Origin of the sequence: Comamonas sp. CMM03 (genome assembly GCF_019218715.1) — a bacterium.
GTDB classification, from domain to species: domain Bacteria; phylum Pseudomonadota; class Gammaproteobacteria; order Burkholderiales; family Burkholderiaceae_C; genus Comamonas; species Comamonas terrigena.
Genome location: NZ_JAHUXB010000006.1, coordinates 1 through 112,237 on the forward strand (window position 1 = coordinate 1; position 112,237 = coordinate 112,237).

Annotated in this window: 105 protein-coding genes (1 of these 105 cut by a window edge); 63 read left to right on the forward strand and 42 right to left on the reverse strand. The window is 66.9% G+C overall.

The features are described from left to right. The coding region (locus KW830_RS18825; RefSeq protein ID WP_218334058.1) for a hypothetical protein at positions 1 to 251 on the forward strand (251 nt) is incomplete at its 5' end. Positions 252 to 382: 131 nt separating this feature from the next. Here the strand turns inward: KW830_RS18825 and KW830_RS18830 are convergent. Continuing rightward, positions 383 to 640, reverse strand: a complete 258-nt coding sequence (locus KW830_RS18830; protein WP_218334059.1) for a cysteine-rich CWC family protein — start codon at positions 638 to 640, stop codon at positions 383 to 385. Between the two features lie 425 nt (positions 641 to 1,065). Here KW830_RS18830 and KW830_RS18835 point away from each other — a divergent pair, with 425 nt between their 5' ends. Further along, positions 1,066 to 1,953, forward strand: coding sequence for a LysR family transcriptional regulator (locus KW830_RS18835; protein ID WP_218334060.1), 888 nt, complete (start codon positions 1,066 to 1,068; stop codon positions 1,951 to 1,953). Between the two features lie 72 nt (positions 1,954 to 2,025). Here the strand turns inward: KW830_RS18835 and KW830_RS18840 are convergent, their stop codons facing one another. The 4 genes from KW830_RS18840 to KW830_RS18855 form a co-directional block, all read right to left on the reverse strand. Continuing rightward, positions 2,026 to 2,940 (reverse strand): ChaN family lipoprotein, encoded by a 915-nt coding sequence (locus KW830_RS18840; RefSeq protein WP_218334061.1) that lies wholly within the window; start codon positions 2,938 to 2,940, stop codon positions 2,026 to 2,028. Between the two features lie 138 nt (positions 2,941 to 3,078). Beyond that, positions 3,079 to 4,074 (reverse strand): tripartite tricarboxylate transporter substrate binding protein, encoded by a 996-nt coding sequence (locus KW830_RS18845; RefSeq protein WP_066541498.1) that lies wholly within the window; start codon positions 4,072 to 4,074, stop codon positions 3,079 to 3,081. 54 nt (positions 4,075 to 4,128) lie between these two features. Further along, on the reverse strand, positions 4,129 to 4,512 hold the full coding sequence (locus KW830_RS18850) for a hypothetical protein (protein WP_066541497.1): 384 nt from the start codon (positions 4,510 to 4,512) through the stop codon (positions 4,129 to 4,131). Continuing rightward, positions 4,505 to 5,902, reverse strand: coding sequence for an acyclic terpene utilization AtuA family protein (locus KW830_RS18855; RefSeq protein ID WP_218334062.1), 1,398 nt, complete (start codon positions 5,900 to 5,902; stop codon positions 4,505 to 4,507). Before KW830_RS18855 ends, KW830_RS18850 begins: the two co-directional genes overlap by 8 nt. Before the next feature lie 80 nt (positions 5,903 to 5,982). Here KW830_RS18855 and KW830_RS18860 point away from each other — a divergent pair, with 80 nt between their 5' ends. After that, the gene (locus KW830_RS18860; protein ID WP_218334247.1) at positions 5,983 to 6,879 is read left to right on the forward strand and encodes a LysR family transcriptional regulator; all 897 of its coding nucleotides are present in this window, start codon (positions 5,983 to 5,985) and stop codon (positions 6,877 to 6,879) included. 137 nt (positions 6,880 to 7,016) lie between these two features. On the opposite strand, the gene KW830_RS18865 is transcribed toward KW830_RS18860, so the two are convergent. The 4 genes from KW830_RS18865 to KW830_RS18880 all read right to left on the reverse strand — a co-directional run bounded on the left by KW830_RS18865 (position 7,017) and on the right by KW830_RS18880 (position 11,118). Then, positions 7,017 to 7,688 carry a DUF799 domain-containing protein gene (locus tag KW830_RS18865; protein WP_218334063.1) on the reverse strand — a complete coding sequence of 224 codons (672 nt, stop codon included), beginning with the start codon at positions 7,686 to 7,688 and terminating at the stop codon, positions 7,017 to 7,019. A gap of 1 nt (position 7,689) precedes the next feature. Further along, complete coding sequence (locus KW830_RS18870) at positions 7,690 to 8,058, reverse strand: DUF4810 domain-containing protein (protein ID WP_066541589.1); 369 nt, start codon at positions 8,056 to 8,058, stop codon at positions 7,690 to 7,692. 11 nt (positions 8,059 to 8,069) lie between these two features. After that, positions 8,070 to 8,756: a CsgG/HfaB family protein gene (locus tag KW830_RS18875; RefSeq protein ID WP_218334064.1), complete on the reverse strand. Its 687-nt coding sequence runs from the start codon at positions 8,754 to 8,756 to the stop codon at positions 8,070 to 8,072. Positions 8,757 to 8,925: 169 nt separating this feature from the next. After that, a complete protein-coding gene (locus KW830_RS18880) occupies positions 8,926 to 11,118 on the reverse strand; it encodes a malate synthase G (RefSeq protein WP_218334065.1) in 2,193 nt (730 codons plus the stop codon). A 324-nt stretch (positions 11,119 to 11,442) separates the two neighbouring features. Here KW830_RS18880 and KW830_RS18885 point away from each other — a divergent pair, with 324 nt between their 5' ends. After that, a complete protein-coding gene (locus KW830_RS18885; RefSeq protein ID WP_066541493.1) occupies positions 11,443 to 12,375 on the forward strand; it encodes a LysR family transcriptional regulator in 933 nt (310 codons plus the stop codon). Then, positions 12,372 to 12,818 carry a DUF2214 family protein gene (locus tag KW830_RS18890; protein ID WP_066541492.1) on the forward strand — a complete coding sequence of 149 codons (447 nt, stop codon included), beginning with the start codon at positions 12,372 to 12,374 and terminating at the stop codon, positions 12,816 to 12,818. Before KW830_RS18885 ends, KW830_RS18890 begins: the two co-directional genes overlap by 4 nt. An 86-nt stretch (positions 12,819 to 12,904) precedes the next feature. Here the strand turns inward: KW830_RS18890 and KW830_RS18895 are convergent, their stop codons facing one another. The 3 genes from KW830_RS18895 to KW830_RS18905 form a co-directional block, all read right to left on the reverse strand. Next, on the reverse strand, positions 12,905 to 15,370 hold the full coding sequence (locus KW830_RS18895) for a TonB-dependent receptor (RefSeq protein WP_218334066.1): 2,466 nt from the start codon (positions 15,368 to 15,370) through the stop codon (positions 12,905 to 12,907). A gap of 199 nt (positions 15,371 to 15,569) precedes the next feature. Beyond that, complete coding sequence (locus KW830_RS18900) at positions 15,570 to 16,544, reverse strand: FecR domain-containing protein (protein WP_066541491.1); 975 nt, start codon at positions 16,542 to 16,544, stop codon at positions 15,570 to 15,572. Continuing rightward, entirely contained in the window at positions 16,537 to 17,088 is a 552-nt protein-coding gene (locus KW830_RS18905) for a sigma-70 family RNA polymerase sigma factor (protein WP_255578857.1), read from the reverse strand. Before KW830_RS18905 ends, KW830_RS18900 begins: the two co-directional genes overlap by 8 nt. A 295-nt stretch (positions 17,089 to 17,383) precedes the next feature. Here KW830_RS18905 and argS point away from each other — a divergent pair, with 295 nt between their 5' ends. From argS to KW830_RS18940, 7 genes are all read left to right on the forward strand, one after another. Then, the gene (gene argS, locus KW830_RS18910; RefSeq protein WP_218334067.1) at positions 17,384 to 19,093 is read left to right on the forward strand and encodes an arginine--tRNA ligase; all 1,710 of its coding nucleotides are present in this window, start codon (positions 17,384 to 17,386) and stop codon (positions 19,091 to 19,093) included. 18 nt (positions 19,094 to 19,111) lie between these two features. After that, positions 19,112 to 19,801, forward strand: coding sequence for an SPOR domain-containing protein (locus KW830_RS18915; protein ID WP_218334068.1), 690 nt, complete (start codon positions 19,112 to 19,114; stop codon positions 19,799 to 19,801). A 69-nt stretch (positions 19,802 to 19,870) separates the two neighbouring features. Beyond that, a complete protein-coding gene (locus KW830_RS18920; RefSeq protein ID WP_066541485.1) occupies positions 19,871 to 20,521 on the forward strand; it encodes a thiol:disulfide interchange protein DsbA/DsbL in 651 nt (216 codons plus the stop codon). A 154-nt stretch (positions 20,522 to 20,675) separates the two neighbouring features. Next, a complete protein-coding gene (lptA, locus tag KW830_RS18925) occupies positions 20,676 to 21,317 on the forward strand; it encodes a lipopolysaccharide transport periplasmic protein LptA (protein WP_218334069.1) in 642 nt (213 codons plus the stop codon). Continuing rightward, positions 21,314 to 22,093: an LPS export ABC transporter ATP-binding protein gene (gene lptB / locus KW830_RS18930; RefSeq protein ID WP_218334070.1), complete on the forward strand. Its 780-nt coding sequence runs from the start codon at positions 21,314 to 21,316 to the stop codon at positions 22,091 to 22,093. Before lptA ends, lptB begins: the two co-directional genes overlap by 4 nt. Before the next feature lie 54 nt (positions 22,094 to 22,147). Further along, on the forward strand, positions 22,148 to 23,713 hold the full coding sequence (locus KW830_RS18935; protein WP_218334071.1) for an RNA polymerase factor sigma-54: 1,566 nt from the start codon (positions 22,148 to 22,150) through the stop codon (positions 23,711 to 23,713). 204 nt (positions 23,714 to 23,917) lie between these two features. Next, positions 23,918 to 24,931 (forward strand): ribokinase, encoded by a 1,014-nt coding sequence (locus KW830_RS18940; RefSeq protein WP_192334858.1) that lies wholly within the window; start codon positions 23,918 to 23,920, stop codon positions 24,929 to 24,931. Positions 24,932 to 24,982: 51 nt separating this feature from the next. Here the strand turns inward: KW830_RS18940 and KW830_RS18945 are convergent, their stop codons facing one another. Next, entirely contained in the window at positions 24,983 to 25,354 is a 372-nt protein-coding gene (locus KW830_RS18945) for a hypothetical protein (RefSeq protein WP_083520633.1), read from the reverse strand. A 140-nt stretch (positions 25,355 to 25,494) separates the two neighbouring features. Here KW830_RS18945 and KW830_RS18950 point away from each other — a divergent pair, with 140 nt between their 5' ends. Further along, positions 25,495 to 26,799 carry a class I SAM-dependent RNA methyltransferase gene (locus tag KW830_RS18950; protein WP_066541475.1) on the forward strand — a complete coding sequence of 435 codons (1,305 nt, stop codon included), beginning with the start codon at positions 25,495 to 25,497 and terminating at the stop codon, positions 26,797 to 26,799. After that, positions 26,796 to 27,320: a putative toxin-antitoxin system toxin component, PIN family gene (locus KW830_RS18955; RefSeq protein ID WP_218334072.1), complete on the forward strand. Its 525-nt coding sequence runs from the start codon at positions 26,796 to 26,798 to the stop codon at positions 27,318 to 27,320. Before KW830_RS18950 ends, KW830_RS18955 begins: the two co-directional genes overlap by 4 nt. Here KW830_RS18955 and fos read toward each other — a convergent pair whose 3' ends face one another. Beyond that, complete coding sequence (gene fos / locus KW830_RS18960; protein ID WP_218334073.1) at positions 27,321 to 27,734, reverse strand: fosfomycin resistance glutathione transferase; 414 nt, start codon at positions 27,732 to 27,734, stop codon at positions 27,321 to 27,323. It lies immediately after the preceding gene. Between the two features lie 269 nt (positions 27,735 to 28,003). Between fos and KW830_RS18965 the strand changes: the two genes are divergently transcribed. Further along, positions 28,004 to 28,321 carry a multidrug efflux SMR transporter gene (locus KW830_RS18965; protein ID WP_218334074.1) on the forward strand — a complete coding sequence of 106 codons (318 nt, stop codon included), beginning with the start codon at positions 28,004 to 28,006 and terminating at the stop codon, positions 28,319 to 28,321. Here KW830_RS18965 and KW830_RS18970 read toward each other — a convergent pair. Next, the gene (locus KW830_RS18970; RefSeq protein ID WP_218334075.1) at positions 28,284 to 28,994 is read right to left on the reverse strand and encodes a hypothetical protein; all 711 of its coding nucleotides are present in this window, start codon (positions 28,992 to 28,994) and stop codon (positions 28,284 to 28,286) included. The two genes, KW830_RS18965 and KW830_RS18970, sit on opposite strands and share 38 nt — an antisense overlap. A gap of 141 nt (positions 28,995 to 29,135) precedes the next feature. Between KW830_RS18970 and KW830_RS18975 the strand changes: the two genes are divergently transcribed. After that, a complete protein-coding gene (locus KW830_RS18975) occupies positions 29,136 to 30,281 on the forward strand; it encodes a 3-deoxy-7-phosphoheptulonate synthase (protein WP_225608871.1) in 1,146 nt (381 codons plus the stop codon). Between the two features lie 67 nt (positions 30,282 to 30,348). On the opposite strand, the gene KW830_RS18980 is transcribed toward KW830_RS18975, so the two are convergent. Together KW830_RS18980 and KW830_RS18985 are read right to left on the reverse strand one after the other, a co-directional pair. After that, on the reverse strand, positions 30,349 to 30,603 hold the full coding sequence (locus KW830_RS18980) for a hypothetical protein (protein ID WP_218334076.1): 255 nt from the start codon (positions 30,601 to 30,603) through the stop codon (positions 30,349 to 30,351). A 242-nt stretch (positions 30,604 to 30,845) separates the two neighbouring features. Beyond that, positions 30,846 to 31,853, reverse strand: a complete 1,008-nt coding sequence (locus tag KW830_RS18985; RefSeq protein ID WP_218334077.1) for an isopenicillin N synthase family oxygenase — start codon at positions 31,851 to 31,853, stop codon at positions 30,846 to 30,848. 557 nt (positions 31,854 to 32,410) lie between these two features. Between KW830_RS18985 and KW830_RS18990 the strand changes: the two genes are divergently transcribed. After that, a complete protein-coding gene (locus tag KW830_RS18990) occupies positions 32,411 to 33,442 on the forward strand; it encodes an ABC transporter substrate-binding protein (protein WP_066541462.1) in 1,032 nt (343 codons plus the stop codon). Next, the gene (locus KW830_RS18995) at positions 33,439 to 33,984 is read left to right on the forward strand and encodes a nucleoside deaminase (RefSeq protein WP_192334844.1); all 546 of its coding nucleotides are present in this window, start codon (positions 33,439 to 33,441) and stop codon (positions 33,982 to 33,984) included. The genes KW830_RS18990 and KW830_RS18995 overlap by 4 nt, the downstream gene beginning before the upstream one ends. A 97-nt stretch (positions 33,985 to 34,081) precedes the next feature. Here the strand turns inward: KW830_RS18995 and KW830_RS19000 are convergent, their stop codons facing one another. Together KW830_RS19000 and KW830_RS19005 are read right to left on the reverse strand one after the other, a co-directional pair. Continuing rightward, a complete protein-coding gene (locus KW830_RS19000) occupies positions 34,082 to 34,402 on the reverse strand; it encodes a heavy metal-binding domain-containing protein (RefSeq protein WP_066541461.1) in 321 nt (106 codons plus the stop codon). A gap of 132 nt (positions 34,403 to 34,534) precedes the next feature. Continuing rightward, a complete protein-coding gene (locus KW830_RS19005; RefSeq protein WP_218334078.1) occupies positions 34,535 to 35,494 on the reverse strand; it encodes a carbon-nitrogen hydrolase family protein in 960 nt (319 codons plus the stop codon). Between the two features lie 632 nt (positions 35,495 to 36,126). On the opposite strand from KW830_RS19005, the gene KW830_RS19010 reads away from it, so the two are divergent. From KW830_RS19010 to KW830_RS19025, 4 genes are all read left to right on the forward strand, one after another. After that, positions 36,127 to 36,765 carry a response regulator transcription factor gene (locus KW830_RS19010; protein ID WP_218334249.1) on the forward strand — a complete coding sequence of 213 codons (639 nt, stop codon included), beginning with the start codon at positions 36,127 to 36,129 and terminating at the stop codon, positions 36,763 to 36,765. 164 nt (positions 36,766 to 36,929) lie between these two features. Continuing rightward, positions 36,930 to 37,316, forward strand: a complete 387-nt coding sequence (locus tag KW830_RS19015; protein ID WP_066541457.1) for a hypothetical protein — start codon at positions 36,930 to 36,932, stop codon at positions 37,314 to 37,316. 138 nt (positions 37,317 to 37,454) lie between these two features. Further along, entirely contained in the window at positions 37,455 to 38,915 is a 1,461-nt protein-coding gene (locus KW830_RS19020; RefSeq protein ID WP_218334079.1) for an amidohydrolase family protein, read from the forward strand. A gap of 167 nt (positions 38,916 to 39,082) precedes the next feature. Beyond that, the gene (locus KW830_RS19025) at positions 39,083 to 40,327 is read left to right on the forward strand and encodes a diguanylate cyclase (RefSeq protein WP_218334080.1); all 1,245 of its coding nucleotides are present in this window, start codon (positions 39,083 to 39,085) and stop codon (positions 40,325 to 40,327) included. Between the two features lie 114 nt (positions 40,328 to 40,441). Here KW830_RS19025 and KW830_RS19030 read toward each other — a convergent pair whose 3' ends face one another. After that, complete coding sequence (locus tag KW830_RS19030; RefSeq protein ID WP_218334081.1) at positions 40,442 to 41,245, reverse strand: PhzF family phenazine biosynthesis protein; 804 nt, start codon at positions 41,243 to 41,245, stop codon at positions 40,442 to 40,444. A 166-nt stretch (positions 41,246 to 41,411) separates the two neighbouring features. After that, a complete protein-coding gene (locus tag KW830_RS19035; protein ID WP_218334250.1) occupies positions 41,412 to 44,027 on the reverse strand; it encodes a PAS-domain containing protein in 2,616 nt (871 codons plus the stop codon). A 315-nt stretch (positions 44,028 to 44,342) separates the two neighbouring features. On the opposite strand from KW830_RS19035, the gene KW830_RS19040 reads away from it, so the two are divergent. After that, a complete protein-coding gene (locus tag KW830_RS19040; RefSeq protein ID WP_192334840.1) occupies positions 44,343 to 45,668 on the forward strand; it encodes a dicarboxylate/amino acid:cation symporter in 1,326 nt (441 codons plus the stop codon). 160 nt (positions 45,669 to 45,828) lie between these two features. Here the strand turns inward: KW830_RS19040 and fahA are convergent, their stop codons facing one another. The 7 genes from fahA to KW830_RS19075 form a co-directional block, all read right to left on the reverse strand. Further along, positions 45,829 to 47,100, reverse strand: coding sequence for a fumarylacetoacetase (fahA, locus tag KW830_RS19045; protein WP_218334082.1), 1,272 nt, complete (start codon positions 47,098 to 47,100; stop codon positions 45,829 to 45,831). 116 nt (positions 47,101 to 47,216) lie between these two features. Then, entirely contained in the window at positions 47,217 to 48,242 is a 1,026-nt protein-coding gene (locus KW830_RS19050; RefSeq protein WP_218334083.1) for a 3-hydroxyacyl-CoA dehydrogenase family protein, read from the reverse strand. Positions 48,243 to 48,265: 23 nt separating this feature from the next. Continuing rightward, positions 48,266 to 49,246, reverse strand: a complete 981-nt coding sequence (locus tag KW830_RS19055) for a tripartite tricarboxylate transporter substrate binding protein (RefSeq protein ID WP_083520629.1) — start codon at positions 49,244 to 49,246, stop codon at positions 48,266 to 48,268. A gap of 40 nt (positions 49,247 to 49,286) precedes the next feature. Continuing rightward, the gene (locus KW830_RS19060; protein WP_225608870.1) at positions 49,287 to 50,039 is read right to left on the reverse strand and encodes a GntR family transcriptional regulator; all 753 of its coding nucleotides are present in this window, start codon (positions 50,037 to 50,039) and stop codon (positions 49,287 to 49,289) included. Between the two features lie 192 nt (positions 50,040 to 50,231). Then, positions 50,232 to 50,990 carry a YoaK family protein gene (locus tag KW830_RS19065; protein ID WP_066541443.1) on the reverse strand — a complete coding sequence of 253 codons (759 nt, stop codon included), beginning with the start codon at positions 50,988 to 50,990 and terminating at the stop codon, positions 50,232 to 50,234. 73 nt (positions 50,991 to 51,063) lie between these two features. Continuing rightward, on the reverse strand, positions 51,064 to 51,879 hold the full coding sequence (locus tag KW830_RS19070) for a hypothetical protein (RefSeq protein WP_370626158.1): 816 nt from the start codon (positions 51,877 to 51,879) through the stop codon (positions 51,064 to 51,066). Positions 51,880 to 52,004: 125 nt separating this feature from the next. Beyond that, positions 52,005 to 53,717 (reverse strand): FMN-binding glutamate synthase family protein, encoded by a 1,713-nt coding sequence (locus tag KW830_RS19075; protein ID WP_218334084.1) that lies wholly within the window; start codon positions 53,715 to 53,717, stop codon positions 52,005 to 52,007. Positions 53,718 to 53,879: 162 nt separating this feature from the next. Between KW830_RS19075 and KW830_RS19080 the strand changes: the two genes are divergently transcribed. The 15 genes from KW830_RS19080 to KW830_RS19150 all read left to right on the forward strand — a co-directional run bounded on the left by KW830_RS19080 (position 53,880) and on the right by KW830_RS19150 (position 69,205). Next, positions 53,880 to 54,704 (forward strand): UPF0149 family protein, encoded by an 825-nt coding sequence (locus KW830_RS19080; protein WP_218334085.1) that lies wholly within the window; start codon positions 53,880 to 53,882, stop codon positions 54,702 to 54,704. Between the two features lie 271 nt (positions 54,705 to 54,975). Beyond that, complete coding sequence (locus tag KW830_RS19085) at positions 54,976 to 56,169, forward strand: NAD-dependent epimerase/dehydratase family protein (RefSeq protein WP_218334086.1); 1,194 nt, start codon at positions 54,976 to 54,978, stop codon at positions 56,167 to 56,169. A 119-nt stretch (positions 56,170 to 56,288) separates the two neighbouring features. After that, positions 56,289 to 57,764: a SulP family inorganic anion transporter gene (locus KW830_RS19090; protein WP_066541436.1), complete on the forward strand. Its 1,476-nt coding sequence runs from the start codon at positions 56,289 to 56,291 to the stop codon at positions 57,762 to 57,764. A 379-nt stretch (positions 57,765 to 58,143) separates the two neighbouring features. Further along, positions 58,144 to 58,332 carry a Flp family type IVb pilin gene (locus tag KW830_RS19095; RefSeq protein WP_066541435.1) on the forward strand — a complete coding sequence of 63 codons (189 nt, stop codon included), beginning with the start codon at positions 58,144 to 58,146 and terminating at the stop codon, positions 58,330 to 58,332. Between the two features lie 8 nt (positions 58,333 to 58,340). After that, positions 58,341 to 58,820, forward strand: a complete 480-nt coding sequence (locus KW830_RS19100) for a prepilin peptidase (RefSeq protein ID WP_218334087.1) — start codon at positions 58,341 to 58,343, stop codon at positions 58,818 to 58,820. A gap of 23 nt (positions 58,821 to 58,843) precedes the next feature. Next, positions 58,844 to 59,323, forward strand: a complete 480-nt coding sequence (locus tag KW830_RS19105; RefSeq protein WP_218334088.1) for a TadE/TadG family type IV pilus assembly protein — start codon at positions 58,844 to 58,846, stop codon at positions 59,321 to 59,323. 11 nt (positions 59,324 to 59,334) lie between these two features. Continuing rightward, positions 59,335 to 60,249, forward strand: a complete 915-nt coding sequence (cpaB, locus tag KW830_RS19110) for a Flp pilus assembly protein CpaB (protein ID WP_218334089.1) — start codon at positions 59,335 to 59,337, stop codon at positions 60,247 to 60,249. Between the two features lie 10 nt (positions 60,250 to 60,259). After that, positions 60,260 to 61,603 (forward strand): type II and III secretion system protein family protein, encoded by a 1,344-nt coding sequence (locus tag KW830_RS19115; RefSeq protein WP_255578858.1) that lies wholly within the window; start codon positions 60,260 to 60,262, stop codon positions 61,601 to 61,603. Between the two features lie 9 nt (positions 61,604 to 61,612). Continuing rightward, positions 61,613 to 62,923, forward strand: coding sequence for a hypothetical protein (locus tag KW830_RS19120; RefSeq protein WP_218334090.1), 1,311 nt, complete (start codon positions 61,613 to 61,615; stop codon positions 62,921 to 62,923). Further along, positions 62,920 to 64,230, forward strand: coding sequence for a CpaF family protein (locus tag KW830_RS19125; protein ID WP_066541415.1), 1,311 nt, complete (start codon positions 62,920 to 62,922; stop codon positions 64,228 to 64,230). Before KW830_RS19120 ends, KW830_RS19125 begins: the two co-directional genes overlap by 4 nt. Continuing rightward, on the forward strand, positions 64,218 to 65,135 hold the full coding sequence (locus KW830_RS21580) for a type II secretion system F family protein (RefSeq protein WP_218334091.1): 918 nt from the start codon (positions 64,218 to 64,220) through the stop codon (positions 65,133 to 65,135). The genes KW830_RS19125 and KW830_RS21580 overlap by 13 nt, the downstream gene beginning before the upstream one ends. A 9-nt stretch (positions 65,136 to 65,144) precedes the next feature. Then, entirely contained in the window at positions 65,145 to 66,098 is a 954-nt protein-coding gene (locus KW830_RS19135; protein WP_218334092.1) for a type II secretion system F family protein, read from the forward strand. Positions 66,099 to 66,166: 68 nt separating this feature from the next. Then, positions 66,167 to 66,961: a tetratricopeptide repeat protein gene (locus tag KW830_RS19140; protein ID WP_218334093.1), complete on the forward strand. Its 795-nt coding sequence runs from the start codon at positions 66,167 to 66,169 to the stop codon at positions 66,959 to 66,961. Then, the gene (locus KW830_RS19145; RefSeq protein WP_218334094.1) at positions 66,958 to 67,302 is read left to right on the forward strand and encodes a DUF3613 domain-containing protein; all 345 of its coding nucleotides are present in this window, start codon (positions 66,958 to 66,960) and stop codon (positions 67,300 to 67,302) included. Before KW830_RS19140 ends, KW830_RS19145 begins: the two co-directional genes overlap by 4 nt. Positions 67,303 to 67,318: 16 nt before the next feature. Next, on the forward strand, positions 67,319 to 69,205 hold the full coding sequence (locus KW830_RS19150; protein ID WP_218334095.1) for a TadG family pilus assembly protein: 1,887 nt from the start codon (positions 67,319 to 67,321) through the stop codon (positions 69,203 to 69,205). A 21-nt stretch (positions 69,206 to 69,226) separates the two neighbouring features. Here KW830_RS19150 and KW830_RS19155 read toward each other — a convergent pair whose 3' ends face one another. The 8 genes from KW830_RS19155 to apaG all read right to left on the reverse strand — a co-directional run bounded on the left by KW830_RS19155 (position 69,227) and on the right by apaG (position 78,141). Beyond that, on the reverse strand, positions 69,227 to 69,718 hold the full coding sequence (locus KW830_RS19155; protein ID WP_218334096.1) for a CinA family protein: 492 nt from the start codon (positions 69,716 to 69,718) through the stop codon (positions 69,227 to 69,229). Between the two features lie 22 nt (positions 69,719 to 69,740). After that, positions 69,741 to 71,309: a DUF4139 domain-containing protein gene (locus KW830_RS19160; RefSeq protein ID WP_218334097.1), complete on the reverse strand. Its 1,569-nt coding sequence runs from the start codon at positions 71,307 to 71,309 to the stop codon at positions 69,741 to 69,743. A gap of 14 nt (positions 71,310 to 71,323) precedes the next feature. Continuing rightward, positions 71,324 to 71,800 carry a phosphatidylglycerophosphatase A gene (locus tag KW830_RS19165; protein WP_225608890.1) on the reverse strand — a complete coding sequence of 159 codons (477 nt, stop codon included), beginning with the start codon at positions 71,798 to 71,800 and terminating at the stop codon, positions 71,324 to 71,326. A 207-nt stretch (positions 71,801 to 72,007) separates the two neighbouring features. After that, entirely contained in the window at positions 72,008 to 72,985 is a 978-nt protein-coding gene (gene thiL / locus KW830_RS19170; protein ID WP_218334098.1) for a thiamine-phosphate kinase, read from the reverse strand. 207 nt (positions 72,986 to 73,192) lie between these two features. Then, complete coding sequence (locus tag KW830_RS19175) at positions 73,193 to 74,314, reverse strand: YbdK family carboxylate-amine ligase (RefSeq protein ID WP_066541402.1); 1,122 nt, start codon at positions 74,312 to 74,314, stop codon at positions 73,193 to 73,195. Beyond that, positions 74,304 to 75,626 (reverse strand): cation:proton antiporter, encoded by a 1,323-nt coding sequence (locus tag KW830_RS19180; protein WP_083520624.1) that lies wholly within the window; start codon positions 75,624 to 75,626, stop codon positions 74,304 to 74,306. The genes KW830_RS19175 and KW830_RS19180 overlap by 11 nt, the downstream gene beginning before the upstream one ends. Positions 75,627 to 75,743: 117 nt before the next feature. Then, positions 75,744 to 77,720, reverse strand: a complete 1,977-nt coding sequence (locus KW830_RS19185; protein ID WP_218334099.1) for a site-specific recombinase — start codon at positions 77,718 to 77,720, stop codon at positions 75,744 to 75,746. Positions 77,721 to 77,727: 7 nt separating this feature from the next. Further along, positions 77,728 to 78,141 (reverse strand): Co2+/Mg2+ efflux protein ApaG, encoded by a 414-nt coding sequence (apaG, locus tag KW830_RS19190; protein ID WP_066541395.1) that lies wholly within the window; start codon positions 78,139 to 78,141, stop codon positions 77,728 to 77,730. 31 nt (positions 78,142 to 78,172) lie between these two features. Here apaG and rpe point away from each other — a divergent pair, with 31 nt between their 5' ends. From rpe to KW830_RS19235, 9 genes are all read left to right on the forward strand, one after another. After that, positions 78,173 to 78,856: a ribulose-phosphate 3-epimerase gene (gene rpe, locus KW830_RS19195; protein ID WP_066541393.1), complete on the forward strand. Its 684-nt coding sequence runs from the start codon at positions 78,173 to 78,175 to the stop codon at positions 78,854 to 78,856. A 319-nt stretch (positions 78,857 to 79,175) separates the two neighbouring features. Further along, complete coding sequence (locus tag KW830_RS19200; protein ID WP_066541391.1) at positions 79,176 to 79,910, forward strand: phosphoglycolate phosphatase; 735 nt, start codon at positions 79,176 to 79,178, stop codon at positions 79,908 to 79,910. A 445-nt stretch (positions 79,911 to 80,355) separates the two neighbouring features. Then, the gene (trpE, locus tag KW830_RS19205) at positions 80,356 to 81,855 is read left to right on the forward strand and encodes an anthranilate synthase component I (protein WP_218334100.1); all 1,500 of its coding nucleotides are present in this window, start codon (positions 80,356 to 80,358) and stop codon (positions 81,853 to 81,855) included. After that, positions 81,855 to 82,196, forward strand: a complete 342-nt coding sequence (locus KW830_RS19210; RefSeq protein WP_066541388.1) for a chorismate mutase — start codon at positions 81,855 to 81,857, stop codon at positions 82,194 to 82,196. Before trpE ends, KW830_RS19210 begins: the two co-directional genes overlap by 1 nt. Beyond that, a complete protein-coding gene (locus KW830_RS19215) occupies positions 82,193 to 82,774 on the forward strand; it encodes an aminodeoxychorismate/anthranilate synthase component II (protein WP_218334101.1) in 582 nt (193 codons plus the stop codon). Before KW830_RS19210 ends, KW830_RS19215 begins: the two co-directional genes overlap by 4 nt. 158 nt (positions 82,775 to 82,932) lie before the next feature. Beyond that, positions 82,933 to 83,967 carry an anthranilate phosphoribosyltransferase gene (gene trpD, locus KW830_RS19220; RefSeq protein WP_218334253.1) on the forward strand — a complete coding sequence of 345 codons (1,035 nt, stop codon included), beginning with the start codon at positions 82,933 to 82,935 and terminating at the stop codon, positions 83,965 to 83,967. Then, on the forward strand, positions 83,964 to 84,122 hold the full coding sequence (locus KW830_RS19225; protein WP_172591760.1) for a hypothetical protein: 159 nt from the start codon (positions 83,964 to 83,966) through the stop codon (positions 84,120 to 84,122). The genes trpD and KW830_RS19225 overlap by 4 nt, the downstream gene beginning before the upstream one ends. Before the next feature lie 157 nt (positions 84,123 to 84,279). Further along, positions 84,280 to 85,116: an indole-3-glycerol phosphate synthase TrpC gene (trpC, locus tag KW830_RS19230; RefSeq protein WP_218334102.1), complete on the forward strand. Its 837-nt coding sequence runs from the start codon at positions 84,280 to 84,282 to the stop codon at positions 85,114 to 85,116. Between the two features lie 172 nt (positions 85,117 to 85,288). Continuing rightward, the gene (locus tag KW830_RS19235; protein ID WP_066541381.1) at positions 85,289 to 86,008 is read left to right on the forward strand and encodes a uracil-DNA glycosylase; all 720 of its coding nucleotides are present in this window, start codon (positions 85,289 to 85,291) and stop codon (positions 86,006 to 86,008) included. Positions 86,009 to 86,117: 109 nt separating this feature from the next. Here the strand turns inward: KW830_RS19235 and KW830_RS19240 are convergent, their stop codons facing one another. After that, positions 86,118 to 86,984 carry a Wzz/FepE/Etk N-terminal domain-containing protein gene (locus KW830_RS19240; RefSeq protein ID WP_218334103.1) on the reverse strand — a complete coding sequence of 289 codons (867 nt, stop codon included), beginning with the start codon at positions 86,982 to 86,984 and terminating at the stop codon, positions 86,118 to 86,120. Positions 86,985 to 87,248: 264 nt separating this feature from the next. Here KW830_RS19240 and KW830_RS19245 point away from each other — a divergent pair, with 264 nt between their 5' ends. The 6 genes from KW830_RS19245 (at position 87,249) to KW830_RS19270 (ending at position 95,252) form a co-directional block, all read left to right on the forward strand. Further along, positions 87,249 to 88,175 (forward strand): siderophore ABC transporter substrate-binding protein, encoded by a 927-nt coding sequence (locus KW830_RS19245; protein ID WP_225608868.1) that lies wholly within the window; start codon positions 87,249 to 87,251, stop codon positions 88,173 to 88,175. Beyond that, complete coding sequence (locus tag KW830_RS19250) at positions 88,159 to 89,190, forward strand: ABC transporter permease (protein WP_218334104.1); 1,032 nt, start codon at positions 88,159 to 88,161, stop codon at positions 89,188 to 89,190. The genes KW830_RS19245 and KW830_RS19250 overlap by 17 nt, the downstream gene beginning before the upstream one ends. 3 nt (positions 89,191 to 89,193) lie before the next feature. Beyond that, positions 89,194 to 90,207: an iron chelate uptake ABC transporter family permease subunit gene (locus KW830_RS19255; protein ID WP_218334105.1), complete on the forward strand. Its 1,014-nt coding sequence runs from the start codon at positions 89,194 to 89,196 to the stop codon at positions 90,205 to 90,207. Further along, complete coding sequence (locus KW830_RS19260; protein WP_218334106.1) at positions 90,204 to 90,962, forward strand: ABC transporter ATP-binding protein; 759 nt, start codon at positions 90,204 to 90,206, stop codon at positions 90,960 to 90,962. Before KW830_RS19255 ends, KW830_RS19260 begins: the two co-directional genes overlap by 4 nt. Before the next feature lie 315 nt (positions 90,963 to 91,277). After that, a complete protein-coding gene (locus KW830_RS19265) occupies positions 91,278 to 93,455 on the forward strand; it encodes a TonB-dependent siderophore receptor (RefSeq protein WP_218334107.1) in 2,178 nt (725 codons plus the stop codon). 120 nt (positions 93,456 to 93,575) lie between these two features. Beyond that, positions 93,576 to 95,252, forward strand: a complete 1,677-nt coding sequence (locus tag KW830_RS19270) for an alpha/beta hydrolase-fold protein (protein WP_218334108.1) — start codon at positions 93,576 to 93,578, stop codon at positions 95,250 to 95,252. Positions 95,253 to 95,351: 99 nt separating this feature from the next. Here the strand turns inward: KW830_RS19270 and queA are convergent, their stop codons facing one another. Beyond that, a complete protein-coding gene (queA, locus tag KW830_RS19275) occupies positions 95,352 to 96,440 on the reverse strand; it encodes a tRNA preQ1(34) S-adenosylmethionine ribosyltransferase-isomerase QueA (RefSeq protein ID WP_066541356.1) in 1,089 nt (362 codons plus the stop codon). A 217-nt stretch (positions 96,441 to 96,657) separates the two neighbouring features. Between queA and KW830_RS19280 the strand changes: the two genes are divergently transcribed. Next, positions 96,658 to 97,839 (forward strand): GGDEF domain-containing protein, encoded by a 1,182-nt coding sequence (locus KW830_RS19280; RefSeq protein ID WP_066541352.1) that lies wholly within the window; start codon positions 96,658 to 96,660, stop codon positions 97,837 to 97,839. A gap of 60 nt (positions 97,840 to 97,899) precedes the next feature. Here the strand turns inward: KW830_RS19280 and KW830_RS19285 are convergent, their stop codons facing one another. Further along, positions 97,900 to 99,153, reverse strand: a complete 1,254-nt coding sequence (locus KW830_RS19285) for an HD-GYP domain-containing protein (protein ID WP_066541350.1) — start codon at positions 99,151 to 99,153, stop codon at positions 97,900 to 97,902. Between the two features lie 98 nt (positions 99,154 to 99,251). Here KW830_RS19285 and recG point away from each other — a divergent pair, with 98 nt between their 5' ends. The 5 genes from recG to ygiD all read left to right on the forward strand — a co-directional run bounded on the left by recG (position 99,252) and on the right by ygiD (position 105,127). After that, positions 99,252 to 101,369: an ATP-dependent DNA helicase RecG gene (recG, locus tag KW830_RS19290; protein ID WP_218334109.1), complete on the forward strand. Its 2,118-nt coding sequence runs from the start codon at positions 99,252 to 99,254 to the stop codon at positions 101,367 to 101,369. A 147-nt stretch (positions 101,370 to 101,516) separates the two neighbouring features. After that, on the forward strand, positions 101,517 to 102,479 hold the full coding sequence (locus KW830_RS19295) for a LysR substrate-binding domain-containing protein (RefSeq protein ID WP_192334831.1): 963 nt from the start codon (positions 101,517 to 101,519) through the stop codon (positions 102,477 to 102,479). A gap of 93 nt (positions 102,480 to 102,572) precedes the next feature. Then, positions 102,573 to 103,112 carry a Dps family protein gene (locus KW830_RS19300; RefSeq protein ID WP_255578866.1) on the forward strand — a complete coding sequence of 180 codons (540 nt, stop codon included), beginning with the start codon at positions 102,573 to 102,575 and terminating at the stop codon, positions 103,110 to 103,112. 79 nt (positions 103,113 to 103,191) lie between these two features. Continuing rightward, positions 103,192 to 104,082, forward strand: coding sequence for a 4-hydroxybenzoate octaprenyltransferase (gene ubiA, locus KW830_RS19305; RefSeq protein WP_218334110.1), 891 nt, complete (start codon positions 103,192 to 103,194; stop codon positions 104,080 to 104,082). A gap of 172 nt (positions 104,083 to 104,254) precedes the next feature. After that, positions 104,255 to 105,127 carry a 4,5-DOPA dioxygenase extradiol gene (ygiD, locus tag KW830_RS19310; protein WP_218334111.1) on the forward strand — a complete coding sequence of 291 codons (873 nt, stop codon included), beginning with the start codon at positions 104,255 to 104,257 and terminating at the stop codon, positions 105,125 to 105,127. A gap of 62 nt (positions 105,128 to 105,189) precedes the next feature. Here ygiD and proC read toward each other — a convergent pair whose 3' ends face one another. The 3 genes from proC to KW830_RS19325 form a co-directional block, all read right to left on the reverse strand. Continuing rightward, positions 105,190 to 106,020, reverse strand: coding sequence for a pyrroline-5-carboxylate reductase (gene proC, locus KW830_RS19315; protein WP_218334112.1), 831 nt, complete (start codon positions 106,018 to 106,020; stop codon positions 105,190 to 105,192). A gap of 180 nt (positions 106,021 to 106,200) precedes the next feature. Continuing rightward, complete coding sequence (gene glpK / locus KW830_RS19320) at positions 106,201 to 107,706, reverse strand: glycerol kinase GlpK (protein WP_218334113.1); 1,506 nt, start codon at positions 107,704 to 107,706, stop codon at positions 106,201 to 106,203. Between the two features lie 101 nt (positions 107,707 to 107,807). Then, on the reverse strand, positions 107,808 to 108,578 hold the full coding sequence (locus KW830_RS19325; RefSeq protein WP_066541339.1) for a DeoR/GlpR family DNA-binding transcription regulator: 771 nt from the start codon (positions 108,576 to 108,578) through the stop codon (positions 107,808 to 107,810). Between the two features lie 234 nt (positions 108,579 to 108,812). Here KW830_RS19325 and KW830_RS19330 point away from each other — a divergent pair, with 234 nt between their 5' ends. The 4 genes in view from KW830_RS19330 to KW830_RS19345 are tightly spaced (at most 3 nt apart) and all read left to right on the forward strand, a layout consistent with a single transcriptional unit that may run on beyond the window. Then, positions 108,813 to 109,913: an ABC transporter ATP-binding protein gene (locus tag KW830_RS19330; RefSeq protein ID WP_218334254.1), complete on the forward strand. Its 1,101-nt coding sequence runs from the start codon at positions 108,813 to 108,815 to the stop codon at positions 109,911 to 109,913. Between the two features lie 3 nt (positions 109,914 to 109,916). Then, entirely contained in the window at positions 109,917 to 111,002 is a 1,086-nt protein-coding gene (locus KW830_RS19335) for an ABC transporter ATP-binding protein (protein ID WP_066541336.1), read from the forward strand. After that, positions 110,999 to 111,892, forward strand: coding sequence for a carbohydrate ABC transporter permease (locus tag KW830_RS19340; RefSeq protein ID WP_066541334.1), 894 nt, complete (start codon positions 110,999 to 111,001; stop codon positions 111,890 to 111,892). The genes KW830_RS19335 and KW830_RS19340 overlap by 4 nt, the downstream gene beginning before the upstream one ends. After that, positions 111,885 to 112,237: the start of a carbohydrate ABC transporter permease gene (locus KW830_RS19345; RefSeq protein ID WP_066541333.1), read on the forward strand. The gene runs 460 nt beyond the window's last position; 353 of the gene's 813 nt are visible here — the first part of the coding sequence; its start codon is at positions 111,885 to 111,887; its stop codon lies off the right edge, out of view. The genes KW830_RS19340 and KW830_RS19345 overlap by 8 nt, the downstream gene beginning before the upstream one ends.

Genomic DNA, 112,237 nt, shown 5'->3' on the forward strand with positions numbered 1-112,237 from the left:
CCATCCCGAACAGGACAGTGAAACGAATTTGCGCCGATGATAGTGCGGGTTCCCGTGTGAAAGTAGGTCATCGTCAGGCTCTTACAGCGCAACACCCCCAGCTCTCGCAAGAGGCTGGGGGTTTTGTCTTTGGCGGTGCAGAAATGCATGTGGCCCAGCCAAGGCCTCTCCATTATTCAATCCACCGTCTTTTATCTGCAGACAGACAACCCCATAAAAAAGAGCACGCTGCGCGTGCTCTTTTTTATTGATGGGGCTGAGGAATGGCTGGAGGCTCCGATGGAGAGTGCAGTGGCCACCTTTTGGGCAACGCGGGCGGCCGCAGGCATCCTGGCCAGGCCCTGGACACAGGTCCCCGGGACGGAACACGGCGGCTTTCTGCTCAGCTGCGCGGTGCCGTGGTCACGGGGACTGTCCCCAGGAACTGCCCTGCAGCGCAACGCGGGCACAGGCAGGACTGGCGGCGCTGGGCTTCGGGGATGGCGGCCAGCGCGTCGGGAGCGATATCGGCGCCCATGCACCAACAGCTTTCCGGTGCCAGACCAGCGGTGATGGCGCACTGGTTGCTCTGGCCGCACAGGGGGCAGCGCAGCGGGTCCACGCTGGTGGAAGCGGCAGAGGAAGGTGCAGAGAACGCCATGCTGTGCAGTGTAGGGCGGCCAGCCATGGCCAGGGTGCGCGGGGGTATGGCGTGCGGGTGCCAGCACCGCCGCAGTAGCTGCGGCTCGCCCAAGCAGATTCTTGCGTTACCAAGGCCGGTGGGAGCTGCCGATCTGGCGTTGCAGCCTGCCCCTCAGCCACCATGGGGTGGTAACCGAAAATTCTCGATGATGTGCTTTTCAGCACGCCGCAGTGCGTCCAGGATACGTACCCCTGCAGTGCGGGCACAGTGCTGCAGACAGCCCACCATGTGGCGGCGGGTCTCGGGTGGTGCAACAACCGGCTCTGGGAGGGGGGGACAGACAACGGTGGTGGGTGGAGGTTCGTGGGGCATGGACGCGATGTTCCATTCCGCACTACCATCCGTAAAGTTGAATTCTATGAAGCATTGCTGCAGAAATTCTGATGCGTAACCTCAACCTCGACCAGTTGCAGACCCTGATCGCCATTGCCGATCTGGGCACTTTCGCCGCCGCCGCACAGGCACTGCATCTGGCGCCGCCGACGGTGAGCCTGCACATCAAGGAGCTGGAGTCCCGGCTGGATGCCGTGCTGTTGCTGCGCGGGCGCCGGCAGGCCGAGCTGACACCGGCCGGTGCGGCCCTGGTGGAACAAGGCCGCAAGCTGTTGGCGGCCAGTGACGATCTGATTGACCTGGTGCAGCGCCGTGCCAGCGGGCGTGAAGGGCTGGTGCGTGTGGGCGTGTCGGCTGGCGTCAGCACCCGGCTGCTGCCCTTGATGCTGGAAACCCTGGGCCAGCGCAGCCCGGGCGTGGAAGTTCGGTTGGAAGCCGAGTGTTCCGCCGACGCCATACTGCGCCTGCAGGCCGGCACGCTGGATATTGCCGTGGTGGCCGGTCCCCAGCCTGCGGCGGCCGACATTGTGCTCACGCCCTGGCGCACCGACGCCATGGTGGCTTTGCTGCCTTCGGCCTGGAATGCACCGGCGCAGATCACGCCGGATTGGCTGGCCGAGCGCCGCTGGGCCTCGTTTGCGCCTGCCACCCAGATGCATGGGCTGATTTCTGCCTGGTTTGGCCAGGCCGGCCACCATCCACGTCCGTTTCTGACGCTGACCTACCCCGGTGCCCTCAAAAGCCTGGCCGCCGCCAGCCAGAGTGCGGCCCTGCTCCCGCTGGAAGAGGTGGAGGACCAGCGCCATGCGCCGGGTGTGGACATTCGCCCGCTGCACCCGCCGCTGCTGCGGCCCATGGCGGTGGCCCACCGTCGGCTGCTCGTGCCCAACCCGGCGGTGGAGGCGGTGCTGCAGGTACTGGCGGCATTTGCCAGCTGAGGCGGGCTCTTCTCTATAGCCGCTGGTGCCAAGCGTGCCCGTCGTGTGCGCCGGTGCGATGCGCACCCGCCGTCATGGCTGTTTCGCGGCGGGCCGGTTTGCGCCTGGGGCCCCGTCTTTCCACTGCGCGCGCAGTGCGGCGCAATGGTCTTCGGCGGGGATGGCCGGGGTGTGAACCAGCCAGTCGCGGTCGCTGACCCGCGTGGGCTCGGCGCCTTGGGCCTGGGCCACGGCCACACCGGTGGTGATGTGGGCCGGCAACCAGGTGGGGATCCCCACCTCCCGCAGCACATGGCCGCGCCCGGCCACGATCAGCACGGTCTTGCCGGGCTGGAGCAGCGCCTTGGCGGTCTGGGCCATGCGCTCGTCCTTGGCCAGCTGGATGCGGGCCATGGGCGTGAGCTGGGTCTCAGGCAGCAGGCCGCAGTGGCCGATGCGGATGGCATCGCGCTGGCGTTCCCAGGCTTCAGAGGGCAGGTGCTGGTCCCAGTGGGCTTGCTGCATCACGCTGCGCATGGCGCTGCGCGGCAGATTGCCGCCATAGACCGGCACGCCGGCCTGCACGGCAGCCATCACCACGGAGGCGTAGCGTTCCCAGGGCCAGCCGGCGGCATTCCACTGCAGCGCGGCCTGGACATCGTTTTCGCTGGGGTTGCGGTCCAGCGCACGGCTGTCCGTGCCGGCATGCGCCATCTCCAGCACCACGGCCGCCAGGCGGCCGTCACGCGCCAGGGTCTGGATGGTGTCGCGTTCCCATTGTTGGTGGGCAGGGGCATCGTGCTGTTCGCCCAGCAGTAGGATGGCGGGCAGGGGCTGGGCACGGTCGAAACGTTCCAGATGCTGCAGCCAGGCCGGGGCATCCAGGGCGTCTGCGGCCAGGGAGGATGGAGGGGGCGAGCGCAGTGCGCCACAGCCGGCCAGTGCCAGCACCGCTGCTGCCAAGGTGGCGTGTGCAAGCTTGTTAATGAGAATGGTTTTCAACTGCATGGGCGCATGGTAGCGGAAGCCACGGGCATTCCCCTGCCTACTCCCCAGAAAAAAAGGCCCCGCAGGGCCTGGCAGTGGATGGCGCCATATGGCACCCGGAAAGCACGGCGGTCGCCTGGCTTCCCGGAGGCAAGGCCCTCATTCGGGTGTGATGCCCGCGGCCTTGATCACCTGGCCCCATTTCTGGGTTTCTGCCGCCTGGAACTGTGCCAGCTCTTGCGGGGTGGTGGTCCAGGGCTCGGAACCCGACATCTCGAAGAACGATTTGGCCGCAGCGCTGCCCACGGCGGTGGTCAGCAACTGGTTGAGTCTGGCCACCACGGGGGCCGGCGTATGGGCGGGGGCGTAGGCGGCAAACCAGTAGCCCATGTCGTAGCCTTTGACGCCGGCTTCGGCAATGGTGGGCACATCGGGCAGCTGGGTGCTGCGCTTGGGGGTGGAGTAGCCCAGGGCGCGCAGCTTGCCGGCCTTGATCTGCGGCACGCCGGTGGAGACGTCGGTGATCATCAGATTGATCTGTCCACCCAGCAGGTCGGTGATGGCCAGCGGGTTGCTCTTGTAGGGCACATGCAGGATGTCCACGCCCGCCAGTTGCTTGAGCATCTCCCCCGCGATGCGGCTGGACGAGCTGCCGCTGCCAAAGCTCAGCTTGCCGGGGTTGGCCTTGGCAAAGGCCACCAGCTCGCCCACGCTCTTGTAGGGTGCATTGGCGGGCACCACCAGCACCTGCCCGCCTTTGCCCAAGCCGCCCAGCGGGGCAAAGTCCTTGACGGGGTCGTAGGACAGCTTTTTGTACAGGTGTTCATTGGCCGCATGCGTGGTGTTGGTGGTGATCAGCACGGTGTAACCGTCCGGAGCGGCCTTGGCGGCAGCCTGCGCGGCAATCATGCCGCTGGCCCCTCCCTTGTTTTCCACCACCACGGGCTGCTTGGTCTGGTCGGTGATGGACTGCCCCAGGGCGCGGGCCAGCTGGTCGGTGGCACTGCCGGCGGCAAACGGCACCAGCAGGGTGATGGGCTTGTTGGGGTAGGCGCCTTGGGCAAAGGCGCTGGGGGCCAGGGCCAGAGCGATACTGGCCAGCAGGGTGCGGCGAGCGAGGCGGGCCAGGTGGGCGGGATGGGGCAGTGTCGGCATGGTGTGTCTCCTTGGTATGGTTATGAAAGCAGTACGTTGGCGGTCTGCTGCCGCCTAGGCGTCTGTAGGGGGGCCGGCCAGATGCGGCTGCAACTGGGGCAGCAGCGCGGTGGGCACGGCAATGGGCATTTGCAGCACGCGAAAGCACAGGGTCTTGCCGTGGCTGTCGAGGTTGAGGGCATCGTTCACGCCCCCGTCCAGCACATCGTCCAGCACCAGGTTCATGGCCTGCAGCCGGGGCAGCACATGGCGGGTGACCTGGCCCGGCTGGCGGTCGGCAAACAAGCTACGCACGGCGTCTGCCGTGACCTGGGTGTGGACCAGTTCCCACAGCGCGGGGTGGTAGGCGATCACACTGATGTTGGAGCGGTTGCCTTTGTCGCCCGTGCGGCCATGGGCCAGCCGGTACAGCGGCAGGGTGGTGGTGGGCTCAGGCATGCGACAGCTCCGTGGTGGTCAAAGGGGCGGCCCAGGTAAAGCCGGTGGGAATGTGCTGCTGGGCGATGTAGCACGAGGTCAGCCCCAGCCGCTGGCGCATATGGGTGCGCACGCCACCGCCGCCGGCCGGGCCGCAGCAGTACAGGGCATTCACTTCGCGCGGCAGGCACAGGGCGGCAGCGTGGTCGGCATGCTGCCAGGCCATGCGCAGGCGCACATCCTGGCTGGCCTGCTGCAGGTCGGCGCCTTCCAGCCAGCGGCTGCGGTCGTCCCCCCACACGCTGGTCACGCCAATCAGGTCGGTGCGCAGGGGGGCGATATGGCCCAGGCGCTGCTGGATGGTCTGTCCTGCCAGGCGCGCACGCTCCGCGGCGCGGGGGCCGGCGTAGGAGATTTCGGCCTCGGCAAACCAGCCGGTGGCGTAGCAGACATTGACCTTGAGCGTCTCGGGGCGGGCATGGCCTTGCACCCCCTGCAGGCGCACCCGATCCGGGCCGACGGCAATGACTTCAGCGGCGCTGATGTCGGCCACCACATCGGGGGTCAGGTACTGTGCCGGGTCGTGGATTTCGTACAGCAGCTGTTCCTTGACGGTGGCGGTGGTGATGCAGCCGCCGGTGCCCTGCGGCTTGAAGAGTGTGCAGTGTCCCTCGGCATCCACCTCGGCAATCGGGTAGCCCAGGCGGTCCATGCCCGGAACGTCCTTGTAGCCGGGGTCGGCAAAGTAGCCGCCGGTCACTTGCGTGCCGCATTCCAGCAGGTGGCCCACCATGGTGGCGCGGCCCAGGCGGTCCCAGTCGTCCCAGGCCCAGCCGTAGTGGGCCATGACGGGGCCCACTACCAGGGAGGGGTCGGACACCCGCCCGCAGACCACGATCTCGGCCCCGGCCTGCAGCGCTGCCGCAATGGGCTGTGCGCCGATGTAGGCATTGGCGCTGACCAGCTCGTGTGCGGGCATGCGCTCGGCCAGGGCGGCGGTCAACAGCGGGCGGTGTGCGGTCGCGCTCAGGTCATCGCCGTGCACCACCGCAATGCGCGGCGCGCGGATGCCAAGCTCCTGCGCCAGGCGCTGGATGGCACGGGCCGCGGCGGGCGGGTTGGCCGCGCCGAAGTTGCTGACGATGCGGATGCCGTGCTGCAGGCAGTCGGCCAGCACGGGGCGCAGGAATTCGGGCATCAGCGGCTCAAAGCCGGCTTCCGGGTTGCTGCGGCGGGCCAGTTGGGCCAGTGCCAGCGTGCGCTCGGCCAGGGTCTCAAAAATCAGCACCGCCGGTTGCTGCTGGCGGATCAGCTCTTGCACCACGGGACCGGCGGCATCGATGCGATCGCCCGAGAAGCCGGCGGCGCAGCCAATCAGCAGGGGGGCGGGAGGGGGCGTAGCGGGTGTCATGGAATCTCCTGTAGACCACTATAGGAAGCGGCATCTAAGCTGTGAAATAGATAGTTGAGATGAATTGATTTGGAATGCAGATGAATCTTTCGGCGCGGGACATCCAGGCCTTTCTGGCGCTGGCCGAGGTGAAGAACTTCACCCGCGCCGCCGCGCGCTGCCACCTGTCGCAGCCTGCGTTCAGCGCCCTGATCAAGGCGCTGGAGGACAGCGTGGGCCTGCGCCTGTTCGACCGCAGCACGCGCCACGTGCTGCTGACGCAGGAGGGTGAGCGCTTTTTGTTGTCGGCCCAGCGCATCGCGGCCGAGCTGGACGACTGCGCCCGCGCCATGCGCGACACCGCCCAGCTGGCGCGCGGCCATGTGGCAGTGGCGCTGCTGCCGTCGCTGGCAGCGGGGTGGCTGCCGCAGGTGCTGGCGCAGTTCATGGCCCGGCACCCGGGGGTGGAGCTGGCGGTGCACGATGTGCTGTCCGAGCCCTGCATTGCCGCCGTGGCCCAGGGCGATGCCGACTTTGCCCTGGCCGCCATCCGCGTCGATACGCCCGAGCTGCAGGCCGAGCCGTTTTGCCGCGACGACTTTCATTTGGTGTGCCGTACCGACCACCCGCTGGCCGCCCAGGCGCAGATCCGTGTGGGCGATCTGCAGCCCTGGCCTTTTGTGCACCTGGCCCGGCACAGCAGCGTGCGCCAGTACCTGGATGCCGCGCTGTTTCCGCAAACCCTGCGCACCCTGGTGGAGGTGGAGCAACTGGCCACGGTGATGGGGCTGGTGCAGGCGGGTCTGGGCATCAGCGTGGTGCCGGCGCTGTCGCTGTTCCACTTTGACAAACCGGGCCTGTGCACCCAGCCCTTGCCGCTGCCCGGGATGGAGCGCCAGATCTACCTGGTGCGCCGGCGCGAACGCAGCCTGTCGGTGGCGGCCCAGGCCCTGTACCGCCTGATGCTGGCAATGCGGCCGATGTGGGGGCCGGCCTAGGGCTGGTGCTCAGCACGCGCGCCGGTCGGGTTGGCCGCGAGGATAGGGCAGACCAGCGGCCCCGCGTGCGCAAGGCATGCCAGTCGGGCAGCCATGAAAAAAGGCCCCGAAGGGCCTTGGCTTTGCGCTGCGCGGGTTCAGTTTTTGCCGTACTGCGGTGAGCGCGGGCCGTACAGCAGACCGTTGGGTGTACCCACCGCGAGCAGGCGATTGGTGGCCACTCCCGCCATGGGGTGGGCCGCATCGGTGGCGGAGTTGATGATCTGGTTGACCAGGGCCGTCACCAGCATGCCGATCAGGCCGCCACCGGAGTTGTTGCCTCCCTCTTGGTTGGAGGCGGATGCACGACCGTCCCACAGTTGCTCGCCGGTGCGCAGGTCGACGAGGCGGGCCTCGACGCTGACCACCGTGGCACTCTGGATTACCTGGTAGGTGGTGCCGTACTTGGTCACGCGGATGTACAGCGCGGCATCGGCGCCGAAGATCTCCTTGAGCTTGGGCGTCGGCACTTCGTGGATGTCACCGGCAATTTCCAGACCGTTTTGGCGGAAGGTTTCACTCACCAGCGTGACGGGCATCACGTAGTAGCCGGCCTCGGCCAAAGGCAGGGTGGCCTGTGACAGCACGCTGGCGCTGGCCTGGACTTCGGGGGCATCGTTGACCGGTGGGAGCACCAGAATGGAGGCAGGCTTGGCGGCGCGGTAGGCGCTGTAGTCCTTGGTGGGTGCTGTGACACAGCCGGCCAGCCAGGCGCTGGTGGCCAGCAGGGCACCCCATTGGAGGGCGCGGGAAATCCGGGGGAAGCGCATATCAGTTGCCGTTCTTCTTCAGGTTGCTGACCAGGTAGTTGATGTAGGGAGCCGACTCGGGAAACTGCTGTTTCTCCTGTTCCCAGGCGGCCAGGGCCTGGTCGGTGCGGCCGGTGTTCAGGTACAGCAGACCAAGGTGGGCCTGGTAGCCGGGGGGCAGGTGTGCATCCTTGCCGGCGGTTTGCTGCACGCCTTTTTCCAGCTCCAGGATCTGCTCTTCCTGTGCCGGCCCATCGCTCTTGAGGTAGCTGTAAACCTGTGTCTGGTAGCCGTTCCAGCTGTAGAGTGGCTTGGGAGCGGACACGCAGCCTACCAACAATGCAGTCAGGGCCAGGGCGCTGCCGGTACGGATGGCCGAAGAGATCTTCATGGCGTGCTCCTTCAACGCTGCGCCGAGAGGGCGGGCAGTGCGCCGCCATCCACGGCTTCGCCCAGACGGTCCACGGCTTCGCGGATGGCCAGATCCAGCACCTTGCCGTTGAGGGTGGAGTCATAGCTGGCGGTACCGCCGAAGCCGATGATTTCGCGGTTGGAGAGCTGGTATTCGCCCGCGCCTTGCACGGAGCGCACCACTTCCGAGGTGCGGATGTTGACAATGTTCAGTGTGACCTTGGCGTAGGCCGTCTGGGTCTTGCCGCGGCCCAGCACACCGAACAGTTGTTTGTCGCCGACTTCCTTGCGGCCAAATTCGGAGATGTCACCGGTGACCACATAGTCTGCGCCCTTGAGCTGCTGGGTAGCGCCCTGGATGGCAGCTTCCTGCTTGATCTCGGCCATGTTGTCCCGGTCCAGCACATTGAAGCGGTTGGTTTGCTGCAGATGGGCCATCAGAATGGTTTTGGCCTGGCTGCCCAGCCGGTCCGCACCGTCAGAAAACGCACCACGCAGGTAGCTGGAGCGGTTGTCGAACTTGCCCACGGCAATCGGGCTGCGCGGGCCGTGGTAGCTGCGGGTGGCGCTCTGGGTCTGGGTGGCGGCCACGGCCTGGGAGGTTTCGGTTGCGCAGCCGGTCAGCACCAGCGGCGTGGCCACGACAGCGGCCAGGAAAGTCAGTTGGAAAGAGCGCATGTGATCGTGCAGGAATGAAAGAAATGAATTCTGCGCGTATGTAACAGCAAGATACTTCTAACTGGCTGACAAGATGTACGCAGAACGCAAAAAAGCGGCACCCGAAGGTGCCGCTTTTGCGCCATGTCATACGGCAGTGGCGAATGCGCGCTGCCGCCGGGGGAAGTCCTTATGCGCCGGCCTTGACCTTCAGACGCCAGGCGTGCAGCAGGGGTTCGGTGTAGCCGGAAGGCTGTTGCACGCCCTTGAACACCAGGTCCAGGGCCGCCTGGAAAGCGGCGCCGCCGGGGTTGGCGGCCAGGCTCTTGTAGCTGGCGTCGCCGGCGTTCTGGCCGTCCACCACCTTGGCCATGCGGGCAAAGGTGTCACGCACCTGCTGCTCGGTCACCACGCCGTGCAGCAGCCAGTTGGCGATGTGCTGGCTGGAGATGCGCAGCGTGGCACGGTCTTCCATCAGGCCCACGTTGTGGATGTCGGGCACCTTGGAGCAGCCCACGCCGGCGTCGACCCAGCGCACCACATAGCCCAGGATGCCTTGCACGTTGTTGTCCAGCTCCTGCTGCTTTTCGGCGTCGGTCCACTTGGGGTCCTTGGCCACGGGGATTTGCAGCAGATCGGCCAGGATGTTGTCGCGCTCGGTGTCGGCACTGGTCTTTTCCAGTTCCTTCTGCACGTCGGCCACGCTCACCTGGTGGTAGTGCAGGGCGTGCAGCGTGGCGCCGGTGGGCGACGGCACCCAGGCGGTGTTGGCGCCGGCCTTGGGGTGGCCGATCTTCTGCTCCAGCATGGCCTTCATCAGGTCGGGCATGGCCCACATGCCCTTGCCGATCTGGGCGCGGCCACGCAGACCCATGGTCAGGCCCACCAGCACGTTGTTGCGCTCATAGGCGGCCAGCCAGGCGGAGGACTTCATGTCGCCCTTGCGCACCATGGGACCGGCTTGCATGGCGGTGTGCATCTCGTCGCCGGTGCGGTCCAGGAAGCCGGTGTTGATGAAGGCCACGCGGGCGGGGGCGGCGGCGATGGACGCCTTCAGGTTGACGGAGGTGCGGCGCTCCTCGTCCATGATGCCCAGCTTCACGGTGTTGGCCTTCAGGCCCAGCAGCTGTTCGACGCGGCCGAACAGCTCGTTGGCAAAGCCCACTTCCACGGGGCCGTGCATCTTGGGCTTGACGATGTAGACACTGCCGGTGCGGCTGTTGCGGATGCCGTTGGCACCGTGGCCCTGCAGGTCGTGCATGGCGATGGCGGTGGTCACCACCGCGTCCAGAATGCCTTCGGGGATTTCCTTGCCTTCGGCGCCCCACAGGATGGCTGGGTTGGTCATCAGGTGGCCCACATTGCGCAGGAACATCAGCGAGCGGCCATGCAGCGTGACGGGCTGGCCGTTGGCGCCGGTGTAGCTGCGGTCGCCGTTCAGACCGCGGGTCAGCGTCTTGCCGCCCTTTTCGAACGATTCGGTCAGCGTGCCCTTCAGAATGCCCAGCCAGTTGCTGTAGCCCAGCACCTTGTCTTCGGCGTCCACGGCCGCCACGGAGTCTTCCAGATCCAGGATGGTGGACACGGCGGCTTCCACGACCACGTCGGACACGCCCGCGGCGTCGGAGCTGCCGATGGGGGTGGACTTGCTGACGATGATGTCGATGTGCAGGCCGTGGTTCTTCAGCAGCACCGAGGTGGGGGCTGCGGCATCACCCTGGAAGCCGATGAACTTGTCCGCGTCCTTCAGGCCGGTCTTGCTGCCGTCCTTGAGGGTGACGACCAGCTTGCCGCCTTCGACGGCATAGGCCGTGGAGTCGGCATGCGAGCCAGCGGCCAGCGGCACGGACTGGTCCAGGAAGTTGCGGGCAAAGGCGATGACCTTGGCGCCGCGCACGGGGTTGTAGCCCTTGCCCTTTTCTGCGCCGCCTTCTTCGCTGATGGCATCGGTGCCGTACAGCGCGTCATACAGGCTGCCCCAGCGGGCGTTGGCGGCGTTCAGTGCGTAGCGGGCGTTCAGAATGGGCACCACCAGCTGGGGTCCGGCGATCTGGGCCAGCTCGGCGTCCACGTTTTCGGTGGTGGCCTTGGCGTCCTTGGGGGACTCGACCAGGTAGCCGATCTGCGTCAGGAACTGCTTGTAGGCCGCCATGTCGGCGATGGGGCCGGGGTTGGCCTTGTGCCAGGTGTCCAGCTCGGTCTGCAGGCGGTCACGCTCGGCCAGCAGAGCGGCGTTCTTGGGGGCCAGGTCACCCACCAGGGTGCTGAAACCCTTCCAGAAGGCGTCCTGTTCCACACCGGTGCCGGGCAGCACTTGTGTGTTCACAAAGTTGTACAGCTCGTTGGCCACTTGCAGGCCGTGGGCGTTGGTGCGTTGGGTCATGGAAACCTCGTGGGCAGAAAACAAAACAAAGCGGGCCGGAAACAGCCCACCAGGATAGGTGCTGGGTACACTGTATTAGAAATAATTCGGTTAATAAACCGACCGAATATGTCAAAACCAATGACTTTTTTGCAAAAGTGACGCATGCTGCGCACCAGCGTGGGGCTACGGGCCTTTCTGCCACGGTGGCAGCGCTGTAGCAATATCTGTTTTGATCGCTGTGCGTGCAAGGACAGCAGGCGCAAGCGGCCGATTCCATGGCAAGGCGTGGAGGGGCCGTCACGCTGTGGGCTTGCAGCAGGCACTGTGACTGCACCGGGGTGTATGGACAAACTCAAAGCCTTCGAATCCTTTGTTTCCGTTGCCACCAAGGGCAGCCTGACGGCTGCGGCCAAGGCGGAAGGGGTGGCGCCCGCCATCATGGGGCGTCGCCTGGACGCGCTGGAAGAGCATCTGGGCGTGAAGCTGCTGGTGCGTACCACGCGGCGCATCAGCCTCACGCACGAGGGCAGCGCTTTTCTGGAGGATTGCCAGCGCCTGCTGTCCGATGTGGCCAACGCCGAGGCCAGCGTGTCGGCCGGTGGCGTAAAGGCCACCGGGCATTTGCGCGTCACGGCGCCGGCCGGCTTTGGCCGCCGCCACGTGGCGCCGCTGGTGCCGCGCTTTCACGATCTGCATCCCGAGGTGACGATTTCGCTGAACCTCAGCGACCGCGTGGTGGACCTGGCCGGGGAAGGCTATGACTGCGCGGTGCGGGTGGGCGATCTGCCCGACTCTTCCCTGGTCAGCGTGCGCATGGCCGACAACCGGCGCCTGTGCGTGGCCACGCCGGCCTACCTGGCGCGCTACGGCACGCCGCGCCACCCGGGCGAGCTGGCGCAGCACCGCTGCCTGACGCTGTCCAGCGATGCCTCGCAGACGCGGGGCTGGGCGTTTCGCATGCCGCAGGACAGCGGCGGCAGCGAAGTGGTGCACATCAAACCCGGCGGGCCGCTGGATTGCTCCGACGGCCAGGTGCTGCACGACTGGTGCCTGGGCGGCTGGGGCATGGCCTGGCGCAGCACCTGGGAGGTGGAGACCGAGATCGCTGCTGGCCGGCTGGTGGCGGTGCTGGAGGAGTTTGCCGCCCCCCCGAATGGCATTTACGTTGTGTTTCCTCAACGCAAACACATGCCGCTGCGCGTCCGGCTGTGGATCGATTACCTCAAAATGCACTATGAGCGCCCGGAGTTCTGGCGCGAGGGAGTGAATCCATGACCCTGGAAGCTGTACTGGCCGCCATTCACATTGTGGCCATCCTGACCCTGGTGGTGTTCCTGAGCAGCGAGGCGGCCCTGTGCCGTCCCGAATGGATGAATGCCGCCGTGGTGCGGCGCCTGGCGCGGCTGGACCTGATCTACGGCATTGCCGCCGTGGTGCTGCTGCTGTCCGGCGTGGCGCGGGTGCTGTGGGGTGCCAAAGGCATGGGCTGGTATGTCAGCCAGCCGCTGTTCCACCTGAAGATGACGCTGTTTGTGCTGGCGGCGCTGATGTCCATCAAGCCTTCCATCGACTTCCGCCGCTGGGCCAAGGCCTTGCAGGCCGAGGGCAGCCTGCCGCCGGAAGATGCCGTGCGCCGCACACGCCGCTGGATCATGTGGCAGTCGCACCTGATTCCGGTGATCGCCGTCATCGCTGTGTTCTGGGCGCGCGGCTGGTGAAAGCGCGGCACTGCTGAAAAGGCCGCTCTGAAGCGGCCTTTTCACTGCCGGGATGGGCTGGTGCCGGTGGCACGTGCTGGCGCTGGTCAGAACGTGCCGCGCAGGGTCAGCATCACATTGCGGGGATCGCCGTAGTGGCTGCTGTTGACCAGGTTGCCGATCGATGTGTAGTAGCGCTTGTCGAACATGTTGTTGAAGTTCAGCGAAGCCTGCCACTGCTTGTTGATCTGGTAGCGCACATAGCTGCTCCACACCGCGCGGCCCGGGGCCTGGATGCTCACGGTGCCCACCTTGCGGTAGGAAGCGCTTTGCGCATTCACACCGCCGCCCAGGGTGAAGGCACTCCATGCACCGGGCAGCTGGTAGGTGGTCCAGGCACGCAGCATGTGTTTGGGCGTGTAGGTGTTGAAGTCCTGTCCCTGGTTGTTGATCTCGCGTTCGTAGGTGTTGCGGTTGAAGGTATACCCGGCAAACAGGTTCCAGCCGCGTGCCAGCTCGCCGCTGATTTCGGCGTCAAAACCCTGGCTGCGCACCCGGCCGCTGTCGGTGTAGCAGTAATAGCCGTCGCGGCAGTTCGCACCCGAGGCCAGGTCTTCGGTGGCACGGTTTTTCTGGTCCACGCGGTACAGGGCGAAGGACGTGTTGGCGCGGCCGCCGAAGAGTTCACCCTTCAACCCGATTTCATAGGTGGCACCCTGGATGGGCTTGAGGTTCTGGCCTGCCGCATCCAGTGACCACTGGGGGTTGAAGATGTCGGCATAGCTGGCGTAGGCCGACCAGCTGGGGTTGACCGCGTAGATCAGGCCCGCAAACGGCATGAAGCGGTTGTTGTCCTGCAGGGTGGACGAGGGGGTGGCGACGCCCAGCGTGGTGACGGTGGTGTCCCAGATGGTCCGGTAGGAGGCCGCACGGCCGCCTACCACCAGCTTGAGCGGGTCGCTCAGCTGCAGGCGCAGCGCACCATAGGCGCCCAGCTGGCGGGACGTGGCCAGGCGGTTTTCGGTGTTGGCGTAGCGGATCTCGGCATCGGTGGGTTCGGTCCGGTAGGGATTGGGCGCAAACACATCGATGGGAGTGAACGGGGTCTTGGAGCTGTAGTCCGTGTCTGCCCGGGTGTGGTTGTAGCTGGCGCCCAGCACCAGCTCGTGCTGGCGGCCGAAAGCCGTGAAATCGCCGGTCAGGTTGGCGTCGATGCCCCAGGCTGTCTGGCTGGCATCGGTGATGTTGGCCACGGTGCCGCCCAGTCCGGTGGCGGGGTTGACGGTGCGTTGGGAGGAAGCGTACTTGAGGTAGACGTCTTCCTGCACGTGGATGGCCGAGACCTTGGCGCGCCACTGGTCGTTGAACTGGTGCGACAGGTCGGCGTAAATGGTCTGGGTGCTGTTGTCCTGGCGGTTCCAGCTGGCGCCCAGGTAGGTGGAGCGCGGCAGGCGGATGTCGCTGCCGTCGCTGTAGCGCGGCAGGCCCGAGATGAAGGGCCGTCCCTTGAAGGTTTCGTAGCTGGCGCCGATGCTGACCTGGGTCTGGGCCGAGAGGTCGTATTCCAGCGTGCCGTACAAGGTGGTGTTGCGGCGGTTGACTAAGTCGATGAAGGAATGTTCGTCCTCCACGTCCAGCACGGCCCGGCCGCGCAGCGTGCCTTCGGCATTCAGCGCGCTGCTGCTATCGATCTGGGTGGCATAGCGGTCCCAGGAACCGGCCTTGGCCGTGACGCTGACGCCGCCTTCCTTCAGCGGACGCTTGCGCGACAGGTTGACGGCGCCGCTGGGGTCGCCACCGCCCTGCAGCAGGCCGGCCGAGCCGCGCAGGATCTCGGCGCGATCGTAAATGGCGGTGCTGCCGTTGTAGTTGTTGGAGCGGCCGTACAGGCGCTGCACATTGACCCCGTCGTACTGCAGGGTGGCAATGTCAAAACCGCGCGAGTAAATGTATTTGCCGCCCTGCGGGCTTTGCAGCAGGGTGATGCCCGTGGTGCTGGCCAGGGCGTCGTAGACCGAGGTGGCGTTCTGCTCGTCCATCAGCTGGCGCGTCACCACGCTGACCGACTGGGGAATGTCCTTGAGGGGCTGCTCGCTCTTGCCTATGGTGACGGCGCGGGCGGTGTAGCTGCCCGTGTGGTCGGTGGTGGCGCTGCGTGTGGCCTCGGCGCTCACGCGCACTTCCCCCAGGCTGGGGGCTTCGCCTGCCGCCCGTGGGGCGGGCGTGGGCTGCGTGCGCAGCGACCAGTTGCCGGAGCCGGTGCGCACCAGCTCCAGTCCGCTGCCCGCCAGCGCGGCGCGCACTGCCTGCTCGGCGGTGTAGCTGCCGCGCACGGCCGGTGCGGTGCGTCCGCGCACCAGTTCGGCATCCAGGCTGATCTGCTGGCCGCTGTCGGCGGCGATGCGGGCCAGGGCGCTGCCCAGGGGCTGGGCCGGCAGGTCATAGCTGCGGACGGCGGTGGAGGTGGCGGTGGCGGGGCCCGCAGTGGTGGCGGTCTGGGCGTGGGCGCTCAAGGCGCAGGCCAGGGCCGCGGCGGCCAGGGCGCGCAACGGCAGGGGGCAGGGGTGCAGCATGCAAAGGCTTTCGACAAAGGTGGACAAAGGACAGAACCTGAAGGCGTCCATGGCTTGTCGAACAGCCCGCGCAAAGTGTTCATTTTTTTGCACGGACAGGGTGCGGGAAGCCGGTTGGGGGGGCATGGCAGTGCCGCGGGTGCGGACGGGGGAGCCCATCCGGAGCCCGCGGGATGCCTGGTTTCTGTTCCGTGCGGCCTTACTCGATCGTCACCAGCCAGCCGCCCAGCGCACGGTGCACGGTGATGGGCAGGGTCTCGGCCAGCGCGGTGAGGGCGCGGTCGGTGTCGTCCAGTGCATAGGTGCCATAGACCTGCAGGGCCGCCGCACGCGGCGCGATGCGCAGCACGCCCGGGCGGTAGGCGCGCAGCGCCTGCACCACGTCGGCCAGCGGCTGGTCGTGCACCTGCAGCATGCCGTGCCGCCAGGCGGCCGTGCCTTCGGGGCTGAGCGTGTCGGCATCCTCGATGTCCGTGGCATTGAAGCAGGCGCTGTGCCCTTCGTGCAGCTGGCGCTGCTGGCCGCTGGCGGTGGTGATTTCCACGCTGTGCTCCAGCATGCCCACCAGGCTGGAGGTGTCCTGCAGGCGCACGGTAAAGCGGGTGCCCAGGGCCTGGACCTGGCCATGCACGGTGTGCACGGTGAAGGCGGGGCCGAGGTCGGCCTGGGGCGTGGCCTCGGCCAGCAGGGCGCCCTGGCGCAGCCGGACGCGGCGGTGGCCGGGACGGAAGTCCAGGTCCACGGCCGAGCGCGCATCCAGCGTGAGGCGGCTGCCATCGGGAAGCAGAAATTCGCGCCGCTCGCCGGTGCCGGTGCGCAGGTCGGCGCTCCATTGCGCCACGGGCTGGTGGCGGTCGGCCAGCCAGGTGGCGCCCACGGCCACGCCGCCCAGGCCCAGGGCCCCGCGCAGCACCTGGCGGCGTTTGCGGGTGCGGGACTCGGCACGGGCCAGGGTGTCGCTCAGCAGGCGCCCGGCGGCGGGCTGCGGTACGCGCAGCCGTTGCAGCGGGACCTGCAGCTGTTCCCAGGCGGTGCGGTGCTGCGGGTCCGCGTCCAGCCACTGCGCCAGGCGGTCGCGCTCGGGTGCGCCCATGTCGCCGGAATGCAGCTGCACCAGCCAGCCGATCGCGGCTTCGGTGGCGCTGTCCAGCGGGGTACTGGCGTGGCTAGCCATGGCGGGACGCCCGGGGGACGCCTGCCTGCTGCTGTAGCTGGGCGATGGCAATGCGGCGAAATGCTTCGGTCATGTGGCGGCGCACCGTGCTGTGCGAAATGCCCAGCTGCTCGGCAATGGCATGGTAGGTCAGTCCGTCGAGCTGGCTGAGCAGAAAGGTCTGCCGGGCCTTGAGCGGCAAGCCCTCCAAGGCCTGGGCAATGGTTTCCAGGGTTTCCAGCAGCAGCGCACGCTCTTCGGGGGAGGGGGCCAGTTCGTCCTGGCGCTGGGCCAGGGCTTCCAGGTAGGCGCGCTCCAGCTCGCGCCGCCGCCACAAGGTGAACAGCAGGCGCTGGGCAATGGTGGTCAGAAACGCGCGCGCTTCGTCGATCCGCATCGGCTGCGGCGCAGCGACCACCCGCAAAAAGGTTTCGGACGCCACGTCCTGCGCCTCGGCCGTGTTGCGCAGCCGGGCCTTCAGTCGGGACAGCAGCCAGGGGTGGTGCCCCGCGAACAGTTGCTGGGCCTGCTGCATGGGGTCGAACGGCGGATGCGGCGGGGACATGCCGGCGATTCTATTCTTGAATGAGAATGATTGTTATTTGTTTAGCGTGGTGTAGTGGCATCGCCACGGTGTGCGGGGGAATGGCACGCTGGCGGCACCCCGTGGCGGTCAGCGAAGTTTTGTGAAAATGTAAAAAGAGGAGCTGTTTGTGTATGTCGCGCAAGGGCGGATGCCGCTTTTCGGGGCGCTCCAGCGGGCCCCGGCTCCCTTTGTCCGGCCCCTGGCTGGCAGCACGGGCTCAAGGGTGTGGCCACGGGCCGCCGGCAAGATATGGGCAGCCACGTAAAATCCCCCGATGCTTTCCGTCAAACAGGATTTGCTCGCAGCCCTGGCTGCCGAGCTCGAAACACTTTCGCCCGGCGCCGGCGCCCGCGCCGCATTTGAAAACCCCAAGGTGGCAGCCCATGGCGACTTCGCCTGCACGGCGGCCATGCAGCTGGCCAAGCCTCTGAAGGCCAATCCCCGCGCACTGGGCGAACAGCTCAAGGCCGCGCTGGAAGCCACGCCCGCGTTCCAGCAGTGGGTGGATGCGATCGAGATCGCCGGTCCTGGCTTTCTGAACATCCGCCTCAAGCCTGCTGCCAAGCAGGAGATCGTGCGCGAAGTGCTGGCGCAGGGGGCCCGCTTCGGCTTCCAGGCCGACCGTGGCGAGAACGTCCTGGTCGAGTTTGTCTCCGCCAACCCCACCGGCCCGCTGCACGTGGGCCATGGCCGCCAGGCGGCGATTGGCGATGCCATCAGCAATCTGTATTCCACCCAGGGCTGGAATGTGCACCGCGAGTTCTATTACAACGACGCGGGCGTGCAGATCGACACCCTGACCAAGTCCACCCAGCTGCGCGCCAAGGGCTTCAAGCCCGGTGACGAATGCTGGCCGACCGACAGCGAGAACCCGCTGGCCAAGAATTTCTACAACGGTGACTACATTGCCGACATTGCCCAGGCGTTCCTGAACAAGGAAACCGTCAAGGCCGATGACCGTGAGTTCACCGCCAACGGCGATGTCGAGGACTACGACAACATCCGCAACTTTGCCGTGGCCTATCTGCGCAACGAGCAGGACAAGGATCTGCAGGCCTTCAACCTCAAGTTCGACGAGTACTACCTCGAATCGAGCCTGTACCAGAACGGCCATGTGGAAGACACGGTCAAGCGCCTGATCGAAAGCGGTCACACCTACGAGCAGGACGGGGCACTGTGGCTCAGGTCCACCGACTACGGTGACGACAAAGACCGCGTGATGCGCAAGACCGACGGGACCTACACCTACTTCCTGCCGGATGTGGCCTACCACATCCAGAAGTTCAAGCGCGGTTACGGCAAGGTCGTCAACATCCAGGGCACCGACCACCATGGCACGATCGCCCGCGTGCGCGCCGGTCTGCAGGCGGCCAATGTCGGCATTCCCCAGGGCTACCCCGACTATGTGCTGCACACCATGGTGCGCGTGGTGCGCAATGGCGAGGAAGTGAAGATCAGCAAGCGTGCCGGCTCGTATGTGACGCTGCGCGATCTGATCGAGTGGACCAGCAAGGATGCGGTGCGCTTCTTCCTGCTCTCGCGCAAGCCCGACACCGAATACACCTTCGACGTTGATCTGGCCGTGGCCCAGAACAACGACAACCCGGTGTACTACGTGCAGTACGCCCATGCCCGCATCCAGTCCGTGCTGCGCGCCTGGCAGGAAGCCGGCGGCGCGGGCGTGCCTGCGCTCGAGAAGGTGGACCTGTCCGCGCTGGAAGGTCCGCAGGCCCAGGCGCTGATGCTGCTGCTGGCCAAGTACCCCGAGATGCTGAGCGCCGCCGCGGCGGGCAATGCTCCGCACGACGTGACCTTCTACCTGCGCGACCTGGCCTCCAGCTACCACAGCTACTACGACGCCGAGCGCATCCTGGTGGACGATGAAGCGGTCAAGCTGGCGCGTCTGGCCCTGGTCGCCGCCACGGCACAAGTGCTGCACAATGGTCTGGCGGTGTTGGGCGTGTCCGCGCCCGAGCGTATGTAAGCATTGACTCGCAAAACTATGAAGACCAAGCAACGTGGCGGAACCCTGATCGGGCTGATCCTGGGCATCATCATCGGCCTGGGGGCCGCTCTGGCAGTGGCGGTCTATGTGACCAAAGTGCCGGTGCCCTTCCTGACCAAGACCCCCAAGGACACCGAGGCCAAGGAAGCCGAACGCAACAAGAACTGGGACCCGAACTCGCCGCTGTACGGCAAGAACCCGGCCAACCAGACGCAGACGCAGCCGGTGACCCAGCAGCCCGTGGCGCCCACCGCGCCGCCGGTGGCTACGCCCACCACGCCACCGACCAGTGGCCCGGCCACGGGTGTCAGCACCCCGCCGGCCACTCCGCCGGTGCAGGACGCCAAGAAACCTGACGGCAAGGCCTCCTCGGCGGACCCGCTGGGGGACCTGGCCAACCAGAAGCTCAAGCAGTCGGAGGCCAAGGCCGCCGCCGCTTCGGGTTCGGACGGTTTCGACTACTTTGTGCAGGCGGGTGCCTTCCGCACCCAGGCCGACGCCGATGCCCAGCGCGCCAAGCTGGCCATGCTGGGCTGGGAAGCCCGCGTGAGCGAGCGCGAGCAGAACGGCCGTACCGTGTTCCGGGTGCGGGTGGGTCCATTCGGCAAGCGTGACGACGCCGAGCAGCTCAAGGGCAAGCTCGACGGCGCCGGGGTGGATTCGGCCCTGGTGCGCGTGCAGCGCTGACCGGCAGAACTTTTTGCCACGGCCCGGCTCTGACTGGGCAGTGAATATCCCCTAACAGGAGTAGCTTTGATGAAACGCCGTGAGTTTTCCTTGGCCGTCACCTCGGTCGCATCTGCCATGGCCCTGGGCGCCACCGCGACCGCCCATGCCCAGGCCGCCGCCCCCAAGGAAGGCAAGGACTATGTGAAACTGTCCAAGCCCGCCACCACCGAGGCACCTGCCGGCAAGGTGGAAGTGGTCGAGTTCTTCTGGTACAGCTGTCCGCATTGCAACGCTTTCGAGCCGGCATTCGCCGCCTGGAAGCAGAAGGCTCCCGCCCATGTGGTGGTGCGCCGTGTGCCCGTGGCCTTCAACGCCAGCTTCGTGCCCCAGCAAAAGCTGTATTTCACGCTGCAGGCCATGGACAACTTCGACGCCATGCACGTCAAGGTGTTCCACGCCATCCACGTGGAGCGCAACAAGCTGGCCACCGATGACGCCATCTTCGAATGGGTGGGCAAGCAGGGCGCGAACGTGGCCAAGTTCAAGGAGATCTACAACTCCTTCACCGTGGCCAACCAGGTGCGCAAGGCTTCGGCGCTGCAGCAGGAATACGATGTGGAGGGCGTGCCTTCCATGGGCGTGGCCGGCAAGTTCTACACCGACGGCCCCCGCGCCGGCAGCATGCAGAACGTGCTGAATGTGGTGGATTACCTGGCCAACCAGAGCCGCAAGGCCTGAGCGGTCCCGCTTTCGCCCGGCAGGGCCTGACCGCCCTGCACACAGCCCGCTTTCCAGCGGGCTTTTTTGTGTCGATTTCCTTGCGAGTCGCCCACAGGGCAGCCCTGGGGAAAACCAGTGCCCTACAATGGCTGCAAGATTCATGCCTTCTCACATGACACGCAAACTCCTCCCGATACTCGCGCTGACGGTCCTGGCAGCTGCCATGGGCACGGCACAGGCCGAAAAGGCCGATCGCAACAAGCCCATGAACATCGAAGCCGATGCGCTGCACCATGACGAGCTGCAGCAGGTCAGCACGTTCACGGGCAATGTGGTGCTGACCAAGGGCACCATCGTGCTGCGCGGCGCCAAGCTGGAAGTGCGCCAGGACGCCGAGGGTTACCAGTTCGGCAAGGTCTGGGCGGCCCCCGGCAAGCGCGCGTTCTTCCGCCAGAAGCGCGACACCCAGCCCGGTGCACCCGAAGAGTACGTGGAAGGCGAAGGCGAAATCATCGAGTACGACGGCAAGAAGGACGATGTGCGCCTGATCCAGCGGGGCCAGCTGCGCCGCTACACCGGCGCCACGCTGAGTGACGACATCACCGGCAACATCATCACCTACAACAACCTGACCGATGTGTTCACCGTGGACGGCAACCGCCGCGCCACGCCGGGCAGCGAGGAAGCTGCGGCCGGCTCCGGTGGCCGCGTGCGCGCCGTGCTGGCGCCCAAGACCCAGCCCCCGCAGGCCCCGGTGGCGCCGAGTGCGCAGCCGCTCAAGCCTTCGGACACCATGAAATTGCGCAACCCGTGACCCGCTCTTCCGACACCCCGACCGCCCCAGGCGCCAGCAGCCGCCTGGAAGTGCACCATCTGGCCAAGTCCTATGGCAGCCGCAAGGTGGTCAAGGACGTGTCCCTGGCCGTGCAGAAAGGCGAAGTGGTGGGCTTGCTCGGCCCCAATGGCGCGGGCAAGACCACCTCGTTCTACATGATCGTGGGCCTGGTGCGCAGCGATGCCGGCGATATCTACATCGACGGCCACTCGGTGGCGAACATGCCCATCCACCAGCGTTCGCGCCTGGGCCTGTCCTATCTGCCGCAGGAAGCCTCCATCTTCCGCAAGCTCAGCGTGGAAGACAATGTCCGCGCCGTGCTGGAGCTGCAGCAGGACGAACAGGGCAAGCCCCTGAACAAGGCCGAGGTGGAGCGGCGCCTGACTGATCTGCTCAAGGAACTGCGTGTGGACCACCTGCGCTCCTCGCCGGCGATTGCGCTGTCGGGTGGCGAGCGCCGCCGCGTGGAAATCGCCCGGGCCCTGGCCACGCAGCCGCGCTTCATCCTGCTGGACGAGCCGTTTGCGGGTATCGACCCCATCGCGGTGATCGAGATCCAGCGCATCATCGGCTTCCTCAAGGAGCGCGGTATCGGGGTGCTGATCACCGACCACAACGTGCGCGAGACGCTGGGCATCTGCGACCACGCCTTCATCATCAGCGACGGCCATGTGCTGGCGCAGGGCACACCGGAAGAGATTGTGGAGAACGCCGACGTCCGGCGGGTCTACCTGGGCGAACATTTCAGGATGTAGCCCGCCACTTCCGCCGCCACGACACATACAAGATCACAGAGAGGGAGCGTCGCGTTGAAGCCTGGTTTGTCACTGCGGGTGTCGCAGCATTTGGCGCTGACGCCGCAATTGCAGCAGTCAATCCGCTTGCTGCAGCTGTCCACGCTGGAGCTGGCGCAGGAAGTCGAGCAGATGCTCGACGACAACCCGTTTCTGGAAGTCGACAGCGACGACGCCCCCCGCGAAGACTTCGGCCTGTCCCAGTCGGATACGCCGGTGCAGGGCGATGACTATGCCGCCGATGGCGCGCTGACGGCAGGGGCTGCGGAGGCGCCCGCCGACAGTGCGGAAGGCTCCGGCAGCACGGAATACGATGCCCCCGACTGGGAGGGCGACGGCACCAGCGAACTGCGGCCCGATGACAGCGAATGGGGCGGTGATGCCCCGGCGCGCAACGCCCAGGGCGGCGATGGCGACGAAGTCAGCGCCCTGGATCTGGCCCGTGCACATGAATCGCTGACCGACCACCTGCTGCGCCAGTCGCTGTCGCTGCACCTGTCCGAGCTGGACCGCTATGTGCTGCGTTTCCTGATCGAGAACCTGAACGACGACGGCTACCTCGAAGAGTCGCTGCAGTCCCTGGCCGAGGGCCTGGCCGGCACGGACGACCCGGAACAGCTCGACGAACTGGTGCACCGCTTCACCGTGGCACTGCGGCTGCTGCACAGCCTGGAGCCGGTGGGCGTGGGCGCCCAGGGGCTGGCCGAATGCCTGCAGTTGCAGCTGAACCATCTGCTGCAGCGCGGTGAGGCCGAGGCCAGTGTGGTGGAAACGGCGCTGACAATCTGTGCCCAGCCGCTGGACCTGCTGGCCCGGCGCGATGTGCGCCGCCTGATGCAGGCCACGGGCAGCAGCGAAGAGCGCACCCGCATGGCCATGGCGCTGATCGCCCGGCTGGAGCCCCGGCCCGGCCGGCGCTTTGTCAATGTGGAGCGCAACATCATCGTGCCGGACGTGATCGTCACCCGCGCCGGCCGCCGCGCCAGCGAAGGCACACCCCAGTTCAACGTGCAGCTCAACCCCGACGTGCTGCCGCGTCTGCGCGTGCACGATGTGTATGCCGGTGCGCTGCGCGGCCACAAGGGCAGCGAAGGCCATGCCGGCCTGCAGCAGCGCCTGCAGGAAGCCCGCTGGTTCATCAAGAACGTGCAGCAGCGCTTTGACACCATCCTGCGGGTGTCGCGCGCCATCGTGGAGCGGCAGAAAAACTTCTTCGTGCACGGCGAGCTGGCCATGCGCCCGCTGGTGCTGCGCGACATCGCCGACGAGCTGGGCCTGCACGAATCCACCATCAGCCGGGTGACCACCGCCAAGTACATGGCCACGCCGCACGGCACCTTCGAGCTCAAGTATTTCTTCGGCTCCGGGCTGGGCACGGAAACCGGTGGCAATGCCTCCAGCACGGCGGTGCGGGCGCTGATCAAGCAGTTTGTCTCGGCCGAGAACGCCAAGAAGCCGCTGTCGGACAGCCAGATCGCCGAAATGCTCAAGGAGCAGGGCATCGAGTGCGCCCGCCGCACCGTGGCCAAGTACCGCGAGGCGCTGAAGATCGCTCCGGCCAATCTGCGCAAGACGCTGTAAGCGCAAGGAGTGCCGCAGAGGGCTGCGGGACGCCCGGTGAGGCCACGGCCCGCGGTGGCGGAACCCCTGCGTGCATGCTGCGCTGCCGCAATCCCCCAGACCCGTGCAAACCGGCTGGGCAGCACCGGCAGTTGGAGGTATCGTGCAGCCATCCTTGGTTCATTCCGCACATGCCACGGCCGTTGGCAGCAAAGGAGACACCCCATGGTTGCACCGCTTTCTTCTTCCGCGCTGCCCCGCAAGCTGCTGTCGGCGCAGCCCGAACCCGATCACCCGCACAGCGTGGCCCGCATCGCCGTGGTGGGCAGCCTGCACATGGATGCGGTGCTGCACCTGGAACGTGTGCCCCGGGCCGGGGAAACCGTGATGGCCCACAGCCTGCGCTACCTGCCTGGCGGCAAAGGCGGCAACCAGGCCGTGGCCTGCGCACGCCACGGCGCCCAGGTCACGCTGTTTGGCTGCGTGGGCCGTGACCACCATGGCAACAGCCTGCGGCTGGCGCTGCACGACGCCGGCGTGGACATGGACCATGTGCAGGTGCTGGACGGGGTCTCCACCGGAGCGGCCATGGTGCTGGTGGAGGGCAATGGCCAGAACCGGATCTGCGTGGTGCCCGGCGCCAATGTGCTGCTGGAGCTGCCGGACGAGGCGCTGCTGAACGTGCTGGCCCAGGCCGATTTCGTGCTGCTGCAGCGCGAGACCTCGGACAGCGTGCTGGAGCAGGTGCTGGAGGCCGCACGCAGCGCTGGCTGCCGCGTGGTCTTCAACCCTTCACCGGTGCGCGAGCTGCCTGAAGCCTGGTGGCCCCTGGTCCACACCCTGGTGGTCAACGAGGTCGAAGCCGCCGCCTACAGCGATCAGGCGGTGGACAGCCCGGCCACGGCGGCCGACGCCGCCCAGCGCCTGCTGGCGCGGGGCGTGTCCCAGGTGGTGGTCACGCTGGGCGCCCAGGGGGCGGTGGCCGTCTGCGGCGGGCGTGTCAGCACCCATCCCGCGCTGGCGCTGCCGGTGCTGGACACCACGGGGGCGGGCGACAGCTTTCTGGGGGCGCTGGTCACCCGGCTGGCCGAAGGCCATGCCCTGGGCGATGCCGTGCAATGGGGCATACGTGCCGCCAGCCTGTGCATGGGCCAGGTGGGCGCCCAGCCTTCCATACCGCAGCGGGCCCAGGTCGAAGCCCTGGCCGGTGGCGTGGCCAGCCCGCTGCATGTGCAGTAGGCGGCGGGGCGAGCGCGCCAGCCGCCGTGCCGGGCTGCAGGCCTGCCGTGCTCAGCGGGTGCTGCCGTCGCAGTAGGCGTGCCAGCCCGCCGGGGTGTTTTCAAAGCCGCGCTGCAGGGCCAGCTCCCAGGGGCGTTCGCAGCTCTTGGTGCGTTCGCACCAGGCATGCCCGGTAGACGGCTTGCAGCCATGGCTGTCGGTGCGCTTGCCCAGAATCGGCGGCTCCGGGGTTTCGTCCAGCGGCTGGGGTTCGGCCACGGCAGGCGCAGTGGCTGCGGCGGGCATGGCCTGGCCGGCGGTGGCAGGCGCTGCCGGCTGGGTGGGCGCGGACTGGCAGGCGCTGAGCAGGGCCAGGGCCGAAGCAGCCAGCAGCAGGCGGACACGGGCCAGTGCCGGGACAGAGGTCAGGAAATGCGTAGACATGCCCGCATCGTACGCAAATCCCGGCGGTGCGGAGTGTCCGGGAGGCCAGCAGGGGAGCCTGGACGGTCCGGACAGGGGGGACGCAGAAACTCCACCGCGCGCCGTGGCCGGGGTGTCTCGCGTATCCTTGGCGGCTTGCTATGAACCAATTGCACCTGTTTTTGCCCTGCGCCGCCGGCGTCGAGGGCTTTTTGGCCGACGAGGTCCACGCCATCACCGGCGCCACCGGGCAAGACCTGCTGGTGGGCCGGGGCGGCGTGATGCTGCGCGGCATGTGGCGCGACGCCCTGCTGCTCAACCTGCACAGCCGGCTGGCACAGCGCGTGCTGATCGAGCTGTCGCACAGCATGTACCGCAACGAGAACGATCTGTACCGCGCGGCCAGCGAGGTGGCCTGGGAGATCTGGTTTTCGCCCCAGGAGACCTTCAAGATCGAGGTCACTGCCCAGCACAGCCCGCTGACCAGCCTGAACTTTGCCGCCTTGCGCGTGAAGGACGCCATTGCCGACCGCTTCCGCGCCAAGCGCCATGGCGTGCGCCCCAGCGTGGAGACGCACCACCCCGATGTGCGCGTGCACCTGCACCTGACCACCGACGGCGCCACCATCTACATCGACACCTCGGGCGAAGCGCTGTTCAAGCGCGGCTGGCGCGAGGACAAGGGGGACGCTCCGCTGAAGGAAACCCTGGCCGCCGCCATGCTGGCCGCCAGCGGCTGGGACCCGCATGGCGACAACCCGCAGCCGCTGTACGACCCCTGCTGCGGCAGCGGCACCGTGGTGATCGAGGCCGCGCAGATTGCGCGCAAGATTCCCGCCGGCATTCTGCGCCGCTTTGCGTTCGAGAAGCTGGTGCCGTTCCAGCGCCATGTCTGGGAAGCCATGCTGGATGAGGCGGAAAGCGCCATCCTGCCCGAGTCGCCCGTGGGCATTTACGGTTCCGACATCGCCTTCCGGATGGTGGACTTTGCCCAGCGCAATGCCGAACGCGCCGGGGTGGCCGACACCATCCAGCTGCGCGGCGGTGATGCGCTGCAGCGCATGCCGCCCTGCGAGCAGCCGGGCATGCTGATTCTGAACCCGCCCTATGGCGAGCGGATCGCCGCGGCCGGTTCCGCCGGCCGCAATGCCGCCGAGCGCATGGGGCAGGTGGAGCGCGCAGGCCGTGAAACCGCGCAGACCGAAGACGGCGGCGAGTTCTTCAGCCAGCTGGCCAGCCACTGGAAGAAGAACTACAGCGGCTGGAGTGCGTGGATGCTGACGCCCGACCTCAAGCTGCCCGGCAAGATGCGCCTCAAGGAATCGCGCCGCACGCCGATGTGGAATGGCCCGATCGAATGCCGTCTGTTCTGCTTCGATATGGTCAAGGGCTCGACCAAGCCCCGCAAGCAGGACAGTGCCTCGGGCGCACCGCAAGGCCCTGGGGCCGAAGGGCACGGGGCATGAAAATCGCTCCGTTGCGCTGGCCGTCCTGCAACGACGGCTATGCCGGTCCGCTGCCGCGTCCCATGGTGCTGGACACCAATGTGGTGCTGGACATGCTGATCTTCGACGATCCGCACATTCCCTCCATCCGGGAACTGGTCGCCCGGGGTGAGGTGCGCTGGATTGCCGACCAGGCCCAGCGCATCGAGCTGGAGCGCGTGCTCCACTACAGCCAGATCGCGCCGCGCGTCAGCTACTACGGCAAGACGCCGCAAGGCGTGATGGCGGACTTTGACGCGGCCGTCGAATACGTCGCCGAGGCGCCCAAGATCCGCTTCACCTGTACCGATCCGGACGACCAGCATTTCCTGGATCTGGCCAGCCTGCACCAGGCGGTGCTGGTCAGCAAGGACCGCGCCGTGCTCAAGCAGCGCAAGCGCGTGGCCACGCACTACGGTGCGACGGTGGGCAATGTGGTGGTGCTGGACGCCGCCGAGCCGGCCGCCGGGACGGCGCTGGCACCGGCCGACGCAGCGGTCTGATCAGTCAAAGAACTGCATGCCCGCATAAGGCTGCAGCCGGCACTGTGCCAGCCTGCTCTCCAGCGTGCCCACATGGACTTCCAGCGCATGGCCGTCGGGGTCCAGAAAGTAGAAGGAATCGCCTTCGCTGCGGTTGGTCTTCCATTCGCGCACGCCCAGGGCACGGGCGTGCGCAACAAAAGGCGCAAAGTCGGCCTGCGACAGGCTGAAGGCGTAGTGGGTGTAGTCCGGCGGGGTGCTGGCGGACACGCGCTGCGCATCCGGTGACAGGCAGATCCACAGACTGCCCAGCGTCAGATACGCGCCCCCATCCCAGCGCGCATGCAGGCGGCAGCCCAGCACCTGGGTGTAGAAGTCCAGGCTGCGCGGCAGATCGGTCACGGCCAGGGTCAGGTGGTTCAGGGCGGTCAACATGGGGTGGCGTGGGGATGGCTGGGGAGTGCGCAAATACCTTTTCATCCTAGGGCAGTGGGCGCCGGCCGCTCACCTTTTTGCGGACGACTGTGGCGTGCCAACCACCTATGCGCGGCCGGGCCATGCGGACGGTCTGTGCCCACGGCCGCTGCTGCGGCTAGGATGACCATGTTTTCGGTGTGCAGGGACGGCCCTGCACCGCTGGCCCCTGCGGGGCAGCCGCCGCTTGCTGGGACGACCCGGCCATGCAACCGTTTCAGGAGTGGTTTATGGCATGGGTGTATCTGTTGATCGCAGGCGTTCTGGAAGTGGTGTGGGCCTTCACCATGAAGCAGTCCCACGGGTTCACCAACCTCAAATACAGCGCCATCACCCTGGTGGCAATGATCGCAAGCTTTGGTCTGCTGTCGGTGGCCATGCGCACGCTGCCGCTGGGCACGGCCTACACCATCTGGACCGGCATCGGTGCCGTGGGCGCCTTTGTGGTGGGCATCACCGTGTTGGGGGAGCAGGTCAGCGCCCTGCGCATGCTGGCCGCCGTGCTGATCGTCAGCGGTCTGGTGCTGATGAAGCTGTCTGCGGAGTGACTGCCTGGGCGGTGTTCTGGACCAAGTCCACAGTGGCCTCGGGCATGGCAGGGGTTTCCAGTGCCACGGGGCAACGCTGCAGCCACAACGCCAGTTGTTGCTGGTAGAGGGCAGGGTCCATGGCATCGCTGTGGCGGGGCAGGTGGTAGGCCTTACCCTGGGCCGCCAGCGCGGCCGTGGCCAGGCAATAGAAGTCGGGCGTGGCCTGCAGGCGGACGATGTCTGCCCATGCGGCACGGGTCTGCCGGAGAGGGTTGCGCCGGGCGTGCACCAGGGTGAAGCCCTGTGCATCCAGCAGCAGGCGCCAGCGGCCTTCCTCGCGCTGCAGTGCGGTCTGCAGCATGCTGCGTGTCAGCCGCTGGTGCAGGCCTTGCAGGGGCGGCTGGCGGCCGGTCTGGCGGGCGCTCACGCCGCCCAGCAGGCGCGGGGCGTAGCGCCGCCACAGCAGGGTGAACAGCAGCACCCACACCAGCATGGCGATGTACGACTCCGCCAGCAGGCCTGCGCCCAGGCACAGCCAGTAGAGCAAGGGGCTGAGCCAGCGGCTCTGCCAGTGCGCCACGTGGGCGACGGCGCGGCGTTGCTGCCCCTGCAACTGCGCGATCTCGCGCTGCAGCGCGGCCTCCAGGCGGATGGCGGTGTGGGCAGGGGTGATGGTGAACTGCAGTTCCATGGGGTGGTGTTCAACGGGGCAAGCGGGGGGCAGTGCGGCCAGAGTCGGAGCGCAGTCTAGCGGGAGTGGGGCCGCCAGCCTGCCCGTGCCCGCACGCCAGGTCATCGCCAAGGGAGAAGCGCATGGCGCGACAATAGCGGGATGACTTCCTCCACGACGCCCCTGCCTCCCACTGCTGCAACGGTCCGCAAGGCCGTGCCCGCCTCTCCCAAGCTGACCACGCTGGACAAGACCCGTGTGGACGACACACGCATCAAGATCGTGCGTCCGCTGCTGACGCCGGCGCTGCTGGAAGAGTGGCTGCCGATCACCGAGCAGGCGTATGCACTGGTGGAGTCCAGCCGCGCCGCCATCTCGCGCGTGCTGCACGGGCAGGATGACCGCCTGGTGGTGGTGGTGGGGCCGTGCTCCATCCACGACCACGACCAGGCCATGGACTATGCCCGCCAGCTCAAGGTGCAGGCCGATGCACTGCAGGACGATCTGCTGATCGTGATGCGCGTGTACTTCGAAAAGCCGCGCACCACGGTGGGCTGGAAGGGCTATATCAACGACCCGCACCGCGATGGCAGCTTTGCCGTGAACGAAGGGCTGGAGATGGCGCGCCGCCTGCTGCTGGATGTGCTGGAGCTGGGCTTGCCGGCGGGCACGGAGTTTCTGGATCTGCTGTCGCCCCAGTTCATCAGCGATCTCGTCAGCTGGGGCGCCATCGGTGCCCGCACGACCGAAAGCCAGAGCCACCGCCAGCTGGCCAGCGGCCTGTCCTGCCCCGTCGGTTTCAAGAACGGCACAGATGGCGGCGTCAAGGTGGCCAGCGACGCCATGCTGGCCGCAGCGTCCAGCCATGCCTTCATGGGCATCACCAAGATGGGCCAGAGCGCCATCTTTGAAACACGTGGCAACCAGGATTGCCACATCATTCTGCGCGGCGGCAAGGCGCCCAATTACGACGCGGCCCATGTGCAGGCCGCGTGCGAGCTGCTGGAAAAGAGCGGCCTGCGCCCGCAGGTGATGGTCGATCTGTCGCATGCCAACAGCAGCAAGCAGCACCGCCGCCAGATCGACGTGGCCGCCAATGTGGCGGAACAGGTGGCGGGTGGCGATGCCCGCATCACCGGCGTGATGATCGAAAGCCATATCCACGAAGGCCGCCAGGACATCGTGGACGGCGCCGAGCTGGCCTATGGCGTGTCGCTGACGGACGCCTGCATCAGCATGGAGCAGACCGTGCCCGTGCTGCAGCAGCTGGCGGCCGCGGTGCGCGCACGCCGGGCACACCAGGCCTGAGCGGGTGGGCGCTGCCATGCACCGCCGTGACGTGGGCGCCTGTATGCCGTGCATTCGCTGATGCCGTTCACTCCGCGGGCGCCAGGTCCTGGTCGGCTTCCACGGCGGACGTGTTGGGGGGGCTCTGGGCCGGGTCGGGCGGTGCGGGCTGCAGCCAGATGCCGCTGAACAGTGCCAGGGTCGCGATGACGGCGGCCGCCACCAGCAACTGGCTGCGGTAGCGCAGGTGCAAGGGAGGCACCGAGGCCTGCGGGTGGGAGCGCGCATGGAGCCGGAAGTGCAGGCGGTCATGCGCCCGGTGGGCGTGGAGGGTGTGGCGCATGGCAGGGCTCCGTAGCGACGTGCTGCCGTTATGCGCCGTTTATCCCCTGCTGTGGCGTGGGAGCCCGTGAGGCTGCGGTGTAGGAAAAGCATGTGCCCGTGCCGCGCCTGCCAGTGCCCAGGCCCACCGGGCGCCCGCCGCGCGGGCCGAGCCCGCATCCGGGGGCGGATACGGGCGCTGCCGGTGCGCAGGCTGCCCCCGTGCTTTTCTGCGGGGGCGCGCGCCTTCGCTGCCGGGTTTTCTCAGTACTTGTTGGAGAAGTTGGCGCTGATGCGCTGCTTCAGGTACTCGGCGGCGGTGATGTCGGGGTATTTGCCGCTCTTGCTGTGAATGAGCACGTCCTCGTCGGCCTGGCAGAAGAAGGCCAGGCTGTAGCGGTCGCCCTGGTATTCATGCGCAGCGGGGTTCTTCACACGGTGGAAGTTGGAGGGCAGCTGGTCATCGCTCCAGCGCATCAGCATGTCGCCGATATTGCAGGTGATCACGCCTTCCACGGGCTCCACCGGGGTCCAGGCACGGCCTTCCATTTCCTTGCCGGGCAGCACCTGCAGCCCCCCTTGGCCAGGGCGCTGGAACAGCAGGGTCAGGCAGTCGAAGTCGGTGTGCGCACCGGCGCGCCAGGCGCCGGGTTCCTGGCCGGGTTGGGGCGCAAAGTAGCGCAGCATGCGCAGCGTGCTCTGGTAGTGCGGGCTGGCCGGGTTGTGGGCGCGGGTGAAAAAGTCGCGCTCCATGCCCAGCTTGTCGGCAAAGCAGGACAGCACGCGCATGCCCACGGCCCAGCATTGCGCCTCGAAGCCCAGGGTGTCGGCCTGAAATCCGGGCAGTTCGGCCTCGGTCGGCCACAGGCCGGCCATGCGCGGGCGGGTGACCTGGTAGCTTTCCTTCAGGTCGGCCTTGCCCGTGGAGGGGCGGATCTGCGCACGGCTTTCCCAGCCGGCGTTGCGCGCCAGCGGCCACTGGGCCTTGGTGGTTTCGGCCTGCGCAAAGAAGGCGGCAGAGCGGGCGAATGCCGCATCGATGTCGGCCTGGGCAATGCCGTGGTGGCTGACCTGGAAGAAGCCGATTTCCACCGCAGCGCTCCACAGCTGCTCGGTGATTTCGGCGCGGCGGGCCTCGAAGTCGCTCAGATCGATCACGCGCACTTCGCGCGCCACGGTCGTGCCTTCGGTGCCCATGGTGGATTCCTTGCGCAGTTCTTCCAGCGCGAAGTCGGAGGGGGCGGGGGGAGTGGTGGTGACAGGGTTCAGCATGGCTGGCTTTCCAAAACAGGGAGCAGGTGAGTGCTCCGGTGTGGTGAATGCCCCAGGCTGGGTGGCCGTGCACGCTGCTGGTGCAGCGGTCTTGCAGGTGGCGTCCAGCCCTCAGGCGCGGCGCACGGTGCGGGGGCTTCCCGCCACCGTGCGGCCTGAGCAATTTCCTGCCCGCCCCCTGTGGTACCGGGGACGGTGCTGAACGCTTCTACTCGTGCGCTGCACATGCATGCACAAGCTGTGCCAGCGTGCCGGACCGGGTGCCGGGGCGTGCCGTGCACCGATGGCATGGCGGCCCGATTCCGTGGCGGCGGTCCGGCGCAAAGTTGCGGAAGTTTTTGCGCTGCATCAAACATCTGGCACGGCAAATGCTTGCAGCGCCGAACGAGTAGAAGCGTTCAGCGCAAGGCGGCTGTATCCAGCCGCCAACGCCCGGAAATTGCTCAACCTGCCTTGCCACCACCGTTGCAAGGGAGCGGGTTGTGGCATGGGCGCGGGCCCGGTTGCTTTCTGCTTTCCGGCGGCGGCGTGGCACCCACGATCCCAGGAGATTTGTCATGCAACGCCGCCACTTCCTCTCCAGCGCCTGTGCGCTGACCGCTGCTTCCGCTCTGCCGCTGGCCGTGCACGCCCAGGCCAAGGCCCTGCAGCCGCTCAAACTCACGCTGGATTTCAAGTTCAGCAGCCAGACCGCGCCCTTTGTGCTGGCCGCCGCCAAAGGCTATTACGCGGCCGAAGGCCTGGAGGTGCAGATCGATTCCGGCTCCGGCTCGGTGGCTTCCATCACCCGTGTGGCTTCCGGTGCCTACGACTTGGGCCTGGGCGACATCAGTGCACTGATCGAGGCCCATGCCAAGGCCGAGACCGCGTTGCCGGTGCAGGCCGTCTACCAGTACTACAACCGCGCGCCGTTTGTCATCATCGGTCGCAAGGACCGGGGTGTGGGCACCAGTTTTGCCAGCCTGCAGGGCAAGAAGGTAGCGGCGGCGGCAGTGGAGTCCACCCGCCGCAGCTGGCCCATGGTGGCCAAGCAGCAGAAGCTGGGCGCCGATCTGTTCCAGTGGGTGACCACCGATTTCTCCGCCCGCGACAACGTGGTGGTGCGCGGTGATGTAGATGCCGCCACCTATTTCCACGATTCCGCGGTCTCGCTGTTCCAGCGCATGCCGCCGGCCCAGCTGAGCGTGCTGTCCTATGCCGATGCCGGCGTGCACCTGTATGGCAATGCGGTGCTGGCTTCCACCAAGCTGATGCAGGAGCGCCCCGAAGCGCTGAAAGGCTTTTTGCGTGCCACGCAGCGTGCCCTGGTGGAAATGCTGGCCAACCCCCAGGCCGGCCTGGATGCCGTACGCCAGCGTGACCCGCTGCTGCGCGCCGATCTGGAAGCCGCGCGCTGGGCCATCACCCGCGGCTACCTGGCCACCGCCGAGACGCAGGCTGCCGGCCTGGGCCGCATCGTGCCTGCGGTGCTGAAGCAGCAGATCGCCGAGGTGGGCGAGACCTTTGCGCTGGGCCAGCTGCCGGCGCCCGAGAAACTGTGGAACACCGCCTTCCTGCCGACCGCCGTCAAGCAAGGGAGCGCTGCATGAACGCCGTTGAAAACATTTTTGCAGGCCCGCCAGCCGGACAGGCGGTGCTGGCCGCCGAGCAGGCTGTGGACGAACGGGACGGCCGCTATCTGCGCCAGGCCATCGCGCTGTCGCGCACCGCGCGCGAGCGGGGCAACCGGCCTTTCGGTTCGGTCATCATCGGTGCCGATGGGACGGTGCTGGGCCAGGGCTGGAACAGCAATGGCGAAACCGGTGATTGCACGGCCCATGCCGAGGTGCAGGCCATCCGCGACGCCTGCCAGCGCCACGACCGCGCCACGCTGGAGACGGCCACCATCTATGCGTCCGGCGAGCCCTGTGTGATGTGCGCCGGCGCCATCTTCTGGGCCAATATCCGCCGCGTGGTCTATGGCATCGACGACCGCCGCTTGCGCGTGTTCCGCGGCGAGCGCCTGGACCAGCGCGACGTGGAGCTTTCCTGCCGCGATGTGTTCCGTGCGGCGCCGTTTGCCATGGAGTGCACCGGCCCGTCCCTGATCGACGAAGCCACCGCCCCGCATGTGGGGGCGTGGAAGGCGTAAGCGGAGAGCGCGGGGTGGATGGCTGTTTGAGGGGATGTGCCGCGCCGGTTGAAAAATCCTTTTCAGCCGGCCGGGCGCACCACTTTGCGCACCCGCGTCACTGCACCACCACGGCCGTGCCGCTGGCGCTGACCATCAGCATGCCGTTGCCCTGGCCCAGCACCTCGTAGTCCAGGTCCACGCCGACCACGGCGTTCGCGCCCAGGGCGGCTGCGCGCTCCTGCAGTTCGCGCAGCGCAATCTCGCGTGCCTTCTGCAGCTCGCGTTCATAGGTGGCGCTGCGCCCGCCCACCAGATCGCGGATGCCGGCAAACATGTCCTTGAACATATTGGCGCCCAGGATGGCTTCGCCGGCCACCACCCCGCAATACCGGGTGATGGATTGGCCTTCGATGCTGGGGGTGGTGGTCACGATCATGGCGGCAGCTCCTGGCAGGGTTGAACAAGACCGGGACCATGGGCCCCGGATGCCGGCAGCTTAGCAGCCGGGGCATGGAACCCGTGCCACTGGATGCGGCCTTGCGCCGTTCCGGTGCACGCCACTGCGGCTTTATTGCCCGTGGCCAGGCTGCAGATCCACGGCGCGCTGTGCGGCGGTGTGCACGCGCAGCTGGAAGACATCGGGCCGCGCGTAGTGGCCCACCGGGTCGAAGTCCATCTGCATGCGCGGAATCTCGTCCAGATCGATCTCGGCGGTCAGCAGGGCGTCCTCGCTATACACCGGTCCGGCCAGGATGCGCCCGGCCGGGCTGATGATCACGCTGCCGCCGCGCATCAGCACCGTGTCGTCGGCGGCCGGCAGGCGGTTGTGCATGGCATCCATGGGGAACTGGCTGCGGCGCAGGTGCTGGCAGGCCGACAGCACAAAGCAGCGTCCTTCCATGGCGACGTGCTGCATGCTGTTGACCCAGGTGTCGCGGTCGTCCGCGGTGGGCGCGCAGTACAGGGCCACACGCTGCTGGTACATGGCCATGCGCAGCGCGGGCATGTAGTTTTCCCAGCAGATCACCGCACCCAGCTTGCCGTGGGGCGTGTCGATGGCCTGCAGCGTGGAGCCGTCGCCATAGCCCCAGACCAGGCGTTCCAGCGCCGTGGGCATCAGCTTTCGGTGGTGGCCCAGCACCGTGCCATGGCCATCCGCGCCGCGGCCCAGGTAGGCGGCGGTGCAGTACAGCGTGCCGCCGTCGCGCTCGATGATGCCCACGCACACGGTCAGGTCCAGTTCGCCCGCGGTCTGGGCCAGGGCCGCCAGCTCGGGGCCGTCCAGCGTGACTGCGGCTTCGTAGTACTTCTGGTAGTCGGCCCGGCCCTCGGGCGTGCGGGCGCCGATGAAGATGTGGAAGTCCGCCCCCTTGGGGTAGCCGCCGATATAGGCCTCGGGAAACACCAGCACCCGGGCACCCTGGCGGGCGGCCTCGTGCATCAGGCGCTGGGCCTGGGCCACGGTGGCGGCGGTATCGAACAACACGGTGGCGGTCTGTGCCACGGCGACGGTCACATTGCGGGTCATTGCGGTCCTCCTGAACAGATGCCTGCCAGTGTGGACAGTCGCGGCGCTGCAACACAGTCACCTGGGCGGCGTTGTGCGGGTTCTCCCCCGGGGACCGACGGCATGGTGGCCGCTGCGTGATGCTGCTATGCACAAATTTGGATTGTGGTTTATACTTATGTCTACGGGTTAACACTTATCGGGTTTAACCCTAGGAGTGGCCGTCGAGATGCAGCCATTCCCACCCTCAGTGGAAGTGCATCTCTCCGTAGCATTACGAAAGAAGGTCTGTCATGCGCCAAGCTATCAACTCTCTGATCAACTTCATCCACGAAGCCCGCGAGGCCCACCTGGAAGTCGCCAGCCAGTAAGCCCCTGCGGCTTGCCGCGCCCGCCGCGCGGTCACTTCCCGGCGGACAGGGTGCCCTGGCGGCACCCCAGCAATATGCCCTTCAGCACCGGCTGCAGGGCATTTTTGTTGCCTGCTGCCGTTCGGCGGCAGGCCGAAGGGGCACAACCATGCGGTCTGCTCCAGAACTCTGAATGTCAGTGATGGGGCTGGGTGGCGGCGGATCGTGCGGCGCGCGCTGCCCGGGATGGTTTTTTGTGCTGCGTCGTCGTCGCTGCCGCTGGGCATGGCAGACTTGCCCTCCATGTCCGCCCCCACGCTTCTCGTCGCCGACGACCACCCGCTGTTTCGCGCCGCCGTGATGCATGTGCTGCGCGAACGCCTGCCGCAGTACGCCATTGTGGAAGCCGCCAGTGCCGCCACCCTGGGCGCCGCGCTGCAGACCCACCCCGAGGTGGAACTGGTGCTGCTGGACCTGGCCATGCCCGGTGCGCGCGGTTTTTCCGTGCTGCTGCATGTGCGTGGCGAGTACCCGGAGATCCCGGTGGTCATCATCTCCTCCAATGACCACCCCCGTGTCATCCGCCGTGCCCAGCAATTCGGGGCGGCGGGCTTCATCCCCAAATCCACACCGGCCGACACCATGGGTGCGGCACTGGACGCGGTGCTGGCCGGAGACAACTGGTTTCCGCCCATGGTGGCCGAACGCTCCGAGGCCGATGCCGCACTGGCCGCCCGCCTGGCACAGCTCACGCCCCAGCAGTTCCGTGTGCTGCTGTGCCTGGCCGACGGCCTGCTGAACAAGCAGATCGCCCATGAACTGGGCCTGGCCGAGAACACCGTCAAAGTGCATGTGACGGCCATTCTGAAAAAACTGGAATGCTATTCACGCACCCAGGCAGCGGTGCTGGTCAAGAGCCTGGAAAACGACCAGGAGATGTGATGCCGCTGTGGTGGCAGGTCGGCTGCCACCGGTCCGGTCGCCGTGTCCGCACACGGCGGGGGCCGGCGTTGCGTCCGTGCGGGATCCGCTACAGTCCGGATGCCCCTGTGCGGGCAAAACGCGCCATGGCCGCCATTCGGCGTTATCGTGTGGTGATGTTGCAAATGAAAAAAGCCATCTCCCTGGGTGCGGCCTGCGCTGCGGTCGCTTTGTTCATGCCTCTGGGCGCACAGGCGCTGTCGCTGGGTCCGTTGAACCAGTCGGTGCTGCTGCACATCCCTGCCCGGGACGTGCCGGATTTCCGGGCCTTCATCGGCAAGGCCTTGAATGAAGGCCAGGCCGGCGTGGCCCAGGAATGGAACAGCAGCGCCCGCAGCAGCAAGCAGCCCGTGAAGGTGCAACTGACGCCGGGTGCCACCGTCGCCACGCAGTCGGCCGGCCAGTGCCGTCTGCTGTCGGCCAAGGTCAGCCAGCGCCAGCAGACCGAGAGCTGGAACGTCTGGTTCTGCCTGCAGGCCGACGGCGCCTGGAAGATCAGCGGTCTGGAATAAACGCCGAACACGGCGGCGCGGTGGACGCGCCCACGTGCCAAACGGGTGTGGGCCACGGCGTGGCCCGCTTGTGGTTTTCCCGCCCGCGCCACCGTGTGCGGGGCAGATTTTTCCTGTCTGCAGCAAAGGCTGGTGCATATGACGTTTCCCGCCGGTTCCGCCTCTTCTTTGCCCTGGCGCCTGGGCCCCATCCGCGCCTTGGCCTGCCCCTGCAGCAGTGCCATGTGCCAGCGTCTGCACCACCGGGTGAGTGAAGATCTGTCGCGCCGCCGCTTTCTGGGCGGCATGGCGGCCATGCTGGCACCGTTTGCCCTGCCGGGCACGGCTGCGGCTGCCAGCGATGACCGCCCGCTGCTGTTGACGAATCTGCGCCTGTTCGATGGCACGGGCAAGCCGGTGCGCCATGGCGTGCAGGTGCTGGTCCAGGGCCAGAGGATCGCCGATCTGCTGCCCGCCGCCGCCACGGTGGAAGGTGCACGGGTGCTGGATTGCCAGGGCAAGCTGGTCATGCCCGGCCTGATTGATGTGCACTGGCACACCATGCTGGCGGGCGTCTCGCAGATGGTGGCCATGACAGCCGATCTGGGCTATCTGTACCTGGTGGCGGCGCAGGAGGCGCAGCGTACGCTGCTGCGTGGTTTTACCTCGGTGCGCGACGCAGGCGGGCCGGCGTTCGCGCTCCAGCGCGCCATCGATGAAGGCCTGGTGGCTGGGCCGCGCATCTTCCCCAGCGGGGCCATGATTTCGCAGACGTCGGGCCACGGGGATTTCCGCCTGCGCAGTGATCTGCCGCGCGCCGACGGCGCACCGATGAGCCTGGTGGAGAACACCGGCGTGGCCATGATCGCCGACGGCGAAGCGCAGGTGCTGCGCCGTGTGCGCGAGCAGCTGATGCTGGGGGCCACACAGATCAAGATGTTGGCCGGCGGCGGGGTGGCCTCGCAGTACGACCCGCTGGACAGCACGCAGTTCACGGAGCGCGAGCTGCGCGCCGGCGTGGAGGCGGCCAGCGACTGGAACACCTATGTGATGGCGCATGTGTACACCTCCAAGGGCATACAGCGGGCCATCCGCGCCGGGGTGAAATGCATCGAGCACGGGCAGCTGGCCGACGAGGCCACCGTGCGCATGATGCGCGACGAAGGCGTGTGGTGGAGCCTGCAGCCCTTTTTGCAGGACGAGGACAGCAACCCCTATCCCGACCCTGCCCGCCGTGCCAGCCAGAAGCAGGTGGCCGAAGGCACGGTCAACGCCTATGCCATGGCGCAGAAGTACGGTGTGCATACCGGCTGGGGGACGGACATTCTGTTCAACCCCAAGAACACGGCTGGCCAGGGCCGGCATCTGGCCAAGCTGACGCGTTTCTACGATCCGCTGACCCTGCTGGGCCAGGCCACGGGGACCAATGGCGCACTGCTGGCGCTGTCGGGTGAACGCAATCCCTACCCCGGCATGCTGGGCCGCATTGCCCAAGGCGCCTGGGCCGACCTGCTGGTGGCCGATGGCGACCCGGCGGTGAACCTAGACTTTCTGGCCGATCCCGGGCAGCACCTGCGTGTGATCATGAAAGGCGGCCAGATCCACAAGAACACGCTGTAAACGCTGCGGCGCGGCCGGTTCCGCGCGCTCCGAGCGCCTGGTGGTCGGGGCCAGACGCACAGCCCGCTGCCACAGGGACGGCGGCCCCACCGCCAGCAGGGGTGTCAGCCCAAAATGTCACAATAGGAAACATTAATCCCCGCCATTGCCCTGCCCGTGCTTTGACTATGACCCCGCCCGATTCTCCTGCGAACACGACGGACAGCCGCCTGCTGTGGGGGCCGGAAGCGGCGGGCGACACCGACTATGCGGCGCGGTGGCGGCGGCGCACCTGGCAGCTGCATGGCTCCGTCGTGCTCAGCCATCTCTATGCGCTGCTGCTGTTCGTCGGCCATGCCTGGGCGGGCTATGCACCCTGGCAGGCGCTGGGCTGGTATGCGCTGTGGATTGGGGCCGGCATGGGCTTCATCACTTGGGCCTACGCCAGTGGCTGGAGCCAGACCCGGCGCGATCCCGGCATGTTTCTGGCGCACCAGCTGATTGCCATCAGCGGCACCCTGGGCCTGTGGATGGCTGCGCCCCAGGTGGCCTTCCAGGCCATGGTCATGCTGCTGGCCTTCAGCGCCGACGGCTTTCTGGCGCGGCGGCGCACCAGCTTCTGGATGACCTGGGGCTGCACCCTGGTGGCCGTGGCCGCCATCGTCTACGTCCTGGGCCCGCAGATGCGCATGACCACCGACACCCCCGCCGGCCAGCTGCTGGCTGTGGCAGTGATGGTGGGAGGGGTGTTCCGCTGCAGCCTGCTGGTCACCTATTTTCGCGGCATGCAGTACCGGCTGCGCGGTGCCCATGACCAGCTGGCCGGCGCACTGGCCCGGATCGAAAGCCTGGCCCGCAGCGACGAACTCACCGGCGTGGCCAACCGCCGCGGCGTGATGGAGCGGCTGCAGCAGGCGCAGCAGGCCGTGGAACGCCAGGGCACGCCGCTGTGCGTGGCGCTGCTGGACATCGACCACTTCAAGCAGATCAACGACCGCTACGGCCACGACGGTGGTGACACCGTGCTGCGCGCTTTCGGCCAGTTGCTGGCCGCCCAGGTACGTGCCATCGACTGCGTGGGCCGCTACGGCGGAGAAGAATTTCTGCTGGTGCTGCCCGGCACCACGCCCAGCCAGGCCCAGGTGCTGCTGGAGCGCGTGCGCCAGCACATTGCCGAGCTGCCCTGGGCCCAGCTGGTGCATGCCGACCTGCAGGTGCACTGCACTGTGGGCCTGAGTGCCTACCGCCTCGGCGAACCGACGGAAGCCGTCATCTCCCGGGCCGACGCGGCGATGTATGCCGGCAAGGCAGCCGGGCGCAACCTTATCGTGCTGGAGGATGCACCGGCGCTGGCCCCCGCGGGGTTGCCTCCAGCCGGCGTGCCGGAAGGGACTGCGGCGCAGAGGGACCCAGCTTCAGCGAAAGTGGAGTGAGTGCGTTGGAGCACTGCAGTACCACGCGCGGGTGCGCGAACCGCTGTGTGCCGGGGCTGGTAACCGACCGGCTGCAGGGTTCGCCCTCGGCCGCATGCGGCCGATGGGCCCGCGTCAGACCGTGATCGTGCCGCTCAGATAGCGGGCACAGTGGCCCGACACCTGCACCGTGGTGTCGCCCACCTCGCAGAACAGCGTGCCCGTGCGCTGCGAGACCTGGTGGCCCACCAGGCTGTTTTTGCCCAGTTGTCCGGCCCAGTAGGGGGCCAGTGCCGCGTGGATGGAGCCGGTGACTGGATCTTCAACCCCGCCATTGGCCGGCCAGAAATAGCGGCTGACAAAGTCATAGGGTGCGCCGGCTGGTGCCGGGGCGGTGACCACCACATCCAGCGGTCCCAGCATGGTGAGCTTGTCCAGATCCGGCTGCACCTGGCGCACATCGGCTTCCGAGGCATACACCGCCACATAGGCCTGCTGATTGACCAAGTAGGCCAGCGGGCGCGGGGTGAGTCCGTCGACCAGCGCGGCCGGCGGGGCCTCCACGGGCCGGGCATCCCGGCGGGGGAAGGTCATCTGGATGCGTCCTTCGGCCTCCTGTGTGGCCGTGACGTTGCCGACGGCCGCCGCCCAGAACGTGATGCTGCGCAGGGCGGCATCGGCCGCGAACAGCACGAATGCACTGGCCAGCGTGGCATGGCCGCAGAAGTCGATTTCCTTGAGCGGGGAGAACCAGCGGATCTCAAAGGCGGAGCGTTCGGCGCTCCAGACCAGGAAGGCGGTTTCCGACAAATTGTTCTCGGTGGCGATGGCCTGCAGTGTGGCGGCAGGCAGCCAGGCCTCCAGCGGCACAACGGCCGCCTGGTTGCCCTTGAAACGCTCGGGGGTGAAGGCGTCGACGATGTGGATGGGAAGTTGCATGGACACGGAACCGGATAAGGGGTTTTTCTATGCGCCGCAGCGGGGAGGCCACAGGCGCGCGCACGACGGATATCCAGTCCGGCATTCTAGGATGCGCCTTCGCTGCAGCTTTTCGGCACCCATGCGCGGTGCGTTCCGCTCCGCGGCCTTACCTGCCTTATCCGCCTTATCCGCCTTCCCGCCCCCGGACCAGGGTCTGGCTCATCAATGCCCGCAGCGCCGGCGGCCGGACCGGCTTGGCCAGAAATCCCCAGCCGCGCTCGGCGGCCTGGCGGCGCAAGGTGGCGTCGCGCTCGGCGGTGAGCAGGATGACGGGGGGCGCACTGCCCCAGCGTTCGCACAGCTGGGTGTAGACATCCGGGCCGTAGAACGCGCCCAGGTGCACGTCCAGCAGCACCAGCTGGGGGGCATTGCCGGGGGCGGCCTCGGCCAGCGCTTCGGGGGCACCGCCGGCAAAAGGCAGCTGGCAGCCCCAGCGTTGCAGCAGGGCGCAGGTGGCGGCGCGGGTGGACGGGTCGTCTTCCACATACCAGGCGCAGGCACCGTGCAGCGGGCCGGTGTCCGGTTGCTGCACATGGCTGGGCACGGGCTGCGGGGCCAGCGCGGTGGCGTCCCCTAGCGGCACGGTGACCCAGAACACGCTGCCCTTGCCCAGCTGGGAGCGCAGGCCGATCTCGTGGCCCAGCAGGCGGCCCAGACGCTCGACGATGGCCAGGCCCAGGCCGGTGCCGCGGTCGTCGGCGTGGCCTTCGTCCAGGCGGCGGAATTCCTCGAACACCTCCTGCTGCAGGCTCTCGGGAATGCCGGGCCCCTGGTCGTGCACCTCGATGCGCAGCTGCTGGCCGACGCGGCGGCAGCCGACGACGATGCGGCCCTTGCGCGTGTAGCGGATGGCGTTGGAGACAAAGTTCTGCAGGATGCGGCGCAGCAGCGCCTCGTCGCTGTGCACCACATAGTGCGTGGGCAGGCAGCGCAGGGTCAGGCCTTCGCTTTCGGCCTGCATGCCGAAGTTGTTCTGCACCACTTCCAGCAGGGCGTTCAGCGCGAAGTCACGCACATGGACTTCCAGCTGGCCGGACTCCATGCGCGCAATGTCCAGCAGGCTGGTGAGGATGGCGTCCTGCGAGGCCAGGGCCTGGTCGATGCTGTGCGCCACCTGGCGGCCGGCTGCGTCGTGCAGGTGGCCGGGCAGCAGGCTGGTGTACATGCGCGCGGCATTCAGCGGCTGCAGCAGGTCGTGCACGGCGGCATTCACAAAACGGGTCTTGTAGCGGTTGGCGCGCTCGGCCTCCTGCTTGGCGGCATCCAGATCGCGGGTGCGCTCGGCAATGCGTTTTTCCAGCGTGTCCGCCAGGGAGCGCAGTTCGCGCGCCGCGTTCTTGTAGCTGGTGATGTCGGCGTAGCTGGTGACAAAGCCGCCGCCGGGCAGTGGATTGCCGCGAATCTCCAGCACCGTGCCATCGCCCTTGGCGCTTTCGTGCAGGTGGGGCTTGCCGCTGCGCAGATGCTGCAGGCGGCGCTGGATGGCACCTTCCACCGGGCCGCTGCCCAGCAGACCGCGTCGGGCGTTGTGGCGCAGCAGGTCTTCGATGGGATGGCCCACGCGCATCAGCTCGGCCGGATAGCGGAACAGTTCCACGTAGCGGGAGTTCCAGGCCACCAGGTTCAGGTCGGCATCGATGATGACCACGCCCTGGGGCAGGTGCTCCAGGCTGGGGGAGAGGCCGGTGTCGGTGGTGCGGGCGGCCTGCTGGGCGGCCTGCAGAATGCCGTCCTGGGCGGTGCGCAGTTCCTGGGCATGCTGGTGCAGCACGGTTTCCAGCTCCTGGCGGCTGCGCAGGCGCAGGCGGGTGATGCGCTGGCGCTGGCGCACAAACAGCCACAGCAGGCACAGCGCCAGCCAGGCGCCGCCGGCGGCGGCGGCGGCCCAGCGGCTGGTGGTGCGACTGGCATCGGTGTTGTGCAGCAGGTGCAGCTGCCAGCGGCTGGCGGGCAGAAGCTGGGTGTGCCACAGGGTGCGGCCGGGCAGTGCCGGCTCCTGCAGCCGGGCCAGGGTGCCGCCATGGTCCAGCTGCTCCTCCACCTTGTAGCGCAGCGGGCGCAGCGGCTGGTTGGCGTACTGGCGGGTGGCGGCCAGCTCGGCCTCGTCGGCCGCGCTCAGCGGCTGCAGCAGGCGGTAGCGCCAGTCATCGCCGCTGGCCAGAAAGACCACGCCGTGCGCATCCGATGCCAGCACCGTGTCGGGCACCTGCAGCCATTCGCTCTCCAGCTCGTGCAGCAGGATCTTGATGGCCACCAGGCCGGTGATGCGGCCATGCTCGTCTTCGATCGCGCGCGACAGAAAGTAGCCGGCCAGGCCGGTGGTCATGCCGATGCCGTAAAAGCGCCCGCTGCCCTGGGCCAGGGCCTGCTGCACATAGGGCCGGAAGCTGTAGTCCTCGCCCACATTGCTGCGCGCATCGCGCCAGTTGCTGGCGGCCAGAGCCTTGCCGTGCAGATCGATCAGGGTCAGCGTGGAGGCCTGGCTGACGCCGTTGGCCAGCTCCAGCTTGCGGTTCAGATGGTCCACCTGGGACGGGCTGAGCGGCTGGTCCAACGCCTGGTGCAGGGCGCTGCGCAGTTCGGGGTCCAGCGAGAGCACTTCGGGCAGGGTGCGGTAGCGGTCGATGCGCTGGGCCAGTGCCTGGGCGTACAGGCCCAGCTGGCGCTGCACGTTTTCACTTTCACCGCGCAGTGCATGCTGCCAGGCCAGCTGGTAGGCCAGGGTCATGCACAGGCACATGCCGCCCAGCAGGATCAGCAGGGTCCAGGCCGGGTGGCGGCGGGGCGAGAACAGGTTGAAGGAGCTCACGGTGTGGTGCGGTGCAGTGGCGCCGGTGGGCGCGAGAAGGGCGGAACGGCAGGCCTGACCCCAGCCCGGCGTGGCCTGGGGGTGACATGGTGCATTAGGTGTTTACCCTTGGTTGTCTGCATTTTGCCTAGGGAAGCCTCTGCGTCTAATACCAATAGGTTATCGGCACGGAAAACGGACCGCAGTCCAATGCGGGCAGTGGTGCACCGAGGTGGTGCATTTTTTGCGTTTTCAGGAGCCTGCGTCATGCACGCCATTCCCACCGAAACCATCCAGACGCTGCGCAAGCCGTTCTACCGCCAACTGTACTTCCAGGTGGTGTTCGCCATCATCATCGGCGTGCTGCTGGGCTATTTCGAGCCCGCCTACGGCGAGGCCATGAAGCCGTTTGGCGATGCCTTCATCAAGCTGATCAAGATGATCATCGCGCCGGTGATCTTCTTGACCATCGTCACCGGCATCGCCAGCATGACGCACCTGAGCGCTGTGGGCCGCGTGTTCGGCAAGGCCATGGCCTATTTCCTGACCTTCTCCACGCTGGCGCTGGTGGTGGGCCTGATCGTGGCCAATGTCATGCAGCCCGGTGGCGGCATGCACATCAACGTGGCCGATCTGGACCAGACCGCCGTCAAGGGCTATGTGGCCAAGACCCACGACATGACGGTGACCGGCTTTGTGATGGATATCATCCCCAAGACCCTGGTCAGTCCCTTCGTCGGTGACAACATCCTGCAGGTGCTGCTGGTGGCCGTGCTGTTTGGCGTGTCCCTGGCCCTGGCCGGCGAAGGCGGCAAGCCGGTGCTGAACTTCCTGGAATCGCTGACCAAGCCCATCTTCAAGCTGGTGAACATCGTGATGAAGGCCGCCCCCATCGGTGCCTTCGGCGCCATGGCCTTCACCATCGGTAAGTTCGGTCTGGGTTCGCTGGTCAACCTGGCCGAGCTGGTGCTGACGTTCTACATCACCTCTGCCCTGTTCGTGCTGGTGATATTGGGTGCCGTGGCCCGCTTCTGCGGTTTCTCCGTGGTCAAGCTGATCAAGTACCTGAAGGACGAGCTGCTGCTGGTGCTGGGTACCTCGTCTTCCGAATCGGCCCTGCCTTCGCTGATGCACAAGATGGAGAAGGCCGGCTGCAGCAAGTCCGTCGTTGGTCTGGTGGTGCCCACCGGTTACTCCTTCAACCTGGACGGCACGAACATCTACATGACGCTGGCGGCGCTGTTCATTGCCCAGGCCACCGACACCCACCTGACGCTGGGCCACCAGATCGCGCTGCTGCTGGTTGCCATGCTGTCGTCCAAGGGCGCGGCCGGTGTGACCGGCGCCGGCTTCATCACCCTGGCCGCCACCCTGGCCGTGGTGCCCGAAGTGCCCGTGGCCGGTATGGCCCTGATCCTGGGCGTGGACCGCTTCATGTCGGAATGTCGTTCGCTGACCAACTTCATCGGCAATGCCGTGGCCACCGTGGTGGTGTCCAAGTGGGAAAATGCCCTGGACCACGACAAGCTGGACGCTGCACTGTCGGGCAACCCGGTGGAGCTCGAGGAACCCGGGCACCGCGCCCATGCCTGAGCACGGTCGGTAGCCTGCGGGCTGCTGCGCTCGGCCACTGCGTAGCAGTGCCATCCAAAAAAACCGCCCTGGCTGGGAAGCCGGGGCGGTTTTTTTATGGGGTGGTGCTTCTGGTTGGAAGCTCCCGGGCGCTGTGGCCGCGACCCGGGTTACCCGGGGCTCACCCCTGCGGGTAGGCCACCGCCGGTGCCACGGTGCTGCACAGCTCCCCGAAGCCGATGCGGATGCCGCCCTGGTGGGCCTGGGCGCTGAAGCGCAGTGTGTCGCCGTCTTCCAGAAAGCGGCGTGCTTCGCCGGTGAGCAGGTGCAGCGGCTCCTGGCCGTTGCGCGTCATCTCCAGCATGCAGCCCAGGGCATCGTGGTCGGTGCCGCTGATGGTGCCGGTGCCCAGCAGGTCGCCCACACGCAGATTGCAGCCGCTGCCGGTGTGGTGGGCGATCAGCTGCTCGAAGCTCCAGTACAGGTGCTGCAGATTGCTGCAGCTGATGGGTGTGGCACGGTCGGCGGTGCCGGGCTGCAGGCTCACGGACAGCTGCACGTCGTAGGAATGGCGCTGGGCTTGCTGCAGATAGGGCAGCACGGTGGGCTGCTGCGGCGGCAGTGCCACACGGAAGGGCTGCAGCGCGTCCAGCGGGACCACCCAGGGCGAGATCGATGTGTGGAAGGCCTTGGCCTGGAACGGGCCCAGCGGGGCATATTCCCAGCGCTGCACCTCGCGCGCGCTCCAGTCGTTGAGCAGCACCACGCCAAAGATGGCGTCCTGTGCCTGTGCAACGGGCAGAGGCTGGCCCAGCTCAGTGTCACGGCCAATGAAGACGCCAATCTCCAGTTCGAAGTCCAGCGACTGCGTGGGCCCCCAGCTGGGCCCCTCCTTGCCGGGCAGCTGGCCGTTGGGGCGCACCACCGGCGCACCGCCCAGCATGACGCTGCTGGCGCGGCCATTATAGCCGATGGGGATGTGCTTCCAGTTGGGCGGCAGGGCGTTGGCCGGGTCGCGGAACAGGCAGCCGCAGTTGTAGGCGTGGTTTTCCGAGGCATAGAAGTCGGTGAAGCCGCCGATGGCGAACGGCAGGTGCATCCGGGCTTCGGCCTGGGGAACCAGCAGCTGCGTGGCCTGCGGGTAGGTGGCCAGTGGCGAGCCTTCCTGCAGCAGCGCGGCCAGCTCGGCCCGCAGGGCGGTCCAGCGCGTGCGGCCCAGGGCGGCCAGCGCGTTCAGTGTGGGCTGCAGCAGGGCGTCTGCCGACACGCTGACCAGCAGACCGGCCTGAGCGGCAGCGGCCAGGTCCAGGATCTGGTCACCAATGGCCACGCCCACGCGGGGCCGGGGCGCCCGGGCGGTGTTGAAGATGCCGTAGGGCAGGTTCTGGAGCGGAAATTCCGAGTCCTGGGCGCCAGGCACAAAGGCGCGCAAAGCAAAGTCGATGGTGTGCATGGGGGATGCAAAAGAAGAGGGGGCGGGGTGGACTGGCGCGGAGGGCACCGCGCAGTCCCGCGCGGAGTAGGGAAAGCGGCGGGTGCTGCGGTGGCGGTGCAGCACCTGCAGGGGGCTCAGCGCACCGGGCGGGGACCATCGACGTAATGGCTCAAACGCTCCATCACGCGGTAGAGGTGGCGGTCGCGTTCGTTCTGCAGCTCCAGCATGGTCTGGGTGCCGTAGTCGAAGAAGCCCTGGCCGGTGGCCACGCCCAGGTGGCCGTCGTTGACACGGTCCAGCAGGTGCTTGGGCACTTCCTCGAACGGCGGGTCCTGGAAGTCGGGGTCGCGGAAATTGCGCACGCTCAGGCCCAGACCGGTGAAGTCGTAGCGCTGCACCACGCCCAGCACCTGCATGCGCGGGGCAATGCTGGCGCGCACGGCGATGTCCATGTCTTCCGGGCTGATGACGCCGCTTTCCAGCAGGTGGAAGATTTCGCGGCCCAGCAGGCGCTGCAGGCGGTTGATGACAAAGCCGTTGACCATCTTGTTCAGGCGCACCGGTGTCTTGCCCACGGCGCGGAGCACCTCGCAGGTCTGCTGCATCAGCGTGTCGGTGTGCGGGGCCGAACCCACCACTTCCACCAGCGGAATGATCTGGGCCGGCGCAAACCAGTGCGCCACCACCAGGCGGCCGCGCATGCTGGCGTCGCTGAGGGCGAACACATCCAGCGACGAGGTGTTGCTCCAGGTGATGACCGTGGGCTTGCCGATGCGGGCGATGGTGTCGAAGACCTGGCGCTTGACCTCCTTGTTCTCGGACACGGCTTCGATCACCAGGTCCGCGCGGGCGATGGCCACGTCACTGCCCACATGACCTTGCACGCGGGCCAGGGCAGCGTCGGCGGCCTCCTGCGTCAGCAGCTGTTCGCTGACTTTCAGCGCCAGGCCGTCGCGCAGCGATTGCATGCCTTTGGCAAGGCCGGCCTCGTGGATTTCGCACAGATCCACCTGGTAGCCGTGTTCGGCAAACACCAGGGCAATGCCGGGGCCCATGACGCCGGCACCCAGCACAGTGACGCGGCTGGTGCCGGGCGTGAAGGGCTGGCTGCCCAGTTGCAGATCAGAGGTGGCGGGAGCGAGAGGGGGGAGAGATGTCATGGCGTTGTCAGCAGATCACAGGGTTATTGGCCCGCCAGGCGGGTGATGATGGTTTTTTCTTTGGCGTAGGTGTCGGCGGCCCAGGCCGTGTAGGCCTTGCTGCCGCGGTAGTTCAGCTCGACGCCCAGCATGCGGGCCTGCTGGATGAAGTCGGGGTCCTGCATGACCTCGCGCACCGTGCTGTCGAGCTTGTCGACGATGTCCCTGGGCAGGCCGGCCGGGCCGGCAATGCCCAGCGGCGAAGCCATTTCCACGGGATAGCCGGCCTCCTTGAGCGTGGGGACTCCGGGGAAATCCGGCGAGCGCTCGGCACCGGCCACGGCCAGCACGCGCGCTTTCTTGGATTCGACGAACGGCAGGATGGTGCTGGTGGCGCTGATGATGTCCACATGCCCGCCCAGCAGGGCGTTGATGGCCTCGGCATCGCCCTTGTAGGGCACAAAGGTCCATTGCAGCTGGGCGGCACGCGCCAGCTCGGTCATGGCCAGATGGTTGGAGCTGTACTGGGCCGAGCCGGCATAGGAGTATTTGTCGGGCGACTTCCTGGCGTCGGCCACCAGTTCCTGGATGCTCTTCCACGGCGCGCTGTAGGGCACGGCAATGGCGTAGGTGTAGTTCATCACCGTGGCGATGTACGACAGGTCCTTGAGCGGGTCGTACTGCACCTTGGTCAGGTAGGGCTGGCGGAAGACCGACAGCGGCACCAAGGTCAGGCTGTAGCCGTCTGGCCGGGTGCGCACCATCTGCGTCACGCCCAGGGTGCCGGCCGCCCCCGGCTTGCTCTCCACAATGAAGGGCTGACCCAGCTTCTTGCCCATGCGGTCGGTCAGCGCGCGGGCCAGGGCGTCGGTGCTGCCCCCGGCGCCATAGGGGACGATCAGCGAGATCGGCTTGCTGGGGTAGGGGGATGCAGTCTGGGCCGCCGTACTGGCGGTCAGACCCAGTCCCAGGGCGGCGGCGGCGGCCAGGCGCACAGGCAAGAGGGCACGGAACGTGAATGGCATAAGGTCTCCTTTGATGTATTTATTAATGCCGGAGAATGATTTACTTCACTAAATCAAAATCCAGTCGTATATATCGGCTGTCATAATGCACACAGGCCCAATAAATCAATTTATTCTCCGTGTCATAAATGCTGCGGGTAATTTCTGCCACCGGTGAACCCACCGGAATATGCAGATGGGCGGCCGTGTCATCCCCGGCGGAAATGATGGTGATGCTCTGCTTGCCGGACTGGATGTGTGTCTGGCGGTCATTGCCCAGCACGGTGAGGACGGCCTGCTGGCGGATTTCAGTTTTCAGCCGCCGATAAATGCTGGCTTCCAGAAAAACCCGGCTGTAGCACACGCGAATACCTTGTCGTGAATACACGCGCTCCAGCAGATAATATTTCTGGTTCTGGCCCGCCTGCGTGCCGCACCAGGCCGGCAGCGGCCAGGCTGCTTCTCTGGCGGTGTTGAGCGACACCGTCAAGGCATTCAGATTGCCGCGCGCCACCAGTTCTTCCCAGGTGGTGCCCACGACGAATTTCTGCGGCGCATTGGCGGGCAGGTCCTGGATGAACGTGCCCTTGCCGCGGGAGCGCACCAGCAGGCCTTCGCTTTCGAGCTCCGCCAGCGCACTGCGCACGGTGACGCGGCCCACACCGAATTCGCGCATCAGCATTTCCAGCGTCGGCGTCTGTTCGCCACGCGGCCACAGGCCGGTTTCCACGCGGCGGCGGAAGATGGTGGCCAGCTGCAGGTACAGGGGCTGCTTGCCGATCGACCAGTCCGGCGTGAGTTTCTTTGGTTTCATAGTTCTATTGTTAGAACTATAGGAAAGTATGGAGATTGGGGTTAACCCTTGGGTGTTGGCGCGTCTGCGTCGGGCTGGGGTGGTGTATCACCTGTGCCGGCGCGGTCTGCCACCGCGCTCACTGCACTTCCTGTGGCACGGTCCGGCTTGTTGCTGAGCCGCCACCTGCGGTGCGCACGGCCGCGCGTGCGGCTAGCGCGGGCCGTGCCGCTGCCGGGAGCGCGGCAGATCGCGCAGCAGCGGAGGCACGGCCAGGGCCAGCAGCAAGGCCGCCAGCGGCACCACGCAGACAAAGCCCAGGTGCTGAAAACCCAGTGCCCCGGCCATGCCGCCCAGCACAAACATCGCCAGCAGCCCCGCAGAGGCTTTCATTCGCGGCCAGTGGTGGGGCACGGGCTGCGCGCTGGCGCTGGCCCTGCGCTGCCACAGCAGCAGCTTGCCCAGTTCCATGCCCAGGTCGGTGATGTTGCCGGTCATGTGCGTGGTGCGCATGCTGCCGCCGGAGGTCTTCGAGCCGACGGCGTTCTGCAGTCCCATCATGAAGGACAGCAGCAGCACCGTCAGCGGTACGGCGAACGGGGTGTTCCAGCGCAGGGTGGCGGCGCCCATCAGGCCGAAGGGGAACAGCAGCAGCGCCTCCAGCATCAGCGGCAGGGCATAGACGCTGTGCAGATGGCGCTGGCGGCTCCAGTTCACCAGCACGGCGCAGGTGGCGGCCCCGGCCATGAAGGCCAGGATGGCGCCCAGCGCGTTCAGCAGCAGCCGGTGGTTGTCCAGTACCAGGGCATCGGCCAGCTGGGAGGCAAAGCCCGTCATGTGCGAGGTGTACATGTGCAGCACCAGAAAGCCGCCCGCGTTGATGGCGCCGGCCGTGAACGCCAGCACCAGGCCGAGGGTGAGGTTGGTGCCGGGGGTGCGGTGGCGGTTGGTGAGGTGGATCAGGTTGCGCATGGTGCTCCGGCACCCAGTATCGCGCAGCCCATGCGCCCCGACATCCCTCTGTGCGGCGGGCGCAACGCGGGTGTCAGGGCCGCAGCAGTTCCCAGGCCATGCGGATGCGCTGTGCGTCGCGACCCCATTTGCGGCTTTCGGGGAAGCGGCCGGCCCAGGCCATGCGGGCCACGCTGTCGCGCAGGGCCTGCTGGGCGGCGGGAGTCAGCGTCTGCACCCAGGCCTGCCACTGGGTGCGGGCGGCGGGCAGGGCGTCGGCAGCGTGCAGGATCCAGGCCGTGGAATGGGCAAAGCACAGCGCATCCCGCGCATGGCACAGCGGCAGCGGCAGGGCGGTGGCGGGGTCGTCTTCAAAGTCGATGTAGCCGATCACGCCATCCGGGCAGCGCACCAGGTTGCGGGCAAAGGCCTGGCTCAGGCAGGTGCCGGCCCGGTGGACCTTGGTGAGCGATTGCAGCCCCTGCTTCCACAGTGCCAGCACGGTGGCGCTGCCACGCGGCACGGCCTGTTCCATCTCGTTGCCCAGGCTGGGTGTGTTCTCGCCGGGGGCGCCCAGGTGGCGCATCAGAAAGCCGTCTTCGCAGGCGGCCAGCACCTCGGGCACGCGCAGGCCGCGGGCCGCCAGATCGCGCAGGCGGGCCACCTCGGTGGCAATCGCCACGCGCCCGCCCGGGTTGGGAACGGGGGTGAGCACCGGCACGCGCAGGCCGCGCGCCACGGCCCCCAGGAAGCGGTAGCGCCAGGCGGCATTACTACGGCCCACGCGCTTGAGCCACAGCGTTTCCGTGGGCTGCACATAGCGCACCACGCTGTGCGGCTGGAGGAGCACATGCTGCTGCAGAAAGGCGGCGTAATCCAGGGTGGGGACGGGCAGGTCGGTAGCGGGCACGGGCAGCGATCGAAAGGGAGACAAGGGCACAGGGCCCACCGGGGTCAGGCCGGTGTGCGGACAGCGGATTGTGCCGTTTTTGCGGCGCCTTACGTCGCCCTGGCCGGCCGGAGCCGTGGCGGCGCTCAGGCCTGGGGCACGTTCTGCGGGCGCTCGGCCGAAGGCGTCATCGGCGGCGGGGCGATGTGAAAGCTCTCCGCACAGGCGCGCGGCCAGTAGATCTGGAACACATTGTGCTGTCCATCCAGCGGCCCCAGCAGGGCGCCGGGCTGCACATGCAGCACCACATTCGACAGCAGGTGCACCTGGCTGTCGCCGGTGCGGCGCACGATGTGGTGGGGCGTGAAATCGCGCGGATGCTGCAGACCGGCGGCCTGCACCAGCTCCATCAGCGCGTGCAGGGTCTGGCGGTGGTAGTTGGCCACGCGCGTGGCCTTGTCGGGTACCACCAGGGCCTGCTGGCGCCGGGCGTCCTGGGTGGTGACGCCGGTGGGGCAGCGGCCGGTATGGCAGGTCTGGGCCTGGATGCAGCCCAGGGCCATCATGAAGCCGCGCCCGCAGTTGCACCAGTCGGCACCCAGCGACATCATGCGCGCGATGTCGAAGGCGGTGATCACCTTGCCGGCGGCACCCAGCCGGATGCGGTGGCGCAGGTTCACGCCGACCAGGGTGTTGTGCACCAGCAGCAGGCCTTCCTGCAGCGGCACGCCCACATGGTCGGTGAATTCCACCGGCGCTGCGCCGGTGCCCCCTTCGGCACCGTCCACCACGATGAAGTCGGGCGTGATGTCGGTCTGCTGCATGGCCTTGACGATGGCAAACCATTCCCAGGGATGGCCCACGCAGAACTTGAAGCCCACGGGCTTGCCGCCGGAGAGCTGGCGCAGCCTGGCGATGAACTGCAGCATCTCGAGTGGGGTGGTGAAGGCGCTGTGGCTGGACGGCGAAATGCAGTCTTCTCCCTCCGGCACGCCCCGGGCAGCCGCAATTTCCGCCGTGACCTTGGCGCCCAGCAGCATGCCGCCATGGCCGGGCTTGGCGCCCTGGCTGAGCTTGAGCTCGATCATCTTGACCTGCGGATCCAGCGCATTGGCGGTAAAGCGTTCCGCGCTGAAGCTGCCGTCGGCGTTGCGGCAGCCGAAGTAGCCGGAGCCGATTTCCCAGATCAGATCGCCGCCATGCACGCGGTGGTGCTGGCTGATGGAGCCTTCGCCGGTGTCGTGGGCGAAGCCGCCGGTGCGGGCGCCCTGGTTCAGCGCCAGGATGGCATTGGCCGACAGCGCACCAAAGCTCATGGCCGAGATGTTGAACACGCTGGCCTGGTAGGGCTGGGTGCAGGGCGCCACGCCCTCGTGTGGCTGGCCGGGGACGCCGCCGATCCAGGTGCGGAAGTCGTGCGAGGCCAGCGTGCTGGGCTGCAGCGAATGGTTCACCCATTCGTAGCCGTTGGCGCTGACATCCAGCTGGGTGCCAAAGGGGCGGCTGTCGGGCTGGCCCTTGCTGCGCTGGTAGACCAGGGAGCGCTGGGCGCGGGAGAAGGGCAGGTTCTCGTTGTCCGACTCGATGAAGTACTGCCGCATCTCGGGCCGGATCGACTCGAACAGAAAGCGCAGGTGGCCGATGATGGGATAGTTGCGCAGGATGGCGTGGCGGGTCTGGCGCAGGTCGAACCAGCCCACCAGGGCCAGGGCCAGCAGCAGGGCGGCGGCCAGCCACCACCACCAGCGCTGCCACAGCAGCGCAGCCGCCAGGCACAGCGCGCCGCCCAGGGCGCACAGCACCAGCGCGGTGTAACGGATGGGAAACAGCCCGCCGGAGCGGGTGGCGGCAGCAACCATGGGCAACTCCTGTGTACGGTGCACGGACATGGGGGGCGGGCTACACTGCCGCCCATTGGCTGGCGCGGCATGCGCCAACGGCCCCGCCCGGCGCAGCCCCGCACCTCTGCGGCAACTGGCTGCCGGGCCATCATAGAAGCCTTTGACGCGCAGGATCGCACCATGGAAAACACCACACCCGCCGAAGCTACGGCACAACCCGCTCTGAGCAACGAAGACCTGCAGGAACTGGACGAGCTGCTGGACAGCCTGCGCGAGCGTTCGGAAGAAGTGCCGCAGTGGGAGTTCTGCGACGGCTTCCTGACCGCCGTGGTCTGCACGCGCCGCCCCATCTCCGTGGGCGAATGGCTGCCCATGCTGCTGGGCGACGGTGAAGACCTGCAAGTGCCCGATGGCCAGCCCCTGCCCCAGCTGGAGGTGTTTGCCAGTGCCGAGCAGCAGGCCCGCTTTCTGGAACTGGCCCAGCGCCGCATCCACGAAATCCGTGTCCAGCTGGACACCGAAGTGAAGTCCCTGGCCGATGACGAAGCCTTCCAGCCCGAAGTGCTGGACACGCGCGGCGCCATCCTGGTGCTGCCCGAAGCCGAGCGCGCCGAGATCGAAGACGAGGAAGTGCCGTCCTTCGCCCAGGTGTGGGCCCTGGGCTTCATGTTCGTGGTGGAGAACTGGGCCGAGGAATGGGCCGCTCCCCGCGACAAGGAAGCCGCCCAGTGGCTGGATGCGGCCATGGAATTCATCGTCAACCTGACCGAAGACGACACCGACGAGCCGGCACTGAACCTGTACGAGGAAACCGGCCCGGTATCGACCAGCCAGGAGCGCGTCGACGCCTTCGGCGAAGCCGTCTGGGCTGTGTACGACCTGCGCCAGCTGTGGCGCAGCATGGGCCCGCGCGTGACCGCCGTGGTCAAGGGCGACGAGCCCGGCCGCAACGACCCTTGCAGCTGCGGCAGTGGCAAGAAGTTCAAGAAGTGCTGCGGCGCCTGAGCCGGCACGGACACTGCGGCGGCCGCAAGGCCATCGCACCAGAAAAAGGAACCTGCAGGACGCGGGTTCCTTTTTTTCTGGGCAGCGTGCAGGGGCATGTGGTGGCGATGTACGTGTTATTACGTAGCTGGGCGCGCCGGATAATCGGCAGATTCCTGTCCGGTCCCCAGGGCCGCGCGCTTTGCCGCCCGCATCGGGGTGAATCGAGGCGGTCTGCATGATCTGCGGGCGCGCCACGGCGCCGTCCGGGTCCATCTGCCTACCTGCCTAGATGACCGTTGCGACTTCCGTGCCCGCGCAGACCTGGCCCTGGCAAGGGCTGCTGCCCTCCGAACAGCCCCATGGCGCTGCCCCCACCCTGCTGGCCTCCCGCACCCTGTGTACCGTGCTGGTGCTGGGCGCACACGGGCGTCTGGGTTATGCCTGTGTCCAGGCATTTGCCCAGGCGGGCTGGCGCGTGCTGGCCCATGTGTGTCCCGGCAGCGGGTTGGTGCAGCACCCGTGCGAAGCGCCGCCGGTGGCGGGCGAGGTGCGCTGGGTCGACACCCCGCTGACCGACACGGCCGGCTGGGACCAGCTGCTGGCCAGCCATGGTGGAGTGCACGTGGTGGTGCATGCCATGGCCACGGGGTTTTCCTCCTGGGCCTGGGCCCGCGAGCTGGAGCAGCTCACCCGCTCCAGCATTGCCGTCGCCCGGCGCTGCAACGCCCTGCTGCTGGTGCCGCTGTCCATCCTGGCCTACGGGCGCCAGCTGCCCGAGGTGCTGCGCGAGGACGATGCCCTGCCGCATGCGGCGATGCTGGGCTCCTACCTGGCCGAGGTGCGTGCCCAGACCGAGCTGCAGCTGCGCATGGCGGCGGAAACCGGCCTGTCGGTCTGCACCCTGCGTGCCGGGGCCTACTACGGCCATGCGGGCGATGGCTGGATCCGTGATTCGGTGGCCGGCCAGCTGCCGCGCGGGCGCATGGCCTGGCTGGGGCCGTATGACGTGGCCACGCCCTGGGTCTATGTGCACGACCTGGCCCAGACCCTGGAGCGTGTGGCCAGCCAACGCCACCGGCTGGGCAGCTGGGTCCGGCTGCACTTTGCCGGCCAGCAGCGCCAAGGCCAGGACTGGTGGCAGGCCCTGGGACAGATCGCCCAGCAGCGGGGCTGGGTGACCGGCGCCGCCGATCTGCGCTCCGGCCATGTGCAGTGGCCGCTGTGGAAACTGCTGGGCTGTTTTTCCCCCCGTATGCGCGCGCTGGGCTCGATGGAATATGTCTGGCGTACCCCGCACCGCCTGGACAACCGCCGCCTGCTGGCGCTGATCGGCCAGGAGCCGCGCACCGACTGGCAGCAGAGCGTGGCGCAGACGGTGGAGCTGCTGTTCCCCGCGCCGGTCGCCTCGCCCATGCTGGCGCCGGCACCGATGGAGTTGGAGTTGCCCGCGGCACGCCCGCAACAGCGGGTGGATGCGGAGTAAAAAGGTTCGGGTGCGCCCTGGCGGCGCACACGGTGCACAGCCCGGCGGCTGCAGACTTGCCCCAGGCTGCGTACCATCGCGCACCAGAGCCCGCAGATGCCGGGTGTTTTGTGCTCTCCATGAACCCTTCCACCTTGATGCGCTGGCGTGCCGAATGGGCCCCCAGCATTCCCCGTGAACTGCTGGCCGGTGCCGTCGCCACGTTCGCACTGATTCCGGAGGTGATTGCCTTCTCCTTTGTGGCGGGGGTGGATCCGTCGGTGGGGCTGTTTGCGTCCTTCGTCATCAGCATCGTCATCGCCTTTTTCGGCGGGCGGCCGGCCATGGTGTCGGCGGCGGCGGGCTCGGTGGCGCTGGTGGTGGCGCCGCTGGTGGCGTCGCACGGCCTGCAGTACCTGCTGGCCGCCGGCCTGCTGGCGGGGCTGATGCAGGTCGCATTCGGTCTGTGCCGCATGGGCATGCTGATGCGCTTTGTCAGCAGCTCGGTGCGCACCGGCTTTGTGAATGCGCTGGCGATCATGATTTTTGCGGCCCAGCTGCCCCATCTGAAGGGGGCCAACCTGCCCACCTGGGCCATGCTGGGCCTGGGGCTGGCCCTGATCTACGGCCTGCCGTGGATCGCGCAGCGCACCGGGCTGAAGCTGCTGGTGGCCATTCCACCGCCGCTGGTGTGCGTGGTGCTGTCCACGGTGATCGCCAGCGCCATGGGGCTGCCGTTGCACACCGTGGCCGACTTGGGCCAGTTGCCGCAGGCCTTGCCGGCGTTCGGCCTGCCCGCCGTTCCGTTCGATCTGCAGACGCTGCGTATCATCGCCCTGCCGGCGCTGGCGATTGCCATGGTGGGTCTGCTGGAGTCGGTGCTGACGGCGGCCGTGGTCGACGAGCTGACCGGCACCCCCAGCGACAAGAACCGGGAATGCACCGGGCTGGGCCTGGCCAATATGGCGTCCAGCGTGTTCGGCGGCATTGCCGGCTGCGGCATGATCGGTCAGGCCGTGGGCAATGTGAAATACGGCGGCCGGGGCCGACTGTCCACGCTGTTTGCCGGGGTGTTTCTGCTGATCCTGATGGTGGCCCTCAAGGATTGGGTGTCGCGCGTGCCGGTGGTGGCCCTGGTGGCCATCATGGTCATGGTGTCGGCGTCGACGTTCGACTGGGGCTCGCTGCGCAATCTGCTGCGCTACCCGCGCCTGTCCAGCGGCGTGATGGTGGCCACCGTGGCCATCACCGTCGCCACCCACAACCTGGCGGCCGGCGTGCTGGCCGGGGTGCTGCTGTCGGGCGTGTTCTTTGCGTTCAAGGTCTCGCACATGATGCAGGTGACGCTGCGCGAGGCGGTCGATGGTGCGCTGGAATGGACGGTGCGCGGTCAGGTGTTCTTTGCCTCGGCCGATGCGCTGGTGGAAGCGTTCGATGTGCGTGCCGCCGCCGGCCGGGTGGTGCGCATCGACGTCAGCGGGGCGCATTTCTGGGACATCACCGCCGTGGGGGCGCTGGACAAGGTGGTCGAGCGCCTGCGCCAGCACGGGTGCACGGTACAGGTACAGGGGCTGGATGCCGCCAGCCAGCGGCTGATGGACCGGGTGCAGGGCTGAAGGCATCACCCTACGCGGGGCGGGCGCCGCCGCGCCGGTCAAGCGGCACAGGCGTAGCAGAAAGGGGGAGACGAGGTACCCATTTTTATAGGGTGGTCTTGTTTGTAGGACTGCTCTGACTGCGGCGTGCGTCGCTGGAGATAGATGGCGTCAGCGTGGTGGTGGTAATCAATGGATTGCCGCCGTCACATCTGCAAATCCTTGAAGTTAGATGAAGCTTGGTCTGTGTAAATCATTGTGAAAAGTTTGGCTGACTTGTTTCCCCGTTCACCGCTCGCCGCGATCCGACAGTGGGTCGGACGGACGGGGATTCTCCAGGTATGGCGTCATTAGACTTTCCTCATGGCGGGCATGTCAGCCTGCTGAGAGGAGAGTTGCCATGCAAAAAGCTCTGCTGCGCTTCTGGCGCGATGAAGAAGGTGCCACCGCCATTGAATATGGCCTGATCGCTGGCCTGATTGCGGTGGTCATCGTCGCTGCCCTGACGGCCCTGGGCACCGACATCAGAGGCGTGTTTCAAAGCATCAGCACGGCCATTACGACCGCCTCCGCGCCTGCTACCCCCTGAGGCAGACCATGCTCGGCGCCATCGCGCTGCAGGGGCTGGCGGCCGCCGTGCTGGCGCATGTGGCGTGGTGCGATGTGCGCTGGCGCCGCATTGCCAACCGGGATGTGCTGCTGCTGGCGGCGTTGGGTGCTGCGGCGGCCGTGCTGGAAGTGTCGCCCTTTGGCCTGGACCTGGGGCAGGCCCTGCTGGGCATGACACTGGCCTTGCTGGCGCTGCTGCCGTTCTATCTGCTGCGCTGGATGGGGGCCGGGGATGTGAAGCTGGCCGCGGCCATTGGCATGTGGCTGGGCGCTGCCCACGCCGGCGAAGCCTGGTTGATCAGCGTGCTGCTGGCGGTGGTCTGGGGCCTGGGCCTGGTGTGGGTGCGGTCCGGCGCGGCACAGCTTGCCGCTCCCCGTACCGGGCCCCGTATGCCGCCCCTGCGGCAGGTGCCCTACGGCATGGCGCTGAGCCTGGCCGCAGTGGCCATCTGGTGGCTGCGCCGCTGAACTGCACAAGGAGCCAACACCCGATGCCCCAGTTGCCCGCCTCCCACCGGAACCCGAACAGGCAACGCGGGGTGGCTGCGCTGGAGCTGGCATTGGTGTTTCCCGTGCTGTTTCTGATGATGTATGGCCTGCTGTCCTATGGGCTGATCTTTGCTGCGCAGCATTCGCTGGCCCAGTCTGCGGCAGAAGGCGCGCGCGCGGCCTTGCGCTTTGACAGCCTGAACGATGCCGAAGCCTCCCGCACGACCGCGGCCTGCACCATGGCCAAGCAGGGCGTACGCTGGCTGGAACAGGTCAGCGGACGTGCCATTGCCTGCCAGACGCAGCTGGTGACCGCCGTGCAGTGCCAGATTCCGGCGGCATTGGCCAGCCGGGTGCGCTGTCTGTCGGTGTCGCTGAACTATGACTATGCGGCCACCCCCATCCTGCCGCGCCTGCCGCTGCTGCCCACACCCCAGCGTCTCACCGGGATGGCGGTGACGCAGATTGCGCTCAGCTACTGAACGGGAGGCACATGCACAAAGGCTTCAAATTCGTCGCGCTGGCCCTGGTGGTCCTGGGAGGCGGGCTGGCGTGGATGGCCTTTCTGGTCTCGGGTCCGGCCAGGGCGCCGGTTGCTCCAACGCCGGGCACGGTCGCTCCCACGGTCAGCATGGTGGTGGCCAGCAAGGCCTTGCCTGCCGGCCATCTGCTGCAGGCCGAGGATGTGCGCCTGCAGCCGGTGGCCATGCTGCCGCCCGGCGCGGTGGCGCTGGAGGCCAGCGTCCTGGGGCGCACCCTGGCGCAGCCTGCGGCAGAAGGCGATCCGGTGATCGCTTCCCGGCTGCTGGGGGGTATCGCCGCCGGGCTGCAAGCCGGCGAGCGCGCCGTGGCCATCAAGGTGGATGAGTCCTCCGCCGTGGGGCACAAGCTGGCCCCGGGCGACTGGGTGGATGTACTGGTGGTGCTGCGCAAGGACAGCCAGGAAGTGGACGCCACCCAGGCCCGGCAGCTGTTGGCCCGCAAGCGGGTGCTGGCCTATGGCAGCCAGATGGAGGGCGCTGCCGGCAAGGACAGCGCCGATGAGGCCGCACGCACCGGGCAGCCGCCGCGTACCGCCGTGCTGGCGGTGCAGGCGCAGGAAGTGAATGCCTTGCTGCTGGCGGAGCGCCAGGGGCAGGTGCTGCTGGCCTTGCGCAATCCGCTGGACAGGGAGGATGCGCCATCCCGCGCGGCCGTACCGAGCACCGAAGTGGTGGTGCTGGAGCAACTGGCCCGCACCGCGCCCGGGCGCGCACTGCCGCCGTCGCAGACCGCGTCACTGCTGACCGCACACCATGGCCTGCCGCCAGCGGCGCGCAGGCCCGGGGGGGAGGGATCGCCACCGCGCGCAACGGGTCTGGCGGTCGAAGTCTTACGGGGGAACCGGTCCGAAACCGTGCATTACTGAGTGAGGTGCCATGAGTTCATATCGCGCAACACCCGCCAATCCGTCCTGGTGGTGGCGCCGGGCAGTGGGGGGGCTGGTGACGGTGGCGTGTGGTGCCGTGCCGTTGGCGGTGGCGCAGTCCCAGGGGCAGGCAGCGCCGTCGATGCTGGAAAAAAGCCTGCAGGTGGGGGTGCAGCAGCTGCTGGAGGTGCCCGAGGGGGTGCGCCGCCTGGCGGTGGGCGATGACACCGTGCTGGGCGTGCAGGTGCAGCGGGCGCGGCCCACCGGCGGGTCCGCCCAGTTGGTGCTGACCCCGCTGAAGCCGGGCGTGAGCTCGCTGATGGTGTGGCCGCAAGGTACCGGCGCGGCGCGCCACTATGTGCTGACGGTGCGCCAGCGCTCCGGGCAGGAGGGGGTGCGTTCCACCAGCCTGGAAGCCCATGCGCAACGCATGGCGGGGGACAAGGCCGCGCAGGAGGACGCCGGCGTGGTGCTGCTCAAAAGCCATGTGGTACAGGTGGACGTGAAGGTGGTGGAGATCAACAAGAACCGCATGCAGCAGGCCGGCATCAATCTGTTCAGCACCCGCAGCAACAGCCAGGGGTTCCGCTTTGGCGTGCTGTCGGCGGGCGCCACGGGCAGTACCGCCTTTGGCTCCCCCGGCTTGCTGGCGCCGGATGCCAGCTCGCCTTTTGCCCAGGCGTTTGGCCTGCTGCTGGATTTCGGCAAGGCCGGTGTGGGGGTGAACCTGGGCATGCTCGAAGGCAGCGGTATGGCGCGGGTGCTGGCCGAGCCGTCGCTGGTGACGTTGTCCGGGCAGAGCGCTAATTTTCTGGCCGGCGGTGAAATCCCGATTCCGCTGTCCCAGGGCAATGGCTCCGTCAGCATCGAATACAAGCCCTACGGCGTGGGCCTGACCGTATCTCCCACGGTGCTGGATGACCAGCGCATCGTGCTGAAAGTGGCGCCGGAATCGAGCGAGCTTGACTATGCCAATGCGGTCACGCTGCAAAGCGTGGCGGTGCCCGCCATCACCACGCGGCGCGCGGACACGACGGTGGAGCTGGGCGATGGCGAGAGTTTTGTCATTGGCGGGCTGGTCAGCCAGTCCACGGTGTCGTCCGTCAACCGGGTGCCGCTGCTCAGCCAGATTCCGGTGCTGGGCACCTTGTTCAAGCGCCAGGAATTCAGCCGCAAGGAGCGGGAACTGGTGATCGTCGTCACCCCGCGCCTGGTGCGGCCGTTTGCCCAGGGGCAGTTGCAGGAGGGGCAACTGCCGGGGGCCGGCAGCGATGGCCCCGGGGGCCGCCGCTTCTGGGGCAGCTATGTCGGCCCCAGCGGCAGCAGCGACGCCCTGCCGGGCTTTTCGGAATAGGGAGGGGCCATGAACTTTGCAGATGTCACGACCCCTTCTCTGCTGGAGCCACCGCCCGTCCAGGATGCGCCGGTGTGTGTGCTGCAGGTGGGGGATTCGGCGGAGGATGCGGCCTGGCTGCAGGCGCGCATCGGCAATGCCATGCAGGTGCTGCACTGCGCGCCCCATCCCGAGGCGATGAAGGCCGCACTGACCCCCCAGGTGGTGATGGTGGTGGTGCAGTTCGATGCCCGCCAGGACCTGGAGGGGCCGGTCAAGCTGGCCCAGTGGCTGCGGGAACACCAGCCCAAGCTGTCCGTGCTGGGCATGGGCTATGCCAACACCCCCAAGGTGCCTTTGGCGGCACTGCGGGGCGGGGCGCAGGACTTCCTGGACATGGCGGGGTCCGTGGAGGAGCAGCTCAAGCCCTTCTGGTCCTTGAGCATGCGCGGCAGCGCGCATGTGCTGGGCAGTAAGGCGGCCGCAGGGCAGCAGCTGGGAAAAACCATTGCGCTGCTGGGGGGCCGGCCCGGGATGGGGGTGAGCACCCTGGCGGCACACCTGTCGGCGGCCCTGGCGCAGACCATGAGGGCGGCTGGTCCGGCGACAGCAAAAAGCAGTGCGTTGGTGGGCTTGCTGGACCTGGGCTTTCCGCTGCGCGACGGGCTGATGCACCTGGGCTTGCAAAGCAGCTTTCACATGGTCGATGCGATTCAAAGCATGCACCGGCTGGACCCGGCCCTGTTGGCGGCCGCCTTGCCGCGCCACCGTTGTGGCCCGATGGTGCTGCCGTGGCCGGCACAGCCCCAGATCATGCGGGATGTGGAGCCGCGCTCCATGTCGGCAATGGTGCAGCGTCTGCGCGCGTTTTTTGCCTGGCAGGTGATTGACCTGGGGGGCTTGCCCGCCCACGAGATGGTGCAGGCCGTGGCCCGCGAGGCCGACCATGTCTGGGCGGTGTGCGACCAGTCGGTGGGGGGGATTGTGTCCCTGACGGAAATGCTCAGCACCCTGCCGTCCAAGCCGGAGGGGGCGCCGATGTGCGATGGCGTGGTGATCAACCGCGCGCTGCGCGGTGCCGGCATGGCGCCCGAGGAAATTGCCCGGCGGGTGGCACACCCCTTGCGCCATGTGCTGCCGCAGCGCGACCTGGCCATGCTGCAGGCCAGCAGCCAGGGGCAGTTGCTGTCCGAAGCCGATGCGGCCGACCCCTATTGCGTGCAGGTGCGGCAGATGGCTGCATCGTTGCAGGCCGACGGCGTGGCCGCCGCGCCCCGGCCGCAGGGGCTGCTGCAGCGCTGTCAGACATGGCTGCAGCGGGTAGGAGGGCGCACACCATGATGCAGATGATTTACAGCGATGCGGCCGGCGGGTTTGCGGCGTCGCGCGAATACCTGGCCATTCGCCTGCAGGCCCATGAACACCTGCTGGCGCGGATAGAGGAAGTCGGATCGGAGTTCTCGCACTGGGACGAGGCGCGGGTGCAGAAATTCGTGGCGCGGGAGATCGACCGCTTTGTGCAACTGCGGCGCGTTCCCATCAATACCAGCGAAGCCCAGCAGATTGCGCGCGACCTGCTCAAGGAAATCAATGGCCTGGGTCCGCTGGACGATCTGATGCAGGACCAGGATGTCGAAGACATCCTGATCAACGGCTACCAGAACGTGTTCATATCGCGCCGGGGGGTGCTGCACAAACAGGCCCTGGCCTTCAGTGACGACCAGCATCTGCTGCGCATTGTGCAGCGCGTGCTGGCCCCCCTGGGGCGGCGTCTGGACGAATCGTCGCCCATGGTGGATGCCCGCCTGCCGGGCGGCGGGCGCCTGAATGCCGTCATTCCGCCGCTGGCGCTGGATGGCCCGCTGGTCTCCATCCGCAAGTTCCGGCAGGAGGCCTGGGGCATGGACGATCTGGTGCGCATGGGCAGCCTGGATGCGGCCATGTCCAGCCTGCTGCACCACGCCGTGCGCGAGCGCTGCAACATCCTGATCAGCGGTGGCACCAGCTCCGGCAAGACTTCGTTGCTCAACGCCATGGCGGTGTTCATCCCGGAGAGCGAGCGGGTGGTGACCATCGAGGATGCGGCCGAGCTGTCGCTGCACCATCCGCATGTGGTACGCATGGAGAGCCGGCCTGCCGGACTGGACGGGCAGGGGACCGTGTCCACGCGCGATCTGCTGCGCAACAGCCTGCGCATGCGGCCCGACCGCATCATCGTCGGTGAAGTGCGCGGCGCCGAGGTGCTGGAGATGCTGCAGGCCATGAACACCGGCCATGACGGCTCCATGGCCACCATCCATGCCAGCTCGCCGCGCGAATGCCTGTACCGGCTGGAGATGCTGGCGGGGTTTGCCGGCTTTGCCGGCAGCGAGCTGAGCCTGCGCAGGCAGATGGTGTCGGCCCTGGATTTCATCGTGCAGATCGGCCGCCTGCCCAACGGCAAGCGCCGGCTGCTGTCCATCACGGAGGTGGTGGGCATGGTGGACGACACGGTGGCGCTGCAGGAGCTGTACCGCCACGAGTCCCAGGGCGGGCAGGTCGACAGCTGGCACAGCCTGGGAGTGCCGCCGCAGACACCGAAGCTGGCCGCCTGGAAGGCCGGCAACGCCGCACGGGGCATGGCCGATGGCGGGGGGTGGCCGCTGTGAGCGGCTGGGCCATTCTGAGTGTGGCCTGCCTGCTGGCCGGGCTGGGCGTGGCATTGTGGGGCTATGAAGCGCACCAGCGCCTGCAGCAGCAGATGGCCCGGCACCTGCAGACCGTGCTGGAGCAGCGCGAAGGGACGGCGGTGCTGCTGGGCCCGGTGGGCGGTGAGGAGGTGGCGACAGGGCTGTCCTGGGGGCCTCCCTGGCTGCGGCATGCGGTCAGCTGGCGCTGGCTGTGGGGCGGCTTGTCGGTGCCTGTGGTGTTGGCGCTGCCGCTGGCGGTGCTGGGCTGGGAGCGCGCGGCGTTGCTGCTCTGGTGCCTGCTGATGGGCGTGGCCCTGCTGCTGGCCTGGCGGCGCTGGCAGCGGCTGCGCCAGCAGGTGCAGCAGCAGTTGCCGGCGTTCATCGACGGCATGGTGCGCATGGTGGTGCTGGGGCATGCCACCCCGTCGGCCTTTTTGCTGGCCTCGGCAGCGGCCAAGCCGCCTTTGCTGGCCACCTTGAACCAGGCTGCGGCCTTTGCCAAGGCCGGCATGCCGGTGGACCAGGCCCTGGCCACCGCCAGCCGCCATTGGGGGCTGGAAGCCTTCTCGCTGCTGGCGGCCATCCTGCAGGTCGGCGGCCGGTTCGGCGGGCGGGTCGACAGCCTGCTGGAGCGGGTGGCGCATTTCTTGCGCGACCAGCAGCAGGCTCGGCAGGAGCTGTTTGCCCTTTCGGCCGAGGTGCGCTTGTCTGCCTGGGTGCTGAGCCTGCTGCCTCTGCTGGTGGGGGGCGCCATCATCATCACCAATGCGGATTACTTCATGCAGCTGTGGAACGACGGGGGAGGCCGCCAGCTGCTGTATGCGGCAGCCGGTCTGCAGGTGGTCGGGGTGTGCATGCTGTACCGCCTGGCCCAGCTGGAATGAGGAGGGCGCATGGACCGCTATCTGCCTGGGGAAGGAAGTGTGCTGGCAGCGCTGATATTGTTGCCGCTGCTGGTGCTCGGGTGGTGGCTGTGGCGGCTGGCCCGGCAGCGGGCGCAGCGGCACCGCCATGTGGACGCGGTGCTGCAGCGGCGCCAGCCGGTGGGGCCCACACCCCGCAGCCGCACAGCCTTGCGCCCGCGCCAGTGGCTGCAGCGCCAAAGCCAGCGCCTGCGGGCATGGCTGGCCTCGCCCGCCGGGCAGCAGGTGGTGGCGCAGGAAGATCGGACCTTGCTGGCGCAATGCGGCTTTGGCAACAGCCTGGGTGTGGTCTACCTGGTGCTGGCACGCCTGGCCCTGATGGCTTTTCTGCCACTGCTGCTGGCCTTGTGGGCGCCAGCCTTCATGGCCCGGCTGTCCTTGCTGTACCTGTTTGCCGCGCTGGCCCTGGGCTATCTGCTGCCCAAGTGGGTGCTGCGCCGTTATGCCCAGCGGCGGCGGCGCAGCGTGGAGGCGGAGTTGCCGGTGCTGGTCGATCTGCTGTCCCTGCTGCAGGGCAGCGGACAGGGCATCGACCAGAGCCTGCAGCTGATTGCGCAGGATTTTGGCCAGGTGCTGCCGGTGCTGTCGCGTGAGCTGCAGCTGGCCAACCGGCTGTATGCCGGCGGGCGTTCCCGCGACCAGGCTTTTTCCCGGCTGTCCGAGATGTTCCACAGCGACAGCCTGGCCGATCTGACGGCGTTGCTGGTGCAGATCGACCAGCACGGTGGGGCGGTGCAGGAACCCTTGCGCCAGTTCGGCCAGCGCCTGCGTGAGCAGCGGCGCATGCGCATGAAGGAGGCCATCGGCAAGGTCACGGTCAAGATGACGGCGGTGATGGTCCTGACCCTGTTGCCGGCGTTGATGGTGATCACCGCCGGCCCCGGCTTTCTGGCCGTGATGCGAACTTTGGGGAGTGTCAAATGAAGCAGCTAGGCAGTGCAAAGGGATGGGGGTGGCGCCGGTGTCTGCTGGCCGCCGCGCTGGCAGGCAGCATGGGGCTGTACGGCTGCAGCACCCAGGTGCTGGGCAGCATGGCGGCCGCGGCCATGGCTTCGTCGCAGGCGGCGGACAGCCAGGCTCGGGCGGAGCAGCAGGCGGATGCCGAGCGCGCCGGTGACGCCACGCCGATGCTGGGGCAGGAGACGCAGGCCAGCTACCTGCAGGTGGTGGCGGAGCTGCAGCGCAAATCGCTGTGGTATGCCGCGCTGGCGCATCTGGACGCGCTGGAGCAGCGCTGGGGTGTTTCGGACACCAGCCGTTTGCTGCGTGCCGATGCGCTGCGCCAGACGGGCCAGTTCCAGGACAGTGAACGCCTGTACCGTACCTTGCAGAGCGGCAGCCAGGCCGCGCGTGCAGCGCATGGCCTGGGCCTGCTGGCCGCCGCGCAAGGGCAGTACCGGGAGGCCGTGGCGCAGCTGCAGGCGGCACGCCGGCTGTCGCCGACCGATGCCTTGCTGCTGAACGATCTGGGCTACGCCTTGCTGCACACGCCGCAGGCCCGCGACGCACGCCTTCCGCTGATGCAGGCGGTACAGCTGCAGCCTGCACAGCGCCGCATCCTCAGCAATGTGGCCGTGTACCTGTTGCTGTTTGGCAAAGACCAGGAAGCGGCCCAGTGGATGCAGCAGCACCAGATGGGGGCCCCGCTGCGCCAGCAGGTGTTTCAGCAGGCCCAGCAGCTGGAAGTGCTGCAGCGCACGCCCGAACCGGCTTTGCCGCCGCCGCTTCCCGCGGCCGCATCCATCCCCGGCACCACGGCTGTGGCACAGCAAGGAGCACCCTCATGATCTGCAAACCGATGTGGTGGACCCTGGTTCTGGTGGAGGCGGGCAGCGTGTCCGCGCAGACCCCGCCACCAGCGCTTTCAACGCCGCCGCAAGCTGCGCAAGCGGCTCCAGTGGTGGCGTGCGCCGCACCGCCCTGCCTGCCCCTGCCAGGGACCGCCCCCACGGCCATGCCCGTGGGGCAGGCGACACGCGCCCTGTTGCAGCAGCAGGCCGCCACGGAGCCCTCCCGTCCCCCGCAGCCCATGGCCGGCGTGGTGGCGCAGAAAGTCTACGCGCGCTATGTGGACAGCTTTGCCCACCCGATCCCCGAGCGCGCGGCATCGCCCATGGCGAAGAAGTAGCGCACCGAAGGCCTCCGTGACCCCATCCCTGCACCGCTCCCAGAAAGGCGCTGTGGCGCTGGTGGCGGCGCTGTGGATGGGCGTTGCGCTGTCGTGCCTGATGGCGCTCGATATCGGCAACCTGTTCTGGCAGCAGCGCGAGCTGCAGAAGATGGCCGATCTGGCTGCGGTGGCGGGTGCCGCGGATCCCGTGAACACCTGTGCTTCCCTGGCGGCAGCCAGCGCCGCCAGCAACGGACGGGCAGCGACCGACCAGCTGCAGGTGCAGTCCGGGCACTGGCAGCCCAATGCATCCGGACAGCGCACCAGCTATTTCGTGGCCGGTGCCGCCACGGTGGTGAACGCCTGCCGGGTCACGGTGCAGCGCACGGTGCCGTATTTCTTTGTGTGGCCGGCGGCCGACGGGGGGCGCCGCAGCCTGCAGGCCACGGCCACCGCCGTCCAGCGGCCGCAGCTGGCCCGGCTGTCCGTGCGCTCCAAGCTGGCCGCCATCCAGAACAACAACGATGCGCTGTTGCTCAATGCGCTGGTGGGCGGTCTGCTGGGCGGCAAGGTGGATATCTCGGTGCTGGGCTGGAATGGCCTGCTGGGCACCCAGATCGACCTGCTGGCGTTTCTGGACGCCCTGGCATTGAAGGTCGGCATTGATGCCGGGGACTACGACCGCTTGCTGAGCACCCAGGTCAGCGTGAACAAGGTGCTGGAGGCCATGCTGGACGTGATGCAGCGTGGCGCGACCACGGCGGATGCGAATGTGCAGGCCCTGCAGAGCCTGGCGGGCGTGGCGGCCACCGTGCCGGGTGTGCGGCTGCAGCTGAACCAGTTGCTGAAGCTGCAAAGCGGGCTGACCGCCTCGGCGCTGTCGACCTCGCTGAATGTGCTGGAGCTGGCGCAGGCCGTGATCCAGGTGGGCAATGGCAACAATGCGGCGGCCGCGGCGGTGGACATCCCGCTGGGGATTGCGAATACGAGCTTGCGCCTGAAGGTGCTGCAACCCCCGCAGCTGACCGCGATCGGCGACCCCGCGCTGGCCAAGGCCGATCCCCTGGGGGCCGACCGGCTGTTCGTGCGCACGGCCCAGGTGCGGGCCCTGATCTCGGTGGACCTGCCGCTGGTGGGTGCCACCATCACAGCGCTGAATGCCTTGTTGAAGCTGATTTCGCCGGCCGTGGCCCTGGTCAATTTTCTGACCGGAGGCGGCAGCGGCTATGCCGACCTGGAGCTGCTGCCGGCCCCCAGCCGGGTGGATGTGGTCGTAGAGGCGGGCGGCGGTCAGGTCTATCTGACGGACTATGTCTGTACCCCGACCGGCAAGGCGCTGGTGCAGACGGTGCGGACCTCGGCCGCCGACATCCGGGTGGGACGGCTGGGCCTGACGGCCAACGAGGCGGCACAGAAAGCCTTTGCCTCCAATGCCCCGGTGGTCATGCAGTCGCTGCCGGTGCTGGATATTGGCTGCTGGGGCTGCGACGGCGTGGGCAAGCGCACGGCGCAGTACTTTGGCGGCCTGGGCCTGAAGCTGGACACCCCGGTCGCCAGCAAACAGGTGGCGGGGTTTCAGCTGCTGCAACCCCCGCGCCTGGACCAGGCCGCGGTGTGGGGTGGCATCCAGACGGACAACGTGGTCCAGAGCCTGAACAGCACCTTGGGCAGCCTGAGCGGGCTGACGACACTGCCCGCCGATCCGCGTGCCTCGCAGGCCGGCATCCAGGGCATTCTGAAGCTGGTGGACGATATTCTGGCGGGGCTGCTGTCCTTGATCGGCGGCCTGGTGGCCGGGGTGCTGGCGCCGGTGCTGGACCCGCTGGTCAACACCTTGCTGCGCCTGCTGGGCGTTGACTTGGCCCTCACTGAAGTGGGCGGTCAGCTCAACTGCGGCGGCGCGGCCGAGCTGGTCTATTGAGCGGCATCGCTACCCGCCTGGCTAGGGTGCGGATGCGACCAGGGCCAGCAACTGCTGCAGCGCGTGGTCGCGTGTCTGCTGGCGCACCGCGGCCCGGTCCCCCGCGAAGCGCAGGCAGGCCGTGTGCAGCTCGCCTTGCACCGACCAGCCAAACCACACCGTGCCCACCGGCTTGTCGGCGCTGCCGCCGTCCGGACCGGCCACACCGGTGACGGCCACGCTGGCCTGTACCGGTGCGTGCCGGGCAGCGCCCGCCGCCATGGCGCGGGCCACCGGCTCGCTGACGGCGCCGTGCTGTGCAATCAGGTCCGCAGGCACCCCCAGCAGCTCGGTCTTGGCGGCATTGGAATAGGTGACAAAGCCACGCTCCAGCCAGCGGCTGGAACCGGGCAGGTCGGTGCAGGCGGCGGCAATCAGGCCGCCGGTGCAGCTTTCCGCGGTGGCCATCATCCAGCCGCGTGCCACCAGGGCCTGGGCCAGGGCGTAGAGGGTGTCGTGCAAAGGGGCGGGCATGTCGGCTGTCTTTCGGGCGGGGTCAGCGGCGCTCGCGCAAGCGCATGTCCTGCGGCCAGGAGATGCGGTGCTCGGTGCTGATCTGCTGGGTGGTTCCGGGCGGCAGGGCCAGTTCCCAGAGCACGCTGCCGGGCTGTCCGTTCCAGCGGGTGCTGGCCGGCTGTGGGCTGTAGCGCGATTCCACGCGGATGTCCTGCTGTTCTGCCACCGGGGCGGCATCCAGCAGCTGCAAGGTGACCGGCGTGCGGTGCAGGTTGCGCACCTCCCAGCGGCGGCTTTCCACCCGCTGCTGGCGGCTGCCGGTGAAGCCCGTGCTGCCCTGTGTCTGCTCGGTGGGCAGGGCGCGCAGCTGCACGCGTTCGTCACGGCCAAAGCCCAGGCCGGTCTGGGCCACCTGGGCGGCATCCAGGCGGCTGGCGCCCACATAGGCACCGTCGCGGTACAGGCGGATGGGGCCGCTGGGCCATACGCCTGTTTCAGGCAGGGCAAAGCTGGCGATCAGGTAGGCATGTGCATCCAGTGCCGGCGTGCTGCGCACCAGTACCTGGGCGTCCAGCTGCTGCTCGCCCAAGGTCAGGCTCAGCTGCTCGCCGTTGGAGGGGACGTTGACGCGCTGCGGCAGCACGAACTGGGTGGCGTGGCTGCCTTCGAAGACGCTGGCGTCAAAACTGGCCGGTTCCGGCGCGGGGGCCAGACTGGCCATTTCTGCCGAAGATGCCATGCGGGCCATGGGCGCGGCGACCGGAGCGGGCATGGGCGGGGCCGGCGGCGCAGGCTGGGCTTCGCTGATGCGCCAAGGGCGCGGCAGCGGACCGCTGGCGGCGGCATTGGGCTGCCCGGTGGACAGGGTCAGCGGCACATCGCGCCAGTCCTCGCCGCTGTTCTGGCTGACCTGGGCGGTGCGCTCCAGCCGCACACGCTGGCGTTCCACATCCAGGCTGGCGCGGTAGCCGGGTTGCCAGCCGGTGCCCCGCACCTGGTAACTCAGCTGCAGCGTTCCGCCCTGGGGGGCCGACAACGTGACCAGCAACGTGCTGGCCAGGCCCTGGGCGCCGCCGGTGCGCTGTGCATCGGCCTGCAGCGGCTTGAGCTGCTCTTCCAGCGCCTGCTGCTCGCGTGCCAGCTGGTGCTGGCGCTGGGCCACGCTCTGGCCGGTGCGGCGCAGTGCATCGGCCGTGGCGGCAATCTGGGCGGTGCCTGTGGGCTGGGTATAGCGGTTCAGCCAGCCGCCGGCCTGCTCCAGCCCCTGGGCCTCGGCCTGCAGCGCGGCGATCTGGTCTTCCAGCGCGCGGATGCGGGCCTGCTGCGGCTGGGCACAGCCGGGGATCAGCGCCCGTGGCTGCTGGCGCACCGACAGCTCGCCCACAGTCATGCCGGCGGGTGCACTGACCTGCAGGGTCTGTGCATCCAGCCCGGCGGGCAGGCAGGCCAGCACGGCCTGGCGTGCACCTGGGGGCACCTGCAGCGTGCGCTGCACGGTGGCGCTGCCGGGGTAGACCGTGACCAGTGTGATGCGGGAGTCCTGGGCCTGCACCGCAGTGGCCAGGGATGTCAGGCAGGCAAGCGAAAGTGCGGGCAGGGCAGGGTGCATGGGGGCTCCGTGGGTCAGCGGGTCAGGTGGCGCCAGACGGCCATGACCAGCAGGGTGCAGAAGGCGGCGACCAGGTCATCGAACATGATGCCCCAGCCTCCTTTCCAGCCAAAGCCCTTGAACAGCCGGTCGGCCCATTTCACGGGCTGGGGCTTGGCAGCATCAAAGAAGCGGAACAAGACAAAGGCCGCCAGCTGGCCCCAGAAGCCCATGGGCATGGTCAGCCACAGGATGATCCACATGGCCAGCACCTCGTCCCAGACGATGTGGCCGGGGTCGGCCACGCGCAGGTGGCGGGCGGTGACGGTGCAGGCCCACCAGCCCACGCACAGCGAGGCCAGCAGCAGCCAGCCGATCTGTGCCGGCGTCAGCCACAGCTGCAGCACCAGAAACGACAGCCAGCCCCACAGCGTGCCCACCGTGCCGGGTGCGATGCGGCCCAGGCCGCTGCCAAAGCCCAGGGCAATCAGGTGGGCCGGGTGGGCCATCATGAAAGACACCGTCGGGCGCGGTGGCTTGGCCGGTGTGGCGGTGAAGGTGCGGGAGGCAGCGGAGCCCGCAGGCGTGTCGTGTTCGACGATGCGCTTGGGCTCGGCGTCGGAAATCGGTTGGTCCATGGACATGATTGTAGAAATGCCTGCGGTGCTGCCCGGCAGGGGGGGCACGTGTTTCAGTCCGGCGCAGCGCAGCCGAGGGGGTCAGTCCGCGAAATGGTCGAACGAGGCAAAGTGCGCTGCCACCGGCTCGCCCGCAGCGTCCACCAGACGCAGACCGGCGTGGGCCTCGATGCAGCCGATGCGGGTGACGGGTGTGGCGCTGGCGGCACCGGCCTGCAGCACCGCGTCGCGGGCCTGCGGCGGGGCGGTGAAGCACAGCTCGTAATCGTCGCCACCGGCCAGGGTGCACTGGCGCAGATAGTCGCGGTCAAAAATGGCTTCGGAGCCCAGCATGTCGGCATAGGCGGCGATCAGCGGCGTCGTCAGGCTGGTGTCGATGCAGGCGCCGACGCCGCTGGCATCCAGAATGTGCTGCAGATCGCCCAGCAGGCCGTCGCTCACATCCAGCGCGCTGGTGGCCACACCGCGCAACGCCTGGCCCAGGGCCACGCGGGGCGTGGGCGCTTCCAGCCGGGTGCGGGCGGTGGTCAGCAGGGCGGGGGGCAGCGGGTGGCGTCCCAGCAATGCATCCAGCGCCAGGCGGGCATCGCCCAGGTTGCCGCTGACCCAGATATCGTCGCCCGCGCGGGCGCCGCTGCGCAGCAGGGCCTGGCCGGCGGGCACTTCGCCCAGGACGGTGATGCAGATGTTCAGCGGTCCGGCCGTGGTGTCGCCACCGATCAGCTCGCAGTCGTGCTGGGCCGCCAGCGCGAACATGCCTTCGGAAAATGCGGCACACCAGGCTTCGTCGGCCAGTGGCAGCGACAGCGCCAGCGTGAAGGCCAGCGGTGTGGCACCGCTGGCCGCCAGATCGCTCAGGTTGACGGCCAGGGCCTTGTGGCCCAGCAGGTGCGGGTCCACGTCGGGAAAGAAGTGGCGACCCTGCACCAGCATGTCGCAGGACACGGCCAGCTGCATGCCGGGTCCGGGGGCCAGCAGCGCGCAGTCGTCCCCCACACCCAGGGCGGCGCGGCGCACGGGGCGCTGGAAGAAGCGGCGGATCAGATCAAATTCACCCACGGTGTGCAGCCCTCGTCATCAAGGTTGCGATTGTCGCGCCTGTGCTGCCGCTTGTGTGGCGTCGGGCGCCACAAAAACCACCGCCGCCTGCGCGCCCACAGCACCGCTTTGCGCAGCCTTTGCCCGGGAGTGCAGGCCAGGGACGCCCACCGCGAAACTGGGCTCCCACAGGTGAGGGAGCCGCAGTCCGCAGGCGACGCAGCGGGGTCATGCGGCACCGCGAAAGCGCAACCCGGCCTGGCGCACCACTTCGGCCAGCAGCTGTTCGTCCTGCTGGCGCTCGCGCAGCCAGCGGGCATCGTTGTGCTGGCGCTGGACCTCGCTGCGCAGCATTTGCAGCGCAGGTGCGGCGCCCAGGCGCTCGGCCTGCGGCGCAATCTGGTCCATGGTGCGCAGAATGTGCTCGGCCAGCGGCAGGTGGCTGCCGTCGGCCGGGTCCACATAGACGGCGTCCAGCCCGAAGCGGCACGCCTGGAAGCGGTTGTAGGTGTAGACGAGGTAGTCGTCTTCCTGCGGCGTGAAGGGCTGGGTGTCGATGAACCAGGCCGCCAGTGCCTGCACGTAGCCGGCCAGCGCGGCGGCGCGCTCGATGGTCAAGGGCGTGTCGAACACGCGGATTTCGATGGTGCCGAACTCGGGCTTGGGACGGATGTCCCAGTAGAAATCCTTCATGCTTTTGACCACACCGGTGGCGGTCATCTTGTCGAAATACTGCTCGAATTCCTTCCAGGTCAGCACGCAGGGTGCACGGCCCGACAGCGGAAAGGCAAAGACCGAGTTCAGCCGTGCCGAGTCGAACGCCGTGTCCTGGGCCTGCACGAACGGGCTGCTGGCCGACAGTGCAATGCAGTGCGGGATGTAGCGGCTCATGCGGTGCAGCATCAGCAGCGCCTCGTCCGGCCCGGGGCAGCCGATGTGCACATGCTGGCCGAAGATGGTGAACTGCTTGGACAGGTAGCCATACAGGGCCGACAGCTCCTGAAAGCGCGGCTTGTCGTAGATGCGCTGCTGGTGCCAGAGCTGGAACGGGTGGGTGCCGCCGCCAATCACGGCGATGTTCAGCTTGTCGGCATTCCTGACCAGGGCATCGCGGATGGGCGTGAGCTGGTGCAGCACCTCGGCGGCGCTGTGGCAGATGTCGGTGGAGATCTCGATCATGCTGCTGGTCATCTCCGGCACCACCGAGCCGGGAAGCGGCGTCTTGTGCATCAGCCGGATCATGTCCTCGGCATAGGGTGCCAGGTCATAGTCGTGGGTGTTGACCAGTTGCAGCTCCAGCTCCACGCCCAGGGTCAGCGGGGCGGAGGTGTGAAAAGTCTCAAGCGGCATCGCGGTCTCCTGCAGCAGTGGGGGCCGGGGTGGGTTCGGGTGCGGCGGCGGGCGCCGGGGCAGGGGCGTTGGGCGCCGCCACCTGGTTGCGCCGTGCGCCACGCCAGCCCGTGCCTTCGCCGGCGCGGTACAGCGCCATGGTGGCCAGCACGGCGCCGGCCAGCTCCATCAGCACGATGGCGGGCAGGGCAATGCTGGCAATCAGTTGCCCGGCTTCGGGGGCGGCCTGGGCAAACTGCGATGCCAGCAGCAGCGCCACGGCCGACATCGGCGCCATGGCGCAGGCCACCCACGCCGACTGGCGCCAGCTGCTGCCCGAGCCGATATTGCCGACCGCCACGCCCACCGACTTGGCCAGCAGGCGCACCACAATCAGTGCCAGAGTGGCCAGTCCCAGCGCCCAGCCACCGGAGGCACTGGTGGCGACGCTGGAGACCAGCACGAACATCAGCATGGTCAACAGGCTGGAGGCCGTGCCCAGCTGGCGCGGCCAGGCCCAGGGGCGCGGGTGCATGTGCTTGAGCACCATGCCCGCCAGCAGCGCGGCCAGTGGGGCCGATCCGCCCAGGTGGGCCGCTACGGCGCTGGCGGCGGCAATCAGCGCCAGGATGAGGATGGAGGTGTTTTCGCTGGTGGGGCTCATGAAGCGCAGCGCCAGGCGCATCAGCAGGGCCAGGAGCGCGGCCATCAGCACCGAGATGCCCAGCACCACCAGCACCGGCGAGATATCGTCCAGCAGCGAGGTGGTGGGACGGGCAAAGATCTCCGCCTTGGCGCTGCCGATGGTCAGTGCATACAGGGTGGACAGCGTGGCCAGTACCATGGCGCGGTCTGTGACCGGGCCGCTGGCATGGGTGTCGTCGCTGACGCGGCGCAGCAACACCGGCGATGAGGCCATGGCAATCATGGCCAGCGGGCTGGCGATGTGGGGCGGTAGGTCCAGCCAGCGCAGCGTGAAGAACACGGCGGCATAGGTCAGCGCGGATTCGAGCACGCTTTGCACCAGCACCATGGGGTTGTGGCGGAACCAGCGCAGCGCAATGCGCCCGCCGCATTCGAACAGCACCACGGCCACTCCCAGCTCCACCAGGAACAGCACCGGGCCGTGCAGCGGCCATTCCGACCCGGAAAACCCCAGCAAGCCAGCAAGCGCGCCGACCATGGCATAGCCCACCACTTTGGGAATACCGGTCTGGCGCTGGCACAGCGAACCGACCACGGCGGCCACCGCCAGCAGCACGGCCCAGTGCACGGCAGGAAGGCCGGCGGAGGGGCGCAGCCATTGGGACCAAAAGCTCAACATGTCAGGCATGGCATGTCCTTTCAGCAGCGTGCCGGCGCAGTGGCCCGCACGGGTGGAGGCGCGACCGCGGCCGTGGTGGCCGGGGCGCCTGGCATCACGCAGCAGCGTGCCCTGGGTGGCTGGGGTTCAACGTGTGCCGGATGGCAGGAAGAAGCTCAGCGGGCGGACGCGTAGCCGGTGGCGAATGCCGGCGTAGATGCGCGAACGCTCCACGCCGCTGACGTTGTGCGCACGCAAGGCGGTGCGAAACGCCAGAAGAAAACTGACCAGCACATTCAGTGCGCCGTTGAAGGGCAACATGGCCGCGGCCCACCAGAAGGCAGGCAGGTGCAGGACCTGCAGGCCCAGCGTAGCACTGGCAACGCCGATCTGACCAGAGGACAGTGTCACATGACGTACTTCCAGCCCCAGTCCGAAAAAGCCTGCAATGGCCGGGGTCAGCCCCAGCATGAAGCCCAGGGCGATGTTGGAGGTTAAGCCCGAGATGTTCTGGCGCAGAAAGCCGGACCAGCGCAGGGCCCGCTTTTCGCCCAGCAGCCGGGTGATGCGGGGGTTGTAGCGGATGGCGGAATCCATGCGCCGCAGCACAAACCAGTTCTCCACCCAGCCGCCCAGGATGCTGCTGGCATACAGCAGCACGCCGGTGAAGGCGGCAAACAGCAGCGACGGGCCCAGCAGGCTCAGCGAATCCAGGGTCTGCAGTGCATGGATGGGGTCCAGCGGCGGGGAGCCCCACAGGCGTGCCACCAGCAGCGACAGGCCTAGTGCGGCAGGGAACACCACCAGCACATTGCCCAGGACGGCCGCCACCTGCGAACGGGTGAGGTTGGCCACTTCGTCGACGAATTCCTCGACGGCGTTGCCGCGCTCCAGATCCTTGAGCTTGGCGGCAATGGCCGGCGCCGTCATCGCCGGCTGCTTGGTGGCCACGGTAAAGTGCAGCAGCTGGATCAGCACAAAGCTGATGGCGTAGTTGATGCCGGCCAGAAAACCGCCCCAGAAGGCCGACAGCGCCAGGACATGCAGGGCCAGCTTGAGCAGGGTGGTGAAGGACATCACCAGGCCACCACCGGCGGCGCGTCGCACCATGTCCAGGTATTCGCGCGGGGTGCGGGTGATGTAGTGCTCACCGGTTTCGGCGCTGCGTTCCGTGATCTTGGCGGCCAGCAGCGAGGAATTGGCGTCATACAGCGCACGCAGGCTGCGGCGGTCGCGGCCCACGCTGACAAAGCCTGCCAGCAGGCGGGCCGCATCCAGTTCGGGGCGCGTGGACAGCAGGCAGTCCAGCAACTGGCGCACGCGCACGATGCGGGTGCGCAGCTGGCGCAGGCGGAACACCAGACCGACCGAGATGCCTTCGGCCGCAAAATGCGTATACACCGTGCCGACCGCCGCGCGGCAGGCGTCCAGTCGCTCGCGCAGGCGGGCCTCGGCCTGCTCCAGCCGGTCGGTGGTGCGCAGGCCGTGGAGCACTTCCACGCGCAGGCTTTCCACATCGTGGATTAGCGCGTGGAAAGGCTTTTCATCGCGGATTTCCTCGCTCATGCGCAGGCGCAGCTCGGGGGCAAAGCCGGTCGACAGGATCTGGCCCGCGCAGTAGGTGATGGCGCCCAGCAGCGCGTGCTGCCAGAAGCTGGCGCCCGGGCTGCCCGCGGGGCTGAGGGCCAGGGCCAGGCGCTGCAGCAGAGGTTCGTCCAGCGCCTGGAGCCAGCGCACATCGAACTCTTCGTTCAGCGCGATGGAGAATAGTTCGGAGGCGTCGATCGTCTCGGGCGTGCTGGGCAGCAGCTTGTAGCGCAGGCGTTCCGTCAGCTCGCTGAAGAAGGCGGTGCGGGGGGCAAAACCAAAATCGGCCAGCAAGGTGGTGATGTCCACCTGGTCGATGAACTGCAGCCACCACAGTTGCAGGCGTGCGGCGGCATCGGGGTCGGCGTCCAGGGCATCCAGAAACAGGCGCACGCGCTCCACCGCGCCTTCGGTGGACGGATGGGCGGCGCGCACCCATTCGATCAGGTGAATCAGCCAGAGGTGGCGCTGGGCCAGTTCGGCATGGGGGTTGAGCTCCGCCAGCAGGCGGGGCAGGTCATAGGCATTTCGCTTCATGCGTCCTTCAGTGGAGGATGCGGGTGGCCGGCATGGCGGCGGGCATGCCGTCATCCGGATCTTCGACATCAAGCACAAACAGGGGGATGGGCGTGTGGAACACCTCGGCGTCTTCGGCGACGCACAGATAGCTGCCGTGCATGGTACCGGTGGACGTGGTCAGCTCGCAGCCGCTGGTGTAGCGGTGGGCCTCGCCGGGCTGCAGCAGGGGCTGGCGCCCGACCACCCCCAGGCCGCGTACCAGTTGTTCGCGGCCGTGGGCGTCATGGATATGCCATTCTCGGGCCACCAGCTGGGCAGCCACCGTGCCGGTGTTGGTGATGGTGATGGTGTAGGCAAAGCGAAACATTCCCTCCTGCGGCGCGGACTGCGCGGGCAGGTACTGGGTTTCGACTTCCACCTGAAACTCGTAGGTCGGCATGGTGCAATGGTAACTGCGACAATTCAAAGCCATGAGCCCCACCTACCGCATTGCCCCTTCCATCCTGTCTGCCGACTTTGCCCGCCTGGGCGAAGAAGTGCGCAACGTCATTGCTGCCGGCGCTGACTGGATCCACTTCGATGTGATGGACAACCATTACGTGCCCAACCTGACATTTGGCCCCATGATCTGTCAGGCTTTGAAGCCCCATGCCGTGACCCCCACCGGCCAGCCTGTGCCCATCGACGTGCACCTGATGGTGCAGCCCGTGGACGATCTGGCCACGGCCTTTGCCAAGGCGGGCGCGGACTACATCAGCTTCCACCCCGATGCCTCGGGCCATGTGCACCGCAGCATCCAGAACATCAAGGGACATGGCTGCAAGGCCGGCCTGGTGTTCAACCCCGCCACGTCGCTGGACGTGCTGGACTGGGTGATCGAGGACATCGACCTGATCCTTCTGATGAGCGTGAACCCCGGTTTCGGTGGCCAAAGCTTCATCGACAGCACGCTGCGCAAGGTGGAAGCCGCACGCAAGCGTATCGAAGCCTCCGGCAAGGACATCCGCCTGGAGGTGGATGGCGGCATCAAGGAAGCCAACATCCGCGCCGTGGCCGATGCGGGTGCCGACACCTTTGTGGCCGGCAGCGCCATCTTCGGCAAGCCCGACTACCGGGCCGTGATCGACACCATGCGCGCCAACCTGGCGGCCTGATGCGGCCTGTATGCCGGGACGCCTTCCCGAGGAGGGCTCGCATCAGTGTTTTTGGCCGCCGACGCTAGCGCGCAATGTGCAGAGTACGTTATGAACCATCTGCGCGCAGGATCCGCCGTGGCGGGAAAAGCCTTCCAGCCTATTGCTGGAAGGCTTTTTTCATGGCGCCGCGGGCAGCAGGCACATGCGCAGGAGTGCGGGGATAATTTGCGGCTCTGGCTTCGGACCTGCGCTGTGCCGGCAGGGGTCCATGAAGATGGGTTGTTTCTGGTGGCTTGTGCCGCCTGGGTGCGCACAGGCGGCCCACTTTGGGATATCTATGCAAGTGCAATTTCCAGCGGGCCATACCCGCAAGACCGTGGATGTGGATGCCGCCATCGTGGACCTGGACGGGACCATGGTGGACACCATCGGCGACTTTGCCGAGGCCATCACCCGCATGCTGGCCGATCTGCAGCTGCCCGCGCTGCCGGCCTCTGCGGTCGAACACATGGTGGGCAAGGGCACAGAGCACCTGCTGCGCAGCGTGCTGGCCCATGTGCTGCAGCATGCCGGCCATCCGCAGGCAGAGCGGGATGCGGCTGTGCAGGCGCTGTTTCCGCAGGCGCTGGCACGGTATGAGCACCACTACATCGCCATCAACGGCCAGTATTCGGCCGTGTACGACGGGGTGGCGCAAGGGCTGCAGGCGCTCAAGGATGCAGGCCTGCGCCTGGCGTGCGTGACCAACAAGCCCATGGCTTTCACCGTGCCGCTGCTGGCCGCCAAGGGGCTGGAGGGCCTGTTCGAGCAGGTGTTCGGGGGCGATTCCTTCCCCCGGAAAAAGCCGGATCCCATGCCCTTGCTCAAGACCTGCGAGGCGTTGGGCACCCCGCCCGCACGCACGCTGATGCTGGGCGACTCCAGCAACGACGCCCAGGCGGCACGGGCAGCCGGCTGCCCGGTGGTGCTGGTGAGCTATGGCTACAACCACGGCCAACCGATCCACGGCGTGGATGCCGACGGTTTTGTGGACAGCCTGGTGCAGCTGCAGGCTGTGTTGGCGCTGGCCTGAGCCGGGTCCGGGCGGTTGCAGCTTGGCCGCACGGCTTTCTGAGGGCGCTGTGGTGGCGGGATGCCGGTGCCATGCGGCGGCCGTGTCGGGGCCGTAACGGAAGACCACACGCGGTGGCAATGCTCTGCGCCAGGGCATGGGCGGGCGCGATGGTCGGGATTGCAGGACAAGATGCATCCCATCCGCCGGTCCGTGCGCAGGTTTGCTACACTTTGGCGCTATGTTCATTCACTACGTGTTCATCACAGGTTGCGCGGACCGGGGAGCCTGGCCCTGGCGCAAGCCATCCGTCATGACCGTTTAACACGCACGCGGGTGCATTGCCGCGCGTGCACCCGTAGTCCCTGCCGTTGCGCACGGGGCGCAAAGAATGAACCCGCGGCGCCCGTGGGCCTGCCTGGCCCCCACAAGACCGGAGCGCCGCCCGCGATGGGAATCTGCTCCTGTGATCACGGAACTCGAATTCAAAAGCCTGGCCAGCGAAGGCTATAACCGCATCCCCCTGGTGACCGAGGCGTTTGCCGACCTCGAAACGCCGCTGTCCCTCTATCTCAAGCTGGCGCATGCCAACGGCGACGGCAAATACAGCTTTCTGCTGGAGTCCGTCGTCGGCGGAGAGCGCTTCGGGCGCTACAGTTTTATTGGACTGCCCAGCCACACCCATCTGCGTGCCAGCGGCTTTGGCGCGGCGGCCAAGACCGAGGTGGTGACCGGCGGCGCCGTGGTGGAAACGCATGTCGGCAATCCGCTGGACTTCATTGCCGACTACCAGAAGCGCTTCAAAGTGGCCCTGGTGCCCGGCCTGCCGCGCTTCTGCGGCGGTCTGGCCGGCTACTTCGGCTATGACGCGGTGCGCTATATCGAGAAGAAGCTCGAAGCCAGCTGCCCTCCCGACACGCTGGGCACGCCCGACATCATGCTGCTGCAGTGCGAGGAGGTGGCCGTCATCGACAATCTGTCGGGGCGCCTGTACTTCATCGTCTATGCCAATCCGGCCGAGGCCGAGGCGTATTCCAAGGCCAAGCGTCGCATGCGCCAGCTGAAGGACCAGCTGCGCTACTCGGTCAGCGCGCCCCAGATCAAGGGCGGTGACAGCCACCCGGCCGAGCGCAGCTTTGCCAAGGCGGACTACCTGAAGGCAGTGGGCGAGGCCAAGGAGCTGATTGCGGCCGGCGACTTCATGCAGGTGCAGGTCGGTCAGCGCATCCACAAGCGCTACACCGAATCGCCGCTGGCGCTGTACCGCGCGCTGCGCTCGCTCAATCCCAGCCCCTATATGTACTACTACCACTTCGGCGACTTCCAGGTGGTGGGGGCCAGCCCCGAGATCCTGGTGCGCCAGGAAAAAGTGGAGGAGGGCGAGAAGATCACCATCCGTCCGCTGGCCGGCACACGCCCGCGTGGCGCCACCCCCGAGAAGGACAAGGCAGCCGAGCTGGAACTGGTGAACGACCCCAAGGAGCGTGCCGAGCATGTGATGCTGATCGATCTGGCGCGCAACGACATTGGTCGCATTGCCAAGACCGGCAGCGTGAAGGTGACCGAGGCCTTTGTGGTGGAACGCTACAGCCATGTGATGCACATCGTCAGCAACGTCGAGGGCATTCTGCAGGACGGCATGACCAGCATGGACGTGCTCAAGGCCACGTTCCCGGCAGGTACGCTGTCGGGCGCGCCCAAGGTGCACGCCATGGAAATCATCGACAGGCTGGAACCCACCAAGCGCGGCATCTACGGCGGCGCCGTGGGGTATCTGAGCTTTGCCGGCCACATGGACATGGCGATTGCCATTCGCACCGGCGTCATCAAGGACGGCATGCTGTATGTGCAGGCGGCGGCCGGTGTGGTGGCCGACTCCGTTCCCGAGATGGAGTGGAAAGAAACCGAACACAAGGCGCGCGCCATGCTGCGCGCGGCAGAGCTGGTAGAAGAAGGACTCGAGTAATGACGCGCGCGATCGACAAAGTGAAAACCTGCAGCACCATGGCAGAAGTGCGTGCCGGCGTGAATGCGCTGGACGACATCCTGGTGCCACTGCTGGTGGAGCGCAGCGGCTACATGACCCAGGCCGCCACGGTGAAGAACGACGAAGCCCTGGTGCGCGATGAAGCCCGCATCCAGACCATCATCGACAGGGTGCGGCCCCAGGCGATGGCCCAGGGCGGCAATCCCGACCTGATCGAACGCCTGTACCGCGCCATGATGGAGTGCTACATCGATTACGAACACCAGGAGCTGGCCCGTCTGCGCGCTGCCGGCCTGCAGCCCAAGGGGGAGCAGCCATGAAGCTCCTGATGATCGACAACTACGACAGCTTCACCTACAACATCGTCCAGTATCTGGGCGAGCTGGGGGCGGATGTGACTGTGGTGCGCAACGACGAAACCACGCTGGACGCGGTGATCCAGCTGGTGGCGGAGCAGGGCATCGAGCGCATTGTGATCTCGCCCGGTCCCTGTTCGCCGGCGGAAGCGGGCATTTCGGTGGCCGCCATCCAGCACTTTGCCGGCAAGCTGCCGTTGCTGGGTGTGTGCCTGGGCCACCAGGGTATTGGCGCGGCGTTCGGTGGTGACATCGTTCGTGCGGGCCAGCAGATGCATGGTAAGACCAGTGTCATCACCACCGACCAGCGCGGCGTGTTCGCCGATCTGCCTAAGCAGTTCACCGTCAACCGCTACCACTCGCTGGTCATTGACCGGGCCACGATGCCGGACTGCCTGGAAATCACCGCCACCAGCGAGGACGGCGAGATCCAGGGCGTGCGACACAAGACGCTGGCAGTGGAGGGTGTGCAGTTCCACCCGGAAAGCATCCTCACGGAGCACGGGCATGCCATGCTGAAGAACTTTCTGGAACAGAAATAAAACCCGGGCCGCGCTGCCACCAGCAGCCGGCCCTTTCATTTTGCACCGCTGCTGTGTGCAGGCCGCTTCGGTTTCCAAGCAAAAACAACCTGAAACCCGGCGCCTCGCGCATACCAGGCAGCACCAGCCACCGCAAAGGAATACGGACCATGGCCACCATCAACGCCATCACCCCCCAGGAAGCGCTGCAGCGCACCATCGAACACCGCGAAATCTTCCACGATGAAATGCTGCACCTGATGCGCATGATCATGCGCGGGGAGCTCTCGCCCGTGATGACCGCCGCCATCGTCACCGGTCTGCGCGTGAAGAAGGAAACCATTGGCGAAATCTCCGCGGCCGCCGAGGTGATGCGGGAGTTCTCCAATAAGGTGCAGGTGCACGACAAGTCCCACCTAGTGGACATTGTGGGGACCGGCGGCGATGGTGCCAATACCTTCAACATCTCGACCTGCTCGACCTTTGTGATCGCGGCGGCCGGCGGCAAGGTCAGCAAGCACGGTGGACGCAGCGTCAGCAGCAAAAGCGGCAGTGCCGATGCCATGGAAGCGCTGGGCATCAACATCACCCTGCAGCCCACGCAGATTGCGGACTGCATCCGCGATGTGGGCATCGGCTTCATGTTCGCGCCCAACCACCACCCGGCCATGAAGAATGTGGCCCCGGTGCGCAAGGAACTGGGCGTGCGTACCATCTTCAACATCCTGGGGCCGCTGACTAACCCGGCTGGTGCGCCCAACATCCTGATGGGGGTGTTCCATGAGGATCTGGTCGGCATCCAGGTCCGTGCGCTGCAGCGCCTGGGTGCTGAACACGCACTAGTGGTCTATGGCCGTGACGGCTTGGACGAAATCAGCCTGGGTGCCGGGACGCTGGTGGGCGAGCTCAAGGACGGCTTGGTGCGCGAGTATGAAGTCCACCCCGAAGACTTTGGCTTGCGCATGGCGGGTACGCGTGCACTGAAGGTGGAGAACCCCGAGGAATCCAAGGCCATGCTGCTAGGTGTGTTGCAAGGCGACCAGGGGCCTGCGCGTGACATCGTCTGCCTGAATGCCGGTGCTGCCTTGTACGCTGCCAATGTGGCCCGCAGCATTGAAGACGGCCTGCTGCGTGCCCAGCAGGCACTGGACAGCGGTGCCGCGCTGCAGAAACTGCAGCAACTGGTTGCCTACACGGGCAAACTGTCTGCATGAGCCTGCTCGATGCCCCGATCTGGAACGATGCTGGCACGTGGATCGTGCTGGGCATTTCGCTGCTGTTCCTGGTGGTTGGGGTGGTGATGCACCGCATCATCCTGCAGATCGCCCGCACGCCGGCGCCTGACAAGCCAGCGCCGCCCACGGACTGAAGCATGCAGGCCCCGGCGGTGTGGGTGCTTCATAGCATGCGTCACGCGGCAGCCTGGAGGGCTTACCGATGGAGTGATGTGGCTGGCGGCAGGCAAGGCGCGACAATCGAATGCATAGAAAGCCCCGTCAGGGGCTGCGACGAACAAGGGAATCCATATGTCCGACATTCTGAAAAAAATCTGCGACGCCAAGGTGCAGGAAGTGGCGGAAGCCAAGCAGCGTACGCCGTTCGAGGCCATGCGCCGCGATGCCGAAAGCCGTGTCAGCACACGCGACTTCGTGGGTGCGCTGCGCGCCAAGATCGCAGCCGGCCAGGCCGGTGTGATTGCAGAGATCAAGAAGGCCAGCCCCAGCAAGGGTGTGATCCGTCCGGACTTCGATCCGGCCGACATTGCCCAGAGCTACATGGTGGGCAACAGCAACACCAAGGCGAAGATCCACGGCAACGCCACGGCCGCCTGCCTGTCGGTGCTGACCGACCGCCAGTTCTTCCAGGGCGAGCCTGATTTCCTCAAGCAGGCCCGTGCCAGCACGCTGCTGCCGGTGCTGCGCAAGGACTTCATGGTGGATCCCTACCAGATCTACGAATCGCGGGCCATGGGTGCCGACTGCATTTTGCTGATCGCTGCCTGCCTGGAAGACAGCCAGATGGCGGAGATGGAGCAGATCGCCCACAGCCTGGACATGGCGGTGCTGGTGGAGGTGCACGATGGCGTGGAGCTGGAGCGGGCGCTCAAGCTCAAGACCGAACTGGTGGGCATCAATAACCGCAATCTGCGCACCTTCGAAGTCAATATCCAGACCACACTGGACCTGCAAAAGCAGGTGCCGGCCGACCGTCTGCTGGTGACCGAGTCCGGCATCATGACCCGTGACGATGTGAAGACCATGCGCGATGCGGGCATCAACGCCTTTCTGGTGGGTGAAGCCTTCATGCGTGCGGATGAACCGGGCGAAGCGCTGGCCGCCTTGTTTGCCCATCCCAAGAAATAAGGCCATTGCACGGCACCGCGTCTCTGCCCGCAGCGGCACGCTGTGCGGTGACGGATGGTGTGCAGGGGATGGCTGGTGCACGCGGCCAAGTTGGCAAGTGCGGGGAGCGCGCCAGAATCAGTGCACTGCGCTCGCTGGCCATTCGTGTTTTTGAGTAGGAAAGTGGTCTGAAATGTCCGATGCAAGCGCTGGAACAGCAACGCAACTGGAAAGCGCCAATCCCAGCGACTGGGCCGTGGCGCCTGGCTGGCAGGCGGCGGTGGATGCGTTCTTCTTCTCGCCCTCCGGCCAGCAGTTGCTGGACTATCTGCAGCAGCGCCTGGATGCGGGTGCGGTGGTGTTTCCACCGCAGCCGCTGCGTGCACTGGAGTTGACCGCGCCCGAGGATGTGCGGGTGGTCATTCTGGGGCAGGACCCCTACCATGGGAGAGGACAGGCCGAAGGGTTGGCGTTTTCCGTGGCCAGCGGCGTGCGGCTGCCGCCTTCGCTGCAGAACATCTTCAAGGAAATCCAGCGCGACCTGGGGGCGCCATTTCCCCCATTCCCGCAACCTGGTGGCAGCCTGGTGAAGTGGGCACAGAACGGTGTGCTGCTGCTCAACACCTGCCTGACCGTGGAAGAAGGCCAGGCCGCCAGCCACAGCAAGCGCGGCTGGGAGCTGCTGACCGATGCCATCATCCGTCAGGTGGCCGAACAGGGCCGGCCCACGGTCTTCATGCTCTGGGGCAGCCATGCCCAGTCCAAGCGCCTCTTGATCCCGCAGGACCGCGGTCACCTGGTGCTGATGAGCAACCACCCCTCACCGCTGTCCGCATTGCGTCCGCCTGTGCCCTTCATCGGCAATGGGCACTTTGGGCAAGCCAAGCGGTTTCGGGAAACGCACGGATATTGAGATCCGGATGTGCTGTGGCTCCTGGCATGAAGTGCCAGCTGTTTTGACGTTCGCACCATAAAAAAGGCATGCGCTAAGCATGCCTTGGAGGAGTTTGGTCGTCGGGTGTTTATGGTTTCAGGCCAAGTGCTGCACGCAGGCGCGCGACTTTTCCCGCTTGCGCGGGATTCTGGTTGGCCCCGTGCAAGGCATGACGGATCAGAACGAACAGCAGTAGCAACATGCCGCCAGCGGCGGTGCAGCCGAGCACAATCAGCGACTTCTGGGGCTTGGCGGGCAGCTCTGTCAGAGTGGGTTGCTGGGCCAAATTCTCTTCAGTCAGGCCTTCCATCTGGGACTCCAGCTTGGAAATGAGCTCTTGCCTTTTGCTGTTCGACGCCTGCAGCTCGCCATACAAACGGGAAAGTCCTTCGCTGCTGGTGCCGCTTTGCAACTGTTTGAGGGTCGCGGCTTCCAGCATTTCTGCCGAGGCCAAGCGTGCGCTTTCTGCCTCCAGTTGCTGTTGCAGACGTTCCTGCTCTTTCCCGCGTGGAGCGGTGTGGGGCAAAAGTTTTTTCCAGATGGTGGCGTTGAGTGTCTGGGCCTTTTCAGGGGTGGGGCCTTGGGTTGTCAGCGTAACCAAGGGGGCTTCCTGTTTGCCCACAGCGACCTGAATCAGCGCCTCCATTTTCTTCAGCCGTTGGGCGCTGCTTACATCCTGCTCAAACTGCAGATCTTTGGCGACCTGCTCCAGAATATCGGCAGATTTGATATAGCTTGCGACCACTTGGCCGGAAACATCCAATCCATTTTTGCTGGGCGACAGTATCGAGGTACTTTCGTAAGTTTTGGGCAGCGAAAAAGCAATCGCCAACCCCAAAAGGCCGGCCAGCATGGTCCCTGCTACAAGCAGCCGAAGATTTTCGGCAATTACCACGAGCAGATCCAGAAGATCAATCTCATTATCGGGAGGCGTATATGTTTCTGGAGACTGCATTACATCTGTAGCATGGCTATGGATAGCCTTTGAATCTAGCATGTTTGTCACAGACTCTGCACTTTGGTTCGTCCGATACGTCGCGTATGTGTGTCATTTTGTCGAGTGCTCGGTAAAAGCCGCCTCAGGCGGATCAAGGAAGCGTTTGCAATGCCCTCGTTTGGGAGTGGTAGCAATTCTTTCGGAACTTTTACTGAGAATGATTCTCATAAAATGGATTCGATGGGCTTTTGGCCCTCTTGAATGCATCGCAAAGGAATGGATATGCAAGGTTTGTGGACGCGCCGCCAGACGTTGGCGGGCTTGGGTGTGGTGTTGGCCCTGTCGTGGTCGGCGGCGCAGGCGGCAAATGTCAAGGTGCAGGACAACACCGGTGAGGTGTCTATGCCGCTGCAGCCCAAGACTGTGCTGGTCTATGACCTGGGCGCGCTGGACATCATTCAGACCTTGGGCGGGGCGGTGCACGGGGTCCCCAACCAGGCGCTGCCGCCGTTGCTGGCGGGCTACAAGGATGCCGCCAAGTACCCACAGATCGGCAGCCTGTTCGAGCCCGATTACGAAAAGATCAAGGCCCTCAAGCCCGACCTGATCATTGCCGGCAACCGCACGCTGCCCAAGATCGATGAACTCAAGAAGTTCGCACCCGTGCTGGATGTGACGATCGGCGACGGTGACCAGCTGACGCAGATCTACCGCAACATCCGCGCCATCTCGGCCGTGTACGGCGTGCCGCAGAAGGGGGCGGCCGAGATCAAGCAGATCGAGTCCGAAATCGCCGATGTGAAGTCCAAGGCACAGAAGCAGGGTTCGGCCCTGATGCTGATGACCAATGGCGGCAAGATGAGCGTGTACGGCCCGGGCTCGCGCTTTGACATGCTGTACACGGTGTTTGGCGTGCAGCCCATCAAGGACAAGATCGAGGTCTCCAAGCATGGCCAGGCCGTGTCCTTCGAGTACCTGCTCAAGACCAACCCCGACTGGATGCTGGTGCTGGACCGCGATGCGGCCATCAGCCGCGAAGGCGCTTCGGCCCAGAAGCTGCTGGACAACAAGCTGGTGCATGCCACCAAGGCCTGGCGCAACCAGCACATCGTCTACCTGAATGCGGCGAACTGGTATCTGCTGTCCAACGCCGGTCCGGGCGCGCTCAGGGAGAACCTGAAGCAGCTGTCCGATGCTTTCGGCAAGTAAGGCGCCCCGCACCCATCCATCTCCGCCACCCGCGTCCGGATGGGCTGGGGGCAGTGCCAAGGTCATCGCCGCCGCCGTTGCCCTGCTGGCGCTGGCCATGGCCAGCTTGGCCGTGGGCGTCAGCGATGTGTCCTGGAACACGCTGTGGAGCCGCAGCGAGGACGATCTGGTGGCCCAGGTGCTGATGTACTCGCGCGTGCCGCGCACACTGGCCTTGGTGCTGGCCGGTTCGGCCATGGCGGTGGCGGGCTTGCTGATGCAGATGCTGGCACGCAACCATTTTGTGGAACCATCCACCGTGGGCACGGTGGAGTCGGCCACGCTGGGCATGCTGGTGTGCATTCTGTGGGCGCCGGACTGGCCGGTGATGGCCAAGATGGGCGTGGCGGCGCTGTTTGCGCTGGCGGGCACCGGCCTGTTCATTGGCGCACTGTCGCGCATCCGCCTGCGCACGGCGTGGATCGTGCCGCTGGTGGGCTTGATTCTGGCGGGCGTGATCGAGGCGGGCACCACCTTCCTGGCCTACCAGCACGACATGATCCAGTCGCTGCGTGCCTGGTCGAACGGCGATTTTTCGGCCGTCGTCGAAGGCCGCTACGAGATGCTCTACCTGTCGCTGGCGGTCACCGTGGTGGCCTGTCTGGCGGCGGACCGCTTCACAGTGGCGGGCCTGGGCGAATCCTTCGCCACCAACCTGGGACTGAACTACAAGGCGCTGGTCTGGCAGGGGCTGATCGTGGTGGCGCTGGTCACGGCCTGCATCGTGGTCACGGTGGGCAGCATTCCCTTCGTGGGGCTGATCGTGCCGAATGTGGTGCGCCTGCTGGTGGGTGACAACGTGCGCCGCAGTGTGCTGTGGGTGGCGGCGGCGGGCGCCGGGCTGACGCTGGCCTGCGATCTGGTGGGGCGCCTGGTGATTGCGCCCTATGAAATTCCGGTGGGCACGGTGATGGGCGTGGTGGGCAGTGCGCTGTTCCTGGCCATCCTGCTGCACCAGCGAAAGCGGGAGGGCTGAAGCATGCCGACCTTGAATCCCGCCGCCGTGGCGGATGCCAAGCCCGCGCCTGTGGCGCCGGTGCGCTGGCAGCGCCCGGGTGCGCGGCTGGGGCTGCTGGCTGTGCTGGCGCTGCTGGCCATGACCGCGTTCATGACCGTGGGTGTGGAGGCCGACTGGGCCTTTGTGCTGCAGCACCGCGGCACCAAGCTGGCGGCCATGGTGGTGGTGGCCTGTGCGCTGGGCATGTCCACCGTGGTGTTCCAGACCGTGACGCACAACACCATTCTGACGCCGGCGGTGATGGGCCTGGATGCGCTCTATCAGTTGCTGCAGGCGGTGCTGGTGCTGGTGCTGGGATCCGTGGGCGTGGTGGCGCTGGGCATGGTGCCCAAGTTCGGGCTGGAGATTGTCTGCATGGTGGCGCTCAGCGTGCTGCTGGTGCGCTGGTTGTTTGCGGGCCAGGCAAGCAGCCTGCACCTGATGCTGCTGGTGGGCATGGTGGCGGGCATCCTGTTTCGCAGCCTCACCAGCTTTGCCATGCGCATGATCGATCCCAACGAGTTCGCCTCGCTGCAGGACCGCATGTTCGCGAATTTCAACACCATCCAGACGCCGTTGCTGTTGCCTGCCGGCATCCTGCTGCTGCTGGGCGGTGGCTTCTTCTGGCGCCGCCGCCATGTGCTGGACGTGCTGGCGCTGGGGCGGGATGCCGCCATCAACCTGGGGCTGGACTATCGCCGCCAGGTGCTGCAGCTGCTGCTGGTGGTCTGCACCATGGTCGCGGTATCGACCGCGCTGGTGGGGCCGGTGACCTTCTTCGGTCTGCTGGTGGCCAATATGGCCTACCAGTGGATGGGGACACGCCGCCACGCCTGGGTGCTGCCGGCCGTGCTGCTGTGGGGAACCGTCCTGCTGCTGGGCGGCCAGGTGGTGCTGGAGCGGGTGCTGGGCTTCAATTCTGCGCTGTCGGTGGTGGTGGAATTTGTAGGCGGCCTGGTGTTTATTGCGCTGCTGATGCGCAGGGGAAAGCAATGATCGAGACGCGCGACATCGTCAAGCGCCATGGCAGCACCACCGTGCTGCACGGTGTGACGGTGCAGATTCCGGAGCGGCAATTCACGGCCATCATCGGCCCCAACGGGGCAGGCAAGAGCACGCTGCTGTCGCTGGTCAGCCGCCTGATGCCGATCAGCAGCGGCAGCGCCAGCGTGGCCGGACTGGATGTGGCCACCACGGCCAGCGATGCGCTGGCCCGTGTGATGGCCATCCTGCGCCAGGACAACCAGAGCACGCTGCGCCTGACGGTGCGCGACCTGGTGGGTTTTGGCCGCTTTCCGCACAGCAAGGGCCGCATGGCGCCCGACGACCTGCGCCATGTGGACGAAGCACTGGAATACCTGCACCTGCAGGATTTGGCCGAGCGCTTTCTGGACGAGCTGTCTGGCGGCCAGCGCCAGCGCGCCTACATCGCCATGGTGCTGTGCCAGGACACCCCCTACATTCTGCTGGATGAGCCGCTGAACAACCTGGACATGGCCCATGCCGTGACCATGATGAAGCTGCTGCGGCGCATGGTGGACGAGCGCGGCAAGACCGTGGTCGTGGTGCTGCACGACATCAACTTTGCCAGTTGCTATGCCGACCACATCGTGGCGATGAAGGACGGGCAGCTGGCCTATATCGGCACACCTGCCACCGTGGTGCGCAACGAGGTGCTGAGCGCGCTCTACGGCATTCCCGTCTCGGTGCATGAGATCCAGGGGCAGCGCTTGTGCCACTACTTTGCGTGATGGCCGTTCCCATGGGGGAGGGCGCACCGCCGCGCCTGTGTAGCGAGTGTGTCTGCGGTTGGTAGCGGTGCTGGCACGGTGGCTGCCATTGGCAGTCACGTCGGTGCTTGTTTTTTGGTAGCAGGTACGGCCGGTATCAAGCCACACCCCACCGACAGGGATGCGTAGCGGGAAAGCGCTGGCCGATGGGAGAGGCGGCGCAAGACTGCGTGCGCCTCTCAAGTTTGGGTCAGGATGTACGCACCGATACAAAACGTGAGTGATAATAATTCTCATTAAAAATCACTCCTTGGCCCGTGTGGGCCTTTTTTGTTCATGTCTCCTTCGCATCGCACCCTGTTCCCCGCTGCGCGCAGCGGCTTGCTGTCTCCCCATGTCCTGGCCTTGGCCGGTGTGCTGGGCCTGAGTGCCTCCGTCGCACGGGCCCAGGACGAGCCCACCACCACGCTCAAGGAAGTCACCGTGCGTTCGGCACAGGATGTGCAGACGCTGCCTGCCCCGGCGGCAGGGGTGCAGGTGGCCAAGGGCGCCGGCCTGGGTCTGCTGGGCAACCGCGATGTGATGGATGCACCGTTCAACATCACCAGCTACACCCAGCAGGTGATTGCCGACCAGCAGAGCGCCACGGTGGCGGCGGTGCTGGAAAACGACCCCTCGGTGCGCTTCACCACCAATGCCGGTCACGCCTACGAAAACTACACCATCCGCGGGCTGGAGGTGAATTCCAGCGATGTCTCTCTCAACGGCCTGTACGGCATGGCGCCCGACGGGCACATTCCCACCGAAATGCTGGAGCGTGTCGAAGTCCTCAAGGGCCCGGGCGCGCTGCTCAACGGCATGGCGCCGGGCGGCGCCGTGGGCGGTGTCGTGAATGTGGTGACCAAGCGTCCCACGGCCGATGACCGCACACAGCTGACCACCTCGTTCGCCACGGGTTCGCAGTTCGGTGTGCACGCCGACGTGTCCAGACGCTTTGGGGAAGAGCGCCGGCTCGGCATCCGTGTCAACGGCAGCATGGCCAGCGGTGAAACCGATGTCGACGACCAGAAGCGCCGCAAGCGCCTGGGTGCGCTGGCGATGGACTACCAGGGCGATCGCTGGACGCTGGGGCTGGACGCCTACAGCTACCGCTCCACCATCGCCAATGGCAGCCCGCTGATGGTGGGCTTTGCCACGGTGGGCCATATGGTGGCCGCGCCGGATGCCTCGCTGAACCAGTTCCGCGGCATGCAGGCGGAGCAGCAAAGTGACGGCGTGATGCTGCGCGGTACGGCCGAGCTGAACGACGCCTGGAGCGTGTACGGCAGCCTGGGCTGGGCCGAGCACGAATACACCGGCATGCTCAACGGCACGCGCGGCATTCTGCAAAAAGACGGCCACACGCTGAACACCCAGACCTACAACCAGTATGGCTACACCAAGAACCTCACCGGGGATGTGGGGGTGCGCGGCAAGTTCCGCACCGGCGCGGTGGCGCATGAACTGGTGCTGTCCATGAACCAGCTGCGCCAGGAAGGCGGGCGTGGCCTGAATGCCAAGGGCGGCGTGCCGTCGGCCAGCTATGTGAGCGATCTGTATGCGCCCAGCGACAAGGTGGTGTTCAGCAGCGAGGCGACCGCCTACAAGCAGGAAAAGGACAACGTCATCACCAGCTATGCCATGGCCGACACGCTGAGCATGCTCGATGGCAAGCTCGCCGTCACCGCCGGTCTGCGCCTGCAGCAGGTGGAGCAGAAGATGGCCGGCTACGACGCCCAGGCCACCACGCCCATGCTGGGCATTGTGGCCAAGCCCTGGGGAGGGCATCTGTCGCTGTACGCCAACTACATCGAAGGCCTGAGCGCAGGCACCACCGTGGCCGCCGGGTACGCGAATGCCGGCGAGACCCTGAAGCCCTACCAGACCCAACAAATGGAGGCTGGGGTCAAGTGGCAGAACGCCGGGCTGACGCACACCTTCTCGCTGTTCCAGATCAGCAAGCCCTCCGCCATTTCGGTGAACCGCGTGGGGGATACGCTGCCCACGCTGGTGGATGACGGCGAGCAGCGCAACCGCGGTGCGGAGTGGACCGTGTCGGGCAAGCTCGCATCCGCGTGGACGCTGCTGGGTGGCGTGGCCTACACCCAGGCCAAGCAGACCAAGACCCAGGGCGGCAGCAAGGACGGGCTGGACATGTATGGTGTGCCGCGCTGGACGGCGAATCTGGGGGCCGACTATGCCGTGGCCGCCGTGCCGGGGCTGGCGGTCAGCGGCCGCATGGTCTACACCGGTACGCAGTGGGTCAATTCCAGCAACACCATCCAGGCGCCCAGCTGGACGCGTTTTGACGCCGGGGTGCGCTATGCCACCCGCATGGGCGGCAAGCCCGTCACCCTGCGCGCCAACCTGCAGAATCTGTTTGACCGCCAATACTGGGCGGGTGCATTCGCCGACAACTTCATGACCGTGGGTGCACCGCGCACGCTGCGTCTGTCGGCCACGGTGGACTTCTGAACCGTATGTTGCGCCGGGTGAATTCGTCCGGCGCATTGCCATGACCACAGCCCCGGTGCGCATACCCTGCGCCGGGGCTGTGGTGCAGGAGAGGGCCACGCCGAGGGCAACGAAGCAGACATGACCTTGAAAAGAATTTTGCAGAAACCCACCCCCTTCGCCCTGGCCGGGGTCCTGTGCGCGGTGCTCGCTGGCGCGGCGGAGGCGCAGGACAACAGCCCGGAGCCGATGCTGAAAAAAACGGTGCAGACCGCCGTTGCCGCCGCAGGGCAGCGGCTGCCGCTGGAAGTGCCCGCCGGCCAGGTGGTGCAGCTGCGCATCACCGGGGAGAACGTGCACGTCGATCTGCGCGATGCCCAGGGGCGGCATCTGCGCCGCCTGGCCGAGAACGGCCGGGGCGTGCAGACGGCCATGTGGCGTACCCAGGGTGCACAGCACGAACAGCTGTGGGCCACGCCCGTGCTGGCCGGCCTGCCGGCCACGGCGGGCCTGCAGGTGCTGCAGACCTGGACCAGCGAAGGGCCCGCACCCCTGTCTGCCGCGGACACGCCGATGGGGCCGCAGCTGCAGGCGCTGGAGCAGGCCGTGGCCGGCGGCGCTGGCACCGAGGCGTTCTGGCAGACCGTGCAGCAGCAGGGTGCGCCGCTGGTGGAGCCGTGGCAGGATGGCCAACTGCTGGTGACCTTTGTGTGGCGCGACCGGGGCAACACCAATGTGCGCCTGTTCGGCAGCCCCAGCGGCGACCACAACCCGCTGCAGAAGCTGGCCGGCAGCGATGTCTGGTGGACCAGCGTGGTGATGGACCCGCGCGCGCGCCTGAGCTATGGGCTGGCGCCGGATGTGCCGCAGATTGCCGATACGCGGCAGCAGCGGCGCATGATTCTGGCCACACTGCAGCGCGATCCGCTGAACCCGGCGGTCTTTCCCACCGCCCCGTGGGGCGGGCTGGACGACATCCACCAGGGGCGCTCGGTGCTGAGCCTGCCGCAGGCGCCTGCCCAGCCCTGGGTCGCCGCACGCGCCGGGGTGCCGCGCGGCACGCTGACACGCCATGTGGTGCACAGCGCCATCCTGGGCAATGAGCGCGATGTGTGGACCTACGTGCCTGCGGGCGCGGGCGCGCAGGGCGTGCAGGGGCTGCTGGTGCTGTTCGACGCCCATGCCTATGTGCACGACGTGGCCACGCCGCGCATTCTGGACAACCTGGTGGCCGATGGCCTGCTGCCGCCGGTGGCGGCGGTGATCGTGGGCAATGCCAGTCCCGAGGTCCGGGGGGACGAGCTGCCACCCAACCCGCAGTTCGCCCGCTTCATGGCCGAGGAGCTGATGCCCTGGGTGCAGGCCCAGGGCCTGGGGCAGATGGCGCGCCGCACCGTGGTCGCGGGCAGCAGCTATGGGGGGCTGGTGTCCAGCTACCTGGGGCTGACGCACCCGGAGCTGTTCGGCAACGTGCTGAGCATGTCAGGCTCCTACTGGTGGGCACCAGAGGGCGAAGCGCCGGGCTGGATGCAGCGGGCCTGGCAGACGCTGCCCGCGCCCATGCCGAACGTGCGCTTCTACCTTGATGCGGGCCTGTTCGAAAGCGGTCGGGGCGCGCGCGACGGCATTCTGGAAACCACGGCCGAGCTGAGCGACGTGCTGCGCGCGCGCGGGCTGTGGGTGATGCAGCGCAGCTTCGTCAGCGGCCACGACTATGTGCAGTGGCAGGCGTCGCTGGGCTGCGGCCTGGTGGCGCTGCTGGCCCCGCAGCATATGCAGCTGTCGCGCGTGCGGGGCTGCAAGGGCGTGCCGCAGTAGGCGCGCCGGCTTCTCCGGGAGCCCCCGCTCCGGAGCGGGGCATGCAGGGCGACAAGGGGGGCTTGACGCCCTGGGGCGATCGGCAAACGCCGCGGTGGCTCAGCGCTTGCGCTCCAGCAGCATCGAATCGCCGTAGCTGAAGAAGCGGTACTCGTTCTGCACCGCATGCTGGTACAGCTCCATCACGTGCTTGTAGCCGGCCAGGGCGCTGACCAGCATCATCAGCGTGCTCTTGGGCAGGTGGAAGTTGGTGATCAGGCAGTCCACCACGCGGAACTCGAAGCCGGGGGTGATGAAGATGTTGGTGTCGCCGCTGATCTGGCCGGTGCGGGCCCAGGATTCCAGCGTGCGCACGCTGGTGGTGCCCACGGCGATGATGCGGCCACGGCGCTGGCGGCAGCGCTCCAGCGCAGCCAGCGTGCCCAGCGGAATGTTGTACCACTCGCTGTGCATCTGGTGTTCGGCGATGTTCTCCACCTTCACCGGCTGGAAGGTGCCGGCCCCCACGTGCAGCGTGACCGAGGCGGTCTCCACGCCGCGCTCCTTCAGCGCATCCAGCACGCCCTGGTCGAAGTGCAGGGCTGCCGTGGGCGCCGCGACGGCGCCGGGGTGGCTGGCGAAAACGGTCTGGTAGCGTTCGGTGTCCTCGGCTTCGTCCGGGTCTTCGTCGCTGTTCTGGTTGCGGGCGATGTAGGGCGGCAGCGGCAGGTGGCCGAACTGCTCCATCAGATCCCAGGGGGTGGCGTTGTGGGCGCCCTGCAGCGCAAAGCGGAACAGCGGGCCGCTTTCATCGGGCCAGCGGCCCAGCAGCGTGGCATCGAAGCCGCCCTTGCCCAGACCGCCGTGCAGATGGATCTTGGCGCCAGGCAGGGGCTTTTTGCTGACCTTCATATGGGCCACGACCTCGTTGCCTTCCAGCACGCGTTCGATCAGCAGTTCCAGCTTGCCGCCACTGGCTTTTTCTCCGAACACGCGGGCCTTGACCACCTTGGTGTCGTTGAAGACCAGCAGATCGCCTTCGTGCAGCAGATCGGGCAGCTCTTTGAACACGCGGTCCACCGGAGGGCTCTGGCGGCCGTCCAGCAGGCGCGAGGCGCTGCGTTCGGCGGCAGGGTGTTGGGCAATCAGATGCTCGGGCAGAGCAAAGTCGAAATCACTGAGGGTGTGCGGGCGGGGACTGAAAGACATGCGTGTTCTTGAGGGCCTGACAAGCCCGTTCCAAGGTCGAAACCGAAAGACGAATTGTCGCAAATACCGGCGACGGGGCGCAAAAGCATACGGGTAATTCCCCTGATCGCTCCGCATATGCCCCCGGGGTCCATGGGAATGTTTGCGCCGTATCAGTACACGTACAAAGCGCACGGCCTAGACTGGCTAGTTACTTACTGCAACAAGTGGTGTGGGCATGGACACGACATTTGTCTGGGACGACAACTTCATTACCGATCTGGAAGGCGTGGATGGGCAACACCATGCGCTGGTGGATCTGTTCAACGAATTGAGCGGTGCGCTGTTTCGCCAGGGGCAGGGCCAGGACAACGACGCCCTGCTGGAAGACATCTACCGCCGTCTGCTGGCCTATACCGAATACCACTTTGCCGAAGAAGAAGAGCTGATGCAGCAGCACGGTCTGGACGAACGCCACATGCAGCCGCACCGCCATCTGCACCAGCAGTTTGTGGAGCAGGTGGCACTGCTGTGGCGCCAGCGCAAGAGCATGGCCGACCCGGGCACCACGCTGGTGGGCTTTCTGACCTCGTGGCTGGGCCTGCACATCCTGGGCGTGGACCAGTCGATGGCGCGGCAGATCTGCTCTATCCGCGGCGGCCTGTCGCCGGCCCAGGCCTTCGACCAGGAGCGCCGCAACAACGACAACGGCACCCAGGCGCTGCTGAAGATGATCGGCAAGCTCTACACCGCGCTGTCGCTGCAGAACATGCAGCTGGCCGAATCCAATCTGCTGCTGGAAGAACGCGTGGCCGAACGCACCCAGGAGCTGGCCCAGGCCAATGTGCGGCTGGAAGCCATGTCGCGCACCGATGGCCTGCTGCAGATTGCCAACCGCGCCTACTTTGAGGAACGCCTGGTGCAGGCCTGTGCCCAGGCCGGCCGCAGCGGCCGGCCCGTGGGGCTGGTGATGGTCGATGTGGACCATTTCAAGCGCTACAACGACCACCACGGCCACCAGCAGGGCGACCGCTGCCTGCAGGCCGTCGCCCAGGCGTTGCGCACCAGCGTGCACCGCGTCAGCGATGTGGTGGCGCGCTACGGTGGTGAAGAGTTTGCCGTGATCCTGCCGGACACCGACGCCGAAGGCGCGCTGGCCGTGGCCAGGCAGATCGTGCGCAATGTACGCCTGCTGGAGCTGGCGCACGGCAACTCGCCGGTCTGGCCTTGCGTCACCGTCAGCGCGGGCGCGGCCAGCATGGTGCCGCCCGCCAGCAAGGACGGTCGCTATGGCCGCACCCAGCTGGTGGACATGGCCGATGCGGCGCTTTACGGCGCGAAATCGCTGGGGCGCAACGGCTGCCAGCTGGCAGCCGCGCCGCAGGTGCCGGCGGAAGACGCCACCCAGCAGCCGGTCTGAAGCCCGCACGCGCCTTGCAGCCTGCAGGCGGGCGCTTGCCTACCGCGCCCCGTGGCGCCTTCAGGCTGTGGCAGCTGCACCCTTGCGCCACAGCGTTTCCAGGTGGGTGAACGGCCATTCGCCCGGGTCTTCCTGGCAGACGATGCGGTCCTGGCCCGGCTGGGACAGATCGACCAGTTGGGGGCTGAGATTGCGCTGGCTTTGTGTGCAGTAAAACACCACCACGCGGGGGGCGGTCAGGCTTTTGACCGAGGGCTCGCTGACCACGGCCAGCCGTTCGGATTGCAGGCGCACCAACGATCCCACCGGGTAGATGCCCACGGTTTTGACAAAGGTTTCGAACAGGCGCTTGTCCAGGTGGGTACCCGTCCATTCGGCCATGCGGCGCAGCGATTCGGACGGGGGCCAGCCTTTCTTGTAGGGGCGGTCGGAGGTGATGGCGTCGTACACATCGCAGATGGCGGTCATGCGTGCCAGCAGGCTGATTTCATCGCCCCCCAGTCCGTCGGGGTAGCCACCGCCATCCAGCCGCTCGTGGTGGTGCAGGCAGGCGTCCAGCACGGTGGCATCCATGTCGCTGCTGCCGCACAGCAGGTCATAGGCGGCGCGGGGGTGGCCCTTGATGTGCGCAAACTCTGCGTCCGTCAGTTGCCCGGGTTTGTTCAGAATGGCCGGGTCCATGTGGGCCTTGCCCAGGTCGTGCAGCAGGCCGGCCATGCCGGCGCGCCGGACCGCGGCCTCGTCATGGCCCAGCTTGCGTGCCAGGGCCACCATCAGGCCGCTGACCGCCACCGAGTGCATGTAGGTGTAGTTGTCGGCCGTCTTCAGGCGCGCCACGCTCAGCAGGGCATCCGGGCTGCGCAGCACGGAGCCGGTGATTTCGTTGACCAGGTTTTCGGCCATGTCCATGCCGATGGCGCGCCCCATGCGGGCTTCGCTGAACATGTCCAGCATGGCATCGCGCGACTGCTCGCACAGCGCCATGGCCGTGTGCAGCTCCTTGCCCAGGGAGGTCGGCGCCGTGTCGATGGCCGCCAGCGGGCGCGCCTGCGGTTTGGCCGTGGGCGGTGTGCGGTCCGGGTCGGATGTCTGCTGGGGATCCCAGACCACGCAGGGCACGCCGGGGGCAATGTCCTTGCCGCGGGCCGGATCGATCCAGACCTCCGTGACCTTGCTTTTGCGCAGCCGCTGCAGGTCGGACGCATCGGTCAGCAGGAAGGCACTGCGCCAGAAAGGGTGGGAGATCCAGGGGCCGCACATCTCGTAGATGTACATGCCGGTGGTCAGGTGCTGAACGGAGATGCGCTTGAACATGCGATAGGGGCGGCACTTTGGCGCTGGTCAGGAGTGGACCATGGTAGCCTGTCCCCCGCTGCTTGTCGCCATCGCCTGCCTGCTGTTTGATTCTGCTCATGCCTGCTTCTGTTCCCGCCAAAAAACCTGCCGCCAGTGCTGCCCAACAGGCCATGCACAAGCTGGGCCTGGTGCGTGACATCGATCTGGCCCTGCACCTGCCGCTGCGCTACGAGGACGAAACCCGCATCATCCCGCTGAAGAATGCGCGCGATGGCGAGACGGTGCAGATCGAAGCCACGGTCACCCAGAGCGAAGTCCAGCTGCGCCCCCGCCGCATGCTTAAGGTCACGGTGGACGACGGCACCGGCACCTGCGTGCTCACCTTCTTCAGCTTCTACCCCTCGCACCAGAAAACCCTTTCGCCGGGGGCGGTGCTGCGCATCCGGGGCGAAGTCAAAGGGGGGTTCTGGGGGCGGCAGATGCTGCACCCTGCCTTCAAGCTGGCCGGTGGCGAGCTGCCCCAGGCGCTGACCCCCATCTACCCGACCACCGCCGGCCTGCCGCAGCCCTATTTGCGCCGTGCGATTGCCAGTGCGTTGCAGCGTGTGCAGCTGCCCGAGACGCTGCCGCCGGGCACGCCGCCGCCGGTGCTGCCGTACTGGAGCGAAGCGGGGCTGCATGGCCTGCTGGGCTTGCGGGAGGCGCTTTATTTCCTGCACAACCCCACACCCGATGTGGCGCTGGCCACGCTGGAAGACCATTCCCACCCGGCCTGGCAGCGCCTGAAGGCCGAAGAGCTGCTGGCCCAGCAGCTGTCGCAGTACCAGGCCAAGCGCGAGCGTGCGCGGCTCAGGGCCCCGGCCTTGCGCGTGCCGCCGCCTGTCGCCGGGGAGCAGTCCTTGGTGGAGCAGTTTCTGGCGGTCCTGCCTTTTGGCCTGACCGGGGCCCAGCAGCGCGTCTGCCGCGAAATCGCCGATGACATGGCGCGCACCATGCCCATGCACCGCCTGCTGCAGGGCGATGTGGGCTCGGGCAAGACCGTGGTGGCCGCCCTGTCGGCCATGGTCTGCATTGCCGCCGGCTGGCAGTGCGCGCTGATGGCGCCCACTGAAATCCTGGCCGAACAGCACTTCGGCAAGCTGGTGGGCTGGCTGGAGCCCATCCTGGAGCCGCTTGGCAAAAAAGTGGCCTGGCTGTCCGGGGCGCAGAAAAAAAAGGAACGTGCCGCCATGCTGGCGCTGGTGGCCAGCGGCGAAGCCGCGCTGGTGGTCGGCACGCATGCGGTGATCCAGGAGCAGGTGCAGTTCCACAACCTGGCGCTGGCCGTGATCGACGAGCAACACCGCTTTGGTGTGGCCCAGCGCCTGGCATTGCGGCAGAAGCTGGCCCATGCCGGCCTGGAGCCGCACCTGCTGATGATGAGTGCCACGCCCATTCCCCGCACCCTGGCGATGAGCTATTACGCGGATCTGGATGTGTCCGTCATCGACGAGCTGCCACCGGGGCGCACGCCCATCGTGACCAAGGTCATCTCGGACAGCCGCAAGGACGAGGTCATCGCCCGCATCGGTGCCCAGGTGGCCGCCGGGCGGCAGGTCTACTGGGTGTGCCCGCTGATCGAGGAAAGCGAGGCGCTGGACCTGTCCAATGCCACGGCCACGCACACCGATCTGAGCGAAGCCCTGCCCGGCGTGATGGTGGGACTGCTGCACTCGCGCATGCCCACGGCCGAGAAGAAGGCCGTGATGGAGCTGTTCACGGCCGGCATCATGGGCGTGCTGGTGTCCACCACGGTGATCGAAGTGGGGGTGGACGTGCCCAATGCCAGCCTGATGGTGATCGAGCATGCCGAGCGGTTTGGCCTGAGCCAGCTGCACCAGCTGCGCGGCCGTGTGGGGCGGGGCGCTGCGGCTTCGGCCTGCGTGCTGCTGTATGCGGTCAACGATAACGGGCGCTTGTCCGATACCGGCAAGGAGCGGCTGCGCGCCATGGCCGAGACCAACGATGGCTTCGAGATTGCGCGGCGCGACCTGGAAATCCGCGGGCCGGGCGAATTCCTGGGCGCACGCCAGTCGGGCGCGGCCATGCTGCGCTTTGCCGATCTGGAGCAGGACATTGCGCTGCTGGAGTGGGCGCGTGAGCTGGCACCATCCATGCTGGAGCAGCATCCGCTGCTGGCGGAGATGCATATTTCACGCTGGCTGGGCGGCAAGGCCGAATACCTCAAGGCGTGAACTTCCGGATCAGCGCACGATATGCGGTCGATATCTGGTGTTCAGCTGACATTTTTCTGAAAAAATCGCTGCACCCTGACTGCGAAACAAGCGAGGGCATGCAAAATGTTGAGTCCTCTCCCTGCATAGAAAAGATCCACACACGCCATGACGCTCACAGAACTGAAGTACATCGTTGCGGTTGCCCGAGAAAAGCACTTTGGCCGCGCGGCCGATGCCTGCTATGTGTCGCAGCCCACGCTGTCTGTGGCGATCAAGAAGCTCGAGGATGAACTGGACGTCAAGCTGTTCGAGCGCAGCGCGGGGGAAGTGACGGTGACGCCGCTGGGTGAGGAAATCGTGCGCCAGGCGCAGAGCGTGCTGGAACAGGCGGCCGCGATCAAGGAGATCGCCAAGCGCGGCAAGGACCCGCTGTCCGGCGTGCTGACGCTGGGGGTGATCTACACCATCGGCCCCTATCTGCTGCCCGATCTGGTGCGCAACTCCATCGAGCGCACACCGCAGATGCCGCTGATGCTCCAGGAGAACTTCACCGTCAAGCTGCTGGAAATGCTGCGCACCGGCGAGATCGACTGTGCCATCGTGGCCGAGCCCTTTCCCGACACCGGCCTGGCCATTGCGCCGCTGTACGACGAGCCCTTCATGGCCGCCGTGCCCAGCAGCCACCCGCTGGCGCAGAAGTCCACCGTGTCCACCATGGACCTGAAGAACGAGACCATGCTGCTGCTGGGCGCAGGCCACTGCTTCCGCGACCATGTGCTCGAGGTCTGCCCCGAGTTCGCCCGCTACGCCAGCAATGCCGAAGGCATCCGCCGCACCTTCGAAGGCTCGTCGCTGGAAACCATCAAGCACATGGTGGCCGCCGGCATGGGCGTGACCCTGGTGCCGCGCCTGTCCGTGCCCAAGGATGCGCTGGACACGCCGCGCCGCCGCAAATCGGACGAGCCGCACATCCGCTACCTGCCCATCGTCGAAGAAGACGGTGTGCCGCCTCCCAGCCGCCGCGTTGTGCTGGTCTGGCGCCGCAGCTTCACCCGCTACGAAGCCATTGCCGCACTGCGCAACGCCGTCTACGCCTGCGCGCTGCCGGGCGTCACACGCCTATCTTGAGCTTGGTCACAGCAGCGCGCATGACAGTGCGCGCGTTGTGCGCTACAGTTTTCAGAACGCCCCACGGGGCTTGCATGAAAGGAGTCCAGATCCATGGCCAAAGATTCGAGCAAGACAAGCGTTAAGAAAGACAGCAAGACCGATGCTGTACCGGCAGTGCCTGCTATCAATATCGGTATCAGCGACAAGGACCGTGAAGCGATTGCCAAAGGCCTGTCGCGCCTGCTGGCCGACACCTACACGCTGTACCTGACCACGCACAATTTCCACTGGAATGTGACGGGTCCGATGTTCAACACCTTGCACACCATGTTCATGGGCCAGTACACCGAGCTGTGGAATGCGGTGGACCCGATTGCTGAGCGCATCCGCTCGCTGGGCCACTTTGCCCCCGGCTCCTATGCCCAGTTCGGCAAGCTGACCAGCCTGCCCGATGTGCCCGCCACCCCGCCCAAGGCCGTGGAGATGATCCGCATCCTGGTACAGGGCAATGAAGCCGTGGCCCGCACCGCGCGCGAACTGTTCCCCCTGGCGGACAAGGCCAGCGACGAGCCCACGGCCGACCTGCTGACCCAGCGCCTGACGGTGCATGAGCAGACCGCCTGGATGCTGCGCTCGCTGCTGGAAGACTGACCACTTCCCGCACCAGACTGCTCAGTCGCAACGCCCGCTGCCAGCGGGCGTTGTGCATTTGGCGCGACAATTCTCGGCTATGACCTCCCCTGTTGCTTCCCCTGCTGCACCGGCGCGCAGCAAACTGTCGCTGTATCTGGACCTGATCCGCTGGAACCGCCCCGCGGGCTGGCTGGTGCTGGTCTGGCCCACGCTGGCAGCGCTGTGGGTGGCTGCAGACGGGTTTCCGGGCTGGCATCTGCTGCTCGTCTTTGTGCTGGGCACGGTGCTGATGCGCAGCGCCGGCTGCACCATCAACGACATTGCCGACCGCGACTTCGACAAGCATGTGAAGCGCACCACGCAGCGGCCCATCACCAGCGGCCAGGTCTCGGTGCCAGAGGCGGCCATGGTCGGCGTGGTGCTCACCCTGGTGGCATTCGGTCTGGTGCTGTCGACGCGCTGGGAGGCGGTGGCCTGGTCGGTGCCGGCCGTGCTGTTCACCATTCTCTACCCGTTCACCAAGCGCTTCTTTGCCATGCCCCAGGCCTTTCTGGGCATTGCCTTCAACTTCGGCATCGTGATTGCCTTTGCCGCGGTGACAGGCAGCGTACCGCTGGCCGCCTGGGTGCTGTGGCTGGCCAATATGTTCCTGGTGCTGGCCTACGACACCGAGTACGCCATGGTGGACCGCGACGACGATCTGAAGATCGGCATGAAGACGTCGGCCATCACGCTGGGCCGTTTCGATGTGGCCGGCATCATGGCCTTCTTCGTGCTGTGCTGGGGCCTGACGGCCTGGGTGCTGGCGCCGTACCAGCTGGGCTGGCCGTTCTGGCTGGGCATGGGCGCGGCGGCGGCGCAGCTCGTGTGGCACTACACGCTGATCCGGCACCGCACGCGCGAAGGCTGTTTTGTGGCCTTCAGCAAAAGCCATTGGATCGGTGCCTGCATGTTTGCCGGTGTGGCGCTGGGGTTCGCGCTGCGCTGAGCGGAACTTGCCGGGGCCGCTCTGGCTCCCTCCTTCCAGCCAGGGTGCCCGTGGGCACCCTTTTTTCATGCCCGCGGTGCTGCGGGCACCGTGCGAAAGTGGGAAGATGCAACGCAGACAGTGGCTGGGAGCTGCCGCGGGTGCGGCGGCGCTGGCTGCAGCAGGAGTGCGCATGACCAGTGCCCATGATGTCGCGCAGGCCGCCGTGCAGGCGGGCATTGCCGAGCTCAAACCGTCGCCCCGCATGCCGGTGCTGTTCCTGGGGCATGGCAGCCCGATGAACGCCATCGAAGACAACGCCTACCGCCGCAGCTGGCAGCAGTTGGGGCAGGAGCTGCTGGCGCAGGTGGAGCGGCCACAGCTGGTGCTGTGCATCTCGGCGCACTGGCTCACGCAGGGTGGATCGTTTCTGACCGGCATGGCCCAGCCCAGGACCATCCATGACTTCGGTGGATTTCCGCCGGAGCTGTTTGCCCAGCAGTACCCGGCGCCGGGGGCCCCCCAGGTGGCCACCCAGCTGGCGGCCCAGCTGCAGATGCCGCACACCCGGCAGCCCTTGGGCGTGGACCCGCAGGCATGGGGGCTGGACCACGGGGCCTGGAGCGTGCTCCAGCCCATGTTTCCCGATGCCTCCATTCCGGTGGTGCAACTGAGCATGGACTACAGCCGCCCGCCGGCCGAGCATTACGCGCTGGGCCAGCAGCTGCGGGCCTTGCGCGAGCGGGGCGTGCTCATTGTCGGCAGCGGCAACGTGGTGCACAACCTGCGCGCGCTGCAGCGCACCTCGTCACCCCAGCAGGCCTATGACTGGGCGGTGGACTTTGACCAGATGGTGGCCCGCCATGTGGACCAGGGGGATCTGGCGGGTCTGGTGGGCTTCCAGCAGCTGGGGCCGGTGGCGCAGATGGCCCACCCCAGCCATGACCATTACCTGCCGCTGCTGTATGCGGCCGGTGCGGTGGAGGGCGGAGAGGCGGTGCGCAGCTTCAACACCGACTACCAGATGGCAGCCATTTCCATGCGCTCCATGGTCTGGGGCGCATAGCGCCGTTCACGCCAGCGGCGCTGCACGGTGACCGCGGCCACCGCACAACGCACACCACCGGCTCAGCGGCCGAATTCGGCCGCCAGTTCCTGGGCGCGGGCTTCGGCCTTGCGCATGGCCTGCACAAAGTGCGCAGCCACCTGCGTGTCCTGCATGTGGGTGATGGCCGCGAAGGTGGTGCCGCCCTTGCTGGTCACACGCTCGCGCAGCACGGCGGCGGGTTCGTCGGAGCGGGCGGCCAGCTCGGAGGCGCCCTGGAAGGTGGCCACGGCCATCTGGTAGGCCTGGGCTTCGCTCAGGCCCATGTCCTGGCCGGCACGGGTCATGGCTTCCAGGAAGAAGAACACATAGGCCGGGCCGGAGCCGGACAGTGCGGTCACGGCGTCCAGGTGGCTTTCCTGCTCCACCCACATGAACTGGCCGGTGGTGCCGATCACAGCGTCCACCTGCGCGCAGCCAGCGACGTCCACATCGGCGCGGGCGAACAGGCCGGTCATGCCCTTGCCCACCAGGGCGGGCGTGTTGGGCATGGCGCGCACGATGCGGCCGGTGCCCAGCCATTGGGCGATGCTGTCGGTGGTGATGCCGGCGGCCACGCTCAGATGCAGGGCGTGGCGGGTGTAGGGGCTGGCGGCAGCGGCCGCGTCCTTGAAGGTCTGGGGCTTGACGGCCCAGACCACCAGTTCGGCGGCTTGCAGCGCGGCGGTTGCGGCCGGCAGCGCGTCGATGCCGAATTTGGCCTTCAGCGCATCGCGGGCTGCCTCGAACGGCTCGACCACGGTGATGCTGGCAGCGGGCAGGCCCTGGGCAAGCAGGCCGCCGATGAAGGCACTGGCCATGTTGCCGCCGCCGATGAAGGCGATGGAAGAGGGATGGGTTGCGGGGGATGTCATGAAAGGCTCCGGAAAGCGAGGGGCAGCGCCCCGACCAAGGGCTTGCCCTAATCCGCTATTGTCGCGCGGTGCGTGTGGCAAAAACAGGCGCTATTCACGCAATGGCTTTAATGGCTTGGCCGTGCCATCCCTTGCGGACGCCTGTGACAGGCTGCAGGCAGCGCCTGGCGGCGGCGTGAATCAGGCCGGGTGGGGCAGTGCCGTCTGCGCCACCGCGTGCTCCCAGCGTGCCATCAGCTCCTGGGCGCGGTCATGCTCCAGGGTGGGCACAAAGCGGCGCTCGGCCTTCCACAGGGCCGACAGCTCTTCGGTGCTCTGGTACACGCCGGTGGACAGACCGGCCAGGTAGGCCGCACCCAGCGCGGTGGTTTCCACGCAGGCGGGGCGCACCACGGGAATGCCCAGCAGGTCGGCCTGGAACTGCATCAGCAGGTTGTTCACACAGGCCCCGCCGTCCACGCGCAGCTCGCTCACGGCTGCACCGCCATTGGCCACCGCGTCGCGGCTCATGGCCTGCAGCAGGGCCGCGCTCTGGTAGGCAATGGATTCCAGCGCCGCGCGGGCGATGTGGGCGATGGTGCTGCCGCGCGTCAGGCCGGTGATGGTGCCGCGGGCGTCGGGCTTCCAGTACGGGGCACCCAGGCCGGTGAAGGCGGGCACCATCATCACGCCGCCGCTGTCGGGCACGCTTTCGGCCAGCTGCTGCACCTGGCCGCTGTGTTCGATGGCGCGCAGGCCGTCGCGCAGCCACTGCACCACCGCGCCGCCCACGAACACGCTGCCTTCCAGCGCAAACTGGGGCTGGGTGCTGGCCTGTGCGGCCGAGGTGGTCAGCAGGCCGTTGGCCGAGGTCTGGAACTGGCTGCCGGTGTGCATCAGCATGAAGCAGCCGGTGCCATAGGTGTTCTTGGCCATGCCGGCCGTGAAGCAGGCCTGGCCGAAGAGGGCGCTTTGCTGGTCGCCGGCCACGCCGCCGATGGCAATCTCGCCGCCCAGGATGTCGGAGGCCGTGTGGCCGAAGTCGGCTGCGGAGGGCAGCACTTCGGGCAGCAGGCTGCGGGGAATGCCCAGCGCGGCCAGCAGATCGGTGTCCCACTGGTTGGTGTGGACGTTGAACAGCATGGTGCGGCTTGCGTTGCTGACATCGGTCACATGGCGCCGGCCGCCGGTGAGCTGCCAGATCAGCCAGCTGTCCACGGTGCCGAAGGCCAGGTCGCCGGCGTCGGCCGCGGCGCGGGCGCCGGGCACATTGTCCAGCAGCCATTGCAGCTTGCTGCCGGAGAAGTAGGCGTCTATCAGCAGACCGGTCTTTTGCTGGATGGTGTCGGCCATGCCGGCTTCGCGCAGCGCGGCACAGATGGGCTCGGCACGGCGGTCCTGCCAGACGATGGCATGGTGGATGGGGGCGCCGGTCTTGCGGTTCCACACCACGGTGGTTTCACGCTGGTTGGTGATGCCCACGGCGCGGATGTCACGGGCCGTGAGGCCGGCCTTGGCCAGTGCTTCCCGGGCGGTGGAAAGCTGGGTGCGCCAGATTTCGCGCGGGTCGTGCTCCACCCAGCCCGGACGCGGGTAGATCTGGGGCAGCTCCAGCTGGGCCGAAGCCACGATGCGGCCTTGCGCATCGAACACGATGGAGCGGGAACTGGATGTGCCCTGGTCCAAGGCAAGCAGATAGGTCGTCATGGGGGGAAGGATAGGTCAGAAACTACGGCCGGCGGATAGGTGCCGCCCGCAGGAATGCCGCTGGCGCGCAAGGCGCTGCCAGGGCGGGGGGCAGAACGTGCTCAGGCCTGGTCGGCGACGGTGTATTCCACCTCGGCCTGCTCCAGCAGCGGAATGAAGTGCGGGGGCGGCGGTGCGTCCGTGAACAGGCGGTCCACCTGCTGCAGCGTGGCCATCTGCACCATGGCCTGGCGGTCGAACTTGCTGTGGTCGGCCGCCAGCCACAGTTCGCGCGATTGCTGGATGATGGTCTGCGCCACCTTCACCTCGCGCAGGTCGAAATCGCGCAGCGAGCCGTCGGCTTCGATGGCGGAGATGCCGATCACCGCAATGTCCACCTTGAACTGGCGGATGAAATCCACCGCCGCCTCACCGACGATGCCGCGGTCTCGCGTGCGCACCACGCCGCCGGCGACGATGACTTCACAGTCCGCATTGCTGCTGAGGATGGCCGCCACGTTCAGGTTGTTGGTGATGACGCGCAGGCCCTGGTGGCGCAGCAGGGCCTTGGCCACGGCCTCCGTCGTGGTGCCGATGTTCAGGATCAGCGAGCAGCCATTGGGAATGGCCTGGGCAATGGCCTGGGCGATGCGGGCCTTGCCTTCGGCATGCATGGTCTGGCGCTGCGGGTGGGCAATGTTCTCCACCGTGGCGCTGGGCATGCGCACGCCGCCGTGAAAGCGCACCAGCAGGCCCATGTCGGCCATCTTCTGCACATCCCGGCGCACGGTCTGCAGCGTGACCCCCAGGATGTCGGCCAGTTGCTCCACCGTGGCGGATTGGCGTTGTCGGACTTCTTCGAGCAGCTGCAGTTGGCGGGGGTTGGAGTTCACGGCGCAAAAGGGCAAAGGTTGGGAAACGGGCAGATGCAGCACTTTATAGCGCAGACAGCAGGGTGTTGCGGCTTGTTTCGTTATGGTCATCGAAGTCAAACGAACCATGCCTAGGGTATTTTTCTATGGGTTCGGCAGACAAAAGAACAAAAATGCATCCATCCGAAAGCAAGCAAGGGCTTTCAATCACACGGAAGTACACATTTGCTCCGCAGCCGGAGCAGAGAGGTGGCGATGCAGCTGGAGCTGGAGAACGTGGCGCAACGTGTCGGGGGGCAGACGTGGCTCTACCCGCTGAACCTGACATTGCAAAGCGCTGCCGTGACCGTGCTGCTGGGCGCCACCCAGGCCGGCAAGACCAGCCTGATGCGCATCATGGCCGGGCTGGATGCGCCGACCAGCGGTCGCGTGCGGGTGGATGGCCGGGATGTGACCGGCATGCCGGTGCGCCAGCGCAATGTGGCCATGGTCTACCAGCAGTTCATCAACTACCCGTCGATGACGGTGGCGGACAACATCGCCTCTCCACTGAAGCTGCGCGGAGACCAGGATATTGACCGCAAGGTGCGCGCGCTGGCCCAGCGCCTGCACATCGACATGTTCCTGGACCGGCTGCCGGCCGAATTGTCGGGCGGCCAGCAGCAGCGTGTGGCGCTGGCCCGTGCCCTGGCCAAGGATGCGCCGCTGATGCTGCTGGACGAGCCCCTGGTGAACCTGGACTACAAGCTGCGCGAAGGCCTGCGCGACGAGCTGACCCAGCTGTTTGACGCGGGCCGGTCTACCGTGGTCTATGCCACCACCGAACCGGGAGAAGCCCTGCTGCTGGGGGGCTATACCGCGGTGCTGGATGCCGGCGAGCTGCTGCAGTACGGGCCCACGGCCCAGGTCTTCCATGCCCCGCTGTCGCTGCGGGTGGCGCGGGCCTTCAGCGATCCGCCGATGAATCTGGTGGCCGTGGAGGTGGAGGGCGGCGGGCAACAGATCGCCTTGCCGGACGGTACCCGGCTGGCGCTGCCCCAGCCGCTGCGCCAGCCCGCAGGGTCGGCCATGCTGGGAGTGCGTGCCAGTGCCCTGGCACTGCAGGCGAGGCCCGGCGATGTGGCGCTGCAGGGGCTGGTGCACCTGGCGGAGATTTCGGGCTCCGACACCTTTGTGCACGTGCAGCTGCCCTGGGGGGACTGGGTGGCGCAGCTGACCGGGGTGCACAAGGTCGGACTCAATCAGCCTGTCAGCGTCTATCTGTCGCCGCTGGACTGCTATATCTTCGAGCGTGAATTGCCAGGCGGCCAAGGCGGTGCCCTGCTGCAGCTGCCGGTGTCCGAGGCGGGAGGCTGAACCATGGCACGCATTACCCTGGATCTGGCCCATGCCTACCGGCCCCGTCCGCAGCAGGACAGCGACTACGCCCTGCTGCCGCTGCAGATGGAGTTCGCCGATGGCGGGGCCTACGCGTTGCTGGGCCCGTCGGGCTGCGGCAAGACCACGTTGCTGAACATCATGTCGGGCTTGCTGACGCCGTCGCATGGCAAGGTGCTGTTCGATGGTCGCGATGTGACGCAGGACAGCCCGCAGCAGCGCAACATCGCCCAGGTGTTCCAGTTTCCGGTGATCTACGACACCATGACAGTGGCCGAGAACCTGGCGTTCCCGCTGCGCAACCGCAAGGTGCCCGAGGTCGAGATCCGCCAGCGCGTGGGCGTCATCGCGGAGATGTTGGAGATGAGCGGCCAGCTGAACCAGCGTGCCGCCAATCTGTCGGCCGATGCCAAGCAGAAGATTTCGCTGGGACGGGGTCTGGTGCGCGCCGATGTGGCCGCCGTGCTGTTTGACGAGCCGCTGACGGTGATCGATCCGCACCTCAAATGGCAGCTGCGCCGCAAGCTCAAGCAGATCCACCAGGAGCTCAGGCTCACGCTGATCTATGTGACCCACGACCAGGTCGAGGCGTTGACCTTTGCCGAGCAGGTGGTGGTGATGTCGCGCGGCCGGGTGATGCAGGTGGGGGCTCCCGACGCGCTGTTCGAACACCCGCGCCATGCCTTTGTGGGGCACTTCATCGGTTCGCCGGGCATGAATTTTCTGCCCGTGCAGTGCCGGGATGGTGCACTGTGGGTGGGAGCGCGCCGCATGCCGGTGGCGCCTGCGCTGCAGGCGCAGCTGGCCGACGGTGCGCCGCTGCAGCTGGGCGTGCGGCCGGAATACCTGCGCCTGGCCCTGCCGGACGCGGCCGGTGCGGTACCAGCACAGGTCCAGCGGGTGCAGGACGTGGGCACCCATTTGATGCTGACCGCCGGCATCGACGGCCACACGCTGAAAGCCCGTTTTGCCATCGGCACGCCGCTGCCGGCCGTGGGGCAGGGGGTCTGGCTGCAGCTGGTGGGGCCGCACACCTGCTACTACCGCAATGAGGAGCTGCTGGCATGAGCGCATCCAACAAACCGGTCAACCAGCGGGCCTGGTTGCTGATCCTGCCGGTGATCCTCTGCGTGGCGTTTTCGGCCGTGCTGCCGCTGATGACGGTGGTGAACTATTCGGTGCAGGACATCATCGATCCCGAGCGCCGCGTGTTCGTGGGTACGGAGTGGTTTGCCGCTGTGCTGCGTGACGAAGAGCTGCACGCTGCGCTGTGGCGGCAGATCACCTTCTCGCTGGCCGTGCTGCTGGTGGAGATTCCGCTGGGCATTGCGCTGGCGCTGTCCATGCCGGCCCAGGGCTGGAAGGCTTCGGCGGTGCTGGTGGTGGTGGCGCTGTCGCTGCTGATTCCGTGGAACGTGGTGGGCACCATCTGGCAGATCTATGGCCGTGCCGACATCGGACTGCTGGGCGCCACACTCAACGGCCTGGGCATCGATTACAGCTACACCGGCAATGCGCTGGACGCCTGGCTGACCGTGCTGGTGATGGATGTGTGGCACTGGACGCCGCTGGTGGCGCTGCTGTGCTATGCCGGCCTGCGCTCCATTCCCGATGCCTACTACCAGGCGGCGCGCATCGACGGGGCCAGCAAATGGGCGGTGTTCCGCTTCATCCAGCTGCCCAAGATGCGCGGGGTACTGATGATTGCCGTGCTGCTGCGCTTCATGGACAGCTTCATGATCTACACCGAGCCCTTTGTGCTGACCGGCGGCGGGCCGGGCAATGCCACCACGTTCCTGAGCCAGTACCTGACGCAGAAGGCCGTGGGCCAGTTCGACCTGGGGCCGGCGGCTGCGTTCTCGCTGATTTACTTTCTGATCATCCTGCTGCTGTGCTTCGTCCTCTACAACTGGATGCAGCGCGTGGGCACCGGCAATGCGGAGGTGGGCCATGAATGAACGCCGTTTCCACAAGCGCAGCATCTTTCTGGTCCTGTACCTGGTGTTTGCCGTGCTGCCCATCTACTGGATGGTCAACATGAGCTTCAAGACCAATGAAGAGATCGTGGCCAGCTTCACGCTGTGGCCGCAGCACTTCACCTGGGGCAATTACCGCACCATCTTCACCGACCCGTCCTGGTATTCGGGCTACATCAACAGCATGATCTACGTGGCCATCAACACGGTGATCGCGCTGACGGTGGCACTGCCGGCGGCCTACGCCTTCTCGCGCTACCGCTTCCTGGGCGACAAGCATGTGTTCTTCTGGCTGCTGACCAACCGCATGACGCCGCCGGCCGTGTT

Coding starts and splice junctions, on each gene's coding strand:
- KW830_RS19140 (WP_218334093.1), top strand. CDS start 66,167: ATGGGGCTGTACGGCTGCAGCACCCAGGTGCTGGGCAGCATGGCGGCC.
- KW830_RS18875 (WP_218334064.1), bottom strand. CDS start 8,756: ATGCGCTCTTTCCAACTGACTTTCCTGGCCGCTGTCGTGGCCACGCCG.
- KW830_RS19250 (WP_218334104.1), top strand. CDS start 88,159: ATGCTTTCGGCAAGTAAGGCGCCCCGCACCCATCCATCTCCGCCACCC.
- KW830_RS19280 (WP_066541352.1), top strand. CDS start 96,658: ATGGACACGACATTTGTCTGGGACGACAACTTCATTACCGATCTGGAA.
- KW830_RS18985 (WP_218334077.1), bottom strand. CDS start 31,853: ATGCTGAACCCTGTCACCACCACTCCCCCCGCCCCCTCCGACTTCGCG.
- KW830_RS19090 (WP_066541436.1), top strand. CDS start 56,289: ATGAACCCTTCCACCTTGATGCGCTGGCGTGCCGAATGGGCCCCCAGC.
- KW830_RS18940 (WP_192334858.1), top strand. CDS start 23,918: ATGGTTGCACCGCTTTCTTCTTCCGCGCTGCCCCGCAAGCTGCTGTCG.
- KW830_RS19265 (WP_218334107.1), top strand. CDS start 91,278: ATGTCTCCTTCGCATCGCACCCTGTTCCCCGCTGCGCGCAGCGGCTTG.
- KW830_RS19120 (WP_218334090.1), top strand. CDS start 61,613: ATGAACTTTGCAGATGTCACGACCCCTTCTCTGCTGGAGCCACCGCCC.
- KW830_RS18970 (WP_218334075.1), bottom strand. CDS start 28,994: ATGGAACTGCAGTTCACCATCACCCCTGCCCACACCGCCATCCGCCTG.
- KW830_RS18955 (WP_218334072.1), top strand. CDS start 26,796: ATGAAAATCGCTCCGTTGCGCTGGCCGTCCTGCAACGACGGCTATGCC.
- KW830_RS19215 (WP_218334101.1), top strand. CDS start 82,193: ATGAAGCTCCTGATGATCGACAACTACGACAGCTTCACCTACAACATC.
- KW830_RS19160 (WP_218334097.1), bottom strand. CDS start 71,309: ATGCACCCTGCCCTGCCCGCACTTTCGCTTGCCTGCCTGACATCCCTG.
- KW830_RS18880 (WP_218334065.1), bottom strand. CDS start 11,118: ATGACCCAACGCACCAACGCCCACGGCCTGCAAGTGGCCAACGAGCTG.
- KW830_RS19295 (WP_192334831.1), top strand. CDS start 101,517: ATGACGCTCACAGAACTGAAGTACATCGTTGCGGTTGCCCGAGAAAAG.
- KW830_RS18860 (WP_218334247.1), top strand. CDS start 5,983: ATGAATCTTTCGGCGCGGGACATCCAGGCCTTTCTGGCGCTGGCCGAG.
- KW830_RS18830 (WP_218334059.1), bottom strand. CDS start 640: ATGGCGTTCTCTGCACCTTCCTCTGCCGCTTCCACCAGCGTGGACCCG.
- KW830_RS18850 (WP_066541497.1), bottom strand. CDS start 4,512: ATGCCTGAGCCCACCACCACCCTGCCGCTGTACCGGCTGGCCCATGGC.
- KW830_RS19225 (WP_172591760.1), top strand. CDS start 83,964: ATGAGCCTGCTCGATGCCCCGATCTGGAACGATGCTGGCACGTGGATC.
- KW830_RS19030 (WP_218334081.1), bottom strand. CDS start 41,245: ATGCAACTTCCCATCCACATCGTCGACGCCTTCACCCCCGAGCGTTTC.
- KW830_RS18835 (WP_218334060.1), top strand. CDS start 1,066: ATGCGTAACCTCAACCTCGACCAGTTGCAGACCCTGATCGCCATTGCC.
- fahA (WP_218334082.1), bottom strand. CDS start 47,100: ATGCACACCATCGACTTTGCTTTGCGCGCCTTTGTGCCTGGCGCCCAG.
- KW830_RS19020 (WP_218334079.1), top strand. CDS start 37,455: ATGACGTTTCCCGCCGGTTCCGCCTCTTCTTTGCCCTGGCGCCTGGGC.
- KW830_RS19175 (WP_066541402.1), bottom strand. CDS start 74,314: ATGCCGCTTGAGACTTTTCACACCTCCGCCCCGCTGACCCTGGGCGTG.
- glpK (WP_218334113.1), bottom strand. CDS start 107,706: ATGACGACCTATCTGCTTGCCTTGGACCAGGGCACATCCAGTTCCCGC.
- cpaB (WP_218334089.1), top strand. CDS start 59,335: ATGCACAAAGGCTTCAAATTCGTCGCGCTGGCCCTGGTGGTCCTGGGA.
- KW830_RS19080 (WP_218334085.1), top strand. CDS start 53,880: ATGGAAAACACCACACCCGCCGAAGCTACGGCACAACCCGCTCTGAGC.
- KW830_RS18980 (WP_218334076.1), bottom strand. CDS start 30,603: ATGCGCCACACCCTCCACGCCCACCGGGCGCATGACCGCCTGCACTTC.
- KW830_RS18915 (WP_218334068.1), top strand. CDS start 19,112: ATGAAGACCAAGCAACGTGGCGGAACCCTGATCGGGCTGATCCTGGGC.
- rpe (WP_066541393.1), top strand. CDS start 78,173: ATGAGCCCCACCTACCGCATTGCCCCTTCCATCCTGTCTGCCGACTTT.
- KW830_RS19145 (WP_218334094.1), top strand. CDS start 66,958: ATGATCTGCAAACCGATGTGGTGGACCCTGGTTCTGGTGGAGGCGGGC.
- KW830_RS19085 (WP_218334086.1), top strand. CDS start 54,976: ATGACCGTTGCGACTTCCGTGCCCGCGCAGACCTGGCCCTGGCAAGGG.
- KW830_RS19335 (WP_066541336.1), top strand. CDS start 109,917: ATGGCACGCATTACCCTGGATCTGGCCCATGCCTACCGGCCCCGTCCG.
- KW830_RS18965 (WP_218334074.1), top strand. CDS start 28,004: ATGGCATGGGTGTATCTGTTGATCGCAGGCGTTCTGGAAGTGGTGTGG.
- KW830_RS19125 (WP_066541415.1), top strand. CDS start 62,920: ATGATGCAGATGATTTACAGCGATGCGGCCGGCGGGTTTGCGGCGTCG.
- KW830_RS19135 (WP_218334092.1), top strand. CDS start 65,145: ATGGACCGCTATCTGCCTGGGGAAGGAAGTGTGCTGGCAGCGCTGATA.
- KW830_RS18995 (WP_192334844.1), top strand. CDS start 33,439: ATGAACGCCGTTGAAAACATTTTTGCAGGCCCGCCAGCCGGACAGGCG.
- KW830_RS19095 (WP_066541435.1), top strand. CDS start 58,144: ATGCAAAAAGCTCTGCTGCGCTTCTGGCGCGATGAAGAAGGTGCCACC.
- KW830_RS19075 (WP_218334084.1), bottom strand. CDS start 53,717: ATGGTTGCTGCCGCCACCCGCTCCGGCGGGCTGTTTCCCATCCGTTAC.
- KW830_RS18950 (WP_066541475.1), top strand. CDS start 25,495: ATGAACCAATTGCACCTGTTTTTGCCCTGCGCCGCCGGCGTCGAGGGC.
- KW830_RS19000 (WP_066541461.1), bottom strand. CDS start 34,402: ATGATCGTGACCACCACCCCCAGCATCGAAGGCCAATCCATCACCCGG.
- KW830_RS18900 (WP_066541491.1), bottom strand. CDS start 16,544: ATGGCTAGCCACGCCAGTACCCCGCTGGACAGCGCCACCGAAGCCGCG.
- KW830_RS19330 (WP_218334254.1), top strand. CDS start 108,813: ATGCAGCTGGAGCTGGAGAACGTGGCGCAACGTGTCGGGGGGCAGACG.
- KW830_RS19260 (WP_218334106.1), top strand. CDS start 90,204: ATGATCGAGACGCGCGACATCGTCAAGCGCCATGGCAGCACCACCGTG.
- KW830_RS19055 (WP_083520629.1), bottom strand. CDS start 49,246: ATGCCATTCACGTTCCGTGCCCTCTTGCCTGTGCGCCTGGCCGCCGCC.
- fos (WP_218334073.1), bottom strand. CDS start 27,734: ATGTTGACCGCCCTGAACCACCTGACCCTGGCCGTGACCGATCTGCCG.
- KW830_RS19340 (WP_066541334.1), top strand. CDS start 110,999: ATGAGCGCATCCAACAAACCGGTCAACCAGCGGGCCTGGTTGCTGATC.
- proC (WP_218334112.1), bottom strand. CDS start 106,020: ATGACATCCCCCGCAACCCATCCCTCTTCCATCGCCTTCATCGGCGGC.
- KW830_RS18855 (WP_218334062.1), bottom strand. CDS start 5,902: ATGACACCCGCTACGCCCCCTCCCGCCCCCCTGCTGATTGGCTGCGCC.
- KW830_RS18870 (WP_066541589.1), bottom strand. CDS start 8,058: ATGAAGATCTCTTCGGCCATCCGTACCGGCAGCGCCCTGGCCCTGACT.
- KW830_RS19235 (WP_066541381.1), top strand. CDS start 85,289: ATGTCCGATGCAAGCGCTGGAACAGCAACGCAACTGGAAAGCGCCAAT.
- KW830_RS19050 (WP_218334083.1), bottom strand. CDS start 48,242: ATGACATCTCTCCCCCCTCTCGCTCCCGCCACCTCTGATCTGCAACTG.
- KW830_RS19035 (WP_218334250.1), bottom strand. CDS start 44,027: ATGTGCCTGTGCATGACCCTGGCCTACCAGCTGGCCTGGCAGCATGCA.
- KW830_RS19180 (WP_083520624.1), bottom strand. CDS start 75,626: ATGCCTGACATGTTGAGCTTTTGGTCCCAATGGCTGCGCCCCTCCGCC.
- queA (WP_066541356.1), bottom strand. CDS start 96,440: ATGTCTTTCAGTCCCCGCCCGCACACCCTCAGTGATTTCGACTTTGCT.
- KW830_RS19040 (WP_192334840.1), top strand. CDS start 44,343: ATGCACGCCATTCCCACCGAAACCATCCAGACGCTGCGCAAGCCGTTC.
- apaG (WP_066541395.1), bottom strand. CDS start 78,141: ATGCCGACCTACGAGTTTCAGGTGGAAGTCGAAACCCAGTACCTGCCC.
- ygiD (WP_218334111.1), top strand. CDS start 104,255: ATGACCAGTGCCCATGATGTCGCGCAGGCCGCCGTGCAGGCGGGCATT.
- lptA (WP_218334069.1), top strand. CDS start 20,676: ATGACACGCAAACTCCTCCCGATACTCGCGCTGACGGTCCTGGCAGCT.
- KW830_RS18865 (WP_218334063.1), bottom strand. CDS start 7,688: ATGCGCTTCCCCCGGATTTCCCGCGCCCTCCAATGGGGTGCCCTGCTG.
- KW830_RS19010 (WP_218334249.1), top strand. CDS start 36,127: ATGTCCGCCCCCACGCTTCTCGTCGCCGACGACCACCCGCTGTTTCGC.
- KW830_RS19115 (WP_255578858.1), top strand. CDS start 60,260: ATGAGTTCATATCGCGCAACACCCGCCAATCCGTCCTGGTGGTGGCGC.
- KW830_RS18895 (WP_218334066.1), bottom strand. CDS start 15,370: ATGCTGCACCCCTGCCCCCTGCCGTTGCGCGCCCTGGCCGCCGCGGCC.
- KW830_RS19165 (WP_225608890.1), bottom strand. CDS start 71,800: ATGATGGCCCACCCGGCCCACCTGATTGCCCTGGGCTTTGGCAGCGGC.
- KW830_RS18975 (WP_225608871.1), top strand. CDS start 29,136: ATGACTTCCTCCACGACGCCCCTGCCTCCCACTGCTGCAACGGTCCGC.
- ubiA (WP_218334110.1), top strand. CDS start 103,192: ATGACCTCCCCTGTTGCTTCCCCTGCTGCACCGGCGCGCAGCAAACTG.
- KW830_RS19005 (WP_218334078.1), bottom strand. CDS start 35,494: ATGACCCGCAATGTGACCGTCGCCGTGGCACAGACCGCCACCGTGTTG.
- recG (WP_218334109.1), top strand. CDS start 99,252: ATGCCTGCTTCTGTTCCCGCCAAAAAACCTGCCGCCAGTGCTGCCCAA.
- KW830_RS18885 (WP_066541493.1), top strand. CDS start 11,443: ATGGACAAACTCAAAGCCTTCGAATCCTTTGTTTCCGTTGCCACCAAG.
- KW830_RS19285 (WP_066541350.1), bottom strand. CDS start 99,153: ATGTTCAAGCGCATCTCCGTTCAGCACCTGACCACCGGCATGTACATC.
- KW830_RS19100 (WP_218334087.1), top strand. CDS start 58,341: ATGCTCGGCGCCATCGCGCTGCAGGGGCTGGCGGCCGCCGTGCTGGCG.
- trpC (WP_218334102.1), top strand. CDS start 84,280: ATGTCCGACATTCTGAAAAAAATCTGCGACGCCAAGGTGCAGGAAGTG.
- KW830_RS18920 (WP_066541485.1), top strand. CDS start 19,871: ATGAAACGCCGTGAGTTTTCCTTGGCCGTCACCTCGGTCGCATCTGCC.
- KW830_RS18945 (WP_083520633.1), bottom strand. CDS start 25,354: ATGTCTACGCATTTCCTGACCTCTGTCCCGGCACTGGCCCGTGTCCGC.
- KW830_RS19210 (WP_066541388.1), top strand. CDS start 81,855: ATGACGCGCGCGATCGACAAAGTGAAAACCTGCAGCACCATGGCAGAA.
- KW830_RS19255 (WP_218334105.1), top strand. CDS start 89,194: ATGCCGACCTTGAATCCCGCCGCCGTGGCGGATGCCAAGCCCGCGCCT.
- KW830_RS19185 (WP_218334099.1), bottom strand. CDS start 77,720: ATGAAGCGAAATGCCTATGACCTGCCCCGCCTGCTGGCGGAGCTCAAC.
- KW830_RS19155 (WP_218334096.1), bottom strand. CDS start 69,718: ATGCCCGCCCCTTTGCACGACACCCTCTACGCCCTGGCCCAGGCCCTG.
- KW830_RS19025 (WP_218334080.1), top strand. CDS start 39,083: ATGACCCCGCCCGATTCTCCTGCGAACACGACGGACAGCCGCCTGCTG.
- KW830_RS19060 (WP_225608870.1), bottom strand. CDS start 50,039: ATGAAACCAAAGAAACTCACGCCGGACTGGTCGATCGGCAAGCAGCCC.
- KW830_RS19200 (WP_066541391.1), top strand. CDS start 79,176: ATGCAAGTGCAATTTCCAGCGGGCCATACCCGCAAGACCGTGGATGTG.
- KW830_RS19270 (WP_218334108.1), top strand. CDS start 93,576: ATGACCTTGAAAAGAATTTTGCAGAAACCCACCCCCTTCGCCCTGGCC.
- KW830_RS19105 (WP_218334088.1), top strand. CDS start 58,844: ATGCCCCAGTTGCCCGCCTCCCACCGGAACCCGAACAGGCAACGCGGG.
- KW830_RS18845 (WP_066541498.1), bottom strand. CDS start 4,074: ATGCCGACACTGCCCCATCCCGCCCACCTGGCCCGCCTCGCTCGCCGC.
- KW830_RS18840 (WP_218334061.1), bottom strand. CDS start 2,940: ATGCAGTTGAAAACCATTCTCATTAACAAGCTTGCACACGCCACCTTG.
- KW830_RS19065 (WP_066541443.1), bottom strand. CDS start 50,990: ATGCGCAACCTGATCCACCTCACCAACCGCCACCGCACCCCCGGCACC.
- KW830_RS19245 (WP_225608868.1), top strand. CDS start 87,249: ATGCAAGGTTTGTGGACGCGCCGCCAGACGTTGGCGGGCTTGGGTGTG.
- KW830_RS18890 (WP_066541492.1), top strand. CDS start 12,372: ATGACCCTGGAAGCTGTACTGGCCGCCATTCACATTGTGGCCATCCTG.
- KW830_RS18905 (WP_255578857.1), bottom strand. CDS start 17,088: ATGTCCCCGCCGCATCCGCCGTTCGACCCCATGCAGCAGGCCCAGCAA.
- KW830_RS19240 (WP_218334103.1), bottom strand. CDS start 86,984: ATGCAGTCTCCAGAAACATATACGCCTCCCGATAATGAGATTGATCTT.
- argS (WP_218334067.1), top strand. CDS start 17,384: ATGCTTTCCGTCAAACAGGATTTGCTCGCAGCCCTGGCTGCCGAGCTC.
- KW830_RS19300 (WP_255578866.1), top strand. CDS start 102,573: ATGGCCAAAGATTCGAGCAAGACAAGCGTTAAGAAAGACAGCAAGACC.
- KW830_RS18990 (WP_066541462.1), top strand. CDS start 32,411: ATGCAACGCCGCCACTTCCTCTCCAGCGCCTGTGCGCTGACCGCTGCT.
- KW830_RS19015 (WP_066541457.1), top strand. CDS start 36,930: ATGAAAAAAGCCATCTCCCTGGGTGCGGCCTGCGCTGCGGTCGCTTTG.